This window comes from Stenotrophomonas maltophilia group sp. msm1 (genome assembly GCF_032025805.1).
Lineage (GTDB): Bacteria > Pseudomonadota > Gammaproteobacteria > Xanthomonadales > Xanthomonadaceae > Stenotrophomonas > Stenotrophomonas hibiscicola.
Map to the genome: position 1 here is coordinate 517,182 of NZ_JAVSKH010000001.1, position 102,819 is coordinate 620,000.

85 protein-coding genes, 2 rRNA genes, 2 pseudogenes and 1 riboswitch (2 of these 90 running past the window's edge) are annotated in these 102,819 nt (G+C 67.6%); of the genes and pseudogenes, 24 read left to right on the forward strand and 65 right to left on the reverse strand.

The annotated features are described in order from the left end of the window. Positions 1-1,234: the 3' portion of a monovalent cation:proton antiporter-2 (CPA2) family protein gene (locus ROV95_RS02335; RefSeq protein WP_312542677.1), read on the forward strand. 545 nt of this gene lie to the left of the window's left edge; 1,234 of the gene's 1,779 nt are visible here — the last part of the coding sequence; its start codon lies beyond the left edge, outside the window; its stop codon occupies positions 1,232-1,234. Positions 1,235-1,368: 134 nt separating this feature from the next. On the opposite strand, the gene ROV95_RS02340 is transcribed toward ROV95_RS02335, so the two are convergent. From ROV95_RS02340 to ROV95_RS02475, 28 genes and pseudogenes are all read right to left on the reverse strand, one after another. After that, positions 1,369-4,707 carry an ankyrin repeat domain-containing protein gene (locus ROV95_RS02340; RefSeq protein ID WP_197575335.1) on the reverse strand — a complete coding sequence of 1,113 codons (3,339 nt, stop codon included), beginning with the start codon at positions 4,705-4,707 and terminating at the stop codon, positions 1,369-1,371. Next, the gene (locus ROV95_RS02345) at positions 4,700-4,960 is read right to left on the reverse strand and encodes a YcgL domain-containing protein (RefSeq protein ID WP_014648833.1); all 261 of its coding nucleotides are present in this window, start codon (positions 4,958-4,960) and stop codon (positions 4,700-4,702) included. The genes ROV95_RS02340 and ROV95_RS02345 overlap by 8 nt, the downstream gene beginning before the upstream one ends. A gap of 160 nt (positions 4,961-5,120) precedes the next feature. Beyond that, the gene (locus ROV95_RS02350; RefSeq protein WP_312542683.1) at positions 5,121-5,561 is read right to left on the reverse strand and encodes an excinuclease ATPase subunit; all 441 of its coding nucleotides are present in this window, start codon (positions 5,559-5,561) and stop codon (positions 5,121-5,123) included. A 61-nt stretch (positions 5,562-5,622) separates the two neighbouring features. Then, entirely contained in the window at positions 5,623-6,861 is a 1,239-nt protein-coding gene (locus ROV95_RS02355; RefSeq protein WP_019661702.1) for a beta-ketoacyl-ACP synthase, read from the reverse strand. Next, positions 6,861-7,592, reverse strand: coding sequence for a 3-ketoacyl-ACP reductase FabG2 (locus tag ROV95_RS02360; RefSeq protein ID WP_049454155.1), 732 nt, complete (start codon positions 7,590-7,592; stop codon positions 6,861-6,863). Before ROV95_RS02360 ends, ROV95_RS02355 begins: the two co-directional genes overlap by 1 nt. Next, positions 7,589-8,044 carry a hypothetical protein gene (locus ROV95_RS02365; protein WP_134732095.1) on the reverse strand — a complete coding sequence of 152 codons (456 nt, stop codon included), beginning with the start codon at positions 8,042-8,044 and terminating at the stop codon, positions 7,589-7,591. Before ROV95_RS02365 ends, ROV95_RS02360 begins: the two co-directional genes overlap by 4 nt. After that, complete coding sequence (locus ROV95_RS02370) at positions 8,041-9,225, reverse strand: beta-ketoacyl-[acyl-carrier-protein] synthase family protein (protein WP_312542686.1); 1,185 nt, start codon at positions 9,223-9,225, stop codon at positions 8,041-8,043. Before ROV95_RS02370 ends, ROV95_RS02365 begins: the two co-directional genes overlap by 4 nt. Continuing rightward, entirely contained in the window at positions 9,222-9,779 is a 558-nt protein-coding gene (locus ROV95_RS02375) for a DUF3261 domain-containing protein (RefSeq protein ID WP_019661706.1), read from the reverse strand. The genes ROV95_RS02370 and ROV95_RS02375 overlap by 4 nt, the downstream gene beginning before the upstream one ends. Then, a complete protein-coding gene (locus ROV95_RS02380) occupies positions 9,767-11,017 on the reverse strand; it encodes an NAD(P)/FAD-dependent oxidoreductase (RefSeq protein WP_134732099.1) in 1,251 nt (416 codons plus the stop codon). Before ROV95_RS02380 ends, ROV95_RS02375 begins: the two co-directional genes overlap by 13 nt. Before the next feature lie 53 nt (positions 11,018-11,070). Beyond that, positions 11,071-13,425: an MMPL family transporter gene (locus ROV95_RS02385; protein WP_155030332.1), complete on the reverse strand. Its 2,355-nt coding sequence runs from the start codon at positions 13,423-13,425 to the stop codon at positions 11,071-11,073. Then, positions 13,418-14,047 (reverse strand): outer membrane lipoprotein carrier protein LolA, encoded by a 630-nt coding sequence (locus ROV95_RS02390; protein ID WP_312542695.1) that lies wholly within the window; start codon positions 14,045-14,047, stop codon positions 13,418-13,420. Before ROV95_RS02390 ends, ROV95_RS02385 begins: the two co-directional genes overlap by 8 nt. Then, positions 14,044-14,469, reverse strand: coding sequence for an acyl-CoA thioesterase (locus tag ROV95_RS02395; RefSeq protein WP_312542698.1), 426 nt, complete (start codon positions 14,467-14,469; stop codon positions 14,044-14,046). Before ROV95_RS02395 ends, ROV95_RS02390 begins: the two co-directional genes overlap by 4 nt. Continuing rightward, complete coding sequence (locus tag ROV95_RS02400) at positions 14,462-16,012, reverse strand: aromatic amino acid ammonia-lyase (protein ID WP_312542701.1); 1,551 nt, start codon at positions 16,010-16,012, stop codon at positions 14,462-14,464. The genes ROV95_RS02395 and ROV95_RS02400 overlap by 8 nt, the downstream gene beginning before the upstream one ends. Further along, positions 16,002-16,943, reverse strand: a complete 942-nt coding sequence (locus ROV95_RS02405; RefSeq protein WP_312542704.1) for an acyltransferase — start codon at positions 16,941-16,943, stop codon at positions 16,002-16,004. Before ROV95_RS02405 ends, ROV95_RS02400 begins: the two co-directional genes overlap by 11 nt. 1 nt (position 16,944) lies before the next feature. Further along, a complete protein-coding gene (locus ROV95_RS02410; RefSeq protein WP_058979160.1) occupies positions 16,945-17,715 on the reverse strand; it encodes a glycosyltransferase family 2 protein in 771 nt (256 codons plus the stop codon). Beyond that, the gene (locus ROV95_RS02415; protein WP_312542708.1) at positions 17,705-19,390 is read right to left on the reverse strand and encodes an AMP-binding protein; all 1,686 of its coding nucleotides are present in this window, start codon (positions 19,388-19,390) and stop codon (positions 17,705-17,707) included. Before ROV95_RS02415 ends, ROV95_RS02410 begins: the two co-directional genes overlap by 11 nt. Further along, positions 19,383-19,934 carry a membrane protein gene (locus ROV95_RS02420; RefSeq protein WP_026347223.1) on the reverse strand — a complete coding sequence of 184 codons (552 nt, stop codon included), beginning with the start codon at positions 19,932-19,934 and terminating at the stop codon, positions 19,383-19,385. The genes ROV95_RS02415 and ROV95_RS02420 overlap by 8 nt, the downstream gene beginning before the upstream one ends. A gap of 22 nt (positions 19,935-19,956) precedes the next feature. Next, the gene (locus ROV95_RS02425; protein ID WP_006402206.1) at positions 19,957-20,214 is read right to left on the reverse strand and encodes an acyl carrier protein; all 258 of its coding nucleotides are present in this window, start codon (positions 20,212-20,214) and stop codon (positions 19,957-19,959) included. 17 nt (positions 20,215-20,231) lie between these two features. Continuing rightward, complete coding sequence (locus ROV95_RS02430; protein WP_005411610.1) at positions 20,232-20,489, reverse strand: phosphopantetheine-binding protein; 258 nt, start codon at positions 20,487-20,489, stop codon at positions 20,232-20,234. Beyond that, positions 20,476-21,274, reverse strand: a pseudogene (locus ROV95_RS02435) (lysophospholipid acyltransferase family protein). The gene ROV95_RS02430 and the pseudogene ROV95_RS02435 overlap by 14 nt, the downstream one beginning before the upstream one ends. Further along, a complete protein-coding gene (locus tag ROV95_RS02440; RefSeq protein WP_233653553.1) occupies positions 21,267-22,010 on the reverse strand; it encodes a beta-ketoacyl synthase chain length factor in 744 nt (247 codons plus the stop codon). Before ROV95_RS02440 ends, ROV95_RS02435 begins: the two are co-directional and overlap by 8 nt. A 215-nt stretch (positions 22,011-22,225) precedes the next feature. Then, positions 22,226-23,239 carry a cytochrome d ubiquinol oxidase subunit II gene (cydB, locus tag ROV95_RS02445; RefSeq protein ID WP_312542715.1) on the reverse strand — a complete coding sequence of 338 codons (1,014 nt, stop codon included), beginning with the start codon at positions 23,237-23,239 and terminating at the stop codon, positions 22,226-22,228. Position 23,240: 1 nt separating this feature from the next. Then, on the reverse strand, positions 23,241-24,638 hold the full coding sequence (locus tag ROV95_RS02450; protein WP_312542718.1) for a cytochrome ubiquinol oxidase subunit I: 1,398 nt from the start codon (positions 24,636-24,638) through the stop codon (positions 23,241-23,243). A 129-nt stretch (positions 24,639-24,767) separates the two neighbouring features. Beyond that, a complete protein-coding gene (locus ROV95_RS02455; protein WP_312542720.1) occupies positions 24,768-25,967 on the reverse strand; it encodes an ABC transporter permease in 1,200 nt (399 codons plus the stop codon). Position 25,968: 1 nt separating this feature from the next. Next, complete coding sequence (locus ROV95_RS02460) at positions 25,969-27,264, reverse strand: ABC transporter permease (RefSeq protein WP_312542722.1); 1,296 nt, start codon at positions 27,262-27,264, stop codon at positions 25,969-25,971. 321 nt (positions 27,265-27,585) lie between these two features. After that, entirely contained in the window at positions 27,586-27,801 is a 216-nt protein-coding gene (locus ROV95_RS02465) for a hypothetical protein (RefSeq protein WP_312542724.1), read from the reverse strand. Further along, positions 27,798-28,451 carry a sigma-70 family RNA polymerase sigma factor gene (locus ROV95_RS02470; RefSeq protein WP_312542726.1) on the reverse strand — a complete coding sequence of 218 codons (654 nt, stop codon included), beginning with the start codon at positions 28,449-28,451 and terminating at the stop codon, positions 27,798-27,800. Before ROV95_RS02470 ends, ROV95_RS02465 begins: the two co-directional genes overlap by 4 nt. Positions 28,452-28,488: 37 nt before the next feature. Beyond that, the gene (locus ROV95_RS02475) at positions 28,489-28,818 is read right to left on the reverse strand and encodes a hypothetical protein (RefSeq protein ID WP_010482336.1); all 330 of its coding nucleotides are present in this window, start codon (positions 28,816-28,818) and stop codon (positions 28,489-28,491) included. 167 nt (positions 28,819-28,985) lie between these two features. Here ROV95_RS02475 and ROV95_RS02480 point away from each other — a divergent pair, with 167 nt between their 5' ends. From ROV95_RS02480 to hemF, 5 genes are all read left to right on the forward strand, one after another. Then, complete coding sequence (locus tag ROV95_RS02480; protein WP_312542729.1) at positions 28,986-31,355, forward strand: S9 family peptidase; 2,370 nt, start codon at positions 28,986-28,988, stop codon at positions 31,353-31,355. Beyond that, complete coding sequence (locus tag ROV95_RS02485) at positions 31,352-31,771, forward strand: NUDIX domain-containing protein (RefSeq protein WP_233653548.1); 420 nt, start codon at positions 31,352-31,354, stop codon at positions 31,769-31,771. The genes ROV95_RS02480 and ROV95_RS02485 overlap by 4 nt, the downstream gene beginning before the upstream one ends. Before the next feature lie 30 nt (positions 31,772-31,801). After that, complete coding sequence (locus ROV95_RS02490) at positions 31,802-32,362, forward strand: hypothetical protein (protein ID WP_111102304.1); 561 nt, start codon at positions 31,802-31,804, stop codon at positions 32,360-32,362. A gap of 141 nt (positions 32,363-32,503) precedes the next feature. Then, positions 32,504-34,150 (forward strand): hypothetical protein, encoded by a 1,647-nt coding sequence (locus tag ROV95_RS02495; protein WP_312542742.1) that lies wholly within the window; start codon positions 32,504-32,506, stop codon positions 34,148-34,150. 39 nt (positions 34,151-34,189) lie between these two features. Continuing rightward, complete coding sequence (gene hemF, locus ROV95_RS02500; protein WP_021203513.1) at positions 34,190-35,086, forward strand: oxygen-dependent coproporphyrinogen oxidase; 897 nt, start codon at positions 34,190-34,192, stop codon at positions 35,084-35,086. A gap of 36 nt (positions 35,087-35,122) precedes the next feature. Here the strand turns inward: hemF and ROV95_RS02505 are convergent, their stop codons facing one another. Together ROV95_RS02505 and polA are read right to left on the reverse strand one after the other, a co-directional pair. Next, positions 35,123-35,602 (reverse strand): YetF domain-containing protein, encoded by a 480-nt coding sequence (locus ROV95_RS02505; protein ID WP_312542744.1) that lies wholly within the window; start codon positions 35,600-35,602, stop codon positions 35,123-35,125. Positions 35,603-35,956: 354 nt separating this feature from the next. Continuing rightward, on the reverse strand, positions 35,957-38,731 hold the full coding sequence (gene polA, locus ROV95_RS02510) for a DNA polymerase I (protein WP_134735302.1): 2,775 nt from the start codon (positions 38,729-38,731) through the stop codon (positions 35,957-35,959). Between the two features lie 98 nt (positions 38,732-38,829). On the opposite strand from polA, the gene ROV95_RS02515 reads away from it, so the two are divergent. After that, a complete protein-coding gene (locus ROV95_RS02515) occupies positions 38,830-39,114 on the forward strand; it encodes a DUF2782 domain-containing protein (RefSeq protein ID WP_005411628.1) in 285 nt (94 codons plus the stop codon). Between the two features lie 148 nt (positions 39,115-39,262). Here ROV95_RS02515 and ROV95_RS02520 read toward each other — a convergent pair whose 3' ends face one another. Beyond that, entirely contained in the window at positions 39,263-39,709 is a 447-nt protein-coding gene (locus ROV95_RS02520) for a universal stress protein (protein ID WP_005420335.1), read from the reverse strand. Between the two features lie 183 nt (positions 39,710-39,892). Here ROV95_RS02520 and ROV95_RS02525 point away from each other — a divergent pair, with 183 nt between their 5' ends. After that, positions 39,893-40,039: a hypothetical protein gene (locus ROV95_RS02525; RefSeq protein ID WP_191850324.1), complete on the forward strand. Its 147-nt coding sequence runs from the start codon at positions 39,893-39,895 to the stop codon at positions 40,037-40,039. A 160-nt stretch (positions 40,040-40,199) separates the two neighbouring features. On the opposite strand, the gene ROV95_RS02530 is transcribed toward ROV95_RS02525, so the two are convergent. From ROV95_RS02530 to rpmB, 6 genes are all read right to left on the reverse strand, one after another. Next, complete coding sequence (locus ROV95_RS02530; RefSeq protein ID WP_312542749.1) at positions 40,200-40,754, reverse strand: hypothetical protein; 555 nt, start codon at positions 40,752-40,754, stop codon at positions 40,200-40,202. A gap of 121 nt (positions 40,755-40,875) precedes the next feature. Further along, a complete protein-coding gene (gene uvrD, locus ROV95_RS02535) occupies positions 40,876-43,068 on the reverse strand; it encodes a DNA helicase II (RefSeq protein ID WP_312542751.1) in 2,193 nt (730 codons plus the stop codon). Positions 43,069-43,077: 9 nt separating this feature from the next. Continuing rightward, positions 43,078-44,499, reverse strand: a complete 1,422-nt coding sequence (locus ROV95_RS02540) for an FAD/NAD(P)-binding protein (protein ID WP_312542753.1) — start codon at positions 44,497-44,499, stop codon at positions 43,078-43,080. A gap of 45 nt (positions 44,500-44,544) precedes the next feature. Then, positions 44,545-45,963 carry a cardiolipin synthase gene (gene cls, locus ROV95_RS02545; protein ID WP_312543803.1) on the reverse strand — a complete coding sequence of 473 codons (1,419 nt, stop codon included), beginning with the start codon at positions 45,961-45,963 and terminating at the stop codon, positions 44,545-44,547. Positions 45,964-46,200: 237 nt separating this feature from the next. Further along, entirely contained in the window at positions 46,201-46,368 is a 168-nt protein-coding gene (gene rpmG, locus ROV95_RS02550; protein WP_169411268.1) for a 50S ribosomal protein L33, read from the reverse strand. Between the two features lie 10 nt (positions 46,369-46,378). Further along, positions 46,379-46,615 (reverse strand): 50S ribosomal protein L28, encoded by a 237-nt coding sequence (rpmB, locus tag ROV95_RS02555; RefSeq protein ID WP_005411638.1) that lies wholly within the window; start codon positions 46,613-46,615, stop codon positions 46,379-46,381. A gap of 278 nt (positions 46,616-46,893) precedes the next feature. Between rpmB and ROV95_RS02560 the strand changes: the two genes are divergently transcribed. Further along, entirely contained in the window at positions 46,894-48,108 is a 1,215-nt protein-coding gene (locus tag ROV95_RS02560) for a glycosyltransferase (protein ID WP_312542756.1), read from the forward strand. 13 nt (positions 48,109-48,121) lie between these two features. Here the strand turns inward: ROV95_RS02560 and dnaQ are convergent, their stop codons facing one another. Together dnaQ and ROV95_RS02570 are read right to left on the reverse strand one after the other, a co-directional pair. Further along, complete coding sequence (dnaQ, locus tag ROV95_RS02565) at positions 48,122-48,631, reverse strand: DNA polymerase III subunit epsilon (protein ID WP_312542758.1); 510 nt, start codon at positions 48,629-48,631, stop codon at positions 48,122-48,124. Positions 48,632-48,686: 55 nt separating this feature from the next. Beyond that, positions 48,687-49,580 carry a LysR family transcriptional regulator gene (locus ROV95_RS02570; RefSeq protein WP_312542760.1) on the reverse strand — a complete coding sequence of 298 codons (894 nt, stop codon included), beginning with the start codon at positions 49,578-49,580 and terminating at the stop codon, positions 48,687-48,689. Positions 49,581-49,688: 108 nt separating this feature from the next. Here ROV95_RS02570 and ROV95_RS02575 point away from each other — a divergent pair, with 108 nt between their 5' ends. The 5 genes and pseudogenes from ROV95_RS02575 (at position 49,689) to ROV95_RS02595 (ending at position 56,381) form a co-directional block, all read left to right on the forward strand. Beyond that, entirely contained in the window at positions 49,689-50,087 is a 399-nt protein-coding gene (locus ROV95_RS02575; protein ID WP_312542762.1) for a RidA family protein, read from the forward strand. Between the two features lie 228 nt (positions 50,088-50,315). Continuing rightward, positions 50,316-50,648 carry a hypothetical protein gene (locus tag ROV95_RS02580; protein WP_010482368.1) on the forward strand — a complete coding sequence of 111 codons (333 nt, stop codon included), beginning with the start codon at positions 50,316-50,318 and terminating at the stop codon, positions 50,646-50,648. Between the two features lie 56 nt (positions 50,649-50,704). Beyond that, positions 50,705-51,958, forward strand: coding sequence for a TolC family protein (locus ROV95_RS02585; protein ID WP_312542765.1), 1,254 nt, complete (start codon positions 50,705-50,707; stop codon positions 51,956-51,958). Further along, positions 51,955-53,161, forward strand: a pseudogene (locus ROV95_RS02590) (efflux RND transporter periplasmic adaptor subunit). The gene ROV95_RS02585 and the pseudogene ROV95_RS02590 overlap by 4 nt, the downstream one beginning before the upstream one ends. A 10-nt stretch (positions 53,162-53,171) precedes the next feature. Further along, entirely contained in the window at positions 53,172-56,381 is a 3,210-nt protein-coding gene (locus ROV95_RS02595) for a CusA/CzcA family heavy metal efflux RND transporter (RefSeq protein WP_312542767.1), read from the forward strand. A 133-nt stretch (positions 56,382-56,514) separates the two neighbouring features. Here the strand turns inward: ROV95_RS02595 and ROV95_RS02600 are convergent, their stop codons facing one another. The 8 genes from ROV95_RS02600 to ROV95_RS02635 all read right to left on the reverse strand — a co-directional run bounded on the left by ROV95_RS02600 (position 56,515) and on the right by ROV95_RS02635 (position 63,857). After that, positions 56,515-58,287: a DUF885 family protein gene (locus ROV95_RS02600; protein WP_312542769.1), complete on the reverse strand. Its 1,773-nt coding sequence runs from the start codon at positions 58,285-58,287 to the stop codon at positions 56,515-56,517. Positions 58,288-58,534: 247 nt separating this feature from the next. After that, a complete protein-coding gene (locus ROV95_RS02605; protein ID WP_058979230.1) occupies positions 58,535-58,882 on the reverse strand; it encodes a lipid-A-disaccharide synthase N-terminal domain-containing protein in 348 nt (115 codons plus the stop codon). Further along, positions 58,882-59,604 carry a glycosyltransferase family 2 protein gene (locus tag ROV95_RS02610; RefSeq protein ID WP_312542773.1) on the reverse strand — a complete coding sequence of 241 codons (723 nt, stop codon included), beginning with the start codon at positions 59,602-59,604 and terminating at the stop codon, positions 58,882-58,884. Before ROV95_RS02610 ends, ROV95_RS02605 begins: the two co-directional genes overlap by 1 nt. A 90-nt stretch (positions 59,605-59,694) precedes the next feature. Continuing rightward, positions 59,695-60,660 carry an NAD-dependent epimerase/dehydratase family protein gene (locus tag ROV95_RS02615; protein WP_019661750.1) on the reverse strand — a complete coding sequence of 322 codons (966 nt, stop codon included), beginning with the start codon at positions 60,658-60,660 and terminating at the stop codon, positions 59,695-59,697. An 85-nt stretch (positions 60,661-60,745) separates the two neighbouring features. Then, the gene (locus ROV95_RS02620; protein WP_088435750.1) at positions 60,746-61,669 is read right to left on the reverse strand and encodes a ParB/RepB/Spo0J family partition protein; all 924 of its coding nucleotides are present in this window, start codon (positions 61,667-61,669) and stop codon (positions 60,746-60,748) included. Beyond that, the gene (locus ROV95_RS02625) at positions 61,669-62,466 is read right to left on the reverse strand and encodes a ParA family protein (protein ID WP_019661751.1); all 798 of its coding nucleotides are present in this window, start codon (positions 62,464-62,466) and stop codon (positions 61,669-61,671) included. The genes ROV95_RS02620 and ROV95_RS02625 overlap by 1 nt, the downstream gene beginning before the upstream one ends. 113 nt (positions 62,467-62,579) lie before the next feature. Then, the gene (gene rsmG / locus ROV95_RS02630) at positions 62,580-63,218 is read right to left on the reverse strand and encodes a 16S rRNA (guanine(527)-N(7))-methyltransferase RsmG (RefSeq protein ID WP_155030361.1); all 639 of its coding nucleotides are present in this window, start codon (positions 63,216-63,218) and stop codon (positions 62,580-62,582) included. A 39-nt stretch (positions 63,219-63,257) separates the two neighbouring features. After that, on the reverse strand, positions 63,258-63,857 hold the full coding sequence (locus ROV95_RS02635; protein ID WP_155030362.1) for a 4'-phosphopantetheinyl transferase superfamily protein: 600 nt from the start codon (positions 63,855-63,857) through the stop codon (positions 63,258-63,260). An 84-nt stretch (positions 63,858-63,941) separates the two neighbouring features. Here ROV95_RS02635 and ROV95_RS02640 point away from each other — a divergent pair, with 84 nt between their 5' ends. Beyond that, positions 63,942-64,193: a GlsB/YeaQ/YmgE family stress response membrane protein gene (locus ROV95_RS02640; protein ID WP_005411656.1), complete on the forward strand. Its 252-nt coding sequence runs from the start codon at positions 63,942-63,944 to the stop codon at positions 64,191-64,193. Between the two features lie 72 nt (positions 64,194-64,265). Here ROV95_RS02640 and xth read toward each other — a convergent pair whose 3' ends face one another. From xth to ROV95_RS02660, 4 genes are all read right to left on the reverse strand, one after another. After that, complete coding sequence (gene xth / locus ROV95_RS02645) at positions 64,266-65,033, reverse strand: exodeoxyribonuclease III (RefSeq protein ID WP_312542786.1); 768 nt, start codon at positions 65,031-65,033, stop codon at positions 64,266-64,268. A gap of 171 nt (positions 65,034-65,204) precedes the next feature. Then, positions 65,205-66,614 carry a coniferyl aldehyde dehydrogenase gene (locus tag ROV95_RS02650; RefSeq protein ID WP_312542788.1) on the reverse strand — a complete coding sequence of 470 codons (1,410 nt, stop codon included), beginning with the start codon at positions 66,612-66,614 and terminating at the stop codon, positions 65,205-65,207. Positions 66,615-66,916: 302 nt separating this feature from the next. Further along, the gene (locus tag ROV95_RS02655) at positions 66,917-68,578 is read right to left on the reverse strand and encodes an MFS transporter (RefSeq protein WP_005420402.1); all 1,662 of its coding nucleotides are present in this window, start codon (positions 68,576-68,578) and stop codon (positions 66,917-66,919) included. A gap of 127 nt (positions 68,579-68,705) precedes the next feature. After that, positions 68,706-70,133: a DcaP family trimeric outer membrane transporter gene (locus ROV95_RS02660; protein WP_058979243.1), complete on the reverse strand. Its 1,428-nt coding sequence runs from the start codon at positions 70,131-70,133 to the stop codon at positions 68,706-68,708. A gap of 245 nt (positions 70,134-70,378) precedes the next feature. On the opposite strand from ROV95_RS02660, the gene acs reads away from it, so the two are divergent. Further along, positions 70,379-72,322 (forward strand): acetate--CoA ligase, encoded by a 1,944-nt coding sequence (gene acs / locus ROV95_RS02665; RefSeq protein WP_312542795.1) that lies wholly within the window; start codon positions 70,379-70,381, stop codon positions 72,320-72,322. A gap of 80 nt (positions 72,323-72,402) precedes the next feature. Then, positions 72,403-73,068: a response regulator transcription factor gene (locus ROV95_RS02670; RefSeq protein ID WP_111098071.1), complete on the forward strand. Its 666-nt coding sequence runs from the start codon at positions 72,403-72,405 to the stop codon at positions 73,066-73,068. A 157-nt stretch (positions 73,069-73,225) separates the two neighbouring features. Here ROV95_RS02670 and ROV95_RS02675 read toward each other — a convergent pair whose 3' ends face one another. The 4 genes from ROV95_RS02675 to ROV95_RS02690 all read right to left on the reverse strand — a co-directional run bounded on the left by ROV95_RS02675 (position 73,226) and on the right by ROV95_RS02690 (position 80,464). Next, the gene (locus ROV95_RS02675; protein ID WP_312542798.1) at positions 73,226-73,681 is read right to left on the reverse strand and encodes a transposase; all 456 of its coding nucleotides are present in this window, start codon (positions 73,679-73,681) and stop codon (positions 73,226-73,228) included. 147 nt (positions 73,682-73,828) lie between these two features. Continuing rightward, positions 73,829-74,404, reverse strand: a complete 576-nt coding sequence (locus ROV95_RS02680; protein ID WP_111098073.1) for a manganese efflux pump MntP family protein — start codon at positions 74,402-74,404, stop codon at positions 73,829-73,831. A gap of 88 nt (positions 74,405-74,492) precedes the next feature. Next, positions 74,493-74,582: riboswitch (yybP-ykoY riboswitch) on the reverse strand. A 140-nt stretch (positions 74,583-74,722) separates the two neighbouring features. After that, entirely contained in the window at positions 74,723-78,181 is a 3,459-nt protein-coding gene (locus tag ROV95_RS02685; RefSeq protein ID WP_207048783.1) for a PAS domain-containing hybrid sensor histidine kinase/response regulator, read from the reverse strand. A gap of 135 nt (positions 78,182-78,316) precedes the next feature. Continuing rightward, entirely contained in the window at positions 78,317-80,464 is a 2,148-nt protein-coding gene (locus tag ROV95_RS02690) for a S46 family peptidase (RefSeq protein WP_155030371.1), read from the reverse strand. Between the two features lie 385 nt (positions 80,465-80,849). On the opposite strand from ROV95_RS02690, the gene ROV95_RS02695 reads away from it, so the two are divergent. Further along, positions 80,850-81,812 carry an IS110 family transposase gene (locus tag ROV95_RS02695; protein ID WP_049459279.1) on the forward strand — a complete coding sequence of 321 codons (963 nt, stop codon included), beginning with the start codon at positions 80,850-80,852 and terminating at the stop codon, positions 81,810-81,812. 43 nt (positions 81,813-81,855) lie between these two features. Here the strand turns inward: ROV95_RS02695 and ROV95_RS02700 are convergent, their stop codons facing one another. The 4 genes from ROV95_RS02700 to glyQ all read right to left on the reverse strand — a co-directional run bounded on the left by ROV95_RS02700 (position 81,856) and on the right by glyQ (position 90,770). After that, a complete protein-coding gene (locus tag ROV95_RS02700) occupies positions 81,856-85,710 on the reverse strand; it encodes a translocation/assembly module TamB domain-containing protein (RefSeq protein WP_312542809.1) in 3,855 nt (1,284 codons plus the stop codon). Further along, on the reverse strand, positions 85,707-87,503 hold the full coding sequence (locus tag ROV95_RS02705; RefSeq protein WP_019661765.1) for an autotransporter assembly complex family protein: 1,797 nt from the start codon (positions 87,501-87,503) through the stop codon (positions 85,707-85,709). The genes ROV95_RS02700 and ROV95_RS02705 overlap by 4 nt, the downstream gene beginning before the upstream one ends. 206 nt (positions 87,504-87,709) lie before the next feature. Further along, positions 87,710-89,785: a glycine--tRNA ligase subunit beta gene (glyS, locus tag ROV95_RS02710; protein ID WP_312542810.1), complete on the reverse strand. Its 2,076-nt coding sequence runs from the start codon at positions 89,783-89,785 to the stop codon at positions 87,710-87,712. 73 nt (positions 89,786-89,858) lie between these two features. Further along, a complete protein-coding gene (glyQ, locus tag ROV95_RS02715; RefSeq protein WP_019661767.1) occupies positions 89,859-90,770 on the reverse strand; it encodes a glycine--tRNA ligase subunit alpha in 912 nt (303 codons plus the stop codon). 83 nt (positions 90,771-90,853) lie between these two features. Between glyQ and ROV95_RS02720 the strand changes: the two genes are divergently transcribed. Genes ROV95_RS02720 through ROV95_RS02730 form a run of 3 tightly spaced genes read left to right on the forward strand, consistent with a single transcriptional unit; the run spans position 90,854 to position 94,368 of the window. Beyond that, positions 90,854-92,689: a GspE/PulE family protein gene (locus ROV95_RS02720; RefSeq protein ID WP_111102327.1), complete on the forward strand. Its 1,836-nt coding sequence runs from the start codon at positions 90,854-90,856 to the stop codon at positions 92,687-92,689. After that, positions 92,661-93,407 (forward strand): glutamine amidotransferase, encoded by a 747-nt coding sequence (locus tag ROV95_RS02725; RefSeq protein ID WP_188250640.1) that lies wholly within the window; start codon positions 92,661-92,663, stop codon positions 93,405-93,407. Before ROV95_RS02720 ends, ROV95_RS02725 begins: the two co-directional genes overlap by 29 nt. 49 nt (positions 93,408-93,456) lie before the next feature. Next, positions 93,457-94,368 carry a BPSS1780 family membrane protein gene (locus ROV95_RS02730; protein ID WP_019661770.1) on the forward strand — a complete coding sequence of 304 codons (912 nt, stop codon included), beginning with the start codon at positions 93,457-93,459 and terminating at the stop codon, positions 94,366-94,368. Between the two features lie 85 nt (positions 94,369-94,453). Here the strand turns inward: ROV95_RS02730 and tatC are convergent, their stop codons facing one another. The 4 genes from tatC to ROV95_RS02750 all read right to left on the reverse strand — a co-directional run bounded on the left by tatC (position 94,454) and on the right by ROV95_RS02750 (position 96,870). Beyond that, the gene (tatC, locus tag ROV95_RS02735; protein WP_058979271.1) at positions 94,454-95,203 is read right to left on the reverse strand and encodes a twin-arginine translocase subunit TatC; all 750 of its coding nucleotides are present in this window, start codon (positions 95,201-95,203) and stop codon (positions 94,454-94,456) included. Next, on the reverse strand, positions 95,200-95,661 hold the full coding sequence (gene tatB / locus ROV95_RS02740) for a Sec-independent protein translocase protein TatB (RefSeq protein WP_019661771.1): 462 nt from the start codon (positions 95,659-95,661) through the stop codon (positions 95,200-95,202). The genes tatC and tatB overlap by 4 nt, the downstream gene beginning before the upstream one ends. 15 nt (positions 95,662-95,676) lie before the next feature. After that, positions 95,677-95,904 (reverse strand): Sec-independent protein translocase subunit TatA, encoded by a 228-nt coding sequence (gene tatA, locus ROV95_RS02745; RefSeq protein ID WP_026347229.1) that lies wholly within the window; start codon positions 95,902-95,904, stop codon positions 95,677-95,679. A 75-nt stretch (positions 95,905-95,979) separates the two neighbouring features. Next, complete coding sequence (locus ROV95_RS02750; protein WP_019661773.1) at positions 95,980-96,870, reverse strand: YSC84-related protein; 891 nt, start codon at positions 96,868-96,870, stop codon at positions 95,980-95,982. A gap of 165 nt (positions 96,871-97,035) precedes the next feature. Between ROV95_RS02750 and hemH the strand changes: the two genes are divergently transcribed. The 3 genes from hemH (at position 97,036) to ROV95_RS02765 (ending at position 101,245) form a co-directional block, all read left to right on the forward strand. Then, positions 97,036-97,998, forward strand: coding sequence for a ferrochelatase (gene hemH / locus ROV95_RS02755; RefSeq protein WP_019661774.1), 963 nt, complete (start codon positions 97,036-97,038; stop codon positions 97,996-97,998). Continuing rightward, entirely contained in the window at positions 97,995-98,849 is an 855-nt protein-coding gene (locus tag ROV95_RS02760) for an alpha/beta hydrolase (protein WP_019661775.1), read from the forward strand. The genes hemH and ROV95_RS02760 overlap by 4 nt, the downstream gene beginning before the upstream one ends. 290 nt (positions 98,850-99,139) lie before the next feature. Further along, positions 99,140-101,245: a methyl-accepting chemotaxis protein gene (locus ROV95_RS02765; RefSeq protein ID WP_021204699.1), complete on the forward strand. Its 2,106-nt coding sequence runs from the start codon at positions 99,140-99,142 to the stop codon at positions 101,243-101,245. Between the two features lie 298 nt (positions 101,246-101,543). Here ROV95_RS02765 and rrf read toward each other — a convergent pair. Continuing rightward, positions 101,544-101,658 (reverse strand): 5S ribosomal RNA (rrf, locus tag ROV95_RS02770). A gap of 127 nt (positions 101,659-101,785) precedes the next feature. After that, positions 101,786-102,819 (reverse strand): 23S ribosomal RNA (locus ROV95_RS02775); it runs 1,844 nt beyond the window's last position.

Below are 102,819 nucleotides of genomic sequence, written 5' to 3' on the forward strand. Positions count from 1 at the left end.
CGCCGTGGCCCTCGGTGCGCTGGCCGTGGTGATCCTGTGCGGGCGACCGGTGCTGCGCAAGGTGTTCAGCATCATCGCCCGCACCCGCAGCCCGGAAGTGTTCACCGCCACCGCACTGCTGGTGGTGTTGGGCACCGCCTGGTTCATGCAGGAAGCCGGCCTCAGCCCCAGCCTCGGCGCGTTCCTGGCCGGCGTGCTGCTGTCCGATTCGGAGTTCCGGCACGAACTTGAAGCGCAGATCGAGCCGTTCAAGGGCCTGCTGCTGGGCCTGTTCTTCATCGCGGTGGGCATGGGCATCGACCTGGACCGCATTGCCGCCGAACCGTGGATGATCGCGGCTGGCGTCGGCATCCTGCTGGTGGTCAAGTTCAGCCTGCTGTACGCGATCGGCCGCATCGCCCGGCTCAGTCCGCGGCAGTCGCTGCTGCTGGGCAGCGTGTTGTGGCTGGGCGGCGAGTTCGCTTTCGTGGTGTTCAACGAAGCGCAGCGCGCGCACCTGCTCGGCAATGCCAACCACGACCGGCTGGTGGCGATCGTGGGCCTGTCGATGGCGATCACGCCGCTGCTGATGATCGCGCTGCTCAAGCTGCTCGGCCAGGAGAAGGCCGCACCGCGCGAGGCAGCCGAGGCCGACAAGGTGGCGCCGGACAACCGCCCCAAGGTGCTGATCGCCGGCATGGGCCGCTTCGGCCAGGTCATCGCACGCCTGCTGACGGCACAGAAGGTGCCGTTCGTGGCGCTGGAGGCGAACCCGGACACCGTGGCCGACCTGCGCCGTTTCGGCAACCAGCTGTATTACGGCGACCCGACCCGGCCGGAGATGCTGCGTGCGGCGGGCGGCGAGCACATCGATGTGTTCGTGATCACCGTGGACGACCCGGAGACCAACCTGCGCGCGGTGCGCATGGTGCGCCGGCTGTACCCGGACGCGAAGGTGCTGGCGCGTGCGCGCAACCGCCAGCATGCCTGGCGCCTGATGGACATGTCGGCCGAGCCGTTCCGCGAAGTGTTTGGCACCAGCCTGGAGATGAGCGGGCGCGTGCTGACCGCATTGGGCGTGGCGCCGGACGTGGCCGAACGCCATGTGCAGCGCTTCCGCGAGCATGATGAGCAGCTGCTGCGTGACCAGTATCTGGTGTACGACGACGAAGCGGCCGTGATCCAGACCTCGCGCGATGCACGCAACGACCTGATGCATCTTTTCGAGGCCGACGCGGAAAGGGACGGCGAGTAGGTGTGCCGACCAACGGTCGGCACCCACCCAATCAATGGCGGACCCGGTAGTGCCGGCCGCTGGCCGGCAATCCCGTGTTCCCGGAGATGTCATGAGGTAGCCGGCGAGCGGCCGGCACTACCCTTTTCCAGCGATCAGCCGTTGTCGCGCAGGAACCGCGCCATCGACGAAACGCCCGGCACGCGCGGTTCGAACTCACCGGCCACGTCGATGAAGCCGCGCATCACCGCGATCTCGCGCGGACTGCGGTTGAGGCTGTCGCGCACTTCCGGATCGGCACCTGCGCGCAGCAGGCGCTGCACCAGCAGCGGCAGGCCATGCAGCGCGGCCAGGTGCAGCGGACCGAAGCCGCGCGGATCGCGCACGTCCAGGCTCACGTCCTCATCCAGCAGGCGCTCTACCGCCGCCATCACCACCTGCTCGTCGCAGGCGGTACCCGGCTCGGCGCGTGCGCCCAGCAGCAGCAGCAGGGGCGTGACCGAACCGGCGGCGGCCTGGTCCGGCTCGGCGCCCGCCAACAGCAGGGTGTCGAGCAGGGCCAGCAGGCGCGAGCGGTCGCGGGCACTGAAACCGTACAGCGCGGCACAGTGCAGCGGGCCCAGCTGCTGCGCGTCACCGGCATGCACGTCGGCACCGGCAGTGAGCAGGCGCGCGACGATGTCCGGCAGACCCAGCGCCGAGGCCAGCATCAGCACGGTCACCCCGCCCGGCAGGCGATGTTCCAGCTTGGCGCCGGCATCGAGCAGGGCCGAAACGATGTCCACCTGGCGCATGCTGACCGCCGCCGACAGCGGCGTCGCGCCACTGGCCGCGGCGTGCTGCGGATCGGCGCCGCGCGCCAGCAGCAGGTCGGTCACCGCCAGGTGGCCGCCACCGGCTGCACGCAGCAGTGCGGTGCAGCCCTGTGCGTCGACCGCGTCGACGGCAAATCCCAGATCGATCAGGCGCCGCACCGCATCCACATCACCTGCCATTGCAGCGGCCGGCAGATCGGCCTCGCGCAGGGTACGGCGCGGCAACGGCCACACCCGCCAGTCCAGCCAGTCGGCCAGATCACGGCGACCGATCGACAGCGCCACGCCCAACGGCGTCTGGCCGTCGGCGGCGCGGGCTTCCGGCGAGGCACCGTGCTGCACCAGCAGCTTCAGTGCGCCTTCGCGGGCCAACGCGGTGGCCAGGTGCAATGCGGTCATGCCGTGGCTGTCGCGCGCTTCACGATCAACACCGGCCTTGAGCAGGGCCTGCTGCAGGCGCAGCCAGCCCAGGCGCACCGCGAGCGACAGCGGCGGATCGCCGGCCGGCGAGGCGGCGAACGGATCGGCGCCACGTTCCAGCAGTTCCAGTGCCAGCTGTTCCAGGCCACGGGCGGCCTGGTCGTGCTGCGCACACGCTGCGAGGAAGCGTGCCAGGCCACCGCGTCCGGCCGGCGACAGGCCACGCTGCAGCATGACCTGCAGCGCCGGCACCGCGTCGATGCCGCGCGACAACAGCGCGAACATCGGTGTGTCGGAACAGGCGTCACGCACGTAGGGATCGGCACCGTGGGCCAGCAGCCAGTCGACCGCACGCGGCTCCAGCGCCAGCTCCGGATCGAGCAGCAGGCCACCCAGCTCTTCCGGCTGGCACAGCTTGGCCAGCGCGGCCATGCCTTCGGTGTTGCCGAAGCCCAGCGCTTCGCGCAGCAGGGTCAGCGGCGGGCGGTCCGGCAGCAGGCCACTTGCGCCGGCGGCTTCGCCACGCTCGGCCAGTCCATCGCTGACCGCAGCCGGCAATGGATAGGACGGGTCCAGCAGAGCCACGATCGCCCAGCGGCCGGCTTCGGCGGCATAGTCCACCGCACGGCGACCGACCGGATCGGTGGCATCGGCGGCGATGCCGAGTTCGACCAGGCGTTTGATCAGCAGCGGCGAGACATCCTCGGCCATCGCCGCCAGCTGCACCGCATTACGGCCTTCGCCGTCCACCGCGACCAGGTCCGGCTTGTGCGGCAGCAGATGCTCGATCACGGCGGCGCGACCGGCACGGGCCGCTTCCAGCCACGGCGTACGGCCCAGCGCATCGCGCGCTTCCAGATTGGCGCCGGCAGCCAGCAGCACGCCGATGATCTCGACGTGACCGGCCAGCGCCGCTTCATGCAGCGCGCTGCGACGCTGGCGATCACGCGCGTCGGCCCGCGCCTTGTGCTTGAGCAGCAGCTGCACGCCCGCCGGATCGTCGTCCTCGGTGGCGGCGGCGGCCAGCAGCACCGGGGTGCCATCGGCCGGTTCGCAGCGTGCACCGCGTTCGAGCAGGAAACGGGCCAGGCGCCAGTTGCCGACCTGGCAGGCCACGGCCAGCGGCGACCAGCCCTCGTTGTTCAACGCATCGACTTCGGCGGCGGCATCGCGCAGCAGCGCCGCCACACCCGGGTCGGAACTGCGCGCAGCATGGTGCAGCGGCGTGTTGCCATCGCTGTCGGTGGCACGCGAGTCGGCACCGTTGGCGAGCAGGGTCATCACCGCCTCGGGGCGGCCATGCCAGCTGTCACGGGTGGCGGCCAGCAGCGGGGTCATGCCCCGGTGCGGTGCGTTCACATCGACGCCGCGGGCGATCAGCTCGCGCAGCAGGCGCAGGTCCGGCAGCACCGCTGCCAGTACCGCCAAGCTGCGCTGGTCGCGCCAGTTCGGGTCCGGCAGCGCATACGGATCGGCACCGGCCTGCAGCAGTTGCAGGCCCCGGTCGATGCGGCCATGGCGGGCGGCTTCATACAGCGCCGGGGTCAGCTCCTGCGGCGCCATCGCCTCCAGCGGCGTGGTTTCGACCGCAGCGGAGAACATCGGTTCGCGCTCGTCGCTGGCCGTGGCCAATGGACCTGCGCGCAGCGACACCAGCGGTGCCGGCGCCACCCGCTGCAGCAGCAGGTGCAGCACGGGAGACAGCAGCACCACCGCCAGCGCGGCGGGCCAGTGTGCGCTTTCCGGCAGCAGTCCCGGCCAGGCCGGCAGCACCACCAGCGCGGCCAGCGCGATCACCAGCGCGGCCACACCGAGGCCGCGCCAGGCGCCCAGGTCACGCCCCGCCAGCGCCTGCCAGTGCTGGGCCAGGCTGCCGTCGAGGCGTTCGACATCGTTCCACAACGGCCAGGTGCGCCAGGCGGCGAGCAGGCCGGCACTGACAAGCACGCTCAGGCCCAGCACCGCCGCAAGGCTGCCGCTGTCGCGCAGCGCCGCCAGCGGCCAGGCCAGCAACAGCGCCAGCAGCAGCGGCGCGGCCGTCCACAACGCCAGCAGCGCCGGCAGGTCCTGGCGAGCGACCACCTTCAGCGGCAGCAGCGCGCGGCTGCGACGCCACCATGAGATCGCCAGCGCGAACGCTGGCTGCGCCAGTGCGGCCAGGACGGCACCCGGGAAGCCGCCCACGGCGGCGCCCAGCGCCAGCACCGCGCCCGCGGCGAAGGCAATTGACACAAGGCGCGGACGGGAGGCGTCAGTCATAGTGGCGCGGCATCAGGCTGGCCACCGACGGCGGCACCTGCAGGTAGAACCCGCGCTCGCTCATTTCGCTGCGGACCTTTTCCGGGTCAGCCTGCGCCAGGCGGCGCTGGGCATCCAGGGCCACCTCCAGGACGAAGGCGAGCGTCCCCAGCGAGGTGAGCAGCGGCGCGGGCAGCGCGCTGAAATCATCGCGACGGGGAACGTAGACGTAGGTGTCCGGCTTGAGTTGGCTTTTATAGACGTAGGCGTGCATGTCCGCGGGACGATAACCCGGGAAGAGCCATGATTGTGTCGGAAAGCCGACACCGGGGAAAGCCGTCAGCCGACGTTGGCGGCGTGATCGACGGCGTTTCCCCGGCGAGGTTCAGCAATGTGGCGGCGTCGTTCAGCCACGGCTGCCACCACACGGGCGCTTACTTGACCTTGGCGTAGGTGCCCTTCAGCGCGACACCCGCGAGGATGGCACCGGCGTAGCACTCGTAGTTGGTGCTGCTCTTGAACTCGTTCTTCTTGTAATAGCTGACGATGTCGACCACGGCGTTGGCGCCGCGCGACTTGGCACCGTCCTGCAGCGCGCGCAGTGCAGACAACGCAACCCAGCGGCAGGCCTCGGCATCGCTCTTGTTGGCGGCGTTGGTCTTCTTGTTGGTCACGTCTTCGCCCAGGCGCTGCAGCACGCTGACCGGCTGGCCGGCCAGATAGAAGCGCACGCTGCCGTCGATGCCAGCGTCCTTGGCGGCCTGCGAATTGACCAGTTCCTGCAGGGACTGTTCGACACGCGTGTCGCGGGCAGAGGCGGTGGAGGTCAGGGCCAGCAGCGCGGTGGCAGTGGCGATCATGAGAGTGCGGCGCATCGAAACTTCTCCTTGTCAGGGGTGCGGGTGGGTAGCGGAAACAGTGCGGTGGGACGGTGGTTCACTCGCGCCAGCGGCGGAACACCAGCGAGGTGTTGATGCCGCCGAAGGCGAAGTTGTTGCTCATCACGTACTCGGCCTGCAGTTCGCGGCCCTGCCCGGTGATGAAGTCGAGCTGGCCACAGCGCGGATCGACCTCGGCCAGGTTCAGGGTCGGCGCGAACCAGCCGGTGCGCATCATCTCGATGCTCAGCCAGGCCTCGAACGCGCCACAGGCACCCAGCATGTGGCCGACGTAGCTCTTCAGCGAGCTGATCGGCACGCGGCTGCCGAACACCTGTGCGGTGGCCTGGGTCTCGGCGATGTCGCCGTGGTCGGTGGCGGTGCCATGGGCGTTGACGTAGTCGATCTGCGCCGGGTCCAGGCCGGCGTCCTCCAATGCCAGGCGCATGGCCTGGGCCATGGTGTCGGCACTGGGCTGGGTGACGTGCTGGCCATCGCTGTTGGTGCCGTAGCCGACCACCTCGGCCAGGATGGTGGCGCCGCGCGCCTGCGCGTGTTCCAGGTCCTCCAGGATCAGCGTGCAGGCGCCCTCGCCCAGCACCAGGCCATCGCGGCCGGCATCGAATGGGCGTGGCGTGGTCTGCGGCGCGTCGTTGCGCACGCTGGTGGCGAACAGCGTGTCGAACACCGCCGCAGCGGTGGCATCGAGCTGCTCGGCACCGCCGGCCACCATCACCGTCTGCTTGCCGCTGCGGATGGCTTCATAGGCCGCACCCACGCCCTGGCTGCCCGAGGTACAGGCACTGGACGTGGTGTACACGCGCCCGGACAGGCCGAAGAACACGCCGATGTTGACCGGCGCGGTGTGGCTCATCATCTTCAGGTAGGTGGTGGCACTGATGCCATCGGTGGTGAACTCGTTGAGCATGCGCCCGAATTCACCGGTGGCCTCATGGCTGCCCGACGAGGAACCATAGGCCACGCCGGTACGGCCGCTGCGCAGCACCGGATGCTCGTGCAGGCCGGCTTCACGCAGTGCCACCTCGGTGGCGCGCACCGACATGATCGCGACCTTGCCCATCGAGCGGGTGGTCTTGCGGTTGTAGTTGGGCGGCAGCGCGAAATCCTGCGCCGGCGCCGCCAGCTTGGTGTTCAGCCCGGCATACACATCCCACTCGGGCATCGCACGCACCGCATTGCGGCAGCTGCGCAGGTGTGCCTCGATGGTCGGCCAATCGTGGCCGAGCGGACTGATGGCGGCGGCACCGGTGACCACCACGCGACGATTGGCGGCCATCAGAGCATGCCTCCGTTCACCGAGATCACCTGGCGGGTGATGTAGCCGGCCGGCTCGGACAGCAGGAACGCGACCGTCGCCGCCACTTCGTCGGGACGGCCGACGCGGCCGGCGGGAATCAGCTTGAGCGCGTGTTCAACCACTTCATCGTTGAGCATTTCGGTTTCGATCAGGCCCGGAGCCACGCAGTTGACGGTGATCTGGCGGCTGGCCAGTTCCAGCGCCAGCGCCTTGGTGGCACCGATGATGCCGGCCTTGGCAGCACTGTAGTTGACCTGGCCGCGGTTGCCGGCCAACCCGGATACCGACGACAGGGTGACGATGCGGCCCGGCCTGCGCCGCCGTACCATCGGCATGATCAGCGGATGCAGCACGTTGTAGAAGCCATCCAGGTTGGTGTGGATGACCTGGTCCCAATCGTCCTCCGACAGCGCCGGGAAGGCGCCGTCACGGGCGATGCCGGCATTGCAGACCACGCCGTAATACGCGCCATGTGCCTCGACATCGGCTTCCAGCGCGGCCCTCGCGGCCTCGCGGTCGGCCACGTCGAACACCAGCACGCGGGCCTGCTGGCCCAGTGCCTGGATCTCAGCCTCCACGGCCTGTGCCTCTTCCAGGCGGCTGCGGCAATGCACCACCACGTCGAAGCCATCGCGCGCGATGCGCAGCGCAATGGCCCGGCCGATGCCCCGGCTGGCGCCGGTCACCAGCACGCTTCGATTCCCTGTCATGCCTGTCCACTCTCCAGATAGGCCATCGCGTCGGCCGGTTCGTACACCGACACGTTGGCTGTCGCCCATTCGTCCTCACCTGCCAGGATGCGGCAGGCGAACATCCCCAATCCATTGTCACCCAACAGCTCGCAGCGCGCCTGTACGCGCAGCCGCGAACCGGCGGGGAAGCTGCTGCGCGCGCTGCTGTAGCGGCGGCTGCCGAGCAGGAAGCCCAGCTGCGGCGGCTTGCCGGCCGCACGCGCGCGGCAGCCGGCCCAGGCCGCAATGGCCTGCGCCATGTATTCGATGCCAACCCACGCCGGCACTTCGCCGTTCTCCACGAACAGGCCGGCCTCGGGCACCACCAGTTCGGCCTCGAGGGTGTCCTGGTCCCAATGCGTGATGCGCTGCAGCAGGCACATGTCCTGGCGGTGCGGCACCACCTCTTCGATTGCATACAGCGTGTTCATCGACGCTCCAGTGCCAGCACGGCGTTGCTGCCGCCGAAAGCGAACGAATTGCTCAGCACCCGTCGCGGCGGCTGCGCCAGGCGGGTGGCCGGTGCGACCAGCGGCAACACCGGCAGCGCTGGGTCGGCCACGCCGTCCCACCAGTGCGGCGGCAGCTGCTGCTGCGGGTTCTCGGCCAGCACGATCCAGCACAGCGCCGCCTCGATGGCGCCCGAGGCACCCAGCGTGTGGCCGGTCAACGGCTTGGTCGAACTGGCCGGCACGTGGCTGCCCAGTACCTGCGACACGGCCAGGCTTTCCATCGCATCGTTGTGGCCGGTAGCTGTCCCATGCAGGTTCACATAGTCCACTTCGCCGGCGGCCCAGCCAGCACGCTGCAGCGCCTGCTGCAGGGCGTCGATGGCGCCCAGGCCCTGCGGGTCAGGCGCGGACATGTGGTGGGCATCGGCCGACTCGCCCCACCCCGCCAGGCATACCGGGCCGGGTTCGCGGGTGAGCAGGAACAGCGCGGCACCCTCGCCGATGTTGATACCAGTACGATGCTGCGAGAACGGATTGCAGCGTTGGGCCGAGACCGATTCCAGCGCGCTGAAGCCAGCCACGGTGAAGCGGCACAGGGAGTCCGCGCCGCCTGCGATCACGGCGTCGACGATGCCGGCGCGCAGCATGCGCGCGGCCGACATCAATGCCTTGGCGCTGGACGAACACGCCGTGGACAGGGTCCACGCCGGTCCCAGCGCGCCACTGCGCTGGCGCACGAACTGCGCGGCGGTACCCATTTCCTGCTGGGCGTAATCGAACCCTGGCGGCCACTGGCCCTGCTCGGCATGGGTGCGCAAGGCCTGCTCGGATTCACCGATGCCCGAGGTGCTGGTGCCCAACACCACCGCTACGCGCTCGGCGCCATGGCGGGCAATGGCTGCGCTCACCGCCGGAGCGATCTGCGCCAGTGCCACGTCCAGCAGGGCGTTGTTGCGCCCACGCAGGGCCACCGGCAGGTCTTCCAGCGCCGGCAGCGGCGTGCGTACTTCTCCCAGCGCCAGGGTGCGCCCCGGCATCAGGCTGTCGTTGGTGCTGAGCCCGCCCGGTACATCGGCGAACAGCGCCGACGCCACTGTGGCACGGTCCTCGCCAAGCGCGCAGACCATGCCCAGGTCGTTCAGGTAGATCGGTGCACTCATCGGTCCTGCCCGGCCATGTCGATTGATTCGATGCGCAGCGCATAGCCTTCGGCGCGGTTGTCCAGCTGCATGCTGCCATCGTCCAGGCGCTGCAGCAGCAGCCACACCGTGCCGTCGCGCGACAAGCTGCGCTGGTGGCCGTCGTCGATGACCTCCCAGCCGGCCGGCAGCGCTGCGGCGATGGCCGCGGTCGGCCACAGCGCGAACTGCAGGTCATCCAGCACACGCTCGGCACGCACCTGCGGCGGCAACCACGGCGCACGCTGCTGGGTCAGCTGCTGGCCGTCCCACTGCAGGCGCACGCCGGTCTGGCCCATCGCCTGCACCGCCAGCTGCACCCGCTGTGCATCGGCTTCCAGCAGCGCATCGAGGTCGCGCTCATGGCTGCCGAAACGGAAGTGCAGCTGCTGCTGCAGCGCCAGCGGCGCCGGCAGGCTGGCCGGCGACAGGCGCAGCGGCGGCAGTTCCACCTGTGGCTTGGGCATGCGCCCGGCACAGGCGGCCAGCAGCAGGCACAGCAGCAGGGCCGCAGTACGGAAGATCAGGCGCTGCACAGTTCCTCCAGCACGCGCATGCGACGGCCGCTTTCGTCGGCCACATACGGGTTGTTGGTGTCCCAGGCGTAGCCGGCCAGGATGGAGCTGATCATGTCGCGCACTTCGGGCTGCTGCTGCGGGTGGTAGATGATCTTCTGGAAGCCGCCTTCGTACCAGCTTTCGACGAAGCGGCGGAAGGTCTTCACGCCGGCACGCAGCGGAATGGAGAACTCAGCCTCCCAGTCCACGGCCTGGCCGGCATAGCGGCGCTTGAGGCATTCACTGGCCAGCTGCGCGGACTTGAAGGCAATGGTCACGCCCGAGGAGAACACCGGATCGAGGAACTCGCCGGCGTTGCCCAGCAACGCGTAGCCGGGCCCCCACAGCGAACTGACGTTGGCCGAGTAGCCGGTGATGCGGCGCACCGGCAGCACCGCCCATTCGGCGTTGGCCAGCAGCCCGGTCAGGTTGGGGTCCTCGCCGACGATGGCCTGCAGCTTCTGCAGGTCGTCGCCCTCGTAGCGCTCGAAGAACGACGGCTCGGCGACCACGCCCAGCGAACAGCAGCCGTTGGAGAACGGGATCGTCCAGTACCAGACGTCGATGTGCTCGGGATGGGTGGTGATCAGGATCTTGTTGCGGTCGAAGTCCGCTTCGGCCGGAATGTTGTCGCGCACGTGGCAGAAGATCGCGCCGCGCACCGGGAAGTTGGACGGCGACTCCAGCTGCAGCAGCCGCGGCAGCAGGCGCGCGAAGCCGGAGGCATCGAGGATGAAATCGGCCTCGATGCGGTATTCACTGCCGTCCGGGCGGCGCACCGTCACCGCCGGTTGCTCGCCCGGCTCGACAGCAAGCACTTCGTCGCCGAAGCGCAGCGTGGTGCCCATGCGCTCGGCACCGCGTGCCAGCACGTTGTCGAAGTCGGCGCGCTGCACTTGGTAGGTGGTGCCCCAACCCGGCGAGAACTTCTTCCTGAAGTCGAATGCAGTGCGCGCTTCGCCGTGCACGAAGGCGGCACCGTTCTTGTACTGGAAGCCCGCCTCGACCACATCCTGCAGCAGGCCGGCCGCCTCGATGTACTCCATGCTCTGCGGCAGCAGGCTTTCGCCGATGGAGAAGCGTGGGAACTGCTGGCGTTCCAGCATCAGCACCTGGCGGCCCTGCTGGCGCAGCATCGCCGCAGCCACCGAACCGGCCGGGCCCGCGCCGATGATCAGGATTTCAGTACGTTCGACAGCATCCACAGCAGTGTTCATCGGTGCGTCCTTGTTGCTCGATCAAGTGGAAAGAAGGAAGTCGGAAAACAGGCTCAGGCCGGCGGCAGATCGTGCGGCGGCGGACGGAACAGCGGCGAGATCAGCCAGACCAGGCCGATGCCGAACAGCAGGGTCAGGCCGAACGCGCGCAACGCCGGGGTCTGCGACAGGCCCAGCAGGCCGAACGACAGCCAAGTGCTGGCCGCGCCCACGCACACCGCCAGCCAAGCGCTGGCATCGCCGCGGTGCTCGATCAGGAAAATGCCGTAGTCGATGCCCATGCCCAGCAGCAGCATCAGTGCCAGCACGTTGAACAGCTGCAGCGGCTGGCCGAACAGGCCAAGCAGGCCCAGGGTCAATGCGCCGGCAATCAGGGTCGGGGCAAACACGCGCCAGGCCTGGCGGCGGTAGCGCAGCCACAGCGCGCCGAACACCAGTACGATGCCGACCAGCAGCAGCCCGCCCATCAGCTTGCGGTAGTGGCCCAGCAGCTGCGAGAAGTCGGCGGTGCGATCCACCCAGCGCACGCCGGGCAGGCCCTCGGCGGCACCTTCCAGCGTGGCCAGGGCATCGGCGCGCGACAGGTCGTCGACCATCACCACGCTGATCATCTGCCCACCGACTTCACCCACCCACAGGTGGCTGAACGGCTGCGAGGCCGGCGAGGCCAGGAAGGCTTCGGCGGTGAGCGGCGCTGCGGCGAACTGCGGACGCTGCAGCGGCTCTCCCACCGCCTCGGACACGGCCGACAGCACGCCAGGTTCCACCTTCGCGGTCAGCGCGGCATCGGCCTGCTGGCGTGCCGGCGACGGCAGCCAATCGCTGATCGCGCGGTAACCGCCGATGCGCTTGTCGTTGGCCAGTACACGCAGGCGCTCGGTCAGTGCTTCCTCGCGCTGCAGCAGCTGCGCAGCATCCGCGCCCTGCACCAGATAGAACTGCGCCGGGCTGGGCATGCCCAGCAGCTGGCTCAGGCGGATCTGCTGCGCCATCAACGCTGGCGGTGATGACTGCAGGCTGCGCAGGTCGTCGTTGCTGTGAAGGCGTGCGATGCCGATTGCAGACAGTGCCAGCGTGATCACCACGAACATCGTCACCGCGCGACGGCCATGCAGGCGCGGGAAACGTTCCAGCGTATTGCCCAGCCACTGCGAGAACCGGGTCTGGCGGATCTCGCCGCCATCGAGCCACGGGAACCAGAAGATTACCGTGAGGAAAGCAGCCGCCAGGCCGACCACCGAGAACAGCGCCATCTGGCGCAGGCCCGGGAACGGGGCCAGGCCCAGTGCCAGGTAGGCCAGCGCGCTGGTCAGCAGGGCCAGCCACAGGCCGGGCAGCAGGTGCCGCAGCAGCTTCCAGCGACGATCGGCCGGCTCGGCCTGGCGCGAGGCGAACCAGTGGATGCCGTAATCCTCGGCCACACCCACCAGCGATGCACCGAACACCAGGGTCAGCACGTGCACCTTGCCAAACACCAGCACGGTCACCGCCAGTGCCACGCCGCAGCCGATCAGCAATGACGCGGCGACCAGCAGGATCGGGCGCAGCGAACGGAACGCCAGCCACACCAGCAGCAGCACCGCGGCCAGCGAGCCCCAGCCGATCGTGTTGATCTCACGGTTGGCCTGCACTGCGGCTGCCTCCGCATGCAGCGGCACGCCGGCGTGCAGGATCTCCAGCTCCGGTGCTACGGCCTTGGCCGCCTTTCCGGCGCGTTCCAGCAGGCCATCGAGATGGCGTTCGCCGTCAAGCTGGAATGCCGAACCAGGTGTATCGAACTGCAGCACGGCCCAATGCCTGCCCTCGGCTTCGAGCAGGCCGTCATCGCCCAGCCGCAACCCCGAGCCCTGCGCCTGCTGCTGCCACCATTGCGGCCACAGCGACAGCGGGTCCTGGCGCCAATCGGTCAGGCGTGGGGCGCCCATCGGACCGTACAGCGCAGCCAACGCCTGCTCCGCCAGCGCCCCCGGCTCGCTGCCCTTCAACTGCTCGCGCTGGGCCGGCGTCAGCAGCCGGTCACGGTACGGCGCATAGAACGCGCGCGCCTCATCGAACCAGCCCTCGATGGAACCACTGGGCACCAGCAACGCGTGATCGGCGTCCTTGGCCATGGCCGCAGCGAACGCGGACTGCGCGCGCTTGGCGGCGGCACCGTCCTGGCTGCCGAGCAGTACCACCACCTGCCGCGAACTGCCATCGGCGATGCGCCGGGTGACATCGCTCAACAGGCGGTCATGTGCATCCTGCGGCAGCAGGGCGAGGATGTCGGTGTCGATCCGCGATTGCTGGCTCCACAGCTGCCACTGCTGTGCGCCCAGCGCCAGCAGCAACACCAGCCAGGCGATGCCCAGCCAGTGCCACCAGCGCCGCAGGCGGTCCGGTGCGTTCGATGCCACGGCCTCACTCAAAACGGCGGGCCTCGTCGGCGTTGAGCGTAGCCGGGGCCTCGCTCAACGCGCTGAACTGGATCTGCGTGCGGTCCTTGTTGGCCTCGACGATCTCGACCTGGCGCACGTAGCGGTCGCCCTGCAGGGTCAGCGACTGGAAGGCCTTGGCCAGCATCGCCGACTTCGGCGTCAGCCGCAGCCGCCAGCCCTGCCCTTCACGGCTGGCCGCCACGTTGAACTGGCCGGACAGCGCCTGCACGTCGCCACTCATCAGCGCGAACATGATCGCGTTCACCGAACGCATCGCCGGCTGCTGCCGTGCATCGAGCTCGACACGGGTGCTGCCATCGCGCTGGCGGCTGAGGATGCGGTCGGCGGTGACCACCACTTCGGAGGGGAACGGCTTGAGCGTGGTCCAGATCACGCCATGCTGGCGCGCGACCACGAACTGGCCCTGCGAGCGCAGCGGGTTCCTGAAGCCGCTGACCTGCTTTTCCTGGCTGAACTGGCCACGCAGCACGTCCGGCCGCGCCACCGCCTCGGTGATCGCATCAATGGCGGGGTCGGCCGCCTGCACCTGCGGTGCGGCAACGAAGATCAGCGCGCACAGCAGCGCGCTGGAAAGACGGACAAGGGTGTTCACGGTGCAGGCACTCCCAGGCGTTCCCACAGTACCGGCGGGCACTGGTACAGCATTTCCTTGCTGGCCGCGTCCACCGCGACCTGGATGGTCATCGCGCGGGTCAGCACCTGGCCGCTTTCCGCATCGAGGATTTCATAATCAATCTTCAGCCGGTTCTCCCATTCCACGATGCGCGCGACCACGCGCAGGGCCTGGTTGAACAGCAGCGGCCGCACGTACTTCACCCGCGCATCGACCACCGGCCACAGGTAGCCCGATTCGAGCATCTGCGGATAGTCGTAGTTGTAGCGCCCGAGCAGCGCGCAGCGCGCGATCTCGAAGTACTTGAAGTAGTTGCCATGCCAGACCACGTTCATCGGATCGCAGTCATGGAAGGCAGGGGTCAACGCGATTTCGCCAACCCGTTCGATGGCCTCATTCACCGGCGTACAGCTCCCAACGTTGCGCGCGGATCTCCACCAGCAGTTCCCGCAGTTCGCGATCCAGCGCGCGGTCTTCTTCGACCAGGGCGATGCGCTGCCCCAGGTCGGCGTACATGTCGGCCAGACTGCCATGCAGCTGCGCATTCAGGCCAACCCGTTCGCGCAGCGCCAGGCCCTGGCGGGCAGCGATCAGCATCGCGGCCACCACCTGCTCGGTCAGCTCGATCACGCGCAGGCAGTCGCGCGCGGCAATGGTGCCCATGCTGACCTTGTCCTGGTTGTGGCACTCGGTGGAGCGCGAGAACACGCTGGCCGGCATGGTCTGCTTCAGCGCTTCGGCGGTCCAGGCCGAAACGCTGATCTGCAGCGCCTTCAGGCCATGGTTGATGGCCGCGCGCGGGCCGGTGGCCGCCGACAGGTTGGCCGGCAGGCCATGGTTGTAGCGGGCATCGACCACCAGCGCCAGCTGCCGGTCGAGCAGATCGGCAACATTGGCCACGGTGTTCTTCAGGGTGTCCATCGCCAACGCGATGTGGCCGCCGTAGAAGTGGCCGCCATGCAGGATGCGCTCGCCGTCGGCGTCGATCAGCGGGTTGTCGTTGGCACTGTTCAGTTCGGTTTCGATCAGCTGGCGCAGGAACGGCAGGCTGTCTTCCAGCACGCCGATCACATGCGGCGCGCAGCGCAGCGAATAGCGGTCCTGCAGGCGCTGTTCATTGCGCGGCGGGCGTTCACTGTGCAGGTCGCTGCGCAGGCGCGCGGCGATGCGGCCCTGGCCCGGGTGCGGCTTGGCCGCGAACAGGGTTTCGTCGAAGTGGTGCGCGTTGCCGTCGCTGGCCAGCACGTTGAACGCGGTCAGGCGCGTGGCCATGCGGGCCAGGTAATCGGCGCGCTGCCAGGCCAGGCAGGCCAGGCCGGTCATCACCGCTGTGCCGTTCATGATCGCCAGGCCTTCCTTCGGCCGCAGCTTCAGCGGGGTCATGCCGATCTTCGCCAGCACTTGGGCCGCCGGCTGCACGCGGCCGTCGTGCAGCACCTCGCGTTCGCCGCACAGCACTGCCGCCACGTACGACAGCGGGGTCAGGTCGCCACTGGCACCGACCGAGCCTTCGGCCGGAATCATCGGCAGCACGTCGTACTGCAGCAGCGTGGCCAGGCCTTCCAGCAGCGGCACGCTGACGCCGGACATGCCGCGCACCAGCGACGCCAGGCGCGCAGCCAGCACCGCGCGGGTCTCGACCGGGTCCAGGTAACGGCCCAGGCCGCAGCCGTGGTAGGTGTACAGGTGGTGCGGCAGTTCAGCCACCAGTGCCGGCGGGATGTTCACCGTGCACGAGTCGCCATAGCCGGTGGTTACACCGTAGATCACGCCGTCCTCGCGCAGCAGGCGGTCGAGGAAGTCGGCGCCGCGCTGGATGTGCGCGCGGAATGCCGGCGCGTCGCTCAGTGCGGCCTCACACTGGCGCTGGGCCAGGGCAACCACGTCTTCGATGGTCAACGGTGCATCGCCAAAGCGGCACACGGGTACGGCGTCAGTCGTCATGCGGAGCCTGATCCCAGAAGGGGAAGAAATTGAACCAGTCCAACGGGGACTGGATGACCTGCAGTTCCAGCCAGCGCGCGAAGCGCTGTGCCTGTTCGGCCAGCGCGGCGTCGCGCGAGCCACGCGGCAGCACGATGCGTTCGGCGAACTGTTCGAATGCCACCCGATAGCCGTCGCCCTGGTGCAGGCAGGCCATGGTGTAGACCGGGCAGCCCAGCGCGGCGGCGAGCACATAGGCGCCGATCGGGAACGGCGCGCGGTGGCCCAGGAAATCGGCGGTGACGCTGCGGCCACCCTGTACCGGCGTGCGGTCGCCGACGATGGCAACGAAGCCCCCCGCCGCAACGCGCTCGGCCAGCATCACCGCCGTGGCCGGCCCCATTTCGGTCACCTGCACCAGTTCCACCGCCGCCAGCGGGTCCAGCCGCTGCAGCAGACGGTTGAAGCGCTGCGCGTGTGCGGTATGCACCAGCACGGTGATGCGGAATCCCGGCACCTGCTCGGCCAGCACCTGGCACAGCTCCAGGCAGCCGATGTGCGCGGTGAGGATCAGCCCGCCCTCGCGGCGCGCGATCTTCTGCAGCACCAGGTCGCGGTGCAGGTGGATGCGTTCGGCCGGGTAGCGCCCGCCCAGGCCGAGGATCTTGTCCAGCATCGTGTCGGCGAAGGTAAAGAAGTGGCGCAGGCTGTCACGCCATTTCGGCGCGTGGCCGAGCACGCCGCTGTGCGCCTGCAGCCGCTGCAGGTACTGCATCGAGGCCTGTCGCCCCACACGGTTGCCCAGCCAATGGCAGGCCACCACCGGCCACACGCACAGGCGGAACGGCCAGCGCCCGAACCAGCGGTGCACCCAGCACAGGAACAGCACGCCGGCCACCGAGGTGGATTCGCCGATGTCGGCCCAGTGTGGGGCGCCCTGCGCGGCCGTCATCTCAGCGCTGCCCCCGCAGGCGGCGCCACAGCAGGCGCGGCGCGCGCCAGAGCATGCCGAAGAACAGACGGGTATGCATGCGGCTGATGCGCACGTTGTCGCGCCACACATCGAAGTGCGACACGCCATCGGACGGATAGGTCACCCGCGTGGCTAGGTGCTCGACCGGCAGCCGGCGCCAGTACAGGCGCACCATTATTTCGGTATCGAAATCCATGCGCCGGCCGATGGTCTCTTCACCGATCAGGCGCAGCACCGGCGGCAGCGGATACACGCGGAAGCCGCACATGGTGTCGCGCAGGTGCAGCGACAGCGTGTTGATCCAGACCCAGATGTGGGTGGCGTAGCGGCCATACAGGCGCGCCTTGGGAACACTGGCGTCGTAAGCCGGAATGCCGCAGATCACCGCCTCGGGATGGGCGCGCGCGGCTTCGATGAAGCGTGGCAGGTCAGCGGTATCGTGCTGGCCGTCGGCATCGATCTGCAGCACGTGGCTGTAGCCACGCGCGCCGGCCTCGGCAAAACCGGCCAGCATCGCCCCGCCCTTGCCCTGGTTGATGTCCAGGCGCAGCAGGTCGACGCCCTGGCGCTGTGCCAGCGCGCGCAGCACCGCCGCGCACCCATCGTGCGAACCATCGTCGACCAGCAGGCAGGGCAGTCCCGCGGCCTGCACGCCGTCGAGCACCGCCGCGATGGCGTGCTCGTGGTCGTAGACGGGAATCACCACCAGTGGCGCGAATGCGGCACCGGCAACGGCCGGATCAGTCCGCATCGGCGAAGACCACTTTGCCGCTGGCATGCACACCATGGCTGGAGGTGTAACGGAAGGCCAGCGCGCTGCGTGCGGCATCCCAGTCCAGCTGCAGGGTCAGCTCATCGCCGGGGCGGGCCACATGCTGGAACTTCACCGCATCCATGCGCAGAAACGCTGCCGGCATTGCGAACACCTGGCGGCCGAAACGCACCGCCCAATCCAGCTGCGCCACGCCGGGCAGGATCGCTGCCTGGGGGAAGTGGCCCTGGAACGGCCGCAGCGTCGGGTCCAGGGTCATGCGCAGGGTGGCGCTGGCGGCGTCGCGGCGGTCCCAGACCGGCACCGGCATCAGTGGCTGGAACAGCGCTGCCAGCGCCGCCTGGGTGACCTTGCCCTGCGCATTGATCGGCAGCGCCTGCACCAGGCGCCAACGGCGCGGCCGGGTCACTGCGTCATGCGCGTGCGCCAGGCGCGCGCCAAGGCGCTGGCCCAGGGCGCGGCGCGCGGTGTCACCACCCGCCAGCAGCGCCCGGTCAGCCGGTACCACCACGGCCGCCAGCTGCTCGCGCTGGCCGGGCAGGACCAGCACGCGCGCGTCGTCCACTTCGGCGTCTTCGCGCAGCGCGCGCTCCAGTGCATCCAGCGAGACGCGGCGTTCTTCGATCTTGACGATGCGATCGGCCCGGCCCAGCAGGCGGAACCGGCCATCGGCCAACGCTTCCACGCGGTCCTGGGTACGCCACCAGTCGAGGGTCTCCAGATGCGCCGAGGCGACGGCCAGGCAGCCATCCTCGATGCGCCACTGCACGCCCGGCAACGGTTGCCACGGTGGCAGGTCGGTGTCCCAGCGGCGCCAGGCGATGCCACCGGTTTCGCTGCTGCCGTAAACCTCGGTCGGCGCCACTCCCAGCCACTGCCGCACCTGGCGTGCGGCTTCTTCCGGCAGCGGGCCGCCGGAGGAGAACACCGCGCGCAGGCGGCCATGCAGGCTGGCCCAGTCCAGCTGCTCGGGCAGGCGCTTGAGGTGGGCTGGCGTCGCCACCAGCACCGTGTCGGTACCGGCCAGCGCACCCACCAGGTCTTCATGGAAGAACCGGCGTGGATGGATCAGGCGGCCGGCGGCCAACGGCCACAGCACGCGGAACAGCAGGCCGTAGATGTGCTGGTGGGATACCGTGCCATGCACCTGCACGCCCTCCATCTGTGCGCCGAACGCAGCCTGCAGCGCATCCACCTCGCGCGCCAGCTGGTCCAGGCGCTTGCCGATCGCGCTCGGCTGGCCGGTACTGCCGGAGGTGAACACGCACAGCTCGCAGGCGCGCTCGTCCAGCGCCTGCAGCCCGTCGTCCAGCGTGGCGTCCAGCGCCGCCAGCGGGCGATAGTCGGCCGACACGTCGCCTGCGAAACCGCTCACCTGCGGTTGCAGCGCCTGCAACGTGGCCGGCAGGTTGTCGGCGGCCAGGAACACCCGCTTGCCGGCATGCCAGGCACCGAACAACGCCGCGGCAAAGGCCACCGCATCATCGAAATACAGGGCCCAGTCACGCCCTTCGGCCGTCGCAAAGGCCGCGCGCCAGGCCAGCACGCGCTGGCGGAAGTGGGCGTGGTCGATCACCTCGCCATCGCAGACGCCAACATTGCGCTGCGGCCGCGCCTCCAGCAGCAGCCGGTCCAGGGCAATCCACTCAGCCATGCGCGTGCGCCGCCTTCACCCGCCGCCGCACCAGCCACTCCCCTGCGAACAACACGCCCATCATGACGTACGCCAACAATCCGTTGTAGAGCATCCAGGCCCGGTCCGACGCGTACAGCGCGGTCAGCAGGGCCAGGCTGCCGTTGAGAACGAAAAACCCGCACCACACCTGGGTGACGCGTCGGGTATAGGCCACCGCGAACGGGGGCAGGTCCGGCTCCTGCAGCCGCGCCAGGCGCTCCACCAGCGGTGGCCCGAAGCGCAGGCTGGTGCCGAACACTGCCAGCATCACCGCATTGACCAGCGCCGGGTACAGCTTCAGTGGCAGGGCCTGGTTGAGCACGGTAGCCAGTACCGCCAGCAGGCCGGTGCCCGCCGCTGCGGCCCACCACAGCGGCTGGCGCGAACTCAGCGCGCGCAGCAGGGCCAGGGTGAACAGCAGCAGCGACAGCCAGCGTGGCTCGAAACGACCCATCGCCAAGTACACCAGTACCGGATAGGCCAGCGAGATCGCAGCCACCACGACCGTGCGTGCGCGTGCCATGGTGGAGCCGTCGGCGCTGCGGTCAGGCTGCTGCCTGGTCCGGCAGCAGCCTGTGCACCACATCGACGATGTCCTGCACGGTACGCACGGCCTTGAACGCTTCCGGCTGCAGGTTGCGGCCGAGCAGCGGCTTGAGCTGCACGATCAGGTCCACCGCATCGATGCTGTCGATGTCCAGGTCGTCGTACAGGCGGGCTTCCGGGGTGATCCGGGCCGTTTCGATCTCGAAGCTGTCGGTCAGGATGCTGACGATGCGTTCGAACAGTTCATTCTTGGTCATGGCAATTCCTGGCGCCGTTACGACTGGCGGGCGGCGACGAACTCGCCGAGCGCGCGCACGCTGGAGAAATGGCGACGGGTTTCTTCCGAATCGGCCGAGAGGCTGACACCGTACTTCTTCTGCAGCGCCAGTCCCAGCTCCAGCGCGTCGATCGAATCCAGGCCGAGGCCCTCGACGAACAGCGGCGCGGTCGGATCGATGTCCTCCGGCGTGATGTCCTCCAGCGAAAGGGAGGAAATGATCAATTCCTTGATCTCGTGCTCAAGTGCTTGCACGGTTCGGATCTCCAGACAGGTCGAAATAACGAGAAAGGTGCTCGGTGACGCGACGGGCCGCCAAGGCATCCCCCCTTGGCGAGTCGTCTTCGGCCAGAAATGGCGCGATCGGGATATCTTCGCCGATCTGCAGCCGAACGTGAAAGCGACGTGAGGGGTACACGATACCACTTCTGCCCCTTGGTCAGCGTTGGCGGGCTGCAGGTGATCCGCACCGGGGTGACGTCGATGCGGCCCCGTACGGCGATGTTGGCGGCCCCGCGCTGCAGCCGCAGTGGCTGCCCCGGCACGCTGCGGGTGCCTTCCGGGAAGATGACCAGGGTGCCTCCAGCGCGCACTGCGGCCACACAGTCATCGACCAGGCCGGCGCCATCGTCATTGGAGATGTAGCCGGCAGCCCGCACCGGGCCGCGCATGAACGGGTTGCAGGCCACCGCCCGCTTGACCACGCAGTCGGCGTTGGGAAGCAGCGAGATCAGGCAGACCACGTCGATCAGGGTCGGGTGGTTGGCCAGCACCAGCAGGCCGTCGCGCTGCAGGCGTTCGCCGCCCTCGATCTCGTAGGTCATCACCCCCAGCCCGCGCATCAGCCGCAGATGGCTGGCGAACGCGACCTGGACCACGCGCCGGGCGCGGCGGCGGCGCGCCACCGGGTCACGCATCAGCAGCAGTACCGGCATCACCAGAACGCCGAGCAGCAGCCCGCCCAGGCCAAACGCGACGAAGCTGAGGCCGGTGCCAAACACACGCCAAGCATGGTCGAGGCGGCGCAGCAGCTCAGCCACGGCGGCTCCAGCACCAGCGCTGGCCGTGGGCCACGTGTTCCAGTGCCAGCGCGCCGGACAACAGGAACCGGTGCAGGTCCAGCGCATGCGGCAGCAGGCCGGGCGCAGTGCTGGCCTGGCCGTCGGCCGGCTGCCACTGCAGCGACAGCGTCGGCCGGCCCTCTGCCGGAGCGGTCAAACGCCAGCACCATGCAAAGAACGGGTCAGGTTCGTCGGCAAACGTCGCGTAAATTTCAGGAAGCGGCGACTCATAGACCACCACCCGCACTTCGCGGGCGCCATCGGCGAGCAGACCGGCCGCTTCCAGGCAGGCGGTCTCGACCGTGGCCTGGCCGGCGGCCAGCGCCAGGTAGTTGCCGCGGTGACCGCGCGCGATCGAATACAGCGCGGCGATCGCGTTGTGCACCGACAGGCCGAACCCCGTCGGTGACAGGGGCTGATCGCTGGCGAGCGCCCCCAGCAGCTCCATCGAACGGGCCACGTCGCCGTGGCGGCTGGCGAACACCAGCGGCACCTGGCTGTCAGCGCCCTGCCCGTCCTCGCACCAGCAGGCAGCCTGGATCGCCATCCGGCCCAGCCGCTCGATTCGACGGCGCTGCATTGCCGGGATTTCGGCGAGCGGCGGCGTGTCTTCGCCAACCGGCGGATACGGCGCATCGGCCCAGCCCAGCCACTGGCTACGCTCGCTCAGGCCGGGCGCCCAGGCAGCCCAGTCGACGATGGAGAATTCGATCATTAGCGAAGGTGCTTCAACGGGAGAACGATAGGCACGAGCCATTACGGCGACGCGCGGCGGCCCCCCGTTCCTGCAGCCGTGCGTCCGTCCAGGACGTCGCCGGCTGCCCCCCTGGCTGCCGGAAAGGAGCGCACGCTAGCACGTCCCGCCCGGGGTGTGCAGATTTCACATTCCACAACAGGGGGCCCGGCACCAGCGGGCCCCGCTTCAATCGATCAGTGGTAACCGCTATCGGCGCGCACTTTGCCGCGGAACACCCGGTACGACCACGCCGTATAGCCGAGGATGACCGGCAGCAGCATGACCAGGCCGACCAGGCTGAAGCCCAGCGAGGAGGCCGGCGCGGCGGCCTGCCACAGGGTCATCGACGGCGGCAGCAGATAGGGCCACATGCCCAGCACCAGGCCGAGGAAGCCGAGCACGAACAGGGCCAGGCTGAGCAGGAACGGCGGCAGGTCGTGGCGCGCATGGGTCGCGCTGCGCCACAGCGCGGCGGCCACCGCCAGCGTCAACAGCGGCACCGGCGACAGCCACCAGAAGTTGCCGTCGCTGAACCAGCGCGCCATCAACCGCGAATCGAGGAACGGCAGCCAGCTGCTGACCAGGCCCATCGCCGCGATCACCGCCACCACCAGCGGCCGGGTCATCTGCCGGGCCAGCGCCTGCACGCGCCCTTCGGTCTTCAGGATCAGCCAGGTGCTGCCCAACAACGCATAGCCAGCCACCAACGCAGCACCGGTCAGCATCGCGAACGGGCTGAACCAGGTGAATGCGCCGCCCTGGTAGACGCCGTCCACCAGCGGGATGCCCTGCACCAGGGTGCCGAGGATCACGCCCTGGGCAAAGGTCGCCAGCAGCGAACCGAGGCCGAACGCCACGCTCCACAGCCGGCGCGATCGATGCGCCTTGAAGCGGAACTCGAAGGCCACGCCGCGGAACACCAGCGCCACCACCAGCAACAGCACCGGCAGGTACAGCGCCGACAACAGCACCGCATAGGCCTTCGGGAACGCCGCCAGCAGCCCGGCGCCGCCCAGTACCAGCCAGGTCTCGTTGCCGTCCCAGATCGGCGCGGCGGTGTTCATCATCAGGTCCAGCTGCTCCTCGTCCTCGGCAAACGGGGCGAGAATGCCGATGCCGAGCACGAAGCCATCCAGCACCACGTACATCAGCACGCCGAAGCCGATCACCGCAAACCACGCCACCGGCAGCCAGGTCATCAGGTCCATGTCAGCGCTCCTCCAGCGGTTCGTCGGCCGCCGACAGCGGGCGTGCCGGGGTGTGGCTGCCGTGGTCCAGCGATGGCCCATCATCGTGCGGACGCGGTCCGTGGCGCAGGATCTTCACCAGGTACCAGATGCCCCAGCCGAACACGAAGGCGTAGCCGACCACGTAGACGCCCAGCGACAGCGCGGTCATCCACGCGCTCTGCGGGCCCACCGCATCAGCGGTGCGCAGCACGCCATACACCACCCACGGCTGGCGCCCCATCTCGGTGACGAACCACCCGGACAGCAGCGCGATGAAGCCGCTGGGCAGCATCCAGTTCCAGCCGCGCAGCAGCCACGGCGAATCCAGCAGCTTCCTGCGCCACAACTGGAACGCCGACACCCAGGCCAGCAGCAGCATCAGCGTGCCCAGCCCGACCATGATGCGGAAGGCGAAGAACACCGGCGTCACCGGCGGCCGCTCGCTGGACGGTACCGAAGTGAGCGGGTCGAAGGTGCCGTCCAGGCTATGGGTGAGGATCACGCTGCCCAGCTTCGGGATGGCAACTTCGAAATCGTTGCGCTCTTCCTTCTCGTTCGGCAGCGCGAACACCACCAGCGGTACGCCCTCGCCCTCCTTGGTTTCATGCCAGTGCGCTTCCATCGCCGCGATCTTCATCGGCTGATGCTTGAGCGTGTTCAGGCCATGCATGTCGCCGACGAAGATCTGCACCGGCACGGTCAGAGCCGCGAACGCCACCGCTGCCACCAGCATGCGCCGGCCCGCTTCCACATGCGTGCCCTTGCGCAGGTACCACGCACCGACACCACCGATCACGAAACAGGTGGTGATGAACGAACCCAGCGCCATGTGCGCCAGGCGATAGGGGAACGAGGGGTTGAACACCACCTGCCACCAGTCCACCGGATGCACGATGCCGTTGACCATCTCGTAGCCGGCCGGCGTATGCAGCCAGCTGTTGGACGACAGGATCCAGAACGTGGAGAACAGCGTGCCCAGCGCCACCATGCAGGTGGACAGGAAATGCAGGCGCGGCGAAACCCGGCCCCAGCCGAACATCATCACGCCGAGGAAGCTGGCTTCCAGGAAGAACGCGGTCAGCACTTCGTAGGTCAGCAGCGGGCCGATGACCGTGCCGGCCACCTCGCTCAGCCGTGGCCAGTTGGTTCCGAACTGGAAGGCCATGACGATGCCGCTGACCACGCCCATGCCGAACGACACCGCGAAGATCTTCTGCCAGAAGAAATACAGCTCGCGCCACACGGGCAACTTCGTGCGCAGCCAGCGCCATTCGATGAAGGCCAGCCAGCTGGCCGTGCCAATGGTGAAGGCGGGGAACAGCACATGGAAACTGATGACGAATCCGAACTGGATCCGGGACAACAACAACGCGTCCAAGGGACGCCTCCTGCCTGTGACCGGTGGGATACCGGACCACTTTAGGAGGATTTCGTTAAGACGGGATGCGACCGGGTGACGCGCTGCTTCACTTTGTCGCAGGTGAAGCCGGGTGACAGGATGAATGGGCTACAGGGGCTTCAGCAGGGTCAAGGGCGGCTCCTTGGCGATTCGCAGGGCCCGGGGTACCAGTGCAGTCAAGCAGGCCGCCATCACCAGCACGACAGCGCTCGATATCGAGAACCACGGTGAACCTGTGATGCCGTCCTGCGGCGCCCCTACCCACTGCAACGACACCGCGCCGAGCAGGGCGCCCAGCGTGGTGAACAGTGAAACCTCGAACATGATTTCGGCGAAGATCACGGACCTGCGAGCACCTAATGTCCGTCGAACCCCGATGGAGTACCGGCGCCGGTCAAGCCACGCGCCTACAACTCCGGAAACGCCGGCCATCAGCACACCGAGAACAACGGCCGTCATGACTGCGAGCACGGTCGTAGCAAAGCGATCAGCTTTGACGTAGGCATCGCGATATCCCGCCAGGGTCTCGACACCGGCCGGAGTCACGATCCGATAAGGCCGCTGCAGCGCATCGACAGTACGATCAAGCGTTGAACGATCAACCTCCGACCTCCACTTCGCCAGATAGTAGCGACTGGCGCCCATGGGGAGGCCCGGAAGTAGCGCCCACTGCGAGTCCCGCTCATTACCTCCTGGTGCCGGTCCAGCAACAGAGGCAAATACGCCCATGATGACTCGGCTGCTGCCGGGGCCGAAATACAGGTGGCGGCCAACAGCACTCTCCGTTCCGAACAGTCGGGCAGCCAGCGATTCACTGATCAGCACCACCGGAGTGCCTTCAACCATGTCGTCCTCCGTGGCGTCCCGCCCCAGGACGATTCCCGCGCCCAGCATCGCCAGCAGACCAGAGCTTGCAGTTACCACGGGAATGCGATCACATCCGGCAACGTCTGTCGTACCCGCATTCATCGAATACACCATGGCCGACTCACTGGTGCATACGCCGTATCGATGGGCTCTTCCTCCGAACGGAACAGAGTCGCTCACAACCGTGTCCTGAACACCGGGCAGCCGGATCGCGGACAGGTCTGCCCGCTGCACTGCTGCATCCGCGCCTTCTTCGACATCGGATACCCTGACCACACCAATCGATGCTGCCTCCCGGATGCTCCCGGTGTTCAATCTGGCGAAGCTGTCCAGCGCGGATTGCAGTGCGAACGCACATGCCAGGCTTGCAAGCGCTGCCTGCACTGCAAGCAGTGCGGCGCTTCCCAAATGCCGTCGGATCTCCCTCATCGATTCGAACATTTCAGGCAGCCCCCTTCGCAAAGGCATTCGACAGGGAGCTGACCCTGCAGATTTCAAACGACGGGACCAATGAACAGAGCAACGTCGTGACGACTCCCAGGCCAGCGGCCATCAGCAATGCCCCAGCATGCATCGCGGTTATCGCGCTGGGCAGAACGTCTCCCGCAGCAACCACCCGGATTCCCAGCATATAGGTGACGACAGCGAGCGCACTGCTTGCGGCTGCCGCCGCGATGGATTCCCACATGAGCTGGATGAACACGTCCCGGCGTCGCGCGCCCAGTGCACGTCGTATCGCGAGCTCCCGCCGACGGCGCCCCAGACTGAAGCTGAGCAGCGCCGCCGCGTTGACGATGCACACACCGAGAAGGATCAGTGACAGCCGAAGCTGCATCCTGGCCCGCTCTGGAACCAATCCCACCCTGTCCAGCCACTCCATCAACGGCCAGAGTGCCACCTGCTGGGTGCCTGGTTCGATCCGAAGGTCCTTTGCCTGTGCATAGGCATTCAGATTCGCCCGGTAGGCGGCGACATCATCCGCGGTGGGCAGCCACGCCCACAATTGAAGCCATGACACGTTGGCTCCTGCAGGGTCCGTGTCCTGGTCACCTCCCCAAATCGCCGTCCCGTCCACAACAGTCAGCCTGTCTGCGATTGCGGTCTCAACCGGCAGGTAGATCTCGTCGGGTTCCACAAACGGCCGGCGTGTGAGATCTCCCTGAAACATCGGCACCGGATGCCAGTCCTCCGCGACACCCACAACGGTATAGGTGCGCCTGCCCAGTTCCAACCGATGACCAACACAGTCCTGTGCACACTCACGCGCGGCGAGCGCACGCGAAAGCACCACGATTCGACTCGCAGCATGCCCCTCCTCGGCGGTCCATGCCCGTCCTTGAACAACGGCAATGCCAAGCACACTGAAGACTTCCGACGTAGCGAACCTCGCACGCAGCCTTGCGCTGGACTCTCCCGGCCGGGAGAGCGTCACCGCCCCGCCCGCCATGGCGGCCTGCTTCCACGACCTCCCCTGGCCCAGAAGCGCCTTCGCATCTGGCCAGGTCAGTGCCTGTCCCGGATCCGGGGAACCACTGCGCAGGGCATCTGGACGCGCGTCAAGGTACGGGCGGAACAATGCGGAGCTCCGGCCTGGCGTGGGATCCGACGATGCCTGGAGAACAATGGAGAGCATCACGGTGGTGATCCCTACCCCCGCACCCAGCATGAGAGCGATTGCCAGATGAGTGCCGATCCGTTGCTTGAATCGGGCAAGCGAAAGCTGGATGTAGTAGAGCATCATCCAACTGCATCCGGCGTTGGATTACTGGCGCACCTGTCCATGTGATTCTCACTCCATACCCGTGGAAGCTGATGGTTGAGAGTCTCTGATTGTGAAACTCCGACTCAAGCGGAGGCATGGAGTTTGCAACTTTCCTCAGGAAACACACGTAGCTCGCGGACCCTGGATAGAGCGACTGCCACTGATGACGAGGCCGACGTGACGGAGTCTGACGGGAAAGGCCAACTGCCGACGCGGAGACAACGCCCGACGCTTGGATATCTGATCGGAAGTTGGAGGAAGAAACGTCCCAAAGCAGTTGCGGGCGTCAATGTTCTTCTAGCCCCAGAAGTACCAGGCCGCTGCAGCCAACAGCGCGCCAAACAACAGCACCTGCACCACCACATAGCCCACGCCACTGCCGCGCGACTCAGCGGCAATGCGCTTCTGCAGCGCCTCGCTCACATTCGGTGTCTGTTCCTGCTGCGCCTGCTCACGCAACGCCTGCGCCAGCGCGCGCTTTTCCGCATCGCGAGGGTCGGTCGGTGGGTTCACAGCAGTTCTCCGGCGGCGGCATGCCGCGTCAGTTCCTGCCTCAGGACCTGGCGCGCGCGGTGCAGGTGACTCTTGATGGTACCGCGTGCCAGCCCAGTCACCTGCTCGATCTCGGCCAGATCGAAATCCTCCAGGTAATGCAGGCCGACGATCAGCCGCTGCGGTGCACTCAGCCGTTCCAGCGCCTCGCCAAGATGGCGACCAGCCTGCAGCGCCTCGCTCAGTTCAGCCGGCCCCGGCCCTTCATCGCCAATACCCAGTTCCTCGGGTACTTCCACCGCCACCATCCATTGCGCCTCCAGCCGTCGCCGGCGCAGGTGCTGCAACGCCGTGGTGTAAGCCACCCGTGAAACCCAGGTGCGCAAAGAGGATTCAAAGCGGAACCGGTGCAGCTGGCGGAACGCGGCCAGGAAGGTTTCCTGCAGCAGGTCAGCCACCTGGTCGCGGTCGCCCACCATGCGTCCGATCACATGCGCGCAGGTGCGCTGGTGGGTCTCCACCAGCTGCGCGAAGGCCGACTGCGAGCCGTCGATGATGGCCCGCACCAAGGCTTGGTCCGCATCCAGCGGTTCGATGGGTGCCGCCGTCGCCGCCGTATCGTGGCGGCGATGGCCCCGCAGTGCCGACAATGCTTCGCCGAGCAGGCTCATCTATGGGGCGCCCCCTGTGCCCATGGCATGGGCCGGCTCAGCCCTTGCGCGCGGCAGGGCGGGTGAAGTGCCAGGCCAGCAGCTGGCCAAGGCCGGCGCTGCCGACCATCGCAGCGGCGGCGCCGAAGGTCAGTTCGCGTGCACCGATCGCCTCCAGCAGGCCCATCGCCACGGCCAAGCTGACCAAGCTGATGCCCCAGCGCAGCGCGCCCTGGCGGCGGCGCTCTTCTTCCAGCACGGCCAGCGAGCGGATCACTTCCTCGGGCACGTGCGGGGCCACCAGCTTGCTGCGGGCGCGGGCATCGGCAATGGCGTGGATCGCGTAGGCGATGCAGATGAAGAGGGTGATCGGGATCAACTCCTGCATGGTCGGGCTCCTGTTCGGTGGATGATGCGGGTTCAGAAGAATGGATGCGCGACCACGGCAACCGGTTGCGCCACTTTGCCAATCCCGCTGCCATGACCTGTGGCCCCTGCCCCCGGCCCGGACGGCTGCTACCCTTGGCCGGTTTCCTCTTCTGGTGCCGTCCGCCCATGTCCCGAGTGCTGCCCCTGTCCCTCCTGCTGTCGGCCGTGCTGGCCGCACCGGCCGCGCACGCCGCGCCGACGCCGATCACCATTGAACAGGCGATGGCCGACCCGGACTGGATCGGTCCGCCGGTCGAGAAGGCCTGGTGGTCGTGGAACAGCCAGCAGGTGGAGTACCAGCTCAAGCGCAGCGGCAGCCCGGTACGCGACACCTTCCGCCAGCCGGTGGCTGGTGGCGTGGCCGCGCAGGTGGCCGATGACCAGCGCGGCACCCTGGACGTGGCCGAGCCGGTCTATGACCGCAGCCGCAGCCGCAGTGCCTTCGTCCGCAATGGCGACGTGTTCGTGCGTGACCTGCGCAGCGGCGCGCTGACCCAGCTGACCCGCAGCAACGAGCGCGCGGGCAACGTGAACTTCGCCGCCGACAATGGCGTGATCTGGCGCGTCGGCCAGAACTGGTTCCACTGGACCGCCGCCAGCGGCGTGCAGCAGGTGGCCAGCCTGAAGGCCGAGAAGGACCCGCGCACGCCGCCGAAGGCCGACGTGCTGCGCGACCAGCAGCTGCGCACGCTGGAAACCCTGCGCCGCGACCGTGACCAGCGCGAAGCACTGAAGGACCAGGACCAGCGCTGGCGCCAGGCCGACCCGACGCGTGCGCCGGGCCCGGTGTACCTGGGCGCCGACGTGGAGATCGCCGACAGCGTGCTGTCGCCGGACCTCACCCACCTGATCGTGGTGACCAAGCCGAAGGACTTCGACGACGGCCGCACCAGCAAGATGCCGCTGTACGTGACCGAATCGGGCTACGAGGAAACCGAGGACACCCGCACCCGCGTCGGCCGCAACGGCTTCGAGCCGCACACGCTGTGGTACGTGGACGTGCGCACCGGCAAGGCCGAAAAGCTCTCGCTGGCCAGCCTGCCGGGCATCAGCACCGACCCGCTGGCCGAACTGCGCCGCAAGGCCGGCAAGGACGCGCTGAAAGGTGAGCGCAGCGTGCAGGTGATGAGCGACTTCATGGGCGGCGGCATCCGCTGGAGCGCCGATGGCCAGCAGGCCGCGGTGATGCTGCGTGCCAACGACAACAAGGACCGCTGGATCATCAGCGTCAACGCTGCCGACGGCCGTGTGCAGAACCGCCACCGCCTGACCGACAACGCCTGGATCAACTGGGGCTTCAACGATTTCGGCTGGATGGCCGATGGCCGCACGCTGTGGCTGCTGTCGGAGGAATCGGGCTTCTCGCACCTGTATACCCAGGCCGGCACGGCCAAGCCGCAGGCGCTGACCAGCGGCAAGTGGGAAACCTCGGCGCCGGTGCCGTCGGCCGATGGCAAGGGCTTCTACTTCCTGTGCAACCAGCAGGCGCCGCATGACTACGAAGTCTGCGCGGTCGACACCGGCAGCCGCCAGGTGCGCGAGCTGACCAGCCTCAACGGCGTGGAGGATTTCTCGCTGTCGCCGGACGGCCAGCAGCTGCTGGTGCGCTACTCCGGCGCCTACCTGCCGCCGCAGCTGGCCGTGCTGCCCAGTGCCGGTGGCCAGGCACGCGTGCTGACCGACACCCGCACCGCCGACTACAAGGCGCGCCAGTGGATCCAGCCGAAGCTGGTGGCAGTGCCGTCCAAGCATGGTGCTGGCGTGGTCTGGGCCAAGTACTACGAACCGGAAAACAAGGAACCGGGGAAGAAGTACCCGATCGTGATGTTCGTGCACGGCGCCGGCTACCTGCAGAACGTGCACCAGCGCTACCCGGCCTACTTCCGCGAGCAGATGTTCCACAACCTGCTGGTGCAGAAGGGCTACATCGTGCTGGACATGGATTACCGCGGCAGCGAGGGCTACGGCCGCGACTGGCGCACGGCGATCTACCGCAACATGGGCCACCCGGAACTGGAAGACTACAAGGACGGCCTGGACTGGCTGGTCGACACCCAGCAGGGTGACCGCGACCACGCCGGCATCTACGGTGGTTCCTACGGCGGTTTCATGACCTTCATGGCGCTGTTCCGCTCGCCGGGCACCTTCAAGGCCGGCGCCGCGCTGCGCCCGGTGGTGGACTGGCACAACTACAACCACGGCTACACCAGCAACATCCTCAACACCCCGGACATCGACCCGGAGGCGTACCGCGTTTCCTCGCCGATCGAGTATGCACAGAACCTGCAGGACAACCTGCTGATCGCCCACGGCATGATGGATGACAACGTGTTCTTCCAGGATTCGGTGAACCTGACCCAGCGCCTGATCGAACTGCACAAGGACAACTGGTCGATCGCACCATATCCGCTGGAGCGCCACGGCTACGTCCGCGCCGATTCCTGGCTGGACCAGTACAAGCGCATCCTCAAGCTGTTCGAGCAGAACCTGAAGTGAGCAACGCCGCAGCCACGATCCGGATCGTGGCTGCGGTCATCCTGGATGACCGCGGCCAGGCGCTGGTGGTGCGCAAGCACGGTGCACGCCGCTTCATCCAGCCAGGTGGCAAGCCCGAACCCGGCGAAGCGCCCCTGCAGGCGCTGGCCCGCGAGCTGGACGAGGAACTGGGGGTACAGCTGTGCGCCGATGCCGCCATCGCGCTGGGCACGTTCGAGGACTGGGCGGTAAACGAGCCCGACCACCGCGTGCAGGCACAGGCCTGGTGGGTGCAGGTGGACGGTGCGCCGCAGGCGCGCGCCGAGATCGCCGAGCTGGCCTGGGTGCCGCTGCAACCGCCGCATGGCCTGCCCTTGGCACCCTTGAGCGAACACCATATCCTGCCGGCGGTCGCCACCCGGGTGACGGTCCGCTGAGCAGGCGGGCGCCGACTGCAAGGACATCGGATGTCAATGTCGATCCCGTCGATCCCCTCGCCGCCGTCCCCGGCCTATCACGCCTGGGTGCGCCCGGTGGCACAGGCCTCGTTCTGGCTGTCACTGCTGCTGACGATCTACTTCGTGCTGCAGGGACTGGTGCTGTGGCCGCTGAACCACCTTGCGCTGTGGCACCTGGTGGAAAGCGAAGTGCAGCACCAGCAGCTGCACAGCCTGGTCTGGCTGCTGGCGCACCCGGTGGCCGCGTCAATGATCGTCGCGCTGTTGTGCCTGGCCTCGACCGTGTCCAGCTGGGGCCTGCTGCGTGAACGTCGCTGGGGCCTGTGGAGCTTCGTGGTGCTGCTGCTGTTGAGCGGCTTGAGCAACTTCGCAGTCGCCTGGTGGCTGGACGTGTTCATGCGCGACCTCATCCCATTGCTGGCCGATGACCCGGCCCTTCTGCAGGAGCTGCAGCTGAAACGCTGGCTGATCACGCTGACCGTGGTCGGCATGTCGTTCGTGCTTCTCGGCCTGCAGGGCTGGCTGGCCTGGCGCCTGCTGCGCCCCGACGTGCGCGCGCGCTTCCGCTGAGCTCTCGCCCCCGGCATTTTTGACGCGAACGACCTGCCCGGCACAGACGCCGTGACCGCAGCACAGGCGTTCCAGCGGGTTTGATTGCGGATCGGTGGCGGTTGGCTATCGTGGCCCGCGTCTTTCTGCCCTGGCTCCAAGATGCCTCCTTTCGCCCCACGCCACCTGATTCCGGCCTTCATTGCCTTGTTGCTGCTGACCTGGGCGCAGCAGGCGGCCGCAACCGGTCTGCCACGCTGTGGCCTATTCGCGGCCGAAGGCGGTGGCAACCAGCTGCGCGTGGATGGGCCTGACCGCGGGGTGGCGAAGAACACGCACATCTCTGATCGGCCCTTCGTTGTCCAAGAGATCGATGGCGAGCTGAGCCTCGTCAACCTCACCTTCGGAGTTACATCTGGACTGAACGTCCAGCGTGGCGGTCGCGTCCTGCAACAGGGCAACACGCGCTACCGCCTGATCCAGCCAGCGGCGTGCCTGCCCCCGGTCGAGCACGCGCCAGGCAGCTGCCTGGCAGATGCCCAGCGCTGCCTTGACAGGCATCATCATGAGCTGAGCCTGACGGCGCTGGAATCGGCCTGTGCCGAAGGGGTTCCATTTCTGTGCCAGCGCCTGCCCGATCGCTATCGCGAGGCTGACCAGGCCCCCGGCAGCGATACACCGACCGAAGCACAGATCGCGGTGATACAGGCCACGATGGAAAAGGAGATGGCCGAGATGGACTTCCCCCGCCAGTGTCGCAAGGATGACCCTGCGGCCGACACCGAGGCCTGCATGGCCATCCTGGAAGAGCGGCCAGAGCTGGTCGAGGCCGTCGCCACTGCCATCCGCACGGCCTCGATGGCGGCCAAGATGGTTGAAGTGTTCTCGCCTGCAGCCAAGCCTGCGCTGTCCGACGCGCGATTGCAGCGCCTGCAGGACCTATGCACGCAGGTGGGTGAAAGTGACTTCTGCATGGAGGTTGCCACCCTGCAGTGGACCGCCGGCAATCTGCAGGACGGCAGGGCGGCGTTGCAGATGGCCTGCGAAGGCGGCAACGAGACGTCCTGCCGGCAGGCGGCTGCACTGCGGGCGCTGGATGGGGAGCTGTTGCCGCAGGCCGCCAGCGCCGTGCCCTGTGGCCACTACGTGGCCTCCGGCGGGCTGTTGGACGAACTGACGTTCGGCGATGGTGGACTGGTGGAGGTGGGCTACGGTTCGCGGGTGCGTGCACGCGTGCAGGACGGCCAGATCCGCATGCGCCACGAGCTGGGGGGTGACTACGTGCTGCAACCGTTGGCCAACGGTGACCTGCTGGGGCTGGACGATTCGATGCGTTTTGAGCGCTTCCAGCGACAGCCGGGAAGTGCCCAGTGCAGCGCACCGCTGGTGTTCGACGAAATCCCATTCCCGCAGGATTGCCCACGCGCGTCGGTCGACGGCGAAGCAGAAACCTGCTGCGCGGCCGGCAGGATGCAGGGCTGCAATGTGCTGGGCAGCCGCGCCGCGCTGGGCGGGAAGTGGGTCGAGGCCAGCCAGCACTACCAGAAGGTGTGCCAGGCCGGCATCCGCGAAGGCTGTGAAAACCTGGCCAGCGTGATGGAGAACAGCAGCAGTGTGGACGTCCGCCCCATGCTTGAGGCCGTCTGCGAGACCGAGGGCAGTGGCCGCCACGTGGCATGTGACGTGCTGGCGACGCGCAACTGGAGCTTGCTGGGTTTCGGCCAGGCCTTGCAGCGTGCTGTCCAGGAGCAGTCGGCGGACGAGGATCAGACCGGACCGGCGCCACGCACCCCCAACCACAAGCAGTAAGGGGCTTGCCTCCCCGGGCCCTGCGGTAAAGTACGCGCCATGAATGAATTCGAGCGCGTGCGCACCTACCTCACCGACCTGCAGGACCGCATCTGTGCGGCAATCGAGGCCGTCGATGGCCGGGCCCGCTTCCAGGAAGACCTGTGGCAGCGTGCAGAGGGCGGTGGCGGGCGTACCCGCGTGCTGCGCGACGGTGCGGTGTTCGAGCAGGCCGGCATCGGCTTCTCCGACGTTGCTGGCAGCCGCCTGCCGCCGTCGGCCTCGGCCAACCGCCCGGAACTGGCGGGCGCCTCCTGGCGCGCCACCGGCGTGTCGCTGGTGTTCCACCCGCTCAACCCGTACGTGCCGACCACCCATGCCAACGTGCGCTTTTTCCAGGCGCAGCGCGACGGTGAAGTGGTGGCCAGCTGGTTCGGCGGCGGCTTCGACCTGACCCCGTTCTACCCGTTCGACGAGGACGTGCAGCACTGGCACCGGGTCGCACGCGATCTGTGTGCACCGTTCGGCGACGAACGCTACGCCGCGCACAAGCGCTGGTGTGATGAGTACTTCTTCCTGCGCCACCGCAACGAAACGCGCGGCGTCGGCGGTCTGTTCTTCGACGACCTGCACGGCGACTTCGAGCGCGATTTCGATTATCTGCGCGCGGTCGGCGATGGCTTCCTCGACGCCTACCTGCCGATCGTGCAGCAGCGCAAGGACGCCATCTATGGCGAGCGCGAACGCGAGTTCCAGCTGTACCGCCGCGGCCGCTACGTGGAATTCAACCTGGTCTACGACCGCGGCACCCTGTTCGGGCTGCAGAGCGGTGGCCGCAGCGAAAGCATCCTGATGAGCCTGCCGCCGCGGGTGCGCTGGGAATACGGCTTCTCGCCCGAACCCGGCAGCCCCGAATCGCGCCTGGCCGATTACCTGGTGCCGCGCGACTGGCTCTGAGGGGTGTCGTCGCGCGGGGCGTGGGCTCGGCGCTGGTCAGCTGCCCTTCCGCGCGATGATGGTGATGTGCCCTGTCGTCTCCAGCAGGGCAATCTGCACATCTTCAATCTGCAGCCCGCCCTGCTGGCGCAGCGCGGCATCGAAGTCGGCGCGGCTGATCAGCTCGCGGCGAAGTACCGCCTCGAACAGGCGACCATCGCGCGCGATTACGGTGGGTTCTCCTTCGATCAACCGCTCCATGCGCCGATTCCGGGTGGTGAGCCAGCCCACCCCGTAGTTCAGCAGGACCAGGGTCGCCGCCAGCAGCAGGCCGCCGCCCAGCGAGGTATCCGTGCCCAGCAGCGCGTTCTGCACCGCGTTGCCCAGCAGCACGATCAGCAGCACGTCGAACGGCGTGATCTGCCCCAGAGCCCGCTTGCCGCCCAGCCGGACCATGCCCAGCACCACGACGTAGACCACCACCGCGCGCAGGATGAATTCCCACCACGGCATGGCCAGGGCGAACAGGTCGGGCATGGTCTTCCCCTGCGGAACGGTGGCCCAGCCTAGCACCTGGGGTCAGATCCCTCTGCCCCATCAGCGCCCGGGGTATGCCATCGGCACAAATAAAAAGCCCCGCTGACCAGGGGGAGGTCAACGGGGCCGGGGAACGGGCACTTGGGGAGGAGTCCCCGTTCCGAGATCTGCTCCAGGGGATGGGAGAGATCCACAACAGGCATTGCGCCTGTCGGGAGTTATAGAAGCACTCCGAACACTAACGGTTCGTGAAGGGGCCCCATTTAATGAAATTCAATCGGGGCAACATTCATGGTCGAGTCAGAAACCCCCGACTCATGAACAAATTCACGTCGTTTTCGGCCCGGAATGCGGTCAGTGCGCTTCATCCCAGTTGCTGCCGACGCCCGTATCGACCACCAGCGGCACCCGCAGTTTGGCCGCTTGCGACATGCGTTCCACCACCTGCAAGCGCAAGTCTTCCACGAAACTGCTTTCGGTTTCGAACACCAGTTCATCGTGCACCTGCAGGATCATCCGTGCCGGTGCCCCGCTGTCGCGCAGCCACTGGTCCACATCCACCATCGCGCGCTTGATGATGTCGGCGGCTGTGCCCTGCATCGGCGCGTTGATCGCGGCGCGCTCGGCCCCGGCACGCAGGCCCTGGTTGCGGGCGTGGATGTCGTTCAGGTACAGGCGGCGGCCGAACAGGGTTTCCACATAGCCCTGGTCGCGGGCCTGCTGGCGCATCCGCTCCATGAAGTCGCGCACGCCCGGGTAGCGGCTGAAGTACAGCGCCACATAGTCCTGCGCCTGGCCGCGGTCGATGCCCAGGTTGCGGGCCAGGCCGAAGGCGCTCATGCCGTACATCAGGCCGAAGTTGATCGCCTTGGCGGCGCGGCGCTCGTTCGGGGTCACCTCCTCCAGCGTGCGCCCGAACACCTCGGCGGCGGTGGCACGGTGCACGTCGGCACCCTGCTCGAAGGCGCGCACCAGGCCCGGGTCCTCGGACAGGTGCGCCATGATCCGCAGCTCGATCTGCGAATAGTCGGCGGCCAGCAGCTGGCAGCCTTCCGGGGCGATGAACGCGCGGCGGATGCGACGACCGTCCTCGGTGCGGATCGGGATGTTCTGCAGGTTCGGGTCCGACGAGGACAGGCGGCCGGTAGCGGCGCCGGACTGGTGGTAGCTGGTGTGCACCCGGCCGGTGTCCGGATTGACCATCTCCGGCAGCTTGTCGGTGTAGGTGCTGCGCAGCTTGGCCAATCCGCGGTAGTCGAGGATCACCCGCGGCAGTTCATGCTGGTCGGCAATCGCCTCCAGCGCCTCTTCATTGGTGCTGGGCTGGCCCTTCGGGGTCTTCACCACCGCCGGCAGCTTCAACTCGTCGAACAGCACCGCCTGCAACTGCTTGGGCGAATCCAGGTTGAAGCTGCGGCCGGCCAGCTCGGTGGCCTTCTGCTGCGCGGCCAGCATGCGCGAGGACAGGTCCTGGCTCTGCCGGCGCAGCTCGTCGGTGTCGATCCGCACGCCGTTGGCTTCGATGCTGGCCAGCACCGGCACCAGCGGCATCTCGATGTCGCGGTACACGCTGTCCAACGCCGGCTCGGCCAGCAGCTGCGGCTGCAGCGCGCGATGCAGGCGCAGGGTGATGTCGGCGTCTTCGGCCGCATAGCGGCTGGCTTCGTCGATGCCCACCTGCGAGAACGGAATCTGCTTGGCGCCCTTGCCGGCCACGTCCTCGAACTTGACGGTGCTGTAGCCCAGGTAACGCAGGGCCAGCGAATCCATGTCGTGACGGGTGGCGGTGGAGTTGAGCACGAAGCTCTCGAGCATGGTGTCGTCGTGGTAGCCCTGCACGTCCACGCCGTGGCGGCGCAGCACATGCAGGTCGTACTTGCCATGCTGGCCCAGCTTCTTCTTCGCCGGGTCCTGCAGCGCCGGGCGCAGTGCGTCCAGCACCTGCTGCGCTGGCAGCTGGACCGGAGCCCCCGGGTAATCATGGCCCACCGGAATGTAGGCCGCCCTGCCCGGCTCGACCGCCAGGCTGATGCCGACCAGGCGCGCGCGCATCGCGTCCAGCGCATCGGTTTCGGTGTCGAAGCTGATCAGGTCGGCCTGCTGCAGGCGCTCGACCCAGGCCTGCAGCTGCTCGGCGGTCAGAACGGTCTCGTATTCACCCGGCGCGGACAGTGCCGGATCCAGCGTGCCGGCGGCGGGCGCCTCGGCGCTGCCCCGCGCGAAGCCGGCCGCGGTACCGCGCAGGCTCGGGGTGGCCTCGCTGGCCGCTGCCGGCGCCGGCACAGGCGCACCCAGTTCCTTCAGGGCCTGGGTGAAGCCGTAGCGCGTATACAGTTCGGTCAGCTCCGGCACGTCCTGCTCGCGCAGCGCCAGGCTGGTCGGGCTGGCCTCGAGCGCCAGGTCGGTGCGGATGGTCACCAGCTCGCGGTTCAGCGGCAGGCGCTCCAGCGCGGCGCGCAGGTTCTCGCCGATCTTGCCCTTCATGGTCGGCGCGGCCGCCATCACCCCGTCCAGGTGCTGGTACTCGGCCAGCCACTTGGCAGCGGTCTTCGGCCCGCACTTCTCCACGCCCGGCACGTTGTCGACCGCGTCGCCCATCAGCGCCAGCAGGTCGACGATCTGATCGGCGCGCACGCCGAACTTGTCCATCACCGCCGCGTCGGAATCCATGCGGCTGCCGGTCATGGTATTGACCAGCTCGATGCCCGGGCGCACCAGCTGGGCGAAGTCCTTGTCGCCGGTGGAGATGGTCACCTTCAGGTCCTGCGCCAGGCCCTGCAGCGCAAGCGTGCCGATCACATCGTCGGCTTCCACGCCGGGGATGCGCAGGATGCTGATGCCCAGCGCTTCGACGATGCGGCACATCGGCTCGACCTGGCTGCGCAGCTCATCGGGCATCGGCGGGCGGTTGGCCTTGTACTGGTCGTACAGGTCATCACGGAAGGTCTTGCCGGGCGCATCGACCACGAACGCGACGTAGGCCGGGCGTTCTTTCAGCGTCGAACGCAGCATGTTGACCACGCCGAACAGCGCGCCGGTGGGCTCACCCTGTGCATTGGACAGGGGCGGCAGCGCGTGGAACGCGCGGTACAGGTAACTGGACCCGTCGATCAGGACTAATCTGCTCATGCGCCGATTCTACGCGCCCGTGCCTGCACCGCGACGACACGGCCCGCACCTGGCGATGGGGCATAATCAGGGCTCTCTCCAGGCAAAGGCCCCTGCCGATGAAGACCCTGATGCTGGCTTCCCTGCTCCTGCTCGCTGGCTGCGCCAGCATGGGTGGCGCAGGTGCTCCCCCGGTGGACGTCAAGGGCGCCGATGTCTCCAAGCGCACTATGGACAACGGCGATGTCATCGAGGAATACCGTGTGTCCGGCCAGCTGCGCATGGTCAAGGTGACGCCGTCGCGCGGTGCCCCGTTCTACATGTACGACAAGAACGGCGATGGCCGATTCGACAACGACAAGGATGGCGTGTCGCCGGTGTACTGGAAGCTGTACAGCTGGTGATGTGACCGGGGTCGGATCCCTGCGATCCAGTAGATCCACGCCATGCGTGGATTCACCCCAGCCCCCTACAAAAAACAACGCCGGCACGCATCCTGCGCACCGGCGTCGGGTCCCCTCCCCGGGGAACGCTTGAATCAGCGGGTATGGATCAGCGGATGACCAGCACCGGCAGCGTGCTGCGCGCCAGCACCTCGGCGGTCTGGCTGCCCAGCAGCACGCGGGTCACGCCCCGGCGGCCATGCGAGGTCATCACGATCAGGTCGCTGTTGCGCTCGGCCGCCGTCTCGATGATGCCGTCGGCCGCGTAGCGGTCCAGCACGTGCACCGGGTTGGCGGTGATGCCCTGCTCGGCGGCCTTGGCCAGCGCCGGCTGCAGCACCTTCTGCGCGCCTTCCTCGCGGTCGGCCTTGTACTCGGGGCTGTTCATGTAGCCCACGCTCCAGCCCATGGCATCGTACATGCCGACGGCCCACGGCTCGGAGACAGTCACGATATCGACCTCGGCATTGAGGTCCTTGGCCAGTTCCAGGCCCTTGGCCAGGCCTTTGTCGGCCAGCTCGGACCCGTCGGTGGCAATCAGGATGCGCTTGTACATGGTGGGGCTCCGTAGCGATCTGCCAGATGGGAACGACACCATTACACACCGGATGTGCAGGCTGCGCCTTGAGCAGGATCAATCCGGCGCCGCGCAGCGGCGTGTGCGCACCGCCGGCTTGCGTACCCGATCACTGCGGCGCAAGCTGGGTAGGCGGCGCCGCGCCGCCTTGGGAGAACCCGCATGCAGGACGGCAAGCCGACATCACGCTCCCCGCTCAGGATCATCCTGTGGAGCCTCATCGCCGCCTTCGTGCTGTTCTGCGGCGGTTATTACCTGGGCAAAGATCTTGCCCAGCGCGACAACGCCCGGCAGTCAGCCGGCCGATAGCCTGCTTCTGTAGAGCCGAGCCCATGCTCGGCTGCTTCTGGCGGGAAAAGCAGCCGAGCATGGGCTATGCCGGTCGTCCTGACCGGCACCCTTCGGGCCGTCGCAAGCGACGTTGGCAGCGGCTCCTGCCGCTACCTTCGGCTCTACATCAGGCCCGCCTTCAGGCGATCTGCACGATGCGCGCATTCTGGCACAGCGGGTAGCTGGCCACGAACTCGTCAATCGCATCGCGCATCGCCTCGAACGATTGGCCGTACATGTACAGCGCGGTCTCGCTCGGGCCCTGCCACCAGCTGCAGATCTCGCCCAGGCCGTCGATGTTCTCCGACAGCTGTTCGAACACGTGGTTGGAATCGCACTGCTCGTAGACTTCGTCCGGCAGGTTCAGGCCATCCAGATAGATGCCGAGGCCCTCGGTCACGCCGAAGCTGCGATCAGCCTCGCCAGCCCTCTGCAGCTGCGAACCCTTCGGCGCGCCCAGCTGTTCCAGCAGGTCGATCAGCTTCGGCACGCCATCCGCACCGACCAGTGCCACTTCGATATCGCCGTATTCGACCTCACCCAGATCGGACATCGCAGTGCCGCCGCCCGTCAGCTCGCCCACCTGGGCCGCCTGCAGCAACGCGTCAAGCGGATCCTCGAACAGCTCGTGGCGATGCTCCGGCTGCAGCCGGGCGTTCAACTTCACGGTGACGTGCAGCGTGGGTTCGGTCATGGGGGCGTTCCTGGAAGAAGTGCCGCCTATTGTAGAGCCGAGCCCATGCTCGGCTGCTTTTGGCGGTAAAAGCAGCCAAGCATGGCTCGGCTCTACAGGAATTCCCGCCTCCCGACGGTGATCAGATCACCGTCAGGTTGGCGTAGGCCATCACCAGCCACTTGCTGCCGGCGTCGGCGAATTCGACCTGCACGCGGGCGTGCGCGCCGCTGCCTTCGTAGTCGGTCACCATGCCTTCGCCGAACTTGGGATGGGTGACCAGCGCGCCGAGCTTGACCGGCGGCGCCTCGATCGAGGCATGGCCCATCACCCGGCTGGCGCCCATGGAGGCCGGCCGCGAGACCTGCACCTTCGGGCGCACTTCGTGCAGCAGTTCGCGCGGAATCTCGCGCAGGAAGCGTGACGGCAGGCTGTAGTTGTCCTGGCCGTGGATGCGGCGCGATTCGGCATAGCTCAGCACCAGCTTCTGGCGCGCGCGGGTGATGCCGACGTAGGCCAGGCGGCGTTCTTCCTCCAGCCGCCCGCTTTCTTCCAGCGAACGTGCGCTGGGGAACAGGCCGTCTTCCATGCCCGCCAGGAACACCAGCGGGAATTCCAGGCCCTTGGCCGAGTGCAGGGTCATCAACTGCACACCGTCCTCGCCGGCCTGCGCCTGGCCTTCGCCGGCCTCCAGCGCGGCATAGGCCAGGAACGCGACCAGCTCGTCCATGTCCTCGCCCACTTCCTCGATGTCGTCGGCGCGGCGCACGAAGCGCGACGCCACCGAGACCAGTTCGTCGAGGTTGTCGGTACGCGATTCCGAATCCAGCGAGTTGCGGCTTTCCTTGCTCCAGTGCTCGCGCAGCTGCGAGCGGGCCAGCACGTGGTCCACCCGCTCGGCCAGGGTCATGTGCAGGGTCTGCGCCTGCAGCTCGTTGACCAGCCCCAGGAAGCCGGCCAGTGCATTGCGCGCACGTGCGGCCAGCGCGCTGCCCTGGGTGACCAGCATCGTCGCTTCCCACAACGAAATGCCCTGCGCACGCGCCTCGCGGCGCACTTCGTCCAGCGTGCGGTCGCCGATGCCCCGGGTGGGCGTGTTGACCGCGCGCTCGAAGGCGGCGTCATCGTTGCGGTTGGACAGCAGGCGCAGGTAGGCCAGTGCATCCTTGATTTCGGCACGCTCGAAGAAGCGCATGCCGCCATACACCCGGTACGGCACCTGTTCACTCAGCAGCGCTTCTTCCAGCGCGCGCGACTGCGCGTTGCTGCGGTAGAGCACGGCCACTTCAGTGTAGCTGCCACCGTCGCGCACCCACTGACGGGCGCGCTCGACGATGTAGCGTGCCTCGTCCATCTCGTTGTACGCGGCATACAGGTCGATCGGCTCGCCGTCGCCGCTGTCGGTCCACAGCTGCTTGCCGATGCGATCTGGGTTGTGCGCGATCACCGCGTTGGCGGCGCCGAGGATGTTGGCGGTGGAGCGGTAGTTCTGCTCCAAGCGGATGGTCTGCGCACCCGGGAAGTCGCGCAGGAAGCCCTGCACGTTCTCGACCTTGGCGCCGCGCCAGCCGTAGATGGCCTGGTCATCGTCACCGACCACGAACACGTGGCCGGAATCGCCGGCCAGCACGCGCACGAAGGCGTACTGGATGGCATTGGTGTCCTGGAACTCGTCCACCAGGATCTCGCGGAAGCGGGCGCGGTAATGCGACAGCAGCGCCGGGTTGTCACGCAGCAGTTCGTGCGCGCGCAGCAGCAGCTCGGCGAAGTCGACCAGGCCTGCGCGGTCGCAGCGCGCCTGGTACTCGATGTAGGCCTGGCGCATGGTTTCCAGCCACGCATCGTGCGGTTCGGGCTGGATGTGCTGCGGGCGGCGACCTTCGTCCTTCTGCGCGTTGATCCACCACGCGATCTGCTTGGCCGGGTATTTGCCGTCGTCCAGTTCCAGTGCCTGTACCACGCGCTTGACCAGCCGCAGCTGGTCGTCCGAGTCCATCACCTGGAAGCCTTCAGGCAGCTTCGCGTCCTGCCAGTGCAGACGCAGCAGGCGGTTGGCCAGGCCGTGGAAGGTGCCGATCCACATGCCGCGGCTGCCATGGGGCAGCTGGGCGTCGATGCGGTGGCGCATTTCGCCGGCCGCCTTGTTGGTGAAGGTCACCGCGAAAATGCCGTGGGTCGGCACGCCGTCGACTTCATGCAGCCAGGCGATGCGGTGGGTGAGTACGCGGGTCTTGCCGGAACCGGCACCGGCCAGCACCAGGTGGTGGCCGGGGGGAGCGGAGACGGCTTCGCGCTGGGCCGGGTTCAGGCCATCAAGCAGGTGGGAGACATCCATGCCCCCATTTTACGGCATCGCCGTCGCGGCTCCTGCGACCACTTCGGTGGCGAGCGCCTGCGCCTGCTGACGCAGTTCAGGCACCGCCAGGCTTTCCCACAGGCTGCCGATGCGCAGGCTGCCGAGCACGCCCAGCCGCGCCTGCGGCTGGCCACCGGCGGCGCGCAGGCGGTCGCCCGGCACCGTGCTGTCCAGGCCCAGCCCATGCGGGCCGGGGCGTGCCAGGCCCTCGGCCTGCAGCTGCTGCAGCAGCGGATTGCGCAACGCACTGGCGCGGATTTCCACGCCGGTGGCGTTGACCACACCGCCGATCGTCCAGTGCTGTTCATTGCCGTTGGCATCGCGACCCGACAGCCGCAGGGCATCGCCTTCGCGGCCGACGGATTGCAGGCGGGACCGGTGAATACGCAGTTGGCCGCTTTCGATCAGCGCCTGCAGCTGTGCGTCGACCTCTTCGGCGATGCGGTGGCGATGCACGTCCCAGTAGCGCACCACATGGCGCAGGAAGCGGCGCTGGTCGGCCGCGTCGAGGCTGCACCACAGCGCCTGCCCGTGCGGACGGATGCGGTCCATCACGCCCTGCCACGGCAGCCCGTCGGCCTGCGCCTGGCGAGCGAACCCGCGCAATGCGCGCAGGCGCTGGCGCAGGCGCATCGGCAGCAGCGTGGCCGGGTCGAACGTGGGCAGGCCGCCATGCGCATGCGGAAGCGGCAGCAGGCCATGGCGCGAGATCACGTGCAGCGGGCCGGTGTGGCCGGCGGCAACCAGCGCCAGCACGGTGTCGGCCATGCTCAGGCCGGAGCCGACGATGGCCACGGCCTGCTCACCGGCCAGGGTACGCACGCCGTCGTAGTCCCAGGCCTCGATCACATCATCGGCGGGCAGTGCCTCGGCACCGGCCACCGGCAGCGGTCGCATGCTGTTGCCGGTGGCGAGCACCGCCTGCGCGGCATGCAGCGTCTGGCCATCACCCAGCTGCAGCCGGTAACCATGGTCATTCGGTTGCAGGCCCAGCACCGGCTGCGCGATCACCTGCAGCTGCGCCGGGCTGGCCGCGGCGGCCTCCTGCAGGCGCTGCTGCAGGTACGCTGCAAAGTAATGGCGACACACGTAACGCTCGCCCAGCACCTCGCGCGCCTCGCCCGGGTAGGCGTTGGCAGCCGTCAGGTAGTCGAGGAAATCGCCGGGCTGGTCGGCAAACGCACTCATCTTTGCCGCCGGTACGTTCAGCAGGTGCTCCGGCCATGGCGTGGCATAAGCGATACCCTGGGCCAGCTGCGAGGCGGGTTCGAAGATGGCCAGCGCCAGCGGCGCGTGGGCCTGGCGCAGTACCTGGATCGCCACCAGCACCCCGGCCGCACCACCACCGATGATCGCCAGGTCCAGTTCGCCATTACGCGGTGAATCAGTCATGCGCCGATTGTAGGCCATCGGCGATGACGGGCCGGGTTGCCGAAGCGGGCGATTGCCGCCGCCTCACATCAACGCATCGGCCAGCCGTGCGATGCCTTCGCGGCTGCGCCGCCACGTGGGGCGGCTGCGCCACTGCTGCAGGTCCAGCTGCCGCGACTCGCGCAGGTAGCCATCCTCGATCGCACACAGCTGCTGCACCAGCGCGCGGTCGTAGCAGACCAGGCCGATCTCGGCATTCAGCGCGAATGAGCGGATGTCCATGTTGATCGAGCCGAGCACGGCGATGTCCTCGTCCACGCTCATGTGCTTGGCGTGCAGGAACTGCGGCTCGTACAGCGCGATGCGCACGCCACAGCGCAGCAGCTCGTCGTAGTACGCCTCCTGCGCCCACGAGGTCAGCCGCTGGTTGTTGCTGGCCGAGAGGATCAGCTGCACCTGCACGCCGGACAATGCGGCGATACGCAGCGCGCTCAACGTGGCCTCGTCGGGCACGAAATACGGGGTCACCATCACCAGCCGGCGCCGCGCCAGATGAATCAGCGCCGCAACCGCATCGCGCGCGTTGCTGTACGGGTAGGCCGGGCCGCTGGGCAGCAGCTGGGTGGCGATGTCGTCGCTGCACTCGGGCACATCGGCAATCACGTCCAGGCGCTGGCCGGTTTCCATGTACCAGTCGCTGGCGAACACCGCTTCCAGATGCGCCACCGCCGGGCCGCGCACGCGCGCCACCAGCTCGCGGTTCGGGTGGCTAGGCACGAACTGCGGGCCGGCCAGATTCTGCGAACCGACATAGGCCACTTCGTTGTCGATCACCGCGATCTTTCGGTGGTTGCGCAGGTCCATGCGGCCGCTGCGGCGCCAGCGCAGGCCACCGGGCAGCATCGCACGCACTTCGATATCGCGAGCTTCCAGGCGTTTGCGATAGGCGCGCAGGCCACGCTTGGCACCCACCGCGTCGAGCAGCACGCGGCACTGCACGCCCCGTGCAGCCGCACGCTGCAGTGCCTCGACGATAGCCTCGCCCACCGCGTCGTCGAACATCAGGTAGTACAGCAGGTGCACCCGGTCTTCGGCCTGGTCGATGTCGGCGATCAGCGTGTGCAGCGATTCGTCGTAGTCGGTCAGCAGATCGACGGCGTTGCCGTGCACCGGCATGAAATCGCCCTGGCGCTGCACCAGCGGCACGATCTCGGCGCTTGCGGTATCCGGCTGCGGGGTCCAGCGCAGGCGATGCTGCAGCGCCTGTTCCTCGCGGATGACCTGCGAGGCCTCGGCCTGGCGGCGGATGCGCTCACGCGAAAGCCACGGGTGGCCAAACAGCAGGTACAGCGGCAGGCCCAGCAGCGGCACGAAGCCCACCAGCAGCAGCCAGCTGCGCGCCGCCCCCGGCGTGGTGCGGGTGGGAATCCAGCACAGCGCGACCAGCCGGATCAGCCAGTCGATCAGCAGCAGATACGAACCCAGCAACCACTCGAACAGCATCGCGTCGCCCGTCGGGAGGTGATGGGCCATTCTGCCCAGCAGGATTTGTAGAGTCGAGCCATGCTCGACTGCCTTTCGAACCGACGGCAGAGAGCCAGCGTGTCGACCAGGGTCGACAGCTACCGGGTGCGGGGAGAGCGTGCCGACCAACGGTCGGCACCCACCACCTGGATGCCAGGCATGAAAAAACCCGCCACAAGGGCGGGTTTCTTCGCGGGGATCAGCAATCCGTGCGGATTACTTGATCTTGCCTTCCTTGTACAGGACGTGCTTGCGCACGACCGGATCGTACTTCAGGAATTCCATCTTCCCCGGGGTGTTCTTCTTGTTCTTGTCGGTCGTGTAGAAGTGGCCGGTACCGGCCGAGGAAATCATACGGACCTTATCGCGCTTGCCTGCCATGATGCTTTACTCCTCAGACCTTTTCGCCGCGCGCACGCAGCTCAGCCAGAACGGAATCAATGCCGTTCTTGTCGATGGTGCGCAGTGCATGCGCGGAAACACGAAGCTTGACCCAGCGGTTCTCGCTGGCCACCCAGAAACGGCGCTCGTGCAGATTCGGCAGGAAACGACGACGGGTCTTGTTGTTGGCGTGCGAGACGTTGTTACCCGTCTGCACTCGCTTGCCGGAAACCTGGCATACGCGGGACATTGCGCACCTCGATAGTAGTAGTTGTCAGCCCGTAGCCCGGGAGACGGCGGCCTCGATGGTTGCCCACCACACGTCAAGAGAATCAAAGGGTTACGCTGGCGTTGGGCGGCCGGGGACGTGCTCCCGGGGGCGCCGCCCGGTAGAAAACCGGACACAGCGAGCCGCGCATTATGCACGGGTTCAAGCACTTGCGCAAGTTACCCACAGGCTGCGGCTGAACCGGCAGGGCCGGGAGCCCGCCAACCGGCATACTGGCCCGGATCACTGCGGAGCTTTCCATGCGGCTGCTGGCCCTGACCTACGGAACCGAAGGCGATACGCGCCCGCTGGCCATGCTCTGCCATGGGCTGATCGGCGCAGGCCACGCGGTGACACTGCTGGCCGATGGCGGCACCCTGGGCAGCGCGCAGGCCCTGGATGTGCCCCACGCGGCCCTTGAGGGCGACATCCATGACGAAGTGGTCGCTCTGGTGTCGCGTGGCAACGGTGTTGCCGCCGCCAGTTCCGGTCTGGCACGGATGGCGCTGCAGCATGTCAGCGGCTGGATGCGCCAGGCCGATGCGGCCGCAGAAGGCTGCGATGCGATTCTGACCGGTGGCCTGGCGGCCTTTGTCGGCATGAGCGTGGGCGAACGCCGCGGAATGCCGGTCATCGGCACCGGCATGATCCCGCTGACCCCGACGCGGGCCTTCCGCTCTCCGTTCCTGCCACCGGGACGCTCGCCGGGCTGGTTGAACCGCGCCAGCTATGGGCTGGTCAACGGCCTGATCTGGCGCCAGTTCCGCCGGCCGATCAACGCGGCACGCCAGCAACTGGGGCAATCGCCGCGTCGCGCGTTGTGGTCCGGCCTGCCGATGCTCTATGGCATCTCGCCGCAGCTGCTGCCGCCACCGGCGGACTGGCCGGCCGACCACATCGTCTGTGGCCAATGGCGGCTTCCTGATGCGCCCTGGACGCCCCCGGTCGATCTGCAGGCCTTCCTCGATGCCGGGCCGCCGCCGGTGTACCTGGGCTTTGGCAGCATGACCGGGTTTGATCGCGAGCGCGTGCTGCCGGCCCTGCTGCAGGCGCTGGCACCGCGCCGGGTGCTGCTGTTCCCGGGGTGGGCCGGGCTGCCGACGGGTGCGCTGCCAGCAGATGTGTTCGTGCTCGGCCCGACGCCACACGAAGCACTGTTCCCGCATTGCGCACTCGCCATCCACCATGGTGGCAGCGGCACCACGCATTCGGCCTGCCGCGCCGGCATTCCCTCGCTGGTGATGCCGTTCGCCGCGGATCAGTTCTTCTGGGCCGATCGCCTGCATCGGTTGGGCGTGGCACCGGCACCGTTGTCACCGAAGCGACTGGATGCAGCAACGCTGGCGGCAGCCATCACCTTCGCTGAAACCGACGCAACACGTGCACGTGCGGCTGCCTTGGGCGTGGCGATGAGCAAGGAGGACGGGGTGGCATGCGGCATTGAAATGATCGAGCGCTGGGTGCGGCCGGCGTAACAGCGGCCATGCCTCAGCGCAGGTGCGGAATCACCTGGGCCAGCAGATGGGCGTCCTTCAGTGCGCCATGCAGGCCACGCGCCCCTGGAATGCGCAGGCGCTGCAGCACGTCGTCCAGCTTGTTGCCCTGACCGGGCCAGCGCCCACGCGCCAGCTTCAGGCTGCAGGTGATGCGACAGTGCTGGGCCAGCGTGGCAGGAATGCCAGCCAGGCGCAGCTCATTGTCGAGGAAACCCACATCGAAGGTGGCGTTGTGCGCGACCATCTCGCTGCCGCGCAGGAAGTCCAGCAGTTCGGCGGCCTTGCTGGAAAACAGCGGCTTGCCCACCAGCATCGCATCGCTGATGCCATGCACGCGCTGTGCGCCCCAATCGACCCTGCGCTGCGGCTGCAGGTAGGTGTGGAACTGGCGACCGGTGAGCTGGCCATCGATCAGCTCGACGGCACCGATTTCGATCACCCGATGCCCCAGGCGGTGGGAGATGCCGGTGGTTTCGGTATCCAGTGCGACGATGCGACTCATGCGTGAGGCTGTTTCCTGTTGCGTGCTGTGGTGATTTTCGCACGCCCGGTGTGTGTCACCCCAGCGCTTCCACCACCCAATCAATGAACACCCGCAGCCGCTGGCTCATGTGCCGGTTCGGCGGGAACATCACGTGCATCGGCATCGGTGGCAGCTGCCAGTCCTGCAGCAGCGGCAGCAGTTCGCCACGCGCCACGTGCGGCGCGGCCATGTAGCTGGGCAGCGCGACCACGCCAAGCCCCGCCAACGCAGCGGCCAGATAGGCATTGCCGTCATCGAAGCCAACCGTATAGCGGCCCTGCACTTCTACGCGCTCCTCGCCGCGCTGTGCAACGAACACGCGTGCGCGGCCACTGCGCGGGCTGAGGAAGCCGACCATGTGATGATCAGGCCCTTCCAGCGCGCGCGGGTCGGTCGGCAGGCCGAAGCGCTGCACATAGCCTGGACTGGCGTGGAAGCCGATCGGCAGTGCAGTCAGCGGCCGCGCCACCAGCGCCGGGTCGGCCGGCGTGCCACCACGGATCACGCAGTCGACGTTGTCGGCGATGACATCGACCTCGCGGTCACTGACGCCGATGTCCAGCTGGATCTCCGGGTAACGCGCCTGGAAATCCGGCAGTGCGGGTACCAGCCGCAACCGCGCGTAGGGCCCCGGCACATCCACCCGCAGGCGGCCGCGCGGCTGGCTGGCTGCGTCACCCAGCCCGCCCTCCACCTCTTCCAGCTCGGCCAGCAGGCGGGCGATGCGCGGGTAGTAGGCCGCACCGTCGGCGGTGACGCTGACCCGGCGCGTGGTGCGGTTGAGCAGGCGCAGCCGCAGGTGTGCCTCCAGCTGCTGCACCAGCTGGGTGACCGTGGTGCGGCTGATCTGCAGGGTCTGCGCGGCGCGGGTGAAGCTGCCGGTTTCCACCACGCGGGCAAAGGCCCGCATCGCCTCGAAACGGTCCATGGCGGGCCATGATTGTTTGGGATTGGCAATCAATCTAGGCTGATCATCGCGGTTTATCCAGACAGCACTGGCGCGGAGGATGGCGTTCTCTCCCACGGGATCCTCCCCATGTCACAGCGTGATGTCGTTTTCCCCGCCGGCCGCCATGCCCTGTACGCGCGCAACCGCTACTCGCCGGCGATCCGGTCCAATGGCTTCCTGTTCGTCTCCGGCCAGGTCGGCAGCCGCGAGGACGGCTCGCCCGAACCGGACTTCGAAACCCAGGTGCGCCGCGCCTTCGAGAATCTCAATGCGGTGTTGGCTGCCGCCGGCTGCACCTTCGATGACGTGATCGACGTGACCGTGTTCCTGGTCGATCCGGAGAAGAACTTCGAGAAGGCCTGGGCGATCGTGCCCGAGTACTGGGGCGAGGCGCCGCACCCGACCCTGACCGGTATCGGTGTGACCTGGCTGTATGGGTTCCAGTTCGAGATCAAGGTGATCGCGAAGCTGCCTGCAGACCGGTAGTGCCGGCCGCTGGCCGGCAATGTGTCGGGGGTCGAAAAGCGTGTCGACCAAGGTCGACCCCTACCGGGGGGCTGAGCGCGCAACAGCAGCCGAGCATGGGCTCGGCTCTACAGAAGCGCAGCCCGGTGGGCCGAAAGGCCCGCCCCACCTGAACGGGAGATTCCGACGTATTCCCGAAGCGGCCATTGATATTGTATCCGGCGAAAACCGCTTGCTAGCCTCCCCTTCATGCGCTGGATCACCCGCCACCTCCGTTCGACCCTGCTGATGCTGCTGATGGCGGCATTCGTGGTCGTGCCGGTGGCCGATGCCCTGGCGTGCACGGTGGAACCGCATGCCAGCACGGTGCATGTGGAATCCGCACCGGATGCCGATGGCGATACCGACGGCAAGCATGTCGGTGCCTGTGGCCACAACCACTGCCACCACTCCAACCTGAGCCTGCCGGCGCACACGATCGCCGCCTTCGGGGCGCCACTGCCGGCGCGCTGGATGAGTGCGGGCGATGCGGCGGCCTATACGGTCGCCCAGGATGAATTGACGCGTCCACCCCGGGCGTGAGTTGAGCGCGTCCCGCGATTGCGGGCTCCCGTTTCACTCACAACCGGAATCCCCCTATGTCGATCCTGACACCTCGGTCGCCGCGTGCGGCCGGGCTGGTCGTCGCCGTGTTGCTGGGCCTGGCCCCGGCGGCATCGGTGATGGCGCAAGCCGCCCCCTCCTACGACACCCTGCTTGAACGCCTGGACCAGCTGCCCGGCACCCGTGTGGGTACGGCACTGGCCGAGGCCGCCGATGCGCGCGCCGACCAGGCCCGTGCGCTGCCCAATCCCTCCCTTTCCTGGTCGGCTGAGAATGCCTGGGGCTCCGGCACCTACCGTGGCATGGGCAAGGCCGATACCGTACTCACCCTGTCCCAGCCGCTGGAGGTCTGGGGCCAGCGTGGCGCGCGCGTTCGTGCCGCCCGTGCCGAGGCCCAGGCGGCCAACCTGCGTGGCGCGCAGAGTCGCAGCGACGTGGCCAGCCAGCTGGCGGTGGTCTATGCACAGGCGGAAAGTGCACTGCGCCGCTACACCCTGGCCGAGGAAGCACTGTCACTGACCCGCGATGACGCCAACGCCGTCAACGCCATGGTCAAGCAGGGCCGCGAACCACAGCTGCGCGCGGTGCAAGCGCAGAGCGAAGTAGCCAATGCCATGGCGTCGCTGGATGAAGCACAGGCGTTCCGCGATGCCGCGCTGGCCCGCCTGGCCGGCACCGCGCTGCTGGATGCGCCGGTGCAGTCGATCGACAACAGCCTGCTCGATCGCGCACCGCCGCTGCCGCGCGGTGCCACCGATACCGCACTGGCAGTGCGCATTGCCGAAGCCGAAGCCGATGCGGCGAGCAAGCTGGTCGACGTGGAGCGCAAGCGCGCCCTGCCCGACCTCAGCGTCACCGCCGCACAGACCCGCTTCCGCGAAGGCGGCGAGCGTGCCTACAACCTCGGGCTCAGCCTCAGCATCCCGCTGTTCGACCGTAACCGCGGTGGCATCCGCGCCGCCAATGCCGACCAGCGCGCGGCCGAGGCACGCCTGGACCAGCAGCGCCGCGACAGCGAGGCCGCACGCCTGTCCGCCGTGGCCGGGCTGAAGGCGGCCGGCAGCCGCACCCGTGCCGCCGATGAAAGCGTGGTCGCCGCCGAAGAGGCCTACCGCCTTGCACGCATCGGCTTCGACGCCGGACGCATCTCGCAGCTGGAACTGCGCAGCACGCGCAGCGCCCTCATCGCCGCCCGCGGCGCCGCCGTGGATGCGCGCCTGTCGCGCGTCGGCGCGGAAATCGATCTTGCCCGCCTTGAAGGGCGCGCACCTTTTGTGGAGGTCCCATGACGCTCTCCCGTACTTTCCCGCTGATCGGCGGCGTGCTGCTGACCGTGCTGCTGGCCGGCTGCGCTGGCAACGCGCAGACACCTGCAAATGAAGACCCCGCCGCGGCCAAGGCGGGCACCGACGATGGCCATGGCCACGCGACCGACAGCAAGGAAGCCAAGGCGGAAGCCGCCAAGGCGCCGGCTGACGCCGATGAAGGCGTGGTGCCGCTGACCCCGGAGCAGATCAAGGCGTCCGGTATCGAGGTGGTCGCCATCGGCCGCGGTGGCGGTGGGCTCGACGCGCCTGTCCGGCCGCGTCGAGCCGTCGGTGGGCGCACGTGCCTCGGTGGCGTCGACCGTGACCGGCCGCGTCGAACGCGTGCTGGTCGCACCGGGCACCGCAGTGAAGCAGAACCAGGCCCTGGCCATCGTGGTCAGTGGCGAAGCGGCGGTGTTCCGTGCCAATGCGCTGGCCGCCTCGGCCGAAGCAGAGGCCGCGCGCCTGGCCTATGGCCGCGACAAGGCGCTGGTCGACCAGGGCGTGGTCGCGCGCCAGGAGATGGAAGCCTCGCGCGCACGTTCGCTGGCGGCACAGGCCCAGGCCGCTGCCGCGCAGGCCCAGGCCGCCGCCAACGGCGCGCCCGACGCCAGTGGCCGCGTGCGCATCACCAGCCCGGTGGCCGGCATCGTCGGTAACGTGCAGGTCACTCCGGGCGGTGTGGTCGCCGCCGGCAGTGCAGTCGCCGACGTCGCCGACCCGTCGATGAACGAGCTGGTATTCACCGCACCGCCGGCGCTGGCTGCACAGGTCACGCCGGGCATGAAGCTGGAAGTGAGTGTGCCGGGGGGCAGCTTCACCGCCACCGTCACCGGCTCGGCCGCCGATGTCCGCCAGCAGGGCGGCGTCGCGGTGATCCGCGCCACGCCGGTGGATGCTTCACTGCCGCCGGCCGGTTCGCCGGTGTCGGCCGTGGTGGTCACCGAAGGCCAGGACGGCTCGCTCAGCGTGCCCGCCGATGCGGTGCAGAACGTCGATGGCAGCAGCGCGGTGTTCGTCGCCGTCGAAGGCGGCTTCAAGGCGCAGCCGGTACTGGCCGGGCGTCGCGCCGGCGACCGTATCGAGATCCTCGGTGGCCTGACCGGCAACGAGCGCATCGTCGGTGCCAACGCCTTCCTGCTCAAGGCCGAACTGGCCAAGGGCGAAGCCGAGCACGGCCACTGAGGAGGCGACCATGTTCAAGCTGATCATTGAAACAGCGGTGCGCCACCGCTGGCTGGTGGTGTTCATGGCCGCGCTGATCGCCGCCGTGGGCCTGTTCCAGCTCGGCAAGCTGCCGATCGACGCGGTGCCGGACATCACCAATCGCCAGGTACAGATCAACACGGTGGCGCCAGCACTGACCCCGGAGCAGATCGAGCGGCAGGTGACCTATCCGCTGGAAACCGCGCTGGCCGGCATTCCCGGCCTGACCACCACCCGTTCGCTGTCGCGCAATGGCTTCTCGCAGGTCACCGCGATCTTCACCGATGCGACCGACATCTACTTCGCCCGCCAGCAGGTGGCCGAACGCATGCGCGAGGCATCGGAGGACCTGCCCGATGGTGCGTCGCCGATGCTGTCGCCGGTCACCACCGGCCTCGGCGAGGTGCTGATGTGGACGGTGGACTTCACCGCGTTCGATCCGGCCAAACTGGCCAAGCCCGATGAAGCGGGCTGGCAGGCCGGCGAGGTCTACCGCACGCCGGAAGGCAACCTGCTGCGTACACCCGAAGAACGCGCGACCTACCTGCGCACCGTGCAGGACTGGATCATCGCGCCGCAGATGCGTTCCAGTCCGGGGCTGGCCGGCGTCGATACGGTCGGTGGCTACGTCAAGGAATACGGCGTGCATCCGGACAGTGCCAAGCTGGCCGCGCACGGCCTCGGCCTGGCCGACCTGGTCACTGCCCTGCAGCGTTCCAACGTGCAGGCCGGTGCCGGTTTCGTGCAGCGTGCCGGCGAGGGCCTGGTGGTACGTGCCGACGGCCTGGCGCTGACCACCGACGACCTGGCGCAGGCGCCGGTGGCCACCCGCAATGGCGTGGTGGTGCGCGTGGCCGATGTGGCCGACGTCGACCTGAGCCGCGCGCCGCGCCTGGGTGCGGCCAGCCGCAATGGCCATGAAGCCGTGCTGGGTACCGCGCTGATGATCGCCGGTGGCAACAGCCGCACCGTGGCGCAGGCCGCTGCGGCGCGCCTGGAACAGGTGAACACCTCGCTGCCGGCCGACATCGTGGCGGCACCGGTGCTGGACCGCAGTGTGCTGGTCAATTCCACCATCAAGACCGTGGCCCGGAACCTCACCGAGGGCGCGCTGCTGGTGGTGGTGGTGCTGTTCCTGCTGCTGGGCAATCTGCGTGCGGCGACGATCACTGCGCTGGTGATTCCGCTGTCGTTCCTGTTCGCAGTGATCGGCATGAACCGCTTCGGCATCAGTGGCAACCTGATGAGCCTGGGTGCACTGGACTTCGGCATCCTGGTGGACGGTGCGGTGATCGTGGTCGAGTCGACGCTGCTGATGCTGGGCCAGCGCCGCGCCGAACTGGGCCGGGCGCTGACCGCGATGGAACGGCTGCGCGTGGCCGCCGATTCTGCGCTGAAGATGGCGCGCCCGGCGGCGTTCGGCCAGCTGATCATCCTGCTGGTGTTCGCGCCGATCCTCACCCTGGAAGGCGTGGAGGGCAAGACGTTCCACCCGATGGCGGCGACCTTCATGCTGGCCCTGGTCGGTGCCTTCCTCTTCTCTTTCACCTTCGTGCCGGCGATGGCCGCGCTGCTGGTGCGCGAGCCGAAGCTGAAGGACGGCGAGGCACACAGCGATGATGGCGAGCACGAGACGAAGCTGATCCGCGTGCTGCGTGCACGCATCGAACCGGTGGTGCGCAAGGCCGTGGCGCATCCGCGCACGGTGCTGGCCGGTGCGGTGATGATGGTGGTGGTGGGCATCGGCGCGTTCTCGCTGCTGGGCCGCGAGTTCATGCCGACGCTGGACGAAGGCAACGTGGCGATGCAGGCCCTGCGCGTGCCGTCGACCTCGCTGGAGCAGTCGCTGGCGATGCAGCTCGCGCTGGAGAAAGCGATCGCCAAGCAGCCGGAAGTGGAAACCGTCTTCTCGCGTACCGGTACCGCCGAGGCGGCCATCGACCCGATGCCGACCAACATCTCCGACAGCGTGATCGTGCTGAAGCCGCGCAAGGACTGGCCCGATCCGAAGCTGGACAAGGAAGCACTGGTGGCACGCTTCGAGAAACTGGCCGGGCAGCAGCTGGGCAACAGTTTCGAGTTCAGCCAGCCGATCGAGCTGCGCTTCAACGAGCTGATTTCCGGCGTGCGTACCGACCTGGCCGTAATGATCTTCGGCGATGACTTCAGCCAGCTGCGGAAGGTGGCCGACCAGGTGGCGCTGAAGCTGCGTGCGGTGGAGGGCGCGGCCGACGTGCGGGTGGAGCAGATCTCCGGCCTGCCCACGCTGAACGTGGCGATCGATCATGTGGCGGCGGCGCAGTACGGGCTGACTGCAGCGGATGTGAGTGATGCACTGTCCACCGGCATCGGCGGTACCGCCGCCGGCAAGATCTTCGAAGGCGACCGCCGCTTCAACGTGGTGGTGCGCCTGGACGATGCCGCGCGCAACGATCCGGACCAGCTGGCTTCACTGCCGATCGCCACGCCGTCGGGGCTGGTGATTCCGCTGTCGTCGGTGGCGCGCATCACGGTGAGCGAAGGGCCGAACCAGATCAGCCGCAACAATGGCAGCCGCCGTGTGGTGGTGCAGGCCAATGTGCGTGGCCGCGACCTGGGCGGTTTCGTCGGCGAGGCACAGGCCGCGGTGGCCGACGTGGCACTGCCGCCGGGAGCCTACCTGACCTGGGGCGGCCAGTTCGAGAACCTGCAGCGCGCGGAGAAGCGGCTGGCGACGGTGGTACCGGTGGTGTTCCTGCTGATCGGCAGCCTGCTGTTCATGGCCCTGCGCAGTGGCAAGGAAGCCATTCTGGTGTTCAGCTGCGTACCGTTGGCGCTGGTCGGCGGCATCCTCGCACTGCTGCTGCGTGGCATGCCGTTCTCGGTGTCGGCAGCGGTGGGTTTCATCGCGGTATCCGGCGTGGCCACGTTGAACGGCCTGGTGCTGATGCAGGCGATCCGCGAGCGCCTGGACGCCGGTGACTTGCCGCTGCAGGCGGCGATCAACGGTGCCTCCAGCCGCATCCGCGCAGTGCTGACCACGGCGCTGGTGGCGATCGTCGGTTTCATTCCGATGGCGATTGCCAGCGGTTCGGGTGCGGAGGTGCAGAAGCCGCTGGCGACGGTGGTGATCGGTGGCCTGATCACCGCCACCGTGCTGACCCTGCTGGTGCTGCCGACGTTTGCCGCGCGCGTGGCCAAGCCGCGGGCGGTGGGGTGAAAGACCACGGGGTCGGTTCCTGTGATCCGACCCCGTTTTCCGATCCGGGGTAGTGCCGGCCGCTGGCCGGCAATGCCGAACGATTGCGGTCCATGCAGGTTGCCGGCCAGCGGCCGGCACTACCCTGGTGCGGTCAGGCCTTCTTGCGCTCGGCGATGTAGGCCTGGATCTGCTGTTCCAGCACGGGCAGCGGCACCGACCCCTGCTTGAGCAGGGTGTCGTGGAAGCCCTTGATGTCGAACTTGTCGCCCAGTTCCTTCTCGGCCTGCGCACGCAGGCGCACGATGGCGATCTCGCCCAGCTTGTAGCTCAGCGCCTGGCCCGGCCAGGAAATGTAGCGATCCACTTCGGTGGTCACTTCATGCTCGCTCAGCGCGGTGTGGTCACGCAGGTAGGCCAACGCCTGCTCGCGGGTCCAGCCCTTGCTGTGCACGCCGGTGTCGATCACCAGGCGCGCAGCACGCCACATCTCGTAGGTCAGACGGCCGAAATCCTCGTACGGGGTTTCATAGATGCCCATTTCCACGCCCAGCTTCTCGCAGTACAGCGCCCAGCCTTCGCCATAGGCGGAGATGTAGGCGTTGCGGCGGAACTCGGGCAGGTTCTTCTGCTCGGCGGCGATGGCGCCCTGCAACGCGTGGCCCGGATCGGACTCATGCAGGGTCAGTGCCGGCAGGTTGTACAGCGGGCGCGACGGCAGGTTGTAGGTGTTGAGCCAATAGGTGCCCATGCCACCGCGGCCGGCGGTCCAGAACGGCGCGATGTCCGGCGGCACCGGCACGATGGTGAAGCGCGCGCGCGGCAACGTCATGTATTTACCCAGCTGGCCATCGGCGCGCTTGGAGATCCACGCGGCGCGTGACAGCAGCTCTTCCGGCGTCTTGGCGTAGAACTGCGGGTCGGTACGCAGGAAGGTCAGGAATTCGGCGAAGCTGCCCTTGAACTTCACCTGCTTGATGATGTCGTTCATTTCCTTCTGGATGCGTGCCACCTCATCCAGGCCGATGCGGTGGATCTCCTCCGGCGACAGGTCCAGCGTGGTGTATTCGTGGATCTGCTGCCGGTAGTACGCCTTGCCGTCGGGCATCGCTTCGGCGGCCAGGGTGGTGCGCGCCTGCGGCACGTACTCGTTGACGAAGAAGGTGCGCAGCTGCTGGAACGCCGGCACCACCTTGCCGCTGATCGCTTCACGCGCCTGCGCCTGCAGCCTGGCCTGTTCTGCGGCCGGGATGGTGTTGGGCAGCTTCTTGAACGGCGCGTACAGCGGCGACTCGGTCGGGTCCTTCAACTCGGCGACGGTGGCGATGGACACCTCGCGGCCATCGAGCACCGCGCGCGGCACGCTGAAGCCACGCTTCAGGCCGGCGCGCATGTTCTCTGTCTGCTGCCCGAAATAGCGCGGCACATCGTTCAGCCGTGCGATGTAGTTCTGGTAGTCCTGCACGGTCTTCATCTCGCGCCGGGCCATGAAGGACAGGTTGGACCAGAACGAGGAGTCGGCGTTGAACGGCATCTCGTAGCCGCGCAGGCGCACCTCTTCGGCGAGGTTGAACACCTGGTCGCGGTAGATCGCGTAGTTGACCTGGTTGTCGGGCGACAGGGTCTTCGGGTCGATCTTCTTCAGCGCGGCGAGAGTCTCGTCCCACACCTTCAGGCGCGCCTGCTGCGCGGCCGGGCCGACGTCGGGCATGCGGGTGGCATTGGCCGGGGCGTCCTCGTCCTCGCTGGCCTCGCCGCCGCCATCCTGGCGCCACTTCCATTCCTTCTCGTACACCGCACGGAAGGCGGCGTCGGCGGGCGATTCGGTGGCCACGCTGGCCGGCGCGGCGGTGGCGGGCGGTGCAGCCAGCGCCACAGCGGGGGCGGACAGGGCGAGCAGCAGGGCAACGGCAAGACGGGTTTTCACGAGCACAGGTTCCCGGGAAGGCAGACCCCGATCATGGCACCGCCCACGGCTCATGGCATGGGACGAAGGTCCTGCCTGCAGCGCAGGCAGGACCGGGAACCGGCCGCAGGCCGGGGCCCAAGCGCCGAAGGCGCGTGGTAGAGCCGACTGTTAGTCGGCTGCTCTTCGGCCAGACGTGGCAAAGCCCGCGCTCCGCGCGAAAGTCGACTGACAGTCGACTCTACCCATGGCAGGCACCCCGCAGGCCTCAGTGGCTGGCCTTGTCGCGCTTCCAGCCGCGGTGCTTGATGTCCAGGTGCAGGCTGTACAGCGCGGTGAACGCCGGGAACAGGTTCTGCAGCACACCCACCGAGTCCTGCTTGGCCGAGAACAGGAAGTAGCTCAGCGTCATCAGGCTGCCGATCACGCTCATGTACCAGAACAGGCGCGGGATGACGGGCTTGCCGGCACGCTTGGAGGCGATGAACTGGACCAGCCAGCGGCCGCCGAACATCAGTGCGCCGGTGTAACCGATCAGCTTCCAGCCGGTTACATGCAGGCCGGTCCAGTACAGCCAGGTCAAGGGCTGATCCAGCCAGTGAAGCTCCAGATCCATCAGCGCTCCTCCACCGCGGTGCGCTTGCTTCGGGTGATCAGCCAGGCCACGCCACGCAGATCGCGGATGCCGACCAGCGCACGGCCGAGGTTGTTGTACTTGGACACGCCAGCGGTACGGTGGCGGTGGTTGACCGGCACACTGGTGGTCTTCCAGCCGGCGCGCTGCATCAGCGCCGGCAGATAGCGGTGCATGTGGTCGAAATACGGCAGGTCGAGGAACGCGCTGCGTTCGAACAGCTTGATGCCGCAACCGGTGTCGGGGGTGTCGTCGCGCAGCATGCGCGCACGGATGGCATTGGCCCAGCGACTGGCCCAGCGCTTGCTGCTGCTGTCGTGCCGGTTGACGCGCCAACCGGCGAACAGCTTCACCTGCGCGTCGGCGGCGTCGCGTGCGGCGAGCAGCTTGGGAATATCGGCCGGATCGTTCTGGCCATCGCCATCCAGGGTCGCGATCCACGGCGCCCGCGCATGCTTGACGCCGGTGCGCACCGCCGTGCTCTGCCCGCTCTGGTTCACATGGTGCAGCACGCGCAGTTCCGGGGTGGTTGCCTTCAGCCCCTGCAGCACCGCCAGGGTGTCATCACGCGAGTGGTCGTCGATGTAGACGATCTCGAACGGCAGCCGGCCACGCAGCGCAGCGGTGATTTCGGCGACCAGCGGGGCAACATTGTCGCGCTCGTTGAACACCGGGACGACAACGGAAAGCTCGGGTTGGCTCATAAGGCACTCGGCCAAAGGGGGGACAAAGACCGCGCATTCTCCGAAACCGAGGTTATCCGAAGATGAACCCGGCGGCGTGAGGATCCGTCCTCAGGCGCGATCGCCAAAATACTCGCGGCACCACAGCACCACAGGCGGCAGGCCTTGTTCGATCGGGGTCACCGCATCGAAGCCGAAAGCGTCATGTGCGCGCCGGGTATCGGCCATCGTGCGCACCATGTCGCCCGGCTGCATGGGCTTGTAGACCTTCTGCGCAGGGCGGCCGGCCGCCTGCTCGATCACGCTGATGAAGCGCTCCAGCTCGACCGGCGTATGGTTGCCGAGGTTGAACACCCGGTGCGGCACCGGGCCGTCGGCCGGATGCGCGAGGGCGCCGAGGATACCGGAGACGATGTCGGAGACATGTGTGAAATCGCGCTGCATGCGGCCTTCGTTGAACACGTCGATCGGCCGACCGGCCAGCACCGCGCGCGAGAACAGCAGCGGTGCCATGTCCGGCCGGCCCCACGGGCCATACACGGTGAAGAATCGCAGCCCGGTGGCATGCAGGCCGTACAGCTGTGCGTAGGTGTAGGCCATCAGCTCGTTGGCCGCCTTGGTCGCCGCGTACAGCGAGCGCGGCTGGTCCACGCGCTGGTCCTCGGAGAACGGCGGCGTGGCCGAGTCGCCATACACCGAACTGCTGGAGGCATACACCAGGTGCTGCACGCCACGGTGGCGGCACAGCTCGAGCATGTTGACGAAGCCGACCAGGTTGCTGTCGACGTAGGCCTGCGGGTTTTCCAGCGAATAGCGCACGCCGGCCTGTGCAGCCAGATGGATCACGGCGGTCGGCTTCACTTCGTCGAACAGCGCGGCCAGGCCTTCGTTATCGGTCAGGTCCAGCGTGCGCAGGTCAAGCGCCGGACACAGCGCGGCCACGCGGTCACGCTTGATCTGCGGGTCGTAGTAATCGTTGAAGTTGTCCAGGCCGACCACGGCCTGGCCGGCCTCCAGCAGCGCGCGGGCGGTGTAGGCACCGATGAAGCCGGCAGCGCCGGTGAGCAGGATGGTCATCGCGGGTCTCGATCAAAGCACCCCGCTGCCATCGGCGTGGCCGACGTCGCGGGGATGCGTCGGCCGGCGTGATGTGGCGCCGGGTTCAGCCCTGGCGCGTACGCAGCTTTTCCAGCACGCCGTCCAGGGTGTCCAGATCGGTGTAGTGGATGATCAGCTTGCCCTTGCCGCCACGGCCGTGGTTGATCGCCACCTTGGCACCCAGCGCTTCGGACAGTTCGGTTTCCAGCGAGGCGATGTCGGCCTGCTGCACCTTCGGCGTGGCCACCGGACGGCTGCTCGGCACCTTGCCGGCGGCGAAGGCCTGCGCACGGCGCTCGACCTCGCGCACCGACCAGCCTTCATCGGCCGCTTCCTGCGCCAGCTTGCCAGCCAGCTCGGGGGCCAGGGTCAGCAGCGCGCGGGCGTGGCCCATTTCCAGGCGGCGGGTTTCCAGCAGCAGCCGGATCGCCACCGGCAGCTCCAGCAGGCGCAGCAGGTTGGACACCGCCGCGCGCGAGCGGCCGACGGCCTCGGCGGCCTCGGCATGGGTCAGGGTGAACTCGCTGATCAGGCGCTGCAGCGCCTCGGCTTCTTCCAGCGGGTTGAGGTCTTCACGCTGGATGTTCTCGATCAGCGCCATCGCGATGACGGTGCGGTCTTCCAGCTCGCGCACCACCACCGGCACTTCGTCCAGCCCGGCCAGCTGCGATGCGCGCCAGCGGCGTTCACCGGCGACGATTTCGTAGTTGCCCGCCGGCAGCTGGCGCACCAGGATCGGCTGGATCACGCCCTGCGACTTGATCGAGTCGGCCAGCTCGGACAGCTTGCCCTCGTCCATCTCGCGGCGCGGCTGGTACTTGCCCGGCTGCAGCTGGCCGACCGGCAACTTGCGCAGCACTTCACCCGGCAGCGGCTCGATCACCGCGGTGGTGGCCTGCACCTGGCTGACCGCGCCCTTCGGGCCCAGCAGCGCATCCAGGCCACGGCCGAGGCCTCGCTTCTTGGCTGCCGGCTTGCTGCTGGTCATCAGACGGTCTCCACGGCCTTGCCGGCCTTGTTGCGTTCGTTGTTGCGGCGGATGATCTCGCCGGCCAGGCCCAGGTAGGCCACGCCACCGCGCGAGGCCCGGTCGTAGCCGACGATGCTCTGGCCATGGCTGGGTGCCTCGGCCAGGCGCACGTTGCGCGGCACGATGGTGCGGAACACGCGGTCGCCGAAGTGCTCGGTGAGCTCGGCCGACACTGCGTTGGCCAGGTTGTTGCGCACGTCGAACATGGTGCGCAGCACGCCTTCGATCTCCAGCGCGGGGTTCAGGCTGGTGCGCAGCGCTTCGATGGTTTCCACCAGCGCGCTCAGGCCTTCCAGTGCGTAGTACTCGCACTGCATCGGCACGATCACCGAATCGGCGGCGGCCAGCGCGTTGAGCGTCAGCAGCGACAGCGCCGGCGGGCAATCGATCAGGATGTAGTCGTACTCGTCGCGGATCGGCGCCAGCGCGCGCTTCAGCCGCTGCTCGCGCTCGCTCTGGCCCATCAGCTGGATCTCGGCGGCGGTCAGGTCGATGTTGCCCGGCAGCAGGTCGTAGCCTTCGGCGGTCTGCACGCGCACATCGGCGGCGCTGTTCTCGCCCAGCAGCAGATCGCAGGTGGAGGCCGCCAGCTCACGCTTGTCCACGCCGCTGCCCATGGTCGCGTTGCCCTGCGAGTCCAGGTCGACCAACAGCACGCGCTTGGGTGCGTTGGCCAGGGAAGCGGCCAGGTTGACGGCGGTCGTGGTCTTGCCGACGCCACCCTTCTGGTTGGCGATGGCGATGATGCGGGCCATGCGGGTGTGCCTCGTCGACGGATGGTTGGGACCGGTCATTATGCGTACAACCGGCCCCTTGCGGAAATCGTGGATCGCCAACCCGTTGTTCCACAAAGGGCTGGCGGCGGGAATCAGGGACCTGTAACGGTGACCAGGTGGCGTTCGCCGGCCAGGCCGGGCACGCTCAGCGGGGTCACCTCACGCACCTGCCAGCCAGCCGGCAGTTCCGCGATCTCCTCATGCGGGTAGACGCCCTTCATGGCCAGCAGCACGCCGCCGGGCCGCAGCAGGTGGCCACCGACGCGGACGATGCCGGCCAGGGTGTCCATCGCGCGGGCGGTCAGCTGGTCATAACGGCCGGCCTCGTCCAGCGCCTCGGCCCGCGATTCGGCCACGCGGGCATTGCCCAGGCCGAGCTGGCGCACGGCCTCGCGCATGAAGCGCGCCTTCTTGCCGTTGCTCTCGACCAGGGTGACCTGCAGGCCCGGGCAGGCGATCGCCAGCGGGATGCCCGGCAACCCGGGACCGGTACCGAGGTCGGCCAGGCTGCCATCAGCCACGAACGGCTGCATCGCAAGCGAATCGAGCAGGTGGCGGGTAACCATCTCCTGCGGGTCGCGGATGGCGGTGAGGTTGTAGGTGCCGTTCCAGCGGTGCAGCAGGGCCAGGTAGCGCAGCAGCGACGGCGCCAGCGCGGCGTCCAGGCCCATGCTGGCCAGGCCCTGTTCCAGCGTGGCAGCCACGCTGGCGGGAAGTGGGTGTTCGCTCATGCCGCCATTATCGCCGGTTTTGCGCGCTGATTCCCCGCTTCAGTGCGGATACCAGGCCAACGCCGCACGGAACTGGCCGCTGGCCTGCCATTCGTGCAGGTGCCAGCGCGCGGCCTCGCCCAGTTCCGGGTCGCACCAGCGCAGGTGCAGGGCGCCATCGGCCCCCGGCGCCAGCTGCAGGCGGTGCAGGCCGAACGAGATGCCCTGGCCGTGCGCCTTCAGGATCGCCTCCTTGACGCACCACACGCGGAAGAACCAGTGCTCGCGGTCGGCCTCGTCCAGGCGTTCCAGCCAGGCCGCCTCCTGCGGGTGGAAGAAGCGCCGCACGATTTCCAGAAGACGAGGCCGCGGCCGCAGCAGTTCCAGGTCCACGCCCAGCCGCACGCCTTCGCCCAGCGCCACCAGCAGCACCTCACCGCTGTGGCTCCAGCCGGTCCCGTAGTGGGCCAACGGGCCGCTCAGCTCCGGCCGGCCCTTGTCGTCACGGACCAGTGGCAGCGTCTGCGGATCGGTGCCCAGCGCCTGCGCCAGTACCTGCCGGGCCTGCGGTTCACCGCGCTGGCCCGGCACGTGCGGGCAGCGCCAGACCGTCACCGGGCCGAAGCGCCAGGGGCCGTCGAGGGTGGCTGGCAGGCTCATCCGCACGTGCCCATCACGCAATTGCACGACGGGTTCACAGCCGTGCGCGTCAACTGGTCACAGTTCCCCACCGGAGGTTCGATCATGGGCATCATCATCTGGCTGATCGTCGGCGGCATCGTAGGCTGGCTGGCCAGCATCATCATGAAGCGCGATGCCCAGCAGGGCATCATCCTCAACATCGTGGTCGGCATCGTCGGCGCGCTGATTTCCGGCTGGCTGTTCGGCGGCGGCATCAACGAAGCGATCACCATCCGCACCTTCCTGTTCTCGCTGATCGGTGCGGTGATCCTGCTGGCGATCGTCAACCTGTTCACCCGCAAGAGCATACGGTGATCTGAGGGTAGTGCCGGCCGCTGGCCGGCAGATGTTCCAGAACGGGCCCGGCAATCGCCGGGCCTCGTTCGTTCAACCGATCTGCACCCACGCCGGCGCATGGTCGCTCGGACGATCCCAGGTGCGCGGCTCGCGGTCGATGCCCGAAGCCACCGCACCGCTCTTCAGCGCATCGGAAACCAGGGTCAGGTCGATGCGCAGGCCCAGGTTGCGGCGGAAGCCGGCGGCGCGGTAATCCCACCAGCTGAAGGTACCCGCCTCGTCGTTGTGCAGGCGGAAGCCATCGTGCAGCCCCAGCTGCAGCAGCTTGTTGAGCGCGCCGCGCTCGGCGGTGGAGGTCAGGATGTGGTTGTCGTTCCACACCTCCGGGTCGTGCACGTCGCGTGCGTCCGGGGCAATGTTGAAGTCCCCCATCACGATCAGCTTCGGGTGCCGCTGCAGTTCCTGCGCGATCCAGGCGTGCACCGCCTCCAGCCAGCGCAGCTTGTAGTCGTATTTGTCGGTGCCGATGTCCTGGCCGTTGACCACGTACAGGTTGATCACCCGCAGGTCACCGAAGGTGCCGGCGATGACGCGCTTCTGCTCGTCCTCGAAGCCGGGAATGCCGATCTGCACGTCCTGTGCAGGCTCACGCGACAGCAGCGCCACGCCGTTGTAGGTCTTCTGGCCGGCGAACACACTGCGGTAGCCCGCGGCGATCAGCGCAGAGTCGGGGAACTTGTGGTCCTCCAGCTTGGTTTCCTGGATGCCGACGATGTCCGGGCCGAAGTCCTTGAGCCACTGCTCCAGGTGCGGCAGGCGGACATTGAGCGAATTGACGTTCCACGAGGCGATCTTCATGCGGGCATTCTAACCGGGTGGCCGGGATGGGGGTCGGCCCGGATTCCCGTGTAGAGCCGAGCCCACGCTCGGCTGCATTGATCAGGCACCCAGCCAGGAGCAGCCGAGCGTGGGGCTCGGCTCTACAGAAGAATCGGGCCCTGATTCAGTAGAGCCTCGCCCTGCCTGGGTTCACCGCAGCAGCAGCTTCAACAACCCCGCAATCTTCGAATATGGCGGCCGCAGCCGGTCACTGGCCGCCCAGCGCGACTGCCACAGCACGGGCAGGCGCTTGCTCATCGCATCGAAACCCGCCCGCCCGTGGTAGGCACCCATGCCGCTCGCCCCGACCCCGCCAAACGGCAGGCCATCGGCAGCGAAGTGCAGCAGCGTGTCATTCACTGTCACCCCGCCGGCCACCACCTGGCCGAGGATGCGCTCCACCGTGGCCGTGTCATGGCTGAAGGGATACAACGCCAGCGGCCGTTCGCGGGACAGCACGTCCGCCAGCGCCGCCTCCAGGTCCGGGTAGGCCCGCACCGGCAGGATCGGCCCGAAGATTTCCTCGCGCATCAGGTCCAGGTCGTCCGGCGGGTCCAGCACCACGGTCGGCACCAGCAGGCGCTCGCGGTCGGCGCGCGCCTCATCCACCTGCGCCAGCGGAATCACCGGCACGCCGCGTTGCCGCGCCTGTGCCAGATAGCCCTGCAGGCGCCGGTACTGGCCTTCATTGATGATGCGGGTGTAATCGTCGGCATCGCTGAAGTCGCCGTAGCGTTCGCGCACCTGCTGCTGCAGCGCCTGCACGAACTCGCGCTGGCGCGCGGTATCGATCAGCACGTAATCCGGCGCGATGCAGGTCTGGCCCGCGTTGAACCACTTGCCGGTGGCCAGCCGCGCAGCGGCCTTTTCCAGCGGGAAATCGCGGCAGACGATGGCCGGCGACTTGCCGCCCAGCTCCAGCGTGACTGGCACCAGATGCTCGGCCGCGGCCGCCATCACCTTGCGGCCCACGGCGGTCGAGCCGGTGAACAGCAGATGGTCCAGCGGCAGCGAGGACACCGCCGCGGCCACATCGGCCCCGCCCTGCACCACCGCCACCCGATCGGGCGGGAACACACTGGCCAGCAGATCGGCCAGGAACGCGCTGGTGCGCGGGGTGTGTTCGGAGGGTTTCAGCAGTACATGGTTGCCAGCGGCAATCGCGGTGGCCAGCGGCACCAGCGCCAGCGTGACCGGGTAGTTCCAGGGCGAGATCACCCCGACCACGCCCAGCGGCGTCGGCCGCAGCTGCGCACGCGCCGGCCACAGCTTCCAGCCTGCACCGACCCGCTGCGGCTTCGACCAGCGCCGCAGGTGGCGGCGCAGGTGATCGATGGCCGACAGCACGCTCATGCCATCGGCCAGCTTCGATTCCACGTGGGCGCGATGGCCGAAATCCTCGGCGATGGCCTGCGCCATTTCGTCCAGGCGTGGCTTCAGCGCTTCGCGCAGGCGGCGCAGGTCGGCTTCGCGCTGGTCCAGCGTGGGGCGCTGCGACTGCCAGGCGCTGCGCAGGGTGTGCAGGATGGCGGGGAGCTCGGCCGGGGTGATGGTGGTCATGGGCCGACTATACGGGGTGCCGCGCATCGCCATGGTAGTGCCGGCCGCTGGCCGGCAATGGGTTCATGTCTGCGGAGATTCATGGGGTTGCCGGCCAGCGGCCGGCACTACCGGAATGCGAGCCGAAATGACCCCCCCCCCCCCCCCCCCCCCCCCCCCCCCGCCCCGCCCCCCCCCCCCCCCCCCCCCCCCCACCCCCGCCCCCCCCCCCCCCCCCCCCCCCCAAAAAACCCCCCCCCGCCCGCGCCCCCCCCCCCGCCCCCCCCCGGGGGGGGGGGCCCCCGGGGGGCCCCCCACGCCGGTTACTTGGTGATATCCACGTTCTTGGTTTCGCGCAGGAACAGGCCGCCGATCACCACCGACATCAGTGCGATCGCAATCGGGTACCACAGGCCGTAGTACAGGTTGCCGGTACCGGCCACCAGCGCGAACGAGATCGCCGGCAGGAAGCCACCGAACCAGCCGTTGCCGATGTGGTACGGCAGCGACATCGAGGTGTAGCGGATGCGGGTCGGGAACAGTTCGACCAGATAGGCGGCGATCGGGCCGTAGACCATGGTCACGTACAGCACCAGCAGCCACAGCATGAAGATGGTGCCGGCGATGTTGATGCGTGCGCCATCGGCCTTGGCCGGGTAGCCGGCAGAGGTCAGGGCGGTCTTCAGTTCCGCGCCGAACGCATCGGCCTTGGCCTTGCCTTCTTCCTTGGTCAGGCCGGCGGCCTCATACGAGGTGACGCTGGCACTGCCCACGTTCACCATCGCCAGCGAACCGGCGGCGGCGGGCTGCACGTCGTACGGCACACCGGCCTTGGTCAACGCGGCGGTCGCCACGTCGCAGGAGCTGGTGAACTTGCGCAGGCCCACCGGATCGAACTGGAACGAGCAGGTGGCCGGGTCGGCGACGACCAGTGCCGGGGAGCTGCTGCGCGCTTCTTCGATGGCCGGGTTGGCGAAGTGGGTCAGGCCCTTGAAGATCGGGATGTAGGTGATGGCCGCCAGCAGGCAGCCGGCCAGGATGATCTTCTTGCGGCCGATGCGGTCGGACAGCCAGCCGAAGAAGATGAAGAACGGCGTGCCCAGTGCCAGCGCTGCGGCGATCAGCAGGTAGGAGGTGGTGGCATCGACCTTCAGCATGCTGCTGAGGAAGAACAGCGCGTAGAACTGTCCGCCGTACCAGACCACGGCCTGGCCAGCCGCTGCACCGAGCAGGACCAGCAACATCAGCTTCAGGTTGCCGCCCTTCAGGCTGTCGCGGAACGGGGTCTTGGAGCCCTTGCCTTCAGCCTTCATCTGCTGGAACAGCGGCGATTCGCTCAGCTGCAGGCGGATCCATACCGAAATGCCCAGCAGCAGGATCGACACCAGGAAGGGGATGCGCCAGCCCCAGGCCTCGAAGGCCTCGTTGCCCAGCGTCATGCGGCAGGCCAGGATGATCAGCAGCGACAGGAACAGGCCCAGCGTGGCGGTGCACTGGATGAAGCTGGTGTACAGGCCGCGCTTGTCGTCCGGCGCGTGCTCGGCCACGTAGGTGGCGGCACCGCCGTACTCGCCGCCCATCGCCAGGCCCTGGGCCAGGCGCAGGATGATCAGGATCACCGGTGCGGCAAAACCGATCGAGGCGTAGTTGGGCAGCACGCCGACCAGGAAGGTCGAGATGCCCATGATCAGGATGGTGACCAGGAAGGTGTACTTGCGGCCGATGCGGTCGCCGAGGCTGCCGAAGAAGGCCGCGCCGAACGGACGCACGAAGAAGCCGGCGGCGAACGCCAGCAGGGCGAAGATCATGCCCGTGGTTTCATTGACGCCACTGAAGAACTGCTTGGCGATGATGGCTGCGAGCGAGCCGTACAGGAAGAAGTCATACCACTCGAACACCGTGCCGAGGCTCGATGCGAAGATGACCTTCTTGTGGCCCTTGGTCAGGGTGCCCGCTTTATGTGCGGTGCTGGGTGTACTGGACATGGGACGCTTCCCCTCCGAAGCAATCGTTGTTGGTGGGTGCCGACCGTTGGTCGGCACTCAATTCGGTAGATGCCGACCTTGGCCGGCACCCCATCTCGGTAGGTGCCGGCCGCTGGCCGGCACGCTCCTAGAAGCTGTACTTCGTAGTGAACTGCAGCCGGGTGATGTCACCCTTGTTGCCGTTCTCCACTTCGCGACGGCCATACATCAGCTCGGCGCCGATATCGACCTTGGGCAGCGGTGAATAGAAGATGTTGCCGCGGACGCTCTGCACGCTCTTGGTCACCAGCGGGCCGAGGATGCTGTCGTTGTCGTAGTCGCTGCGCGCGTAGATCAGGTTGGTGCGCAGCTTCGGCGAGAACGCATGCCGCCAGCCGACGTAGCCGGCCAGCACGCCGGTCGGGTTGAGCTCATCGCGGGCCACGTCGTAGGCGCTGTCGGCGGTGATGCCCAGGCCGATGTAGCGGGCGATGCCTTCGCCGCCGGTCAGCTGGTAGTGCAGCGAATCGCTGTCACCCATCACCCACTTGCCGCCCAGGGTCAGGCCGCCGGCCACCTTGTCGGCCTTCGCGCCGGTGGCCTGGTTGTCGACCTTCAGCTGACGGACGATGCCGCCGACGCCGAAGGTGCCCCAGTCGCCCTTCCAGCCATAGCGCAGGGTCAGGTCGGGCAGGCTGCCACGGTCGGAGTTGGCGCTGGCGTTGGTCCAGGCACCGGTGACCGGGTTGCGGGTGCCGGTGAGCGTGGTGGTTTCCGGGTTTTCCAGTGCGACACTGAAGCCGCCCTGGGTGTAGCGCACCTGCGCCTGGCGCACGAAGATCACGCCGTCGGTGGGGCCGACGAAGTCGACCGCTTCGGGCAGTGCGGCCGCGTCCATGAAGTTGGACCAGGTCTGGCCGGCCAGCCAGTTGTTCCAGTACATGTAAGCGTGGCGCAGGGTCACGCCGTAGGTGTTGGTGGCGGTCTGGTTGCCCAGCGAGTTGCCGAAGAAGTCCATCTCGAAGAACGCACCGGCCTTGTTGCCCGATTCGCTGACGTTGTCGATGCCCAGGTTGAAGCGCGAGAACTTGGCATGGGCGTTGAAATCGGTGCCCGAGCGCTTGCCGCTGCCGCCAGCGCCTTCCACCGGGGTCTGGCCCGGCAGGTACAGCGAACGGCCGGTGGCGTCGTCGGCCAGCTGGCCATCGCTGGTCTGGGTGGCCAGGAAGTCGGCCTTGATGAAGCCGCCGATCTTGACCGTGGTGCCCGGCGCGGCGCCCGGGGTGAGGGTGGTGACCTGGATCGGCTGCTTGCCGGCCGGCACCTGTGCGACCGGCTTCTGCTCGGCCTGCACCGTGCGCACTTCGGTCACGGCCTGCTGGGTCTGGCTGATCTGGGTCTGTTGTTGTTGCTGCGAAGACAGCAGCAGCTGGACCTGGCGTTCCAGTTCGGCAACGCGTGCTTCCAGTGCCTTCTCTTTGGCGGTCTCTGCGAACGCCATGCCCGGTGCGACCAGGGCGACCAGCAGGCAGGCCGCCAAAGGTGTGCGCACGGCTTTCAACGTACGGTGGCTCATGTTGCCCTCTCTCCCAAGTGGCAAGGTGATGCCGCGCGTGGGGCACGGTCGAGCCGAGACTGCGGGGCGATTATGTATAGCGGCTATTCGCCATTGGTCGAACCCGGGCCTGCAAGGCGCTCACTTTCGACCATGGTCTAACCAGGGTGGTGACGCGGCCGGGGGTGGATGGGGCAAACTGAGGGGGATCGGTCGTTGCGATGCTGCGACCGCACATACAAAGTCAACGTGCAAGTGAGGGTGCCATGGCTGATATCTACCCCGTCGATCCGCAGTTCGCCGCCAAGGCACGCATCGACAAGAAGACCTATGAACAGCAGTACCAGGCGTCGGTGGCCGATCCGGATGGATTCTGGGGCAAGGCCGCCGAGCGCCTGCAATGGATGCGCAAGCCGACGAAGATCAAGAACGTCAGCTATGACCTGTCCGACTTCCGCATCAAGTGGTTCGAGGATGGCGAGCTCAATGCCAGCGTGAACTGCCTGGATCGCCAGCTCGAGACGCGCGGCGACAAGACCGCCCTGCTGTTCGAGCCGGACGGCCCGGATGCACCGGCCCAGCATGTGACCTATCGCGAGCTGTACGAGCGCACCTGCCGCCTCGGCAACGCGCTGCGCAACCTCGGCGTCAAGAAGGGCGACCGGGTCACCATCTACCTGCCGATGATCGTCGACGCCGCGGTGGCCATGCTGGCCTGCGCGCGCATCGGTGCGATCCACTCGGTGGTGTTCGGTGGCTTCGCGCCGAACTCGATCGCCGACCGTGTCAGCGACTGCCAGAGCAAGCTGATCATCACCGCCGACGAAGGCCTGCGCGGTGGCCGCAGGATTCCGCTGAAGGCCAACGTCGATGCCGCGCTGAAGCTGCCGGGCACCAATACCGTGGAAACCGTGCTGGTGGTGCGCCACACCGGCGGTGCCGTGGACATGCAGGCCCCGCGCGACCGCTGGTTCCACGATGTGGTGGACAGCCAGCCGTCCACCTGCGAACCGGAACGCATGAACGCGGAAGACCCGTTGTTCATCCTCTACACCTCCGGTTCCACCGGCAAGCCGAAGGGTGTGCTGCACACCACCGGCGGCTACCTGCTGTATGCGGCCTACACCCATGAAGCGGTGTTCGACCTGCGCGAGGACGATATCTACTGGTGCACCGCCGACGTCGGCTGGGTCACCGGCCACAGCTACATCGTGTACGGGCCACTGGCCAACGGTGCGACCTCGCTGATGTTCGAAGGCGTGCCGAACTTTCCGGACACCTCGCGCTTCTGGAACGTCATCGACAAGCACAAGGTGAGCATCTTCTACACCGCCCCGACCGCCATCCGTGCACTGATGCGCGAGGGCGAGGAGCCGGTGAAGAAGACCTCGCGCGCGTCGCTGCGCCTGCTCGGCAGCGTCGGCGAGCCGATCAACCCGGAGGCTTGGCGCTGGTACTACGAGGTGGTCGGCGACAGCCGCTGCCCGATCGTCGATACCTGGTGGCAGACCGAGACCGGCGGCATCCTGATCTCGCCGCTGGCCGGTGCGATGGACCTCAAGCCGGGTTCGGCCACCCTGCCCTTCTTCGGCGTGCAGCCGGCGCTGGTCAATGCCGATGGCGAGATCCAGGACGGCCCGACCGAGGGCAACCTGATCATCCGTGATTCCTGGCCGGGCCAGATGCGCACGGTGTACGGCGACCACCAGCGTTTCATCGATACGTATTTCCGCACCTACCCGGGCAGCTACTTCACCGGCGACGGTTGCCGCCGCGACGAGGACGGCTACTACTGGATCACCGGCCGCGTAGACGATGTGATCAATGTGTCGGGCCACCGCATCGGCACCGCCGAAGTGGAAAGCGCGCTGGTCTCGCACCCGAAGGTGGCCGAGGCGGCCGTGGTCGGCTTCCCGCACGACGTCAAGGGCCAGGGCATCTACGCCTACGTCACCTTGGTGGCCGAAGAGGCACCGAGCGATGAACTGCACAAGGAACTGATCGCCTGGGTGCGCAAGGAGATCGGCCCGATCGCCACGCCGGACCACCTGCAGTGGGCGCCGGGCCTGCCGAAGACCCGCTCGGGCAAGATCATGCGCCGCATCCTGCGCAAGATTGCCGAGAACGCGCCGGACCAGCTTGGCGACACCTCGACCCTGGCCGACCCGTCGGTGGTGGCGTCGCTGGTGGACGAGCGCAAGGTGCGCTGACGTACGACCCGGGGTCGGATCCCTTTCGGCAAGGAAAGGGCTCTGACCCCATCTGCTTTCCCCCACGGTTCCCCCCGACCATGACCACCCTCCTGATTGCCGATGACCACCCGCTGTTCCGCGAGGCCCTGCGTGGGGCCGTGCAGCGGGTCATCCCCGGCGTGCAGCTGTTCGAGGCCGACAGCGTGGAAGCGCTGTACGCGCTGGCCGACCAGCACAACGACGCCGACCTGGTCCTGATGGACCTCAACATGCCCGGTGCGCAGGGTTTCAACGCGCTGGTGCACATGCGCTCGCTGCACCCGCACCTGCCGGTGGTGGTGGTGTCCGCACGTGAGGAGGCCACGGTGATGCGCCGCGCGCTCGACCACGGTGCGCTGGGCTTCATTCCGAAGTCTGCGGATTCGGACACCATCGGCCATGCGCTGGGCGCCATCCTCGATGGCGAGACCTGGGCACCGCCGGAAGCGCACAACGTGCCGCCTACCGGCAGCGAAGAACGCGAAGTCGGCCAGCGCCTGCGCGAGCTGACCCCGCAGCAGTTCCGCGTCCTGCAGATGCTCGGCGCCGGCCGCTTGAACAAGCAGATCGCCTACGACCTCAACGTCTCCGAAGCAACGATCAAGGCCCACGTCACCGCCATCCTGCGCAAGCTCGGCGTGACCAACCGCACCCAGGCCGTGCTGATGGCCGGCAAGCTGGCCATCGACGACGACGCCATCGTGCTGCCGCCGGAAGAAGACTGAGACCTCCGCTGTAGAGCCGAGCCCATGCTCGGCTGCTGTTCGCCTGAAGCCCGCGCTACGCACGTGAGCCGAGCGCAGGCTCGGCTCTACAGGACTCCACAGCACCTGCCTTTGTAGAGCCGAGCCCATGCTCGGTTGCTCTTCGCCAGGTTCCAGATCACGCTTCAAGCGGCCATCGACTCCACACATAGGGGTATTCCCCGATGCGCGTGGCCAGCCCAGCACGCACCGGATTGGCCGCGATATACACCGCCTGCGTGTGCAGGCATTCATCGCTGCGCAGCGCGTGGTCGTAGTATCCCGGCTGCCAGATCGGCGCGTTGGCATCAGCGCGCCTGGCGATGGATCTTCCACTCCGGGACTTCAGGATCTGCATGCAGCCGGCCAGCGTGCCCGTACGCAGCTCGATCAACCAATGCAGGTGGTCCGGCATGATCACCCAGGCCAGGGAGAAGGTACGACCGGTTTGCTCGACTGTGCGCAGCGCTTCGATCAGCAGATCGACGTTGCCCTTGTCACTGAACCAGGGACGACGCGCATGCGTCACCGTCGTAAGGGCATAGACATTGCCGGTATGCGACCAACGACCATAACGGAGTGCGGGACTGGCCATGCGAAGAGGCTATGGCACGCGTGACAGCCTCTCCATCAGTGCATCACCGCAATGCTTGTCAGCCAACACCCTGAGGTAGAGCCGAGCCCATGCTCGGCTGACATGCAAAGCAGCCGAGCGTGGGCTCGGCTCTACAGATTTCCCTGCTTACCCCACGCCGTGCAGGTGTTCGTACAGGATCGTCGCGCCGATGATCATCAGGATCACGCCGCCGATGATCTCGGCACGCTTGCCGACCATGCTGCCCAGCACGCGGCCGAGCATGATGCCGACGGTGACCATCGTCAGCGTGCACAGACCGATGACCGCCGCCATCACGCCGATATGCACGTCCATGAAGGCTAGGCCGATGCCCACGGCCATCGCGTCGATGCTGGTGGCGAAACCGGTCAGCGCCAGCTTCCAGAAGCCGTGGTGCTGCGAAGGGTCTTCGTCTTCCTCGGCACTGTCCGGGCGCAGGCCGTTGTAGATCATGTGGATGCCCAGCGCACCGAGCAGGCCGAAGGCGATCCAGTGGTCGAATGCTTCCACGTACTGCAGGGCGGCACGGCCGAGCAACCAGCCGATGATGGGCGTGATCGCCTCGATGACGCCGAAGATGATGCCGGCCCGCAGTGCATCGCGGAACACCGGCTTGCGCATGGCCGCACCCTTGCCGATCGCCGCAGCGAAGGCATCGGTGGACATGGCAAAGCCGATCAGGAGGATCGAAATGGGGGACATGGACAGCGGCTGAGGTCGGGCTAGGACGGACGCACGGCCTGCGCTCGCGCCCAACCTGACGTTGCGCGCGCGGGCCGCTGGTCTCGCCAACCATCATGGTTGTCCACGCCACGGCGCACTGGCCGAGTATGTTGACGTGGACGATTCCTGCGAAGGAATCCGGCTACTCCCCAAGGGGACGCGAAGCTTAGCATCGCGATTCGCGCGTGGCGCATTTCCAGCGAAACGCGCAGGCAGGGCTGGTTTGTATAGCGATGGCTATATCGGCGCCGTGCAGCGCGCGGAAGCCGAGCATAGGCTCGGCTCTACAGTTGCCAATCAGGCATCGCTGTTGCCGGCGTCGCGCAGCGCGCCGAGGAAGGCGCGCAGCGAGGCCGGCTTGATCGGCTTGGTCAGCACGCGGTAGCCACGCTCGCGTGCCATCCGCTTCAGCTCGTCACGTCCGTCGGCGGTCAGCAGCGCACCCGGCAGCGGGTAGCCGGCCGCCTCGCGCAGCGCCACCAGCGCATCCAGGCCATCCATGCGATCGTGCAGGTGGTAGTCCACCAGCATCACCTGCGGTCGCTCGGCGATCTTCTCCAGTGCCTGGTCGACGGTGGCGGCGGTGATCACCTGCACCTGCCAGCGGCCGAGCAGTGCGCGCATGCCGTCGAGGATTTCCTCGTCGTTGTCCACGCACAGCACCCGTAGGCCCGCCAGCGAATCGCTGCGCACCGGTGTGGCCACGGCCTGGGTCGCCTTGGCAGGCTCGGTGTAGCCGGGCAAGGGCGCAACCCGTGGCAGGATGATCGAGAACATCGAACCCTTGCCGACCCGGCTGCGTGCGTTCAACCGATGATCAAGCAGGCGCGAGATGCGCTGGCAGATCGACAGGCCCAGGCCCAACCCCTGCTCGCCCCAGTCGAACGGCTGCTGGTAGCGGTGGAACTCGTCGAAGATCTGCCGCATGTGGTGTTCGGGAATGCCAGGGCCGGTATCCCACACCTGCAGTTCCACCTCGTCGCCGCGCTGGCGCACGGCCAGCACGATGCGCCCCTGGCGTGTGTAGCGCAGTGCATTGGCCAGGAAGTTCTGCAGTACGCGGCGCAGCAGGCGGCGATCGCTGCGTACCCAGGCCGCGCGCGCGAACAGGTCCAGGCGCAGGCCACGGCCTGCGGCGACCGGCGTGTACTGCGCCGCCAGTTCGCGCATCAACGCACTCACGTCGAATTCGCCGATCACCGGGTGCAGGCCACCCGCATCCAGCCGTGACACGTCCAGCAGGCCATCGAGCAGCTCCTCAGCCGCACGCAGCGACGCGTCTACGCGTTCGGCCAGATGCTTCTGCTCGTCGCTCACGTGATCGCTGTCGCGCAGCGCGGACGCAAACAGGCGCGCGGCGTTCAGCGGCTGCAGCACGTCGTGGCTGATCGCCGCCAGGAAGCGCGTCTTCGACTGCTGTGCGACCTCGGCCTCATGCGAGCGCTCGGCCACGCGCTGTTCCAGCGTCTCGTTGGCTTCAAGCAGCGCCTTTTCGGCGTGCTTGTAGTCGGTGATGTCGTTGTAGCTGGTCACGTAGCCGCCGCCGGGCAGCGCCTGGCCGCGCATCTCGATCACCTTGCCGTCGCTGCGGGTGCGCTCGAACACGTGCGGCGAACCGGCGCGCATGTAGCCGATGCGGCGGTTGATCTGCACTTCGATATCGCCCTCGCCCAGCTCGCCGCGCTCGGCGTTGTAGCGGATCAGGTCGGCCACCGGGCGGCCCACGTAGAGCATGCCGTCGGGGTAACCGAACATGTCCTGGTAGCGGCGGTTCCACGCGGTCAGGCGCATGTCCGGGTCGACTACGCTGACCCCGGCGCTGATGTTCTCCAGCGTGGTCGACAGGATCTCGCGGTTGAAGCGCAGTTCCTGCCCGGCTTCGTCCAGTACCGCCACCACTTCACCCAGGTCCATGCCCGAGCCACGCAGCAGGCTGGTGAGCAGCAGGCGCGCCGATGCCGCACCGATCGAGGCGGCCAGCAGGCGCTCGGTGAACTGCACCCACGGCCGGTCAGCCGGCGCCGAGGATTGCAGCTCGCGGCCCAGCGACTGTGCCTGCTCGAAGAACGAGCGCCGCGCATGGCGCTCGCCGACCACGCGCGAGGCAAGTGCCAGCAGGTCGCCCACGTGCACATGACCGGGCCAGCCACCGGCCACCGACGGGCGCTCGGCATACGGGTCGAGGAACGGCGCGGCGCGCAGCCGCTCGTCCACACCGGGGCGCCAGCGCGCGGACACCAGCATCATCGTCGCCGCGTTGACCAGCAGCGACCAGAACGTGCCGTGGGTCAGCGGATCCCAGCCGGACATGCCGAACAGCTGCTGCGGACGCAGCCACTCGATGCCGAACGGGCCGTGCTGCACCCAGGCGGCGTCGACCCAGCCGGCCATGGTCATCGCCGGCAGCAGCAGGGTGTACAGCCAGGTGGCGAAGCCCAGCAGCATGCCCACTTCGACGCCGCGCCGGCTGGCACCGCGCCAGTACAGGCCGCCGATCAGGCCGGGCGCGAACTGCGCTACCGCCGCGAACGCCATCAGGCCGTACGAGGCCAACGTGCTGTCGTTGCTGCTGGTGCGGTAGTAGCTGTACGCCATCAGCGCCAGCAGCAGGATCGCCAGGCGGCGGATCCACAGCACGCGCGAGGCGACGTCGGCGGCCTCCTGGTGGTCACCGCTCCGGCGCAGCAGCACCGGCATCACCAGGTCGTTGCTGACCATGGTGGCCAGCGCGATGGACGACACGATGACCATGCCGGTGGCCGCCGAAAAGCCGCCCACGTACGCGATCAGCGCCAGTGCGTTGCGGCCCTCGGCCAGCGGCAGGGCCAGCACCATCGAGTCGTCGGCGACGCTGCCGCCGGTGCCAAACAGGGTCACGCCGGCGGTGGCGATCGGCAGCACCATGCCCGAGATCAGCACCAGGTAGCCGCCGAACATCCAGCGCGCGCGGCGCACGTCGCGCACATCGCCGCACTCGACCACGGCCACGTGGAACTGGCGCGGCAGGCAGATGATGGCCAGGAAACTGAGCAGGGTCTGCGAGATGAAGCCCACCGGCGGCAGGCCGGTGAACAGCGTATGCACCGACTCGACCACCGCGTCGGTGCGATTGCTCAGCCAGAGGTAGGCGAACACGCCCACGGCCAGCATCGCCAGCAGCTTGATCACCGATTCGAAGGCGATCGCCAGCATCATGCCGTGATGGTGCTCGGTGGCATCGACCTGGCGGGTACCGAACAGGGTGGCGAACAGCGCCATCAGCAATGCCACGTATAGCGCCGGGTCGGTGAAGAACCCGGTCGGGCCGGTGTTGCCGGTCAGCACCTGCAGGCTCATCGCCACCGCTTTGTACTGCAACGCCAGGTACGGAATGATGCCGATCAGCGCGATGATCGCCACCAGCGCCGCCAGCCGCCGCGAGCGACCGAAGCGCGAGGAGATGAAATCGGCGATGGAGACCACGTTCTGGCTGCGTGCGATCAGCGCCAGGCGCTCGATGATGCGCCAGCCGAACAGCAGCAGCAGCAACGGGCCGATGTAGATCGGCAGATAGCCCACGCCATTGCGCACAGCGGTGCCGACCGCGCCGTAGAAGGTCCACGACGAGCAGTACACGGCCAGCGCCAGGCTGTACACCACCGGCCGCAGCCACGGCCGGTCGGGATACATCGGCCGACGGTCGCCCCACCACGCCACGCCGAACAGCAGCGCGGCATAGGCAACCGAGACCAGCAGCAGGATCCAGCTGGAGACCACGCGTGCGTTTCCGTCGGAGGAACCCGCAGTGTAGGCCAGGCGCGGCCGGGTGTACGGGCTCGTTGGGGGCAACCGCCCCCACCAGTGTGGGGGCTTACGCGGTGCGGGCCACGACCGTGGGTCGTGGCCGGCTTCTCACTGGGCCGGCACGCCCATTTCCTTCAGCAGTTCCGGCGCCGGGTAGACCTTGGCCAGCAGCCAGCGCAGGTAGCGCATGTCCACGTGCACGGCACGCTTGTAGCGCGGGTCGAACCACCAGCTGGCGCTGACCGATTCCCAGTTGCTGTCGAAGTTCAGGCCGATCAGTTCGCCCTTGGCGTTGAGCACCGGCGAGCCGGAGTTGCCGCCGGTGGTGTCCAGGTTGGTCAGGAAGTTGACCGTCTGGGTCTTCAGCGCCGGGTCGGCAGTGCTGCCGAAGTCACCCTTGGCGATCGCGGCCAGCAGCGGCTTGGGTGCGTCGAACGGATAGGCGTTGGTGTTCTTCTCGACGATGCCGGCCACGGTGGTCACCGGCGAGTAGGTCACGCCATCGCGCGGGTGCAGTGCCTCGACCCTGCCGTAGCTGATGCGCAGGGTGCGGTTGGCATCCGGGTACACGGCGCGGCCCTGCTTGGCACGCCAGGCGAACAGCGCCTGCATGTACGCCGGGCGCAGGCGCAACTGCTCGCCTTCGCGGGTCTTGCTCTCGTTTTCGATGCGCAGCTGCGCGGCCACCAGCGGGCCGGCCACGGCGATCAGCGGATCGGCGGCCAGGGCCTTGCCTTCGCGTGCGGCGGCAAAGCGCGACAGGCGCTGCGCCTCATCGCCCAGCTGGGTTCCGGCGTACAGGGTGTCCAGCGCCGTGGCCAGCTGCTGCGGGGTGCGGCCGAAGGCCGCGTCGAACTCGGCCACGCGCTGCGCGTCCGGCAGCTGCTGGTAGCGGGTCAGCAGGGTGGTCAGCAGGGCCTTCTCGACCTCCGGCGCGTAGCGGCGCTGGACCTGCTTGAGCACGCCTTCGATCATCGCCTGGTCGCGCTGCTGGTAACCGCTCTCGCGCTGCGCGTCAGGCTTGGCCGATTCGATGCGCAGGCGCTCCAGCAGCAGCGCAGAGCGCAGCAGCTGGCTCTGCGCGGCGATCTGGTCCAGCAGCAGGTCACGCTCGCCCACCGCCGCGCCCTGCGACAGGTTGGCCAGCAACGCCTTGATGTCGCCCTGGTACTTGCGGTCGGTCGCGGCCAGCATCGCGGTCTCGTCGGCGGCACGCTGGGCCTTGGCGTCGCTGCGCAGCAGGCCTTCCAGTTCGCCAGCGGCGCGCTTGCGGTTGTTCTTCAGCGACTGCAGCTGCGAGGCATAGCGGGTACGCGCCTGCGCGTCCTTGGCGGTGGCGGCCTCGATGGTGTCGATCATCTGCTGGAACACCGACACGCGGCGCGGCAGCACGGCATCGATCTGGCCGGCGAATTCGGCCGCGGTGCGGTGGCGGTAGGTGATGCCCGGGTAACCGGCCAGCATCGCGTAGTCGCCTTCCTTCGGGCCTTCCACCGACATCTGCAGGTGCGCCGGTGCCTGGTAGGGCACGTTGTCCTTGCTGTAGGCGGCCGGCTTGCCGTCCTTGCCGACATAGGCGCGCAGCAGGGTGAAGTCGCCGGTGTGGCGCGGCCACATGAAATTGTCGATCTCATCGCCATAGTTGCCGATCGCGCGCGGCGGCGCGTACACCAGGCGCACGTCGCTCAGTTCCAGCTGGGCGATGCGATAGAAATCGGTGCCGTAGTACATGTTGGCCACCGAGCAGCGCACGCTGCCGTCCTTCTCGCACTCGGCCACGATCTGCTTGCTGGCCGCATCAACCGCATCGAAGTAGGCGCGGCCGGTCTTGCCACGGGCCTGCGCCAGCACCTGGTCGGTCACCTTGTCGAAGCCGACGGTGACCAGCACGCGGAAGTCCGGGTTGGCCGGGCGCTCGTCGGCACGGCCGTTGGCGATGAAGCCACCAGTGATCAGGTCGTGCTCGGGCGAGCTGTTGTACTGGATCACGCCCATCGCCACGTGGTGGTTGGTCAGCAGCAGGCCGTCGGCGGACACGAACGAACCGGTACCACCACCGGCGCGCACCACGGCGCTCAGCGGCGGCGCGGTGACATTGGCCAGGTCGGCCGGATTGCCCTTGAAGCCTGCGGCCTGCAGCGGCTTGGCCAGTTCCGGCAGCTGGGTCGGCATCCACATGCCTTCGTCGGCGTGGGCACCGGCGGCGAGGGTCAGGCCCAGGGCCAGGGCGGTGGGAAGGGCTTTGCGTGGTGACATGAGGCAATCCGGTACGACAGAACAGCCCGGGACCATAGCCGCTGGGGCCGGAAGGGGCAACGGCCGATGGTTGGGGGCACGTACCTGTAGAGCCGAGCCCACGCTCGGCTGCTCTTCTGCCCGCCCCACCTTCCCAACCTGCGCGCGGAAGCCGAGCATGGCTTGTATGTTCCTCCCGGCTCCTACGCGGTATGTAGGAGCCAGGGTGGAGGGACACCGTCAACATGATATCTGCGGATAGCAGCCGACAGACGAGCCGAGCGATCCCCATCCCGCACCTTAACGTCGATAAAGGATCTAGCGGCCTTTGAGGACCGCCGATGTAGGCAAGCCAACGTGGTGCGGTACCACCCCAGCCCCTCAACAATAGCTGGGAGTTGCGCAGATGTCAGATCATTTGGCCGTCGGCATCGATGCCGACTCAAAGAGCCTTGTGGTGGCACGCCATGGCACCAAGGGCAGCACTCGAATCCCCAATTCAGCGTCAGCCATCGGTAAGTGGCTGTCCACTCTGCCGGTCGGGTCTCGCATTGGAGTGGAAGCAACCAATCGCTACCACGAGCTTGTGGTTCAAGCTGCCCAGAAGGCCGGCCACGTCGTCTTTGTGCTCAATCCGCGCGACATCAAACATTACGCCAAGGGCGTGGCCTGCCGCGGCAAAACCGACTCAGGTGACGCGCAGGTCATTGCGCGTTACATCGCCAAGGAGGCCGACAATCTGCATGAGCATGTCGCCCGATCGCCTGCGCAGGAGCAGCTGCATGTGCTGCTCCAGCAACGTGACAGCCTGGTCCGGAGCAAGGCGAAGTTGAATCTCTCGCTAGGCGCGGGGGCGTCGGAGTCGGCCATCTTTGGGCGCATCTTCGATGGTCTGAAAGAGGCCATTGCCCTGCTCGACCAACAGATTCAGCAACTGTGCCGCAGTGGCGAACAGCGCGACCTGTATCGGCGGATCATGACCATTCCGGGGGTTGGGCCGACGGTAGCGGCCTTCGTCACCCATCACATCACACGATGGCCCTTGACCAGCTCGGACGCCTGGATCGCCTGTACCGGCCTGGATCCGCGCCCCAACGAATCCGGCGCCCGGATCGGTAGGCGGCGCCTGTCCAAGCGCGGCAACGCCAGCCTGCGCCAGATCCTCTACATGGCGGCCATGGGACTGACCCGCTCCAAAAATGGCAAAGCCCTTTACAACGCCATCCGCGAACGCGGCCACAGCAGTACTGCCAGTTTCAACATCCTGGCCAGAAAGCTGGCCAGGATCGCTTGGGGCGTCTTCAAGAGCGGCCGGGACTTTGACCCGGCCATGCTGAAAGTGGGTCAAGCCTGCTTCCAGCAGGCTTGACCACGAACATAGGATCTCGGCTCTACAGGGATGCCACGGCGGGTTATTTCTCCCGCCGCCAGTTGATCGACCCACGGTTTTCCACCGTGCTCGACTCCACTTCCACATCAAACCCGCGGCGCAGCAGGTACTTCAGCGTGATCACCGAACCTGCGCCCACCAGCGACACGCCGTAACCCACGTAAAGCTTGGGCGAGATGTACTTGCCGACGCCGATCACCGAACCACCCAGCGCGCGCGACTGGCTCACGCCTGCATCATCCAGGCCCAGCTTGGCACCCAGCTGCGAGGCGAGCAGGCCACTGCCAGCCGAGAGCGCCGCCGAGGCCGCGTTGACCTGCTGCGCCTGGTCGCTGCTGGCGCCGGTCAGGCTGCGTCCCAGCACCAGATAGGCCAGTGCCTCGGACTGCGACATCGCAGGATCGGACCACACGTCGGCACGCGGTTGCTGGGCACGCCCGGTCACGTCGATGCCGGCGGTGACATCACCGATCCGTCGCTCGGCACGGATGTTGATGCGCGGGTCGGACACCGCGTTGTAGTTCCAGTTGAGGTTGCCGCGGGTGATGGTCAGGTCCTGCCCGTACGCCTTGTAGCGGCCGCTCACTTCCAGGCCGCCATTAGCGGTCATTTCGCGGCCGGGCTTGGCCCAGACCTGCATCTTGCCGGTCAGCGCGCCCTTCAGGCCGAACCCGGTCATCTTCACCTTTTCGCCGAGGCTGACGGTCAGGTCCATGTCCAGCGGCGAGGTGCGCGACTCTTCCGGATCAGCCGGATCCAGCACGACCACGTCTTCGGACACCGAGGTGCCACGGTCCAGGCGCTCCAGGTCGATGTCGGCCTCGGGCACGTGGACGGTACCGCGCAGCTCCATCGCTGCCTTGGCCAGGGTGAAGTCGAGGTTGGGGTTGGCGACGATGCGCAGTTCGCTGGTGTTGGACAGCAGCACGTTCTCGCCGTGGATCTTCAGCTGCAAGGGCTGCGCATCACCGAACCACGACAGGCCACCGTCCACGTACAGCGTGCCCTGGCCGGAGTTGGCCTGCGCGGTGATCTTGGCCGAACCGTCGGGCTGGGCCACGAAGCTGCCCTTGCCCTGGTCGAAGGTCAGGCCGAGCGCGGGGAATTCGCCCTTGAAGTTGCTCAGCTGCGCGTCGCCACCCAGCGACGGCTGCCCGCGCGTACCGCGCAGGCTCACGTGGCCCTCGATCAGGCCGGTCGGGCGCACGATGTCCGGCGAGAACAGCTCCAGCCAGTACAGCCGCGACATGTTCAGATAGAGCTCACCGTTCAGTGGTGCACTGGCTTCCCAGCCGGTCTGCATCTTCGCGTCGACGAAGCCGTTGCCCTGGAAGCCCATGCCCAGGTAGCCCTTGATGCTGGCCGGGGTCATGTCGAGCTTCAGCGAGAACTGGTCATAGCGCACCAGTTCGCCGCGGGTGGTATCGCCCACGGTGTTGCGGTTCTCGCCCAGGCGCACGCCGCCTTCCTTCGAGCGCACTTCCACATGGCCTTCCCAGGCCGCGCCACGCGGGCGGATCTGCGCGTCCAGGCTGACGTCGCCGCGCAGATAGATGCGGCGGCCGGACTGCGGCGGCAGCCACGGCTGCACCAGCGCCAGCGGCAGCGCGTCACTGCGCACCACCAGGCCTTCGCGCGGCCAGTTGGCCTGTGCGCACAGCGCGCCGCTGCTGGCGGCGGCCAGGCAGGCTTCGGACAGGGTGTAGGTGCTGCCGTTGATCGCGAACGCCGCCGGTGCACGCAGCGACCACGCATCACCCTTCACCGGTGCGATGCGCAGCGAGGCCAGCTCGCCGCGCCACTGCGTGCCCTGCTGGCGCACGCTGCCCTGCAGCTCGATCGCCCCCATCTCGTTGCGGGTCTGCGCAGCCAGGCGCAGGTTGGAGACACTGCCCTGCGCATCCACGTTCAAGCGCTCCAGCAGCATGCCCGCGTTGACCTGCTGGCCCTGGATCGCCAGCGTGCCGCTGTCGCCGCGCCACGGCAGGCGGCCCTTGATGCTCACGCTTTCGGCGCCGTAGCCGTCCCAGTTGAGGTTGTTGCCGACCAGGTCGGCGGTGATGTCCGGCGCGTCGCGCGGGCCCTTCACCTGTACCTGGCCACGCAGGCCACCATCGGCGCCCGGCAGCAGATCGCTCAGCTGCAGCGGTTCGAAACGCGCATCGATATCGAGGCGGTCGCCGACCTTGCCCGACGCGGTCACCCGGCTGCTGCCCAGCGACAGCTTCAGGTCGCCCTGGCCCTGCGCGCCCTGCAGCGCGAACTTTCCCTGCGCATCGAGATTGCGCTTGCGCAGCATGCCCTTCAGCGACGGCAGATCGACCGTGGCTTCCAGTGTGCCGGTGGTACCCGGCGGTGCGTTTGCCGGCGGCGGCAGTTGCCGTCCCTTCGAAGCCAGGTTGCCGGACAGCCGGCCGTTCCAGCCCGGCACGAAGTAGCCAGGGTCGAAGTCCTTCAGCGTGGCCTTGGCATCCCAGTCCAGCTGCGGTGCCCACGCCACCTGGCCTTCCACCTGCAGCTGTCCACCCGGCGTCTGCGCCTGCAACTGGTGGATCGACGCGGCCTGGTCGTTGCCGCGTACGTCGAAGCGCAGCTGGGCCTTCTGCTTTTCGCGTTCGACATCGGCGCGGCCGATCGCGGCCCAGGCCTTCAGGGTACCGGCCAGGCCGAAGCGTGCTTCCTTCAGGGTGACCGGCACCGGTGCGCTGCCGGCGGTGTTCGGGTCCGGTGCCGGCACCCAGGTCAGGTCACGCGCGACCACCGAGAAGTTGAGCTTCTGCTGGTCTTCCTGACTGAAATCGGCGGTACCTTCCAGCCGCGCCTCACCGCCAAGGCCCTTCACCAGCAGCGGTGAGACCTTCAGCACCTGGTCCTGCAATGACACCACCGACGGTGCCAGTTCCAGTTCCTGATCGCCCTGCTTTACCTTGCCATGCAGGTTGGCATTGCCGCCCTTGCCGGCAGCAGTGAAATCCAGCGACAACGGCGTGATCGCCGAGCTCGCCAATGCCGGCGACAGCAGCGCCAGATCCAGCTCGTCGCTGCGCACGCTGGCGTTCCAGGTCGGGTCGGTGCGGCCATCGAACACCAGCATCGCGTGCAGTGGCTTCGGCGCGCGCCCGGCTACGGCCACTTCCATGTGCGACAGGTCACCGCGGGCGACCAGGCCCACCGTGGCGGCCGTGCGCCCACGCGGTGCCGGCAGCACGGCAGTGACGGTCACGTCGGTGTCGTAGTCCTTGGCCGGGATGTAGCGACCCTGGGCGGTGAAGTTGCCCATGTCGCTGTCCACCACCAGCCTGCGTGCCTGGAACTCGCCATTGGCGATCTCGATGCCACCACGCACGCGACTGATGTCGATCACCGGCTCATTGGCCTGGCTGATGCGGAAGCCGTCGATGGCAATGGCGTCGGCCTGGATCGCCAGCGGCATCTCGATCTGCGGCAGCGAATCGGGCCACGACGGCAGCTTGAACGGCTCATCGCTCTTGGCCAGGTTCAACGTCGCGTTGCTCAGCTCCAGCTTGTCCAGCAGCAGCTTGCGGCCCAGCAGCGGGCGCAGGTCCGGCTCCAGGTAGGCGCGCTCGGCGTGGAAATGGATGTCGTCGTAACGGAAGTCGACGTTGTACAGGGTCAGCGGCCCTGCCACCGGGCCGTCCACCTTGTCCCAGGTGAAGCTGGCACCCACCGGGAGGCGCGCCACCACCTGGGCCAGCAGTACGTCACGGCCGGCCACGGTCTGCAGCAGCCAGTACACCGCCAGCAGGGCCAGCAGCACCAGGCCCAGCACGCCCACGCCGGACCAGGCCCAGAAGCGGCGGCGGCGGTAGAAACGCACGCGCGGCGGCCTGTTCGGATTCGGTGCGGGGGCACTCACAGGTCCGCTCCGATGTTGAGGTACAGCTGGAACTGCGAATCCGGGTTGTTCAGGCCGTGCGCGATATCCACCCGCACCGGGCCCACCGGCGATTTCCAGCGCACGCCGAAGCCGACGCCGGTATGCAGGTCGATGGTGTTGTCAAAGGCACTGCCGGTATCGACGAACACCGCCGCACCCCAGGGGCCACCGTTGAAGTAGTGCTCGTACTCGGCCGAGCCGATCACCAGGTTCTTGGCACCCAGCGCATACTTGTCCGGCTTCGGCGTACGCGGGCCAACCTCACGGTAGGCGTAGCCGCGGATGCTGCGGTCACCACCGGCGAAGTAGCGCAGGCTCGGCGGCATCGCCACCAGGTCGCTGGTCCAGGTGGTGCCACCCTCGCCGCGCAGGATCAGGCGATTGCTATCGCCCACCGGGATGTACCAGCGCAGCACGGCATTGGCCTGCACGAAGCTGGTGTCCGAACCCGCACCTTCCACACCGGCGCGCATCGTTGCCGTACCGCTGACGCCCTTGCGCGGGAACAGCTCGTCATCGACGTCGACGTAGTCGGCGACCAGCTGCGGGTAGACCAGCGTCGAGGTGTTGTAGACCGCGTCGGTGAATTCGGTGCCCGAGGCATAGCGCCAGCGCTCGCGCAGCGCGTTGATCGAGGCGATCGCGGTCCAGTGTTCGTTGATCTCGCCGCTGCGGCTGGCGATCAGCTTGAAGTTGCGCAGGTCGATGTAGTCGGTCTGCTCGTCGTAGGCGCTGGCAGCGAAGGTGTACCAGCCATCAAGCCAGTTGAAGGCTGGAATGCGGTAGCTGGTGATCAGGCTCTTGCGCTTCTGCGCATAGTCCAGCTGCGTGTTCATCTTGTGGCCGCGGTTGTTCAGGAACCGCCGCTCGATGCCACCACGCACACCCGGGCCACTCTCGCTGCCGTAGCTCAGGCCCGCGGTGTAGATGGTGCGCTTGGCGCGCGTCAGCTTCACGTCCACCGGCACTTCGCCGTTTTCGTCGGCCTGGTCCGGGCGCGGCTGGATGTCGATCACGCTGAAGTAGTCCAGCTTGGTCAGCGACTCGCGCAGCCGGTCCAGCTTGCCCTCGTGGTAGTAGCTGCCCTGCTCCCAGTACACCAGCGGGTCGAACAGCTTGTCGACGAAGTAGTCCTGCTGGAAGCGCACCGGGCCCATGTTGTAGCGGCGGCCGCTGTCCCAGGTCAGGTCGATGTCGGCCGCGTTGTCGGCGCGGGTGATCTGCACCTGGCGCTGGGTGTAGTCGGCGTCGAAGTAGCCACGCTCGGCCAGGCGCCGGGTGATGGTGATCTTGCTGGCTTCGTACTGGGTGTGCTCGAAGCGCTGGCCCTTGCGGGGCTTGAATGCGGCCAGGTCGTCCTGCAGGTACTGGTCGTACATCGCCGGGCCGGTGATGTCGATGTGCTCGCGGCGCACGGTCACCGGGGCCCCCTTGTCGACATGGATGAGCACGCGCACGTGCTCATCCTGGCGCGGCGCCTCGACCTTGATCACCGGGTTGTAGTACCCGAACGGTTCCAGCGCCTGGCGGGTCTGCCGCTCGGCCTGCGACAGCAGGTACTCCAGGCGCGATTCACCCTGCTCCTTGCCGATCGTGTCGAACAGCGACAGCGATTCCTGGATGTTCTCGATGATTGCGGCGTCGTCGCCCTTGTCCAATCCCTTGATGTCCACCTTGTCGATGGTGCCGCGCGCGTGGGCCACGGAGGTGGCGGCCAGCGACAGGACCATCAGCGGCAGGGCGTATTTCTTTGGCTGCATGCGGCACAGCATACCGACCGGAGGTGACGATGCGAAATGCATCACGTCGTTGGAGATCGGTTGTTAAGTGGCGGTCAAAATACGCGCCTTTGTGGCGATCATCGGGATCGCACGCGAGGATGCCGACGTCGCGTGCGGCGACGGCGATGATCCCGATGGACATCCGCCGGCGATGTTCCGGTAGTGCCGGCCAGCGGCCGGCACTACCGATACGGGCGTCAGCTCGACAGATGCTCGATCGCCGCCACCTTGCCCAGGCGCTCGCCCAGCATCGTCAGCAGCGCCAGGCGGTTGCCACGCAGCGCCGGATCCTCCGCGTTGACCATCACGCCATCGAAGAACGCGTCGACCTGCGGGCGCAGGCGCGCCAGGCGCGCCAGCACGGCCACGTAATCCTTCTGGTGCAGGCTGGCGCCGGTGTCATCGATGGCCGCGGTGACCGCCTCAGCCAGCGCGCGCTCGGCATCTTCCTGCAGCAGTGCCGGGTCGATCTGGGCCGGGATCTCGCCCTCGGCCTTGCGCAGGATGTTGCGGATACGCTTGTTGGCCGCGGCCAGCGCTTCGGCTTCCGGCAGCGCGGCGAAGGTGCCGATCGCATCCAGGCGGCGGTCAAAGTCATACAGCGAGGCGGGCTTCAGCTCCGCCACGGCGTTGAAGTGCGTGGCCGGCACGCCCTTGTCAGCGTAGTAGCCCTTCAGGCGGTCAAGGATGAAGTCGTACAGTTCGCCGATGTCGGCCTGCACGTTGCGCGCGGCCAGGCCGGCGTTGGCACTGGCCAGCAGCGCGCGCAGGTCCAGCTCGAAGCCGCTTTCGATGATCGTGCGGGCCAGGCCCAGCGCGTTGCGGCGCAGGGCGAACGGGTCCTTGTTGCCGGTCGGCTTCAGGCCTGCAGCAAAACCACCGGCCAGCGTATCCACGCGTTCGGCGATCGCCAGCACCTTGCCCAGCGGCGACAGCGCGATGTCATCACCACCGAAGCGCGGCTGGTAGGCCTCGTCGATGGCCAGCGCAACCTCGGCCGATTCACCACCTGCCACGGCGTAGTGGCGGCCGGCGATGCCCTGCAGTTCCGGGAATTCGTTGACCATGCGCGACTGCAGGTCGTTCTTGGCCAGCTCGGCAGCCCGCTTGGCCTGCGCCGGATCGGCACCGACCTGGGCTGCGATCACTTCGGCCAGTGCGGCCACGCGCGCCACCTTGTCGGCCACGCTGCCCAGCTTGGCCTGGTAGGTCACCGTCTTCAGGCCGTCGCCCATCGATACCAGGCCCTGCTTCAGGTCCTCGTCGAAGAAGAACTTGGCATCGGCGAAGCGCGGGCGGATCACCCGCTCGTAGCCCTTGGCCACTTCGGCCACGTTCTTCGACTCGATGTTGGCAATGCCGATGAACTTCTCGGTCAGCGTGCCGGCCGCATCCAGCACCGGGAAGAACTTCTGGTTGATTTCCATCGTCTCGATCAGCGCTTCCTGCGGCACCGCCAGGAACGCGGGCTCGAAGCTGCACAGCACTGCCGACGGCCATTCGACCAGGTTCACCACCTGCTCCAGGTTGTCCTCGGTGATGCGGGCACTGCCACCGGCCTTGGCTGCGGCGGCTTCGACCTCGGCGACGATGCGTGCGCGGCGCTCGCTCGGATCGACCAGCACGAACGCGGCGCGCAGCGCTTCAACGTAGTCCTGCGGCTGTGCCAGCGACACGGTCTGGTCGTGGTGGAAGCGGTGGCCACGGCTGACGCGGCCGGCCTGCAGGCCGAACAGTTCGGCCTCGACCACAGTGGCACCGTGCAGCAGCACCAGCCAGTGCGCCGGGCGCGCGAAACCCCAGGCGTGGTCGCCCCAGCGCATCGGCTTGGGAATCGGCATCGCCGCGATCGCCTCGCGCAGGATTTCCGGCAACAGGCTGGCGGTGCTCGCGCCCGGGGTCACCGCGCGGTGCACGAAGCGCTCACCCTTGTTGTCGGTGGTCTTCTCCAGCGCGGTCCAGTCGATCCCGGCCTTGGCGGCGAAGCCCTGCAGGGCCTTGGTCGGCTGGCCTTCGGCGTCCAGCGCGATGTTCAGATACGGGCCCAGCACTTCGCTGTGCTGTTCCGGCTGTTCCAGGCCGACGCCCGGCAGCAGCACGGCCAGGCGGCGCGGGGTGGACAGCGGGCGCGCATCGCCCAGTTCCAGCGCGATGCCACGCTTGCGCAGGCCTTCGACAACACCGTCAAAGAAGGCCTGGGCCAGGCCCGGCAGCGCCTTGACCGGCAACTCTTCGGTGCCCAGTTCAATCAGCAGGGGGGACAGTTGGCTCATCGTTTCAATCCTGTGGTGGGGGCGCAGCGCGCGACGCGTCCGGCGCCCCGGAGTAAGGGGGAGAGCGCGGCCTTCAGGCCTTCTTCGCGCCCGGGAAGCCCAGCTTCTCGCGCTGTTCGTAATACGCCTTGGCCACCGCCTGGGCCAGTGCGCGCACCCGCAGGATGTAGCGCTGGCGCTCGGTCACGCTGATCGCGCGGCGCGCATCGAGCAGGTTGAAGGTGTGGCTGGCCTTCATCACCTGCTCGTAGGCCGGCAGCGGCAGGCCTACTTCCACCAGCTTCTGCGCTTCGCGCTCGCAGGCGTCGAAACGGTGGAACATTTCTTCCACGTCGGCGTATTCGAAGTTGTAAGTGCTCTGCTCCACCTCGTTCTGGTGGTAGACGTCACCGTAGGTCACCGGCTGGCCGTCCGGGCCGTAGGTCCAGACCAGGTCGTAGACGTTGTCGCAGTTCTGCAGGTACATGCACAGGCGCTCGAGACCATAGGTGATCTCGCCCAGCACCGGGCGGCATTCCAGGCCACCGGCCTGCTGGAAGTAGGTGAACTGGGTCACTTCCATACCGTTGAGCCAGACTTCCCAGCCCAGGCCCCACGCGCCCAGCGTCGGCGATTCCCAGTTGTCCTCGACGAAGCGCAGGTCGTGCACCAGCGGATCGATGCCCAGTGCCTTCAGCGAATCCAGGTACAGCTGCTGGATGTTGTCCGGCGCCGGCTTCATCGCCACCTGGTACTGGTAGTAGCGCTGCAGGCGGTTCGGGTTCTCACCGTAACGGCCATCGGTCGGGCGCCGCGACGGCTGCACGTAGGCCGCATTCCAGCTTTCCGGACCGATCGCACGCAGGAAGGTGGCCGGGTGGAAGGTACCGGCGCCCACCTCCAGGTCGAGCGGCTGGATGAGCACGCAGCCCTGCTGGGCCCAGAACTGGTTCAGGGTCTGGATCAGGCCCTGGAAGGTGATCGGAACGGTCGGGGTCGCGGACATGCGTACGAGTCTTGGCCGGCAAGGGGGTGCGCTAGTATAACGGCCGACCTGCGGGGCATTCCGTACCCGGGAGGAGCAGGCAGATGGAACATCGGCTGCCGGCAGGCACGCCCGGCGAGGCGGGCGGCGTCCCGCTGACCTGGGGACGGCTGCATTTCGAGCAGATTGCCGCGGCTCTGGTCGCCGATGACCTGGTGGCCGAGCAGGACCGCGAGCGCATGCGGTTTTCCGCGCAGGGCGCGCGCAATGCCAGTGAAGTGCACCCGCTGGTGCTGCTGTCCAACCTCAAGCTGGCCGCCAACGGCGGTGGCGAGCTGACCCTTGAACGGCTGACCGAGTGGCTGGCGCAGCGCACCGGCAGCCGCTACCTGCGCATCGACCCGACCCGGGTCGACGTCGCCGCGGTCACCGCGCTGGTCTCCCACGCCTACGCCCGCCGCCACCGCTTCCTGCCGCTGGCGGTGGACGCCGAGCGCGTGCTGGTGGCCACCAGCGAGCCGCTGGTGCAGGAATGGCGCCGCGACCTGCAGCACCTGACCCGCCGCCGCATCGAGCTGGCAGTGGTCAACCCGCTGGACCTGCACCGCTACACCATGGAGTTCTACGGGGTGACGCGTTCGGTGCGCGGTGCCCGCGGCGACGTGCGCGGCGAGGCCAGCACCACGCTGCCCAGCTTCGAGCAGCTGGTCGAGCTGGGCCGCACCGGCGACGTCAATGCCGACGACCAGCACATCGTGCACATCGTCGACTGGCTGCTGCAGTACGCCTACGAACAGCGCGCCTCGGACATCCATCTGGAGCCGCGTCGCGAGATGGGCCGCATGCGCTTCCGCATCGACGGCGTGCTGCACAAGGTGTTCGAGGTGCCGCCAGCGGTGATGACCGCGGTGGTCAGCCGTATCAAGGTGCTCGGCCGCATGGACCTGGCCGAGCGCCGGCGCCCGCAGGATGGACGCATCAAGACCCGCTCGCCGGGTGGCCGCGAGGTCGAGATGCGCCTGTCGACCATGCCCACCGCCTTTGGCGAGAAGTGCGTGATGCGTATCTTCGACCCGGATGCGGCCTTCAAGAGCATCGACCAGCTCGGTTTCAGCCCGCAGGAAGCCGCCGGCTGGAATGCGCTGGTCGAGCGCCCGCACGGCATCGTGCTGGTCACCGGCCCGACCGGCTCGGGCAAGACCACCACCCTGTATTCCACGCTGAAGCGGCTGGCCACGCCGGACGTGAACGTGTGCACGGTGGAGGACCCGATCGAGATGATCGCGCCGGAGTTCAACCAGATGCAGGTGCAGGCCAACATCGACCTGGACTTCGCCAGCGGCGTGCGCACCCTGCTGCGGCAGGACCCGGACATCATCATGATCGGCGAGATCCGCGACCTGGAGACCGCGCAGATGGCGGTGCAGGCCTCGCTGACCGGCCACCTGGTGCTGTCCACCCTGCATACCAACGACGCGCCCTCGGCGGTCACCCGCCTGCTCGACCTGGGCGTGCCGCACTACCTGCTCGCCAGCACCCTCAACGGCATCCTCGCCCAGCGCCTGGTGCGCACGCTGTGCCCGCACTGCAAGCAGCCACACACCCTTGGTGCTGCCGACTGGGCGGTGCTGGCTGATAGCGATGGCGCATATCCAGATGCCGCCACGCCCTGTCGGCCGGTTGGCTGCCTGGAGTGCCGGCGCACCGGATTCCTTGGCCGCATCGGCCTGTATGAGTTGCTGCCATTGGGCTCGCGGCTGCGCGGGCAGATCCGCGCCGACATGGATCTGGCCGGTTTCAGCCGTGCCGCACGTGCTGAAGGGCTGCGGACCCTGCGCCAGGCCGGGCTTGAAAAGGTGGCGCAGGGGCTGACTACAATCGAGGAAGTCCTGTCAGTACTGCCGCCCCCGGATGAATCCAGCCCCGTTCCTGATCGTTGAAACCGGCCGACCGGTGCCGCCGCTGCGCCGCTATGGGCGCTTTCCACACTGGATTCGCGTCGCCGCCGGACTGGAAGAACACGAGACGGTGGTGGTCGATGTCGAACACGGTGATGCCCTGCCCGATCCGCATGCCTTTGCTGGCGTGCTGGTGACCGGCTCGGCCGCCTTCGTCACCGACCACGCCGACTGGAGCGAGCGCAGCGCGGCATGGCTGCGCCAGACTGCCCACGCCGGTCTGCCAGTGTTCGGCATCTGCTATGGCCATCAGTTGCTGGCCCATGCGCTGGGGGGCGAGGTGGCCTACAACCCGGCTGGCCGAGAGTCCGGCACGATCGAACTGGAACTGCAGCCGCAGGCGGCACAGGACCCGTTGTTCCAGGGCCTGCCGCAGCATTTCGCCGCCCACGCCACCCACCTGCAGACCGTGCTGCGTGCGCCCGAGGGTGCCCAGGTGCTGGCACGCTCGCCGCTGGATGGCTGCCATGCATTCCGCTGGGGCCGCCACGCCTGGGGGGTGCAGTTCCATCCGGAATTCGCCACCCACCACATGCGCGGCTACGTGCGTGCCCGCGCCGACTGCATCGGTCGCCACGGCGGCTGCGCCCGCACCATCGAGCGCGCAGTCAGCGCCGCGCCGCTGGCCCGCCAGCTGTTGCGCCGTTTCGTGCGCCAGGCGCGGCTGTCTTCAGCCCAGCCGACGGCAAAACAGGGATAATCGGCGGCACGGGCAGCCGCCCGGCCCCTCCTGTCCCTCCCGGATGTCCATGAAAGAGATTCGCAAGCTGCCGGCTTCGGCGGGCGCCCAGTGGTTGCTGGATACGTTCTCCCTGTACCGGCGTGCGCCGCTGCAGCTGGCCCGGATCGGCCTGGCCTGGCTGCTGGTGAGCTGGCTGGTCACCCTGTTGTCCACGCTGATTCCCGGCGCGGCAGGCATGGCCGTGCAGCTGATGACCCTGGCCATCTCGCCGATCATGTTCGGCGGCATGCTCTACGCCGTGGGCGAGATCGACGAAGGCCGCCCGGGCCTGGCCTCGCACTTGCTGCAGCCGATCCGCGACCACCGCGTCAGCCACCTGCTGGTGCCGCTGGCGATCCAGGTGCTGGCGGTACTGCTGCTGGGCGCGCTGCTGTTCATGATGATCGGTCGCGAGGGCTTCACCGCCTTCAGCGAGGTCATGACCAAGATGGAAGAGATCAGCCGCAGTGGCCAGCAGATCAAGCCGGACGATGCCGCCGCGCTGGTCGCCAACCTGCCGGCAAAGCGCATTGCGCTGTGGATGCTGCTGGTGTTCCTGAGCGCGGTGGCGCTGTCGCTGGCGATGTTCACCCAGCCGGCGCTGGTGGTGTTCGACAAGCAGAGCGGCATGCATGCGCTGCGCCTGAGCCTGCAGGGCTGCATCGAAAACATCGGCGCGATGATCGTGTTCGCCGCACTCGGCCTGATCGCCGCGTTCTGCATGTACATCCTGTTCGTGATCGTGATCCAGATCGCGATGCTGATCGGTGGCCCGCTGGCCGCGGCCTTCATCGCCCAGCTGGTACTGACCACGGTGCTGATGCCGCTGTATGTCGGTGCGGTCTACGCCGCGTGGAAGCAGATGTTCGTGCATCGCGGCAGCCGTGCAGCGCCGCCGATCCCGACCACGCCGACCTCGAGCGACGTGTTCCACGCCTGACCGGTCCCACCGGTAGCGCCGGGCCATGCCCGGCGGTGGCATCACATCGCACCCCGCACGCCGGGCATGGCCCGGCGCTACCGCATCACGCGGCGGGTTTCTTCACTACCGACGACGGCACCAGCCAGCGCGCCGCGTGGATGCCCAGCTCGTACAGCAGGCACATCGGGATCGCCAGCATCAGCTGCGAGACCACGTCCGGCGGAGTCAGCACTGCGGCTACCACGAAGATGCCGACGATTGCGTAGCCACGGCCTTCCTTGAACTGCTGCGGCGTCACCCAGCCCAGCAGCACCAGGATCACCATCGCCACCGGCAGTTCGAAGCTGCCGCCGAAGGCGAAGAAGATCGCCAGCACGAAATCCAGGTAGGCGTTCGCATCCGGGGTGATCGCGATCACGTCCGGGCTGAAGGTGGTGAGGAAGTGGAACACCGCCGGCAACACCAGGAAGTAGGCGAAGGCGCAGCCGATGTAGAACAGCAGCACCGACGACACCAGCAGCGGTACGGCCAGGCGTTTCTCACGCGCGTACAGGCCCGGGGCAACAAACGCCCACAACTGGTACAGCAGCCACGGCACCGCCACGAACAGGGCGACGAAGAAGGTCAGCTTCAGCGGGGCGAAGAAGGCGCCGGCCGGGTTGGTGGCGATCATCGTCTGCCCGTTTGGCAGCTGCGACACCAGCGGTTCGGCCAGCGCGTTGTACAGCTTCTGGGTAAACGGCAGCAGCGCCAGCAGCACCACGCCCAGGCCCAGCAATGCGCGCACCAGGCGGCCGCGCAGTTCCACCAGATGTTCGACCAGCGAGCTTTCGCCGAAATCCTGTTCACTCATGGCTGGCGCTCCGTGCTCTGCGGCGGCGGTGTCGCGGCTGCTTCAGCGGGCGCGTCTGCAGCCGCCCCGGCAACGGCGCCAGCCTGGGCCGGTGGGTCCACGCCGGGCTGGGCAATCATGTGCGGCGGCAGATCGGCCTGCGCCGGTGCTCGCACTTCCTGCGCCAGATCGTCGCCCTGCTGCCGCGCCTGCTGGGCCTGGCGACGGAGCGCTTCGCCACTGGCGCGCAGCTGGTTCTCGGTGTCCTGCATGCCTTGGCGCACGTCCTGCATCTGCCGCTTGATCTCTTCGGCGTGCAGTTCGCGCTCCAGTTCCTGTTTCACCGAATCCCACTGGTTGCGGGCACGACGCACCCACAGGCCGGCGAAGCGGGCCGCCTTGGGCAGGCGCTCGGGACCGAGCACCACCAGAGCGACCACGGCAATCACCAGCAGTTCGCTGAAGCCGATATCGAACACCGCGACCGCTCCGGATCAGCGTGGGTTGCGGTCGTGCTCGTCCTGCACGGTGCGCGAGGCATCCTGGCTGCGCGACTCGTCGCCCAGCTGCGCGTTCGGCTTGTCGTCGTCGCGCATGCCCTTCTTGAATTCCTTGACCGCCGAGCCGAGGTCCTTGGCGCCACTGGTCAGGCGCTTGGTGCCGAACACCAGCAGGACGATGGCCAGCACGACCAACCAATGCCAGATGCTGAAACTGCCCATAAAGACGCTCGTTACGTTAGTGATCAGGCTGTCGAGCATAGCGCACCGGCTGTAAGCCGGCGCGCGTGACGAAAGTCAGTTCCCGCCCAGCGTTTCCGTGCGGATTTCGCCGTCATTGACCGGCTGGAAGCCCTGCTGCTGCGGTGGCGGGGTCTGCGGCACGTTCTGCAGCGGCGCCGTGGTGGCTTCCGCCGGGGCGGCCGGTGCTGCCTGAACAGGCGCCGGCGCAACCGCCGGGGCCGCTGCCGGACGCGGTGCGCTGCCGTTGCCGCTGCGGTTGCTGCGTGCAGCGTAGGTGGCCTCTTCCAGGCGGTCACGGAAGGCCACCACATCCATCGACGGCGAACCGGCAGCGCGGCCTTCGAAGATCATGCGCGGCGTGGTGTTGCTGCCGTAGGCATCCAGATTGGCGGCATCATCGATCTGCAGCACCGCACCATCCAGCGCGACGCCGGCAAACAGGCCGCGCGCGCGCGACCAGGACCAGATCTCGGCCTTCAGCTGGCCGTCGGTGGCAGCGGCGGCATTGCGGCCGACCGGGCCGGCGGCGACACCGGCATCGGCGCCCAGCGTGAACTTGCCATTGACCAGGTTGTCCAGGCTGCGGTCGTTGCGGAACACCAGCACCACGTCCGAGGACTGCACGCCGGCCTGGAAGCCGATGCTGCCGCCGGTCAGCTTCACGAACACCGGATTGGACCAGGCGCCGTTGGGCATGCGCACTGACATCAGGCCGTGGCCACGACGACCACCAATGACCAGACCGGCCTTGATCGTGTCGGGAATGACGATGACCGCGCGGCCTTCGTCGAGCAGTTTGTCCGGAATGCCCTGTTCGGGGATTTCCTGGATTTCAGCAAGCACGCGCACGGCATTGCGCGCACGCTGGTCTTCCTGCGGTCCGGCCATGGCCTGGCTGGACAGCAGGCTGGCGGCGATCAGCAGGGCTTGGATCGGGCGACGCATGGCAGGCTCCAGAAGTCAGTCCATAGGAAGATATAGCAAGTGACTGAAATTAGTAGCGTTGTCATGAATCCCCAATGAGCGTTCCCTGCTCACATTGATGCGCGCTATGCCTGCAATCCGAACCCTGCATCCCGGCACGGCGCCGGATCGGCGACAATACCGCCCATGCTCGACGCACCCGATACCGCCGTGCTGGCGGTCAACCTAGGCACGCCCGAGACGCCGACGGCCCCCGCCGTACGCCGTTACCTGGCCGAATTCCTGTCCGACCGCCGCGTGGTCGCGATCCCGCCACTGCTGTGGCAGCCGCTGCTGCGCGGACTGATCCTGCCCCTGCGCAGCAGTCGTTCGGCGGCCAAGTACGCCCAGGTCTGGCTGCCCGACGGCTCACCGCTGATGGTGCATACACGCCAGCTGGCGCAGGCCATGCAGGCCCTGTTGCCGACCCTGACAGTGCGCCATGCGATGCGTTACGGCGAACCGGCGCTGGCCAGCGAGCTCGACCGCCTGGCGGCCGACGGCGCGCGCCGCATCGTGGTGCTGCCGCTGTACCCGCAGTACTCCACCACCACCACCGCCTCGGTCGAAGACCGCGTCGATGCGTGGCAGCGCCGCAACCCAGGCGTAACCGTCAGCCTGGTGCGCGATTATTCGGTCGATCCAGGCTGGGTCGAGGCCGTGGCCGGATCGATCCGCCGCTACTGGGAGCAGCACGGTCGCGGCCGGAAACTGATGTTCTCCTTCCATGGCATCCCACAGCGCCTGGCCGACGCGGGCGACCCGTATCCGCAGCGCTGCGAGGCAAGCGCGCAGGCCATCGCCCACGCGCTGGGCCTGGGCAGGGACGACTGGCAGATGGGTTACCAGTCGCGCTTCGGCCGCGAGCGCTGGCTGCAGCCGTATGCCGAGCCCAGCCTGTGGGCGCTGGCCGAATCCGGCGTGAAGCAGATCGACGTGGTCTGCCCGGGCTTTGCCACCGATTGCCTGGAAACGCTGGAGGAAGTGGCGCTGGGCTTCACCGAGACGCTGGCCGAGCGCGGCGCGACGATGCGCTACATCCCCTGCCTCAACGCCGATCCGGAACACGCTCGCGCCCTGGCGCGGCTGGCCGTGGCCTCGCTGGCATGAGTCTGCAGCCGTTTGAACTGGAGGTCGGTGGCGCGCGCGTCGCCGGCCTGCGCAATCACGGCGACGGCCCGCGCGTGCTGGCCCTGCATGGCTGGCTCGACAATGCGGCCAGCTTCGTGCCGCTGGCGCCGCACCTGTCGCCGTTGCAGCTGGTGGCCATCGACCTGCCAGGGCATGGCCACAGCGCGCACCTGCCGGCCGGTGCCAGCTACACCACGGCCGCCGCGATCTGCCACGTACTCGATGTCGCCGACGCGCTGGGCTGGGACCGCTTCAGCCTGCTCGGCCATTCAATGGGCGCCGGCATCGCCAGTCTCACCGCCTCGGTCAGCGACCGCGTGGAGCGGCTGGTGGCGATCGAAGCACTGGGCGGCCTGCGTGGCCCCGAGGAAGAAACGGCCAACCGTCTGCGCGAACATGTAAACGCCACGCGGGGACTGGCACGCAAGCAGCTGCGCGTGTTCCCCGACCTCGCCGCGCCGATCCGTGCGCGGATGATGACCAACCAGCTCAGCGAAGGATGCGCAAGGCTGCTGGTCGAGCGGGGCGTGGAACCGGTCGAGGGCGGCTACCGCTGGTGCAGCGATCCGCGGCTGATGCTGCCCACCGCGATCCGCCTCAGCGAAGGCCAGATCGACAACCTGCTGCAGGCCATCGCCTGCCCGACGCAGGTAATCTATGCCACGCCTGCGCAGTCCTACTACCCCGAGCCGATGCGCAGCGAGCGCCTGCAGCACCTGCGCAACGGGCGGCTGGCGGTGTTTCCCGGCAACCATCACCTGCACATGGAAAACCCGGAACAGATCGCAGACGTGATCCTGCACTTCTTCAGCAACGACAACGCCGGCTGAGTCGCGGCGTTCGCGCACTTCACTCCGCGCAGTTGCGGCCGATACATCAGTTGCGGGCCCCTGCGCCCGCCGCACGCGGACCCGGTCGGGCCTGCGGCGTGTGTCTGGTCCTGCAAGGAAGTCCGCATGCCCGCTCTGCTGCACCGTCATCCACAGGATGTGGCCACGGTGCCCCGTCTGCGCGTCGCTGATCGCGTCGCATTCCCCGAATTCCCGGCACCCGCCCTCGTCACGCCCTGCTGCGTGCGTTGCGGCGTGGCCGTTGTCTTTAGCTGACCCAGGAGTCGCCGATGTCCGTTGCATCCTCCCGTCCCCCCGATACCGCCCGCCTGCCGCATCTGCAGCAGCTCGCGCGCCGCGCTGACCGCCGCCTGCTGATCGGCAGCGGGATATTGGCTATGGCTGCCCTGGTGCTGGCGCTGCGTGGGCCGCAGGCACAAGCCGCCGCGTTGGCGGCCGTCGCCGTATTGCCAGCCGCGTGGTTGGGCGGCCCCCAGGCGGGCCGGGCCGTCGCCCGCAACGGTCTGGCGTTGCTGTTGTCGCTGCAGCTGGCCGTGTTGTGCGCGATCATCAGCCTGTCACCGGCATTGCCGATTGCCCTGCTGCTGGGCGTGCTGCTGGGCCACCGTGATCGCCTTCCGGTTTGGCTGGCCGGTGGCGTCGGTACGCTCTCCCTGCTGGCACCGCTGCTGGACGGTACTGCGCTGTGGCCGGCGCTGCTGCAGGCCGCGATGCTGGCCGGCCTGACCCTGTTCCTTGGCCAGGTCGCACTGCGGCTCCGCCAGCAGACCGAAGCACTCGGCCACGGTCCCCGCCGGCTGGCCGCGCTGGCGCGCGACATCGCCACCGGCGCCGATCTTGGTGCACATGCTGACACCACCGCCTACGCACCAGGTTCGCTGGCCCATGCGCTGGCCGACACCGCACGCCATGTGCAGGCCCAGCGTGGACGCGAAGCGGAGGCACACGCCGAGAACGCGCAGATCCGCCAGGCCCTCGATGCCTCGCGCACCGCGATGATGATTGCCGACAACGATCACGTGATCCGCTACGTGAACCGCTCGGTGGTGGCCCTGCTGCGTAACCAGCAGGCAACGTTGCGCCAGGCCTTCCCCGATTTCGATGCCGAGCGCCTGGTCGGTAGCAGCATCCATCGCTTCCACGCCAACCCGGACCGGATCCGCGCCATCCTCAATGGCCTGCAGGTCAGCCACAACGGCAAGGTACAGATCGGCCCGGTGCACTTCGCACAGGTGGTTACTCCGGTCTTCGACGCACAGGGCGTGCGCCTGGGCTTCGCCGTGGAGTGGCATGACCGTACCCATGAGCTCGCGTTGGAGAACGCCGTCGCCGGCATCGTCGCGGCCGCCGCCGCCGGCGACCTCGACCAGCGCCTGCAGGCAACCGAAGGTGCCAGCTTCCTCGATGGCCTCACCGGTGGCATCAACCAGTTGCTGGATACGTTGGGCAGTACGGTTGACGAGGTGCGGCAGATGCTCTCGGCGCTGGCCAGCGGCGATCTCGATCGACGCATGCATGGTGAGTATCACGGCGCCTTTGCCGCGATCCAGCGCGATGCCAACGCCACCGCCGGCCAGCTGGCGCGCATGGTGGGCCGTATCCAGCAGTGCGCGTCCTCGATCAGCACCGCTGCGAGCGAAATCGCTGCGGGCAATGGCGCGCTGTCCGAGCGCAGCGAGCGCCAGGCAGCGCACCTGCAGGAAACCGCCGCTTCGATGGAAGAGCTGACCGCCACCGTGCGCCAGAACGCTGCCCATGCGCGCGAGGCGAGCCAGCTGGCAATCACCACCCAGAGCGCCGCCAGCGACGGCAACGTCGCCATGCAGCGGGTCGTCGACACCATGCAGGCGATCGAGGGAGCCTCGAAGCGGATCGGCGACATCACTGGCGTGATCGATGGCATCGCCTTCCAGACCAATATCCTCGCGCTCAACGCGGCAGTGGAGGCCGCCCGTGCCGGCGAGCAGGGCCGCGGCTTCGCGGTGGTGGCCAGCGAGGTGCGCGTGCTGGCGCAGCGCTCCGCCGCCGCCGCACAGGAAATCAAGAAGCTGATCGATGAGGCGGGTCGCCAGGTGGGCGAAGGTGCCCAGCTGGTGGCCGATGCGGGCCAGCGGATGCAGGGCATTGTCGGGGGCGTTGAGAATGTCAGCCACCTGATGCACGAGATCTCGGCGGCATCTCAGGAGCAGTCGGTTGGCATTGAGCAGATCAACCAGACCGTGGTGCAGATGGATCAGGCCACGCAGCAGAATGCGGCGCTGGTGGAGGAGGCCACCGCTGCCGCACGTGAGCTGCAGTCGCAGGCTGGGACGCTGACTGAAGCGGTGTCGGTCTTCCGCCAGCAGGAAGCACACGAGGTCCCGCGGGCCGCCTGATCAGGGTCTGCCAAGCGAGTGGATGAGGACGGCGCCCGCAGGGCGCCGTCTTTTTATGCGTGACCTGCCCCTGGTAGTGCCGGCCGCTGGCCGGCAACCGATTGCTGTGTGGGCCTGCTGTTGGTGGCGGCCAACCTTGGTTGGCACCGCTGCTCCTCGCAGGGGGTATCCACGCATGGCGTGGATCTACCGGGCGATGTGTTGCCATCGGGTTGCCGGCCAGCGGCCGGCACTACCCGGTGTTTACCGCGCACAAAGAAAAACCCCGCTGCGTGAGCAGCGGGGTTTTGGGTGTAAACCCTGGCGATGACCTACTCTCGCATGGCTTGAGCCACACTACCATCGGCGCAGCTGCGTTTCACTTCCGAGTTCGGGATGGGATCGGGTGGTTCCACAGCGCTAATTTCACCAGGGAGGCGGTTGGAGCGTCGCCATCCGGTACAGCTGGATAAGGCGCCTGCCTCTCGTAGTTCTTGTGACGTAGCGTGCACTTGGATGCTCTTACGACGCTGTCGTAAAGCCAAGGCAACTTGAGGTTATATGGTCAAGCCGCACGGATCATTAGTATCAGTTAGCTCAATACATTGCTGTACTTACACACCTGACCTATCAACCACGTAGTCTACATGGTTCCTTCAGGGGGCTTGTGCCCCGGGAGATCTCATCTTGAGGCGCGCTTCCCGCTTAGATGCTTTCAGCGGTTATCGCTTCCGAACATAGCTACCCGGCAATGCCACTGGCGTGACAACCGGAACACCAGAGGTTCGTCCACTCCGGTCCTCTCGTACTAGGAGCAGCCCCTCTCAAATCTCCAACGCCCATGGCAGATAGGGACCGAACTGTCTCACGACGTTCTGAACCCAGCTCGCGTACCACTTTAAATGGCGAACAGCCATACCCTTGGGACCGACTACAGCCCCAGGATGTGATGAGCCGACATCGAGGTGCCAAACACCGCCGTCGATATGAACTCTTGGGCGGTATCAGCCTGTTATCCCCGGAGTACCTTTTATCCGTTGAGCGATGGCCCTTCCATACAGAACCACCGGATCACTAAGTCCTAGTTTCCTACCTGCTTGATCCGTCGATCTTGCAGTCAAGCACGCTTATGCCTTTGCACACAGTGCGCGATGTCCGACCGCGCTGAGCGTACCTTCGAGCTCCTCCGTTACTCTTTAGGAGGAGACCGCCCCAGTCAAACTACCCACCATACACGGTCCCCGACCCAGATAATGGGCCCAGGTTAGAACGTCAAGCACGACAGGGTGGTATTTCAAGGATGGCTCCACTGCAGCTGGCGCCACAGTTTCATAGCCTCCCACCTATCCTACACAGACGAACTCAACGTTCAGTGTAAAGCTATAGTAAAGGTTCACGGGGTCTTTCCGTCTTGCCACGGGAACGCTGCATCTTCACAGCGATTTCAATTTCACTGAGTCTCGGGTGGAGACAGCGCCGCTGTCGTTACGCCATTCGTGCAGGTCGGAACTTACCCGACAAGGAATTTCGCTACCTTAGGACCGTTATAGTTACGGCCGCCGTTTACTGGGGCTTCGATCAAGAGCTTCGCCTTG

Coding starts and splice junctions, on each gene's coding strand:
- ROV95_RS02340 (WP_197575335.1), bottom strand. CDS start 4,707: ATGACTGACGCCTCCCGTCCGCGCCTTGTGTCAATTGCCTTCGCCGCG.
- ROV95_RS02345 (WP_014648833.1), bottom strand. CDS start 4,960: ATGCACGCCTACGTCTATAAAAGCCAACTCAAGCCGGACACCTACGTC.
- ROV95_RS02350 (WP_312542683.1), bottom strand. CDS start 5,561: ATGCGCCGCACTCTCATGATCGCCACTGCCACCGCGCTGCTGGCCCTG.
- ROV95_RS02355 (WP_019661702.1), bottom strand. CDS start 6,861: ATGGCCGCCAATCGTCGCGTGGTGGTCACCGGTGCCGCCGCCATCAGT.
- ROV95_RS02360 (WP_049454155.1), bottom strand. CDS start 7,592: ATGACAGGGAATCGAAGCGTGCTGGTGACCGGCGCCAGCCGGGGCATC.
- ROV95_RS02365 (WP_134732095.1), bottom strand. CDS start 8,044: ATGAACACGCTGTATGCAATCGAAGAGGTGGTGCCGCACCGCCAGGAC.
- ROV95_RS02370 (WP_312542686.1), bottom strand. CDS start 9,225: ATGAGTGCACCGATCTACCTGAACGACCTGGGCATGGTCTGCGCGCTT.
- ROV95_RS02380 (WP_134732099.1), bottom strand. CDS start 11,017: ATGAACACTGCTGTGGATGCTGTCGAACGTACTGAAATCCTGATCATC.
- ROV95_RS02400 (WP_312542701.1), bottom strand. CDS start 16,012: ATGACGACTGACGCCGTACCCGTGTGCCGCTTTGGCGATGCACCGTTG.
- ROV95_RS02405 (WP_312542704.1), bottom strand. CDS start 16,943: ATGACGGCCGCGCAGGGCGCCCCACACTGGGCCGACATCGGCGAATCC.
- ROV95_RS02410 (WP_058979160.1), bottom strand. CDS start 17,715: ATGCGGACTGATCCGGCCGTTGCCGGTGCCGCATTCGCGCCACTGGTG.
- ROV95_RS02415 (WP_312542708.1), bottom strand. CDS start 19,390: ATGGCTGAGTGGATTGCCCTGGACCGGCTGCTGCTGGAGGCGCGGCCG.
- ROV95_RS02420 (WP_026347223.1), bottom strand. CDS start 19,934: ATGGCACGCGCACGCACGGTCGTGGTGGCTGCGATCTCGCTGGCCTAT.
- ROV95_RS02425 (WP_006402206.1), bottom strand. CDS start 20,214: ATGACCAAGAATGAACTGTTCGAACGCATCGTCAGCATCCTGACCGAC.
- ROV95_RS02440 (WP_233653553.1), bottom strand. CDS start 22,010: ATGATCGAATTCTCCATCGTCGACTGGGCTGCCTGGGCGCCCGGCCTG.
- cydB (WP_312542715.1), bottom strand. CDS start 23,239: ATGGACCTGATGACCTGGCTGCCGGTGGCGTGGTTTGCGGTGATCGGC.
- ROV95_RS02455 (WP_312542720.1), bottom strand. CDS start 25,967: ATGTTCGAATCGATGAGGGAGATCCGACGGCATTTGGGAAGCGCCGCA.
- ROV95_RS02460 (WP_312542722.1), bottom strand. CDS start 27,264: ATGCTCTACTACATCCAGCTTTCGCTTGCCCGATTCAAGCAACGGATC.
- ROV95_RS02470 (WP_312542726.1), bottom strand. CDS start 28,451: ATGAGCCTGCTCGGCGAAGCATTGTCGGCACTGCGGGGCCATCGCCGC.
- ROV95_RS02475 (WP_010482336.1), bottom strand. CDS start 28,818: ATGCAGGAGTTGATCCCGATCACCCTCTTCATCTGCATCGCCTACGCG.
- ROV95_RS02480 (WP_312542729.1), top strand. CDS start 28,986: ATGTCCCGAGTGCTGCCCCTGTCCCTCCTGCTGTCGGCCGTGCTGGCC.
- ROV95_RS02490 (WP_111102304.1), top strand. CDS start 31,802: ATGTCAATGTCGATCCCGTCGATCCCCTCGCCGCCGTCCCCGGCCTAT.
- ROV95_RS02495 (WP_312542742.1), top strand. CDS start 32,504: ATGCCTCCTTTCGCCCCACGCCACCTGATTCCGGCCTTCATTGCCTTG.
- hemF (WP_021203513.1), top strand. CDS start 34,190: ATGAATGAATTCGAGCGCGTGCGCACCTACCTCACCGACCTGCAGGAC.
- ROV95_RS02505 (WP_312542744.1), bottom strand. CDS start 35,602: ATGCCCGACCTGTTCGCCCTGGCCATGCCGTGGTGGGAATTCATCCTG.
- polA (WP_134735302.1), bottom strand. CDS start 38,731: ATGAGCAGATTAGTCCTGATCGACGGGTCCAGTTACCTGTACCGCGCG.
- ROV95_RS02515 (WP_005411628.1), top strand. CDS start 38,830: ATGAAGACCCTGATGCTGGCTTCCCTGCTCCTGCTCGCTGGCTGCGCC.
- ROV95_RS02520 (WP_005420335.1), bottom strand. CDS start 39,709: ATGTACAAGCGCATCCTGATTGCCACCGACGGGTCCGAGCTGGCCGAC.
- ROV95_RS02525 (WP_191850324.1), top strand. CDS start 39,893: ATGCAGGACGGCAAGCCGACATCACGCTCCCCGCTCAGGATCATCCTG.
- ROV95_RS02530 (WP_312542749.1), bottom strand. CDS start 40,754: ATGACCGAACCCACGCTGCACGTCACCGTGAAGTTGAACGCCCGGCTG.
- uvrD (WP_312542751.1), bottom strand. CDS start 43,068: ATGGATGTCTCCCACCTGCTTGATGGCCTGAACCCGGCCCAGCGCGAA.
- ROV95_RS02540 (WP_312542753.1), bottom strand. CDS start 44,499: ATGGCCTACAATCGGCGCATGACTGATTCACCGCGTAATGGCGAACTG.
- cls (WP_312543803.1), bottom strand. CDS start 45,963: ATGCTGTTCGAGTGGTTGCTGGGTTCGTATCTGCTGCTGATCGACTGG.
- rpmB (WP_005411638.1), bottom strand. CDS start 46,615: ATGTCCCGCGTATGCCAGGTTTCCGGCAAGCGAGTGCAGACGGGTAAC.
- ROV95_RS02560 (WP_312542756.1), top strand. CDS start 46,894: ATGCGGCTGCTGGCCCTGACCTACGGAACCGAAGGCGATACGCGCCCG.
- dnaQ (WP_312542758.1), bottom strand. CDS start 48,631: ATGAGTCGCATCGTCGCACTGGATACCGAAACCACCGGCATCTCCCAC.
- ROV95_RS02570 (WP_312542760.1), bottom strand. CDS start 49,580: ATGGACCGTTTCGAGGCGATGCGGGCCTTTGCCCGCGTGGTGGAAACC.
- ROV95_RS02575 (WP_312542762.1), top strand. CDS start 49,689: ATGTCACAGCGTGATGTCGTTTTCCCCGCCGGCCGCCATGCCCTGTAC.
- ROV95_RS02580 (WP_010482368.1), top strand. CDS start 50,316: ATGCGCTGGATCACCCGCCACCTCCGTTCGACCCTGCTGATGCTGCTG.
- ROV95_RS02585 (WP_312542765.1), top strand. CDS start 50,705: ATGTCGATCCTGACACCTCGGTCGCCGCGTGCGGCCGGGCTGGTCGTC.
- ROV95_RS02595 (WP_312542767.1), top strand. CDS start 53,172: ATGTTCAAGCTGATCATTGAAACAGCGGTGCGCCACCGCTGGCTGGTG.
- ROV95_RS02605 (WP_058979230.1), bottom strand. CDS start 58,882: ATGGATCTGGAGCTTCACTGGCTGGATCAGCCCTTGACCTGGCTGTAC.
- ROV95_RS02610 (WP_312542773.1), bottom strand. CDS start 59,604: ATGAGCCAACCCGAGCTTTCCGTTGTCGTCCCGGTGTTCAACGAGCGC.
- ROV95_RS02615 (WP_019661750.1), bottom strand. CDS start 60,660: ATGACCATCCTGCTCACCGGCGCTGCCGGCTTCATCGGTGCCTACACC.
- ROV95_RS02620 (WP_088435750.1), bottom strand. CDS start 61,669: ATGACCAGCAGCAAGCCGGCAGCCAAGAAGCGAGGCCTCGGCCGTGGC.
- ROV95_RS02625 (WP_019661751.1), bottom strand. CDS start 62,466: ATGGCCCGCATCATCGCCATCGCCAACCAGAAGGGTGGCGTCGGCAAG.
- rsmG (WP_155030361.1), bottom strand. CDS start 63,218: ATGAGCGAACACCCACTTCCCGCCAGCGTGGCTGCCACGCTGGAACAG.
- ROV95_RS02635 (WP_155030362.1), bottom strand. CDS start 63,857: ATGAGCCTGCCAGCCACCCTCGACGGCCCCTGGCGCTTCGGCCCGGTG.
- ROV95_RS02640 (WP_005411656.1), top strand. CDS start 63,942: ATGGGCATCATCATCTGGCTGATCGTCGGCGGCATCGTAGGCTGGCTG.
- xth (WP_312542786.1), bottom strand. CDS start 65,033: ATGAAGATCGCCTCGTGGAACGTCAATTCGCTCAATGTCCGCCTGCCG.
- ROV95_RS02650 (WP_312542788.1), bottom strand. CDS start 66,614: ATGACCACCATCACCCCGGCCGAGCTCCCCGCCATCCTGCACACCCTG.
- ROV95_RS02655 (WP_005420402.1), bottom strand. CDS start 68,578: ATGTCCAGTACACCCAGCACCGCACATAAAGCGGGCACCCTGACCAAG.
- ROV95_RS02660 (WP_058979243.1), bottom strand. CDS start 70,133: ATGAGCCACCGTACGTTGAAAGCCGTGCGCACACCTTTGGCGGCCTGC.
- acs (WP_312542795.1), top strand. CDS start 70,379: ATGGCTGATATCTACCCCGTCGATCCGCAGTTCGCCGCCAAGGCACGC.
- ROV95_RS02670 (WP_111098071.1), top strand. CDS start 72,403: ATGACCACCCTCCTGATTGCCGATGACCACCCGCTGTTCCGCGAGGCC.
- ROV95_RS02675 (WP_312542798.1), bottom strand. CDS start 73,681: ATGGCCAGTCCCGCACTCCGTTATGGTCGTTGGTCGCATACCGGCAAT.
- ROV95_RS02680 (WP_111098073.1), bottom strand. CDS start 74,404: ATGTCCCCCATTTCGATCCTCCTGATCGGCTTTGCCATGTCCACCGAT.
- ROV95_RS02690 (WP_155030371.1), bottom strand. CDS start 80,464: ATGTCACCACGCAAAGCCCTTCCCACCGCCCTGGCCCTGGGCCTGACC.
- ROV95_RS02695 (WP_049459279.1), top strand. CDS start 80,850: ATGTCAGATCATTTGGCCGTCGGCATCGATGCCGACTCAAAGAGCCTT.
- ROV95_RS02705 (WP_019661765.1), bottom strand. CDS start 87,503: ATGCTGTGCCGCATGCAGCCAAAGAAATACGCCCTGCCGCTGATGGTC.
- glyS (WP_312542810.1), bottom strand. CDS start 89,785: ATGAGCCAACTGTCCCCCCTGCTGATTGAACTGGGCACCGAAGAGTTG.
- glyQ (WP_019661767.1), bottom strand. CDS start 90,770: ATGTCCGCGACCCCGACCGTTCCGATCACCTTCCAGGGCCTGATCCAG.
- ROV95_RS02720 (WP_111102327.1), top strand. CDS start 90,854: ATGGAACATCGGCTGCCGGCAGGCACGCCCGGCGAGGCGGGCGGCGTC.
- ROV95_RS02725 (WP_188250640.1), top strand. CDS start 92,661: ATGAATCCAGCCCCGTTCCTGATCGTTGAAACCGGCCGACCGGTGCCG.
- ROV95_RS02730 (WP_019661770.1), top strand. CDS start 93,457: ATGAAAGAGATTCGCAAGCTGCCGGCTTCGGCGGGCGCCCAGTGGTTG.
- tatC (WP_058979271.1), bottom strand. CDS start 95,203: ATGAGTGAACAGGATTTCGGCGAAAGCTCGCTGGTCGAACATCTGGTG.
- tatA (WP_026347229.1), bottom strand. CDS start 95,904: ATGGGCAGTTTCAGCATCTGGCATTGGTTGGTCGTGCTGGCCATCGTC.
- ROV95_RS02750 (WP_019661773.1), bottom strand. CDS start 96,870: ATGCGTCGCCCGATCCAAGCCCTGCTGATCGCCGCCAGCCTGCTGTCC.
- hemH (WP_019661774.1), top strand. CDS start 97,036: ATGCTCGACGCACCCGATACCGCCGTGCTGGCGGTCAACCTAGGCACG.
- ROV95_RS02760 (WP_019661775.1), top strand. CDS start 97,995: ATGAGTCTGCAGCCGTTTGAACTGGAGGTCGGTGGCGCGCGCGTCGCC.
- ROV95_RS02765 (WP_021204699.1), top strand. CDS start 99,140: ATGTCCGTTGCATCCTCCCGTCCCCCCGATACCGCCCGCCTGCCGCAT.